The organism is Paraburkholderia sp. SIMBA_054 (assembly GCF_046534875.1).
GTDB classification, from domain to species: domain Bacteria; phylum Pseudomonadota; class Gammaproteobacteria; order Burkholderiales; family Burkholderiaceae; genus Paraburkholderia; species Paraburkholderia hospita.
Genome location: NZ_JAWRXV010000020.1, coordinates 1 through 114,747, shown reverse-complemented (window position 1 = coordinate 114,747; position 114,747 = coordinate 1). Strand labels below are relative to the sequence as shown.

General features: G+C 61.9%; 102 protein-coding genes and 8 pseudogenes (1 of these 110 only partly in view). 44 read left to right on the top strand and 66 right to left on the bottom strand.

The genetic code is table 11. The features are described from left to right. The 7 genes from SB822_RS24340 to SB822_RS24310 all read left to right on the top strand — a co-directional run. Positions 1–1,057 carry the 3' end of an FAD-dependent oxidoreductase gene (locus SB822_RS24340; protein WP_410855787.1) on the top strand. Its footprint begins 1,136 nt before the window's first position, so only the last 1,057 of its 2,193 coding nucleotides appear in the window; its start codon lies off the left edge, out of view; the stop codon is at positions 1,055–1,057. Positions 1,058–1,179: 122 nt separating this feature from the next. Beyond that, the gene (locus SB822_RS24335; protein ID WP_410855786.1) at positions 1,180–3,342 is read left to right on the top strand and encodes a heterodisulfide reductase-related iron-sulfur binding cluster; all 2,163 of its coding nucleotides are present in this window, start codon (positions 1,180–1,182) and stop codon (positions 3,340–3,342) included. A gap of 22 nt (positions 3,343–3,364) precedes the next feature. Beyond that, positions 3,365–4,951, top strand: a complete 1,587-nt coding sequence (locus SB822_RS24330; protein WP_410855785.1) for a hypothetical protein — start codon at positions 3,365–3,367, stop codon at positions 4,949–4,951. Continuing rightward, on the top strand, positions 4,948–5,748 hold the full coding sequence (locus SB822_RS24325; protein ID WP_042306480.1) for an electron transfer flavoprotein subunit beta/FixA family protein: 801 nt from the start codon (positions 4,948–4,950) through the stop codon (positions 5,746–5,748). The genes SB822_RS24330 and SB822_RS24325 overlap by 4 nt, the downstream gene beginning before the upstream one ends. Beyond that, positions 5,748–6,707, top strand: coding sequence for an electron transfer flavoprotein subunit alpha/FixB family protein (locus SB822_RS24320; protein ID WP_079501842.1), 960 nt, complete (start codon positions 5,748–5,750; stop codon positions 6,705–6,707). The genes SB822_RS24325 and SB822_RS24320 overlap by 1 nt, the downstream gene beginning before the upstream one ends. Before the next feature lie 189 nt (positions 6,708–6,896). Then, positions 6,897–7,544, top strand: coding sequence for a two-component system response regulator NarL (gene narL, locus SB822_RS24315; RefSeq protein WP_007585721.1), 648 nt, complete (start codon positions 6,897–6,899; stop codon positions 7,542–7,544). A 254-nt stretch (positions 7,545–7,798) separates the two neighbouring features. Continuing rightward, on the top strand, positions 7,799–9,844 hold the full coding sequence (locus SB822_RS24310) for a sigma-54-dependent Fis family transcriptional regulator (RefSeq protein ID WP_410855784.1): 2,046 nt from the start codon (positions 7,799–7,801) through the stop codon (positions 9,842–9,844). Between the two features lie 16 nt (positions 9,845–9,860). On the opposite strand, the gene gph is transcribed toward SB822_RS24310, so the two are convergent. From gph to SB822_RS24295, 3 genes are all read right to left on the bottom strand, one after another. Further along, a complete protein-coding gene (gene gph, locus SB822_RS24305; protein ID WP_410855783.1) occupies positions 9,861–10,628 on the bottom strand; it encodes a phosphoglycolate phosphatase in 768 nt (255 codons plus the stop codon). A gap of 45 nt (positions 10,629–10,673) precedes the next feature. Further along, positions 10,674–11,546: a phosphoribulokinase gene (locus tag SB822_RS24300; RefSeq protein ID WP_079501844.1), complete on the bottom strand. Its 873-nt coding sequence runs from the start codon at positions 11,544–11,546 to the stop codon at positions 10,674–10,676. Between the two features lie 94 nt (positions 11,547–11,640). After that, positions 11,641–12,723 carry a class 1 fructose-bisphosphatase gene (locus SB822_RS24295; RefSeq protein WP_410855782.1) on the bottom strand — a complete coding sequence of 361 codons (1,083 nt, stop codon included), beginning with the start codon at positions 12,721–12,723 and terminating at the stop codon, positions 11,641–11,643. A gap of 192 nt (positions 12,724–12,915) precedes the next feature. Between SB822_RS24295 and SB822_RS24290 the strand changes: the two genes are divergently transcribed. The 7 genes from SB822_RS24290 (at position 12,916) to SB822_RS24260 (ending at position 20,117) form a co-directional block, all read left to right on the top strand. Beyond that, positions 12,916–13,887 carry a LysR substrate-binding domain-containing protein gene (locus tag SB822_RS24290; protein WP_086914416.1) on the top strand — a complete coding sequence of 324 codons (972 nt, stop codon included), beginning with the start codon at positions 12,916–12,918 and terminating at the stop codon, positions 13,885–13,887. 205 nt (positions 13,888–14,092) lie between these two features. Further along, a complete protein-coding gene (locus SB822_RS24285) occupies positions 14,093–15,100 on the top strand; it encodes a beta-ribofuranosylaminobenzene 5'-phosphate synthase family protein (RefSeq protein WP_410855781.1) in 1,008 nt (335 codons plus the stop codon). A gap of 23 nt (positions 15,101–15,123) precedes the next feature. Further along, entirely contained in the window at positions 15,124–16,044 is a 921-nt protein-coding gene (locus SB822_RS24280) for an NAD(P)-dependent methylenetetrahydromethanopterin dehydrogenase (RefSeq protein WP_086914418.1), read from the top strand. A 7-nt stretch (positions 16,045–16,051) separates the two neighbouring features. Further along, a complete protein-coding gene (locus tag SB822_RS24275; RefSeq protein WP_410855780.1) occupies positions 16,052–17,245 on the top strand; it encodes an ATP-grasp domain-containing protein in 1,194 nt (397 codons plus the stop codon). Continuing rightward, positions 17,220–18,260 (top strand): methenyltetrahydromethanopterin cyclohydrolase, encoded by a 1,041-nt coding sequence (mch, locus tag SB822_RS24270; protein ID WP_410855779.1) that lies wholly within the window; start codon positions 17,220–17,222, stop codon positions 18,258–18,260. Before SB822_RS24275 ends, mch begins: the two co-directional genes overlap by 26 nt. A 1-nt stretch (position 18,261) precedes the next feature. After that, positions 18,262–19,215 (top strand): RimK family alpha-L-glutamate ligase, encoded by a 954-nt coding sequence (locus tag SB822_RS24265; RefSeq protein WP_410855778.1) that lies wholly within the window; start codon positions 18,262–18,264, stop codon positions 19,213–19,215. Continuing rightward, positions 19,215–20,117: a triphosphoribosyl-dephospho-CoA synthase gene (locus SB822_RS24260; protein WP_410855777.1), complete on the top strand. Its 903-nt coding sequence runs from the start codon at positions 19,215–19,217 to the stop codon at positions 20,115–20,117. The genes SB822_RS24265 and SB822_RS24260 overlap by 1 nt, the downstream gene beginning before the upstream one ends. Before the next feature lie 32 nt (positions 20,118–20,149). Here the strand turns inward: SB822_RS24260 and SB822_RS24255 are convergent, their stop codons facing one another. Continuing rightward, complete coding sequence (locus tag SB822_RS24255; protein ID WP_410855776.1) at positions 20,150–20,563, bottom strand: dihydroneopterin aldolase; 414 nt, start codon at positions 20,561–20,563, stop codon at positions 20,150–20,152. Between the two features lie 240 nt (positions 20,564–20,803). Between SB822_RS24255 and SB822_RS24250 the strand changes: the two genes are divergently transcribed. The 4 genes from SB822_RS24250 to SB822_RS24235 are packed head-to-tail and all read left to right on the top strand — an operon-like array spanning position 20,804 to position 24,145. Continuing rightward, a complete protein-coding gene (locus tag SB822_RS24250; protein ID WP_410855821.1) occupies positions 20,804–21,421 on the top strand; it encodes a flavoprotein in 618 nt (205 codons plus the stop codon). Further along, positions 21,421–22,806 (top strand): DUF6513 domain-containing protein, encoded by a 1,386-nt coding sequence (locus SB822_RS24245; protein WP_410855775.1) that lies wholly within the window; start codon positions 21,421–21,423, stop codon positions 22,804–22,806. Before SB822_RS24250 ends, SB822_RS24245 begins: the two co-directional genes overlap by 1 nt. Before the next feature lie 2 nt (positions 22,807–22,808). Continuing rightward, positions 22,809–23,402 (top strand): DUF447 domain-containing protein, encoded by a 594-nt coding sequence (locus SB822_RS24240; RefSeq protein ID WP_410855774.1) that lies wholly within the window; start codon positions 22,809–22,811, stop codon positions 23,400–23,402. Then, positions 23,399–24,145 carry a (5-formylfuran-3-yl)methyl phosphate synthase gene (locus SB822_RS24235; protein WP_410855773.1) on the top strand — a complete coding sequence of 249 codons (747 nt, stop codon included), beginning with the start codon at positions 23,399–23,401 and terminating at the stop codon, positions 24,143–24,145. The genes SB822_RS24240 and SB822_RS24235 overlap by 4 nt, the downstream gene beginning before the upstream one ends. On the opposite strand, the gene SB822_RS24230 is transcribed toward SB822_RS24235, so the two are convergent. Genes SB822_RS24230 through SB822_RS24220 form a run of 3 tightly spaced genes read right to left on the bottom strand, consistent with a single transcriptional unit; the run spans position 24,127 to position 26,797 of the window. Next, positions 24,127–24,717 (bottom strand): kinase aspartokinase/uridylate kinase, encoded by a 591-nt coding sequence (locus SB822_RS24230; protein ID WP_007730438.1) that lies wholly within the window; start codon positions 24,715–24,717, stop codon positions 24,127–24,129. The two genes, SB822_RS24235 and SB822_RS24230, sit on opposite strands and share 19 nt — an antisense overlap. 30 nt (positions 24,718–24,747) lie before the next feature. Then, the gene (locus tag SB822_RS24225) at positions 24,748–25,809 is read right to left on the bottom strand and encodes a hydantoinase/oxoprolinase family protein (protein ID WP_007585753.1); all 1,062 of its coding nucleotides are present in this window, start codon (positions 25,807–25,809) and stop codon (positions 24,748–24,750) included. Further along, complete coding sequence (locus tag SB822_RS24220) at positions 25,799–26,797, bottom strand: ATP-grasp domain-containing protein (protein WP_007730435.1); 999 nt, start codon at positions 26,795–26,797, stop codon at positions 25,799–25,801. Before SB822_RS24220 ends, SB822_RS24225 begins: the two co-directional genes overlap by 11 nt. 266 nt (positions 26,798–27,063) lie before the next feature. Between SB822_RS24220 and SB822_RS24215 the strand changes: the two genes are divergently transcribed. The 4 genes from SB822_RS24215 to SB822_RS24200 are packed head-to-tail and all read left to right on the top strand — an operon-like array spanning position 27,064 to position 31,887. Beyond that, on the top strand, positions 27,064–28,404 hold the full coding sequence (locus SB822_RS24215) for a formylmethanofuran dehydrogenase (protein WP_410855772.1): 1,341 nt from the start codon (positions 27,064–27,066) through the stop codon (positions 28,402–28,404). Next, on the top strand, positions 28,401–30,092 hold the full coding sequence (locus SB822_RS24210) for a formylmethanofuran dehydrogenase subunit A (protein WP_007730429.1): 1,692 nt from the start codon (positions 28,401–28,403) through the stop codon (positions 30,090–30,092). The genes SB822_RS24215 and SB822_RS24210 overlap by 4 nt, the downstream gene beginning before the upstream one ends. After that, the gene (gene fhcD, locus SB822_RS24205; RefSeq protein WP_410855771.1) at positions 30,089–31,063 is read left to right on the top strand and encodes a formylmethanofuran--tetrahydromethanopterin N-formyltransferase; all 975 of its coding nucleotides are present in this window, start codon (positions 30,089–30,091) and stop codon (positions 31,061–31,063) included. Before SB822_RS24210 ends, fhcD begins: the two co-directional genes overlap by 4 nt. After that, positions 31,060–31,887, top strand: a complete 828-nt coding sequence (locus tag SB822_RS24200; RefSeq protein WP_007585764.1) for a formylmethanofuran dehydrogenase subunit C — start codon at positions 31,060–31,062, stop codon at positions 31,885–31,887. Before fhcD ends, SB822_RS24200 begins: the two co-directional genes overlap by 4 nt. A 34-nt stretch (positions 31,888–31,921) precedes the next feature. On the opposite strand, the gene SB822_RS24195 is transcribed toward SB822_RS24200, so the two are convergent. Beyond that, a complete protein-coding gene (locus SB822_RS24195; RefSeq protein WP_007585766.1) occupies positions 31,922–32,842 on the bottom strand; it encodes a LysR family transcriptional regulator in 921 nt (306 codons plus the stop codon). A gap of 281 nt (positions 32,843–33,123) precedes the next feature. Between SB822_RS24195 and glyA the strand changes: the two genes are divergently transcribed. The 7 genes from glyA to SB822_RS24160 all read left to right on the top strand — a co-directional run bounded on the left by glyA (position 33,124) and on the right by SB822_RS24160 (position 42,906). Beyond that, positions 33,124–34,446 carry a serine hydroxymethyltransferase gene (gene glyA / locus SB822_RS24190; protein ID WP_079487214.1) on the top strand — a complete coding sequence of 441 codons (1,323 nt, stop codon included), beginning with the start codon at positions 33,124–33,126 and terminating at the stop codon, positions 34,444–34,446. Between the two features lie 59 nt (positions 34,447–34,505). Next, on the top strand, positions 34,506–35,774 hold the full coding sequence (locus tag SB822_RS24185; RefSeq protein WP_410855770.1) for an aminotransferase class V-fold PLP-dependent enzyme: 1,269 nt from the start codon (positions 34,506–34,508) through the stop codon (positions 35,772–35,774). Between the two features lie 110 nt (positions 35,775–35,884). Beyond that, positions 35,885–36,841, top strand: a complete 957-nt coding sequence (locus tag SB822_RS24180; protein ID WP_007585770.1) for a D-2-hydroxyacid dehydrogenase — start codon at positions 35,885–35,887, stop codon at positions 36,839–36,841. Between the two features lie 37 nt (positions 36,842–36,878). Next, a complete protein-coding gene (locus tag SB822_RS24175) occupies positions 36,879–38,066 on the top strand; it encodes a malate--CoA ligase subunit beta (RefSeq protein WP_007585771.1) in 1,188 nt (395 codons plus the stop codon). An 11-nt stretch (positions 38,067–38,077) separates the two neighbouring features. Next, entirely contained in the window at positions 38,078–38,983 is a 906-nt protein-coding gene (gene sucD, locus SB822_RS24170; RefSeq protein ID WP_007585772.1) for a succinate--CoA ligase subunit alpha, read from the top strand. Beyond that, positions 38,961–41,873 (top strand): phosphoenolpyruvate carboxylase, encoded by a 2,913-nt coding sequence (locus SB822_RS24165; RefSeq protein ID WP_410855769.1) that lies wholly within the window; start codon positions 38,961–38,963, stop codon positions 41,871–41,873. The genes sucD and SB822_RS24165 overlap by 23 nt, the downstream gene beginning before the upstream one ends. 49 nt (positions 41,874–41,922) lie before the next feature. Then, entirely contained in the window at positions 41,923–42,906 is a 984-nt protein-coding gene (locus SB822_RS24160; protein ID WP_094297904.1) for an HpcH/HpaI aldolase/citrate lyase family protein, read from the top strand. 67 nt (positions 42,907–42,973) lie between these two features. Here the strand turns inward: SB822_RS24160 and SB822_RS24155 are convergent, their stop codons facing one another. From SB822_RS24155 to SB822_RS24075, 17 genes are all read right to left on the bottom strand, one after another. After that, complete coding sequence (locus SB822_RS24155) at positions 42,974–44,425, bottom strand: pyridoxal phosphate-dependent decarboxylase family protein (RefSeq protein ID WP_410855768.1); 1,452 nt, start codon at positions 44,423–44,425, stop codon at positions 42,974–42,976. Positions 44,426–44,466: 41 nt separating this feature from the next. Then, positions 44,467–45,366, bottom strand: coding sequence for a bifunctional methylenetetrahydrofolate dehydrogenase/methenyltetrahydrofolate cyclohydrolase FolD (folD, locus tag SB822_RS24150; protein WP_007742741.1), 900 nt, complete (start codon positions 45,364–45,366; stop codon positions 44,467–44,469). Continuing rightward, positions 45,363–46,730: an FMN-binding glutamate synthase family protein gene (locus SB822_RS24145; protein ID WP_007585777.1), complete on the bottom strand. Its 1,368-nt coding sequence runs from the start codon at positions 46,728–46,730 to the stop codon at positions 45,363–45,365. The genes folD and SB822_RS24145 overlap by 4 nt, the downstream gene beginning before the upstream one ends. A 15-nt stretch (positions 46,731–46,745) precedes the next feature. Then, positions 46,746–47,444, bottom strand: a complete 699-nt coding sequence (locus SB822_RS24140; RefSeq protein WP_007585778.1) for a protein glxC — start codon at positions 47,442–47,444, stop codon at positions 46,746–46,748. Further along, positions 47,432–48,340, bottom strand: a complete 909-nt coding sequence (locus SB822_RS24135) for an amidophosphoribosyltransferase (protein ID WP_410855767.1) — start codon at positions 48,338–48,340, stop codon at positions 47,432–47,434. Before SB822_RS24135 ends, SB822_RS24140 begins: the two co-directional genes overlap by 13 nt. A gap of 51 nt (positions 48,341–48,391) precedes the next feature. Beyond that, entirely contained in the window at positions 48,392–49,720 is a 1,329-nt protein-coding gene (gene glnT / locus SB822_RS24130) for a type III glutamate--ammonia ligase (RefSeq protein WP_410855766.1), read from the bottom strand. A gap of 79 nt (positions 49,721–49,799) precedes the next feature. Further along, positions 49,800–50,474 carry a hypothetical protein gene (locus SB822_RS24125; protein WP_410855765.1) on the bottom strand — a complete coding sequence of 225 codons (675 nt, stop codon included), beginning with the start codon at positions 50,472–50,474 and terminating at the stop codon, positions 49,800–49,802. Beyond that, positions 50,471–53,431 carry a glycine cleavage T C-terminal barrel domain-containing protein gene (locus SB822_RS24120; RefSeq protein WP_410855764.1) on the bottom strand — a complete coding sequence of 987 codons (2,961 nt, stop codon included), beginning with the start codon at positions 53,429–53,431 and terminating at the stop codon, positions 50,471–50,473. Before SB822_RS24120 ends, SB822_RS24125 begins: the two co-directional genes overlap by 4 nt. Beyond that, the gene (locus SB822_RS24115; protein ID WP_007585788.1) at positions 53,432–53,689 is read right to left on the bottom strand and encodes a sarcosine oxidase subunit delta; all 258 of its coding nucleotides are present in this window, start codon (positions 53,687–53,689) and stop codon (positions 53,432–53,434) included. It abuts the gene before it with no gap. Positions 53,690–53,703: 14 nt separating this feature from the next. Next, on the bottom strand, positions 53,704–54,891 hold the full coding sequence (locus SB822_RS24110) for an FAD-dependent oxidoreductase (RefSeq protein WP_229514783.1): 1,188 nt from the start codon (positions 54,889–54,891) through the stop codon (positions 53,704–53,706). A 123-nt stretch (positions 54,892–55,014) separates the two neighbouring features. Continuing rightward, positions 55,015–55,887: a formyltetrahydrofolate deformylase gene (gene purU, locus SB822_RS24105; protein WP_079500225.1), complete on the bottom strand. Its 873-nt coding sequence runs from the start codon at positions 55,885–55,887 to the stop codon at positions 55,015–55,017. A 301-nt stretch (positions 55,888–56,188) separates the two neighbouring features. Beyond that, complete coding sequence (locus tag SB822_RS24100) at positions 56,189–56,833, bottom strand: helix-turn-helix domain-containing protein (protein ID WP_042306518.1); 645 nt, start codon at positions 56,831–56,833, stop codon at positions 56,189–56,191. A gap of 110 nt (positions 56,834–56,943) precedes the next feature. Next, entirely contained in the window at positions 56,944–57,603 is a 660-nt protein-coding gene (narL, locus tag SB822_RS24095) for a two-component system response regulator NarL (protein WP_410855763.1), read from the bottom strand. 83 nt (positions 57,604–57,686) lie between these two features. Next, a complete protein-coding gene (locus SB822_RS24090; protein ID WP_007585793.1) occupies positions 57,687–57,932 on the bottom strand; it encodes a hypothetical protein in 246 nt (81 codons plus the stop codon). Between the two features lie 54 nt (positions 57,933–57,986). Beyond that, positions 57,987–58,415 (bottom strand): hypothetical protein, encoded by a 429-nt coding sequence (locus tag SB822_RS24085; RefSeq protein ID WP_410855762.1) that lies wholly within the window; start codon positions 58,413–58,415, stop codon positions 57,987–57,989. Between the two features lie 196 nt (positions 58,416–58,611). Next, entirely contained in the window at positions 58,612–59,328 is a 717-nt protein-coding gene (locus tag SB822_RS24080; protein ID WP_410855761.1) for an IS6 family transposase, read from the bottom strand. A gap of 135 nt (positions 59,329–59,463) precedes the next feature. Next, positions 59,464–60,471 carry a GlxA family transcriptional regulator gene (locus SB822_RS24075; protein ID WP_353558272.1) on the bottom strand — a complete coding sequence of 336 codons (1,008 nt, stop codon included), beginning with the start codon at positions 60,469–60,471 and terminating at the stop codon, positions 59,464–59,466. A 105-nt stretch (positions 60,472–60,576) separates the two neighbouring features. Here SB822_RS24075 and SB822_RS24070 point away from each other — a divergent pair, with 105 nt between their 5' ends. Then, a complete protein-coding gene (locus SB822_RS24070) occupies positions 60,577–61,110 on the top strand; it encodes a tautomerase family protein (protein ID WP_094298796.1) in 534 nt (177 codons plus the stop codon). Positions 61,111–61,254: 144 nt separating this feature from the next. On the opposite strand, the gene SB822_RS24065 is transcribed toward SB822_RS24070, so the two are convergent. The 3 genes from SB822_RS24065 to SB822_RS24055 all read right to left on the bottom strand — a co-directional run bounded on the left by SB822_RS24065 (position 61,255) and on the right by SB822_RS24055 (position 64,699). Next, positions 61,255–62,610: an epoxide hydrolase family protein gene (locus tag SB822_RS24065; RefSeq protein WP_410855760.1), complete on the bottom strand. Its 1,356-nt coding sequence runs from the start codon at positions 62,608–62,610 to the stop codon at positions 61,255–61,257. 599 nt (positions 62,611–63,209) lie between these two features. After that, a complete protein-coding gene (locus SB822_RS24060) occupies positions 63,210–64,223 on the bottom strand; it encodes a carbon-nitrogen hydrolase family protein (RefSeq protein ID WP_410855759.1) in 1,014 nt (337 codons plus the stop codon). A gap of 74 nt (positions 64,224–64,297) precedes the next feature. Continuing rightward, on the bottom strand, positions 64,298–64,699 hold the full coding sequence (locus tag SB822_RS24055; protein WP_410855820.1) for a MarR family winged helix-turn-helix transcriptional regulator: 402 nt from the start codon (positions 64,697–64,699) through the stop codon (positions 64,298–64,300). A 481-nt stretch (positions 64,700–65,180) separates the two neighbouring features. Between SB822_RS24055 and SB822_RS24050 the strand changes: the two are divergent. Then, positions 65,181–66,210, top strand: a pseudogene (locus SB822_RS24050) (divalent metal cation transporter); the annotation flags it as partial. 235 nt (positions 66,211–66,445) lie between these two features. Here the strand turns inward: SB822_RS24050 and SB822_RS24045 are convergent. After that, the gene (locus SB822_RS24045) at positions 66,446–66,706 is read right to left on the bottom strand and encodes a hypothetical protein (protein WP_353558275.1); all 261 of its coding nucleotides are present in this window, start codon (positions 66,704–66,706) and stop codon (positions 66,446–66,448) included. A gap of 201 nt (positions 66,707–66,907) precedes the next feature. Between SB822_RS24045 and SB822_RS24040 the strand changes: the two genes are divergently transcribed. Together SB822_RS24040 and phoU are read left to right on the top strand one after the other, a co-directional pair. Continuing rightward, complete coding sequence (locus tag SB822_RS24040; protein ID WP_353558276.1) at positions 66,908–67,444, top strand: NUDIX hydrolase; 537 nt, start codon at positions 66,908–66,910, stop codon at positions 67,442–67,444. 946 nt (positions 67,445–68,390) lie between these two features. Further along, a complete protein-coding gene (gene phoU, locus SB822_RS24035; protein WP_353558277.1) occupies positions 68,391–69,098 on the top strand; it encodes a phosphate signaling complex protein PhoU in 708 nt (235 codons plus the stop codon). 68 nt (positions 69,099–69,166) lie between these two features. Here phoU and SB822_RS24030 read toward each other — a convergent pair. The 18 genes and pseudogenes from SB822_RS24030 to SB822_RS23945 form a co-directional block, all read right to left on the bottom strand. Beyond that, a pseudogene (locus SB822_RS24030) lies at positions 69,167–69,574 on the bottom strand (methyl-accepting chemotaxis protein); the annotation flags it as partial. 253 nt (positions 69,575–69,827) lie between these two features. Beyond that, a complete protein-coding gene (locus SB822_RS24025; protein ID WP_353558278.1) occupies positions 69,828–70,835 on the bottom strand; it encodes a D-2-hydroxyacid dehydrogenase in 1,008 nt (335 codons plus the stop codon). A 13-nt stretch (positions 70,836–70,848) separates the two neighbouring features. Then, complete coding sequence (locus SB822_RS24020; RefSeq protein ID WP_353558279.1) at positions 70,849–71,352, bottom strand: aromatic-ring-hydroxylating dioxygenase subunit beta; 504 nt, start codon at positions 71,350–71,352, stop codon at positions 70,849–70,851. After that, on the bottom strand, positions 71,345–72,619 hold the full coding sequence (locus SB822_RS24015; protein ID WP_353558280.1) for an aromatic ring-hydroxylating dioxygenase subunit alpha: 1,275 nt from the start codon (positions 72,617–72,619) through the stop codon (positions 71,345–71,347). The genes SB822_RS24020 and SB822_RS24015 overlap by 8 nt, the downstream gene beginning before the upstream one ends. Positions 72,620–72,692: 73 nt before the next feature. Continuing rightward, positions 72,693–73,688: an ABC transporter substrate-binding protein gene (locus SB822_RS24010; RefSeq protein ID WP_353558281.1), complete on the bottom strand. Its 996-nt coding sequence runs from the start codon at positions 73,686–73,688 to the stop codon at positions 72,693–72,695. A gap of 142 nt (positions 73,689–73,830) precedes the next feature. Next, complete coding sequence (locus tag SB822_RS24005) at positions 73,831–74,559, bottom strand: GntR family transcriptional regulator (protein ID WP_353558282.1); 729 nt, start codon at positions 74,557–74,559, stop codon at positions 73,831–73,833. Between the two features lie 145 nt (positions 74,560–74,704). Then, positions 74,705–75,292 (bottom strand): UbiX family flavin prenyltransferase, encoded by a 588-nt coding sequence (locus tag SB822_RS24000; RefSeq protein WP_353558283.1) that lies wholly within the window; start codon positions 75,290–75,292, stop codon positions 74,705–74,707. 52 nt (positions 75,293–75,344) lie between these two features. Continuing rightward, on the bottom strand, positions 75,345–76,358 hold the full coding sequence (locus SB822_RS23995; protein WP_353558284.1) for an ABC transporter substrate-binding protein: 1,014 nt from the start codon (positions 76,356–76,358) through the stop codon (positions 75,345–75,347). 71 nt (positions 76,359–76,429) lie between these two features. Further along, a complete protein-coding gene (locus tag SB822_RS23990) occupies positions 76,430–78,025 on the bottom strand; it encodes a UbiD family decarboxylase (protein WP_353558285.1) in 1,596 nt (531 codons plus the stop codon). A 38-nt stretch (positions 78,026–78,063) separates the two neighbouring features. Continuing rightward, positions 78,064–79,599 (bottom strand): class I adenylate-forming enzyme family protein, encoded by a 1,536-nt coding sequence (locus SB822_RS23985; RefSeq protein ID WP_410855758.1) that lies wholly within the window; start codon positions 79,597–79,599, stop codon positions 78,064–78,066. After that, positions 79,586–80,488 carry a VOC family protein gene (locus SB822_RS23980; protein ID WP_353558287.1) on the bottom strand — a complete coding sequence of 301 codons (903 nt, stop codon included), beginning with the start codon at positions 80,486–80,488 and terminating at the stop codon, positions 79,586–79,588. The genes SB822_RS23985 and SB822_RS23980 overlap by 14 nt, the downstream gene beginning before the upstream one ends. Further along, positions 80,485–80,919, bottom strand: a complete 435-nt coding sequence (locus SB822_RS23975) for a PaaI family thioesterase (protein WP_088174451.1) — start codon at positions 80,917–80,919, stop codon at positions 80,485–80,487. The genes SB822_RS23980 and SB822_RS23975 overlap by 4 nt, the downstream gene beginning before the upstream one ends. Positions 80,920–80,935: 16 nt before the next feature. After that, positions 80,936–81,949, bottom strand: coding sequence for a zinc-binding dehydrogenase (locus SB822_RS23970; protein ID WP_410855757.1), 1,014 nt, complete (start codon positions 81,947–81,949; stop codon positions 80,936–80,938). A 98-nt stretch (positions 81,950–82,047) separates the two neighbouring features. Further along, the gene (locus SB822_RS23965; RefSeq protein WP_353558289.1) at positions 82,048–82,857 is read right to left on the bottom strand and encodes an ABC transporter permease; all 810 of its coding nucleotides are present in this window, start codon (positions 82,855–82,857) and stop codon (positions 82,048–82,050) included. A gap of 10 nt (positions 82,858–82,867) precedes the next feature. Continuing rightward, the gene (locus SB822_RS23960; protein WP_353558290.1) at positions 82,868–83,647 is read right to left on the bottom strand and encodes an ABC transporter ATP-binding protein; all 780 of its coding nucleotides are present in this window, start codon (positions 83,645–83,647) and stop codon (positions 82,868–82,870) included. Beyond that, the gene (locus SB822_RS23955) at positions 83,644–84,387 is read right to left on the bottom strand and encodes a GntR family transcriptional regulator (protein ID WP_353558291.1); all 744 of its coding nucleotides are present in this window, start codon (positions 84,385–84,387) and stop codon (positions 83,644–83,646) included. The genes SB822_RS23960 and SB822_RS23955 overlap by 4 nt, the downstream gene beginning before the upstream one ends. Before the next feature lie 181 nt (positions 84,388–84,568). Next, positions 84,569–85,618: a porin gene (locus SB822_RS23950; RefSeq protein ID WP_353558292.1), complete on the bottom strand. Its 1,050-nt coding sequence runs from the start codon at positions 85,616–85,618 to the stop codon at positions 84,569–84,571. Positions 85,619–86,153: 535 nt separating this feature from the next. Next, a pseudogene (locus tag SB822_RS23945) lies at positions 86,154–86,285 on the bottom strand (ABC transporter permease); the annotation flags it as partial. Between SB822_RS23945 and SB822_RS23940 the strand changes: the two are divergent. After that, positions 86,286–86,505, top strand: a pseudogene (locus SB822_RS23940) (ABC transporter permease); the annotation flags it as partial. Positions 86,506–86,751: 246 nt separating this feature from the next. Here the strand turns inward: SB822_RS23940 and SB822_RS23935 are convergent. From SB822_RS23935 to SB822_RS23915, 5 genes are all read right to left on the bottom strand, one after another. Beyond that, positions 86,752–86,994 (bottom strand): hypothetical protein, encoded by a 243-nt coding sequence (locus SB822_RS23935; protein ID WP_353558778.1) that lies wholly within the window; start codon positions 86,992–86,994, stop codon positions 86,752–86,754. 117 nt (positions 86,995–87,111) lie between these two features. Beyond that, the gene (locus SB822_RS23930) at positions 87,112–87,369 is read right to left on the bottom strand and encodes a hypothetical protein (protein WP_353558293.1); all 258 of its coding nucleotides are present in this window, start codon (positions 87,367–87,369) and stop codon (positions 87,112–87,114) included. Between the two features lie 136 nt (positions 87,370–87,505). Continuing rightward, positions 87,506–87,667, bottom strand: a complete 162-nt coding sequence (locus SB822_RS23925) for a hypothetical protein (protein ID WP_353558294.1) — start codon at positions 87,665–87,667, stop codon at positions 87,506–87,508. A gap of 217 nt (positions 87,668–87,884) precedes the next feature. Beyond that, positions 87,885–88,445, bottom strand: a complete 561-nt coding sequence (phaP, locus tag SB822_RS23920) for a TIGR01841 family phasin (RefSeq protein ID WP_353558295.1) — start codon at positions 88,443–88,445, stop codon at positions 87,885–87,887. 252 nt (positions 88,446–88,697) lie between these two features. After that, entirely contained in the window at positions 88,698–88,895 is a 198-nt protein-coding gene (locus SB822_RS23915; protein ID WP_086919307.1) for a hypothetical protein, read from the bottom strand. A 461-nt stretch (positions 88,896–89,356) separates the two neighbouring features. On the opposite strand from SB822_RS23915, the gene SB822_RS23910 reads away from it, so the two are divergent. Further along, a complete protein-coding gene (locus SB822_RS23910; RefSeq protein ID WP_353558296.1) occupies positions 89,357–89,647 on the top strand; it encodes a hypothetical protein in 291 nt (96 codons plus the stop codon). A 121-nt stretch (positions 89,648–89,768) separates the two neighbouring features. On the opposite strand, the pseudogene SB822_RS23905 reads toward SB822_RS23910, so the two are convergent. Then, positions 89,769–89,971 (bottom strand): annotated as a pseudogene (locus SB822_RS23905) (IS3 family transposase); the annotation flags it as partial. On the opposite strand from SB822_RS23905, the gene SB822_RS23900 reads away from it, so the two are divergent. Together SB822_RS23900 and SB822_RS23895 are read left to right on the top strand one after the other, a co-directional pair. Further along, positions 89,970–90,278: a DUF3182 family protein gene (locus SB822_RS23900; RefSeq protein ID WP_410855756.1), complete on the top strand. Its 309-nt coding sequence runs from the start codon at positions 89,970–89,972 to the stop codon at positions 90,276–90,278. The pseudogene SB822_RS23905 and the gene SB822_RS23900 sit on opposite strands and share 2 nt — an antisense overlap. 93 nt (positions 90,279–90,371) lie before the next feature. Next, the gene (locus SB822_RS23895) at positions 90,372–90,557 is read left to right on the top strand and encodes a hypothetical protein (RefSeq protein WP_114224409.1); all 186 of its coding nucleotides are present in this window, start codon (positions 90,372–90,374) and stop codon (positions 90,555–90,557) included. Between the two features lie 359 nt (positions 90,558–90,916). Here SB822_RS23895 and SB822_RS23890 read toward each other — a convergent pair whose 3' ends face one another. Beyond that, on the bottom strand, positions 90,917–91,231 hold the full coding sequence (locus SB822_RS23890; RefSeq protein ID WP_353558297.1) for a hypothetical protein: 315 nt from the start codon (positions 91,229–91,231) through the stop codon (positions 90,917–90,919). A gap of 472 nt (positions 91,232–91,703) precedes the next feature. On the opposite strand from SB822_RS23890, the gene SB822_RS23885 reads away from it, so the two are divergent. Then, positions 91,704–91,958: a hypothetical protein gene (locus tag SB822_RS23885; protein WP_353558298.1), complete on the top strand. Its 255-nt coding sequence runs from the start codon at positions 91,704–91,706 to the stop codon at positions 91,956–91,958. A gap of 1,245 nt (positions 91,959–93,203) precedes the next feature. Here the strand turns inward: SB822_RS23885 and SB822_RS23880 are convergent. The 3 genes and pseudogenes from SB822_RS23880 to SB822_RS23870 all read right to left on the bottom strand — a co-directional run bounded on the left by SB822_RS23880 (position 93,204) and on the right by SB822_RS23870 (position 94,417). Further along, positions 93,204–93,659, bottom strand: coding sequence for an antitoxin Xre/MbcA/ParS toxin-binding domain-containing protein (locus SB822_RS23880; RefSeq protein WP_410855755.1), 456 nt, complete (start codon positions 93,657–93,659; stop codon positions 93,204–93,206). A gap of 316 nt (positions 93,660–93,975) precedes the next feature. Continuing rightward, positions 93,976–94,134: pseudogene (locus SB822_RS23875) on the bottom strand (helix-turn-helix domain-containing protein); the annotation flags it as partial. 58 nt (positions 94,135–94,192) lie between these two features. Beyond that, positions 94,193–94,417: a hypothetical protein gene (locus SB822_RS23870; RefSeq protein ID WP_410855754.1), complete on the bottom strand. Its 225-nt coding sequence runs from the start codon at positions 94,415–94,417 to the stop codon at positions 94,193–94,195. Between the two features lie 246 nt (positions 94,418–94,663). On the opposite strand from SB822_RS23870, the gene SB822_RS23865 reads away from it, so the two are divergent. Beyond that, positions 94,664–94,993 carry a hypothetical protein gene (locus tag SB822_RS23865; protein ID WP_410855753.1) on the top strand — a complete coding sequence of 110 codons (330 nt, stop codon included), beginning with the start codon at positions 94,664–94,666 and terminating at the stop codon, positions 94,991–94,993. A gap of 241 nt (positions 94,994–95,234) precedes the next feature. Here SB822_RS23865 and SB822_RS23860 read toward each other — a convergent pair whose 3' ends face one another. From SB822_RS23860 to SB822_RS23850, 3 genes are all read right to left on the bottom strand, one after another. Then, on the bottom strand, positions 95,235–96,800 hold the full coding sequence (locus SB822_RS23860; RefSeq protein ID WP_410855752.1) for a methyl-accepting chemotaxis protein: 1,566 nt from the start codon (positions 96,798–96,800) through the stop codon (positions 95,235–95,237). A gap of 452 nt (positions 96,801–97,252) precedes the next feature. Continuing rightward, a complete protein-coding gene (locus SB822_RS23855) occupies positions 97,253–98,413 on the bottom strand; it encodes an EAL and HDOD domain-containing protein (RefSeq protein ID WP_410855751.1) in 1,161 nt (386 codons plus the stop codon). Positions 98,414–99,184: 771 nt separating this feature from the next. Further along, positions 99,185–99,394, bottom strand: coding sequence for a hypothetical protein (locus SB822_RS23850; protein ID WP_410855750.1), 210 nt, complete (start codon positions 99,392–99,394; stop codon positions 99,185–99,187). 404 nt (positions 99,395–99,798) lie between these two features. Here SB822_RS23850 and SB822_RS23845 point away from each other — a divergent pair, with 404 nt between their 5' ends. The 4 genes from SB822_RS23845 to SB822_RS23830 all read left to right on the top strand — a co-directional run bounded on the left by SB822_RS23845 (position 99,799) and on the right by SB822_RS23830 (position 104,554). Further along, a complete protein-coding gene (locus SB822_RS23845) occupies positions 99,799–100,035 on the top strand; it encodes a hypothetical protein (protein ID WP_410855749.1) in 237 nt (78 codons plus the stop codon). Between the two features lie 93 nt (positions 100,036–100,128). Further along, a complete protein-coding gene (locus tag SB822_RS23840) occupies positions 100,129–102,294 on the top strand; it encodes an ATP-binding protein (RefSeq protein WP_410855748.1) in 2,166 nt (721 codons plus the stop codon). Beyond that, on the top strand, positions 102,291–103,925 hold the full coding sequence (locus SB822_RS23835) for a response regulator (protein ID WP_410855747.1): 1,635 nt from the start codon (positions 102,291–102,293) through the stop codon (positions 103,923–103,925). Before SB822_RS23840 ends, SB822_RS23835 begins: the two co-directional genes overlap by 4 nt. Continuing rightward, positions 103,922–104,554 carry a response regulator gene (locus SB822_RS23830; RefSeq protein ID WP_410855746.1) on the top strand — a complete coding sequence of 211 codons (633 nt, stop codon included), beginning with the start codon at positions 103,922–103,924 and terminating at the stop codon, positions 104,552–104,554. The genes SB822_RS23835 and SB822_RS23830 overlap by 4 nt, the downstream gene beginning before the upstream one ends. A 150-nt stretch (positions 104,555–104,704) precedes the next feature. Here the strand turns inward: SB822_RS23830 and SB822_RS23825 are convergent, their stop codons facing one another. The 6 genes and pseudogenes from SB822_RS23825 to SB822_RS23800 form a co-directional block, all read right to left on the bottom strand. Continuing rightward, complete coding sequence (locus SB822_RS23825; RefSeq protein ID WP_410855745.1) at positions 104,705–105,640, bottom strand: substrate-binding domain-containing protein; 936 nt, start codon at positions 105,638–105,640, stop codon at positions 104,705–104,707. A 961-nt stretch (positions 105,641–106,601) separates the two neighbouring features. Then, positions 106,602–106,874 carry a hypothetical protein gene (locus SB822_RS23820; protein WP_410855744.1) on the bottom strand — a complete coding sequence of 91 codons (273 nt, stop codon included), beginning with the start codon at positions 106,872–106,874 and terminating at the stop codon, positions 106,602–106,604. 93 nt (positions 106,875–106,967) lie between these two features. After that, positions 106,968–108,575 (bottom strand): methyl-accepting chemotaxis protein, encoded by a 1,608-nt coding sequence (locus tag SB822_RS23815; RefSeq protein ID WP_410855819.1) that lies wholly within the window; start codon positions 108,573–108,575, stop codon positions 106,968–106,970. Between the two features lie 673 nt (positions 108,576–109,248). Further along, positions 109,249–110,757, bottom strand: a complete 1,509-nt coding sequence (locus tag SB822_RS23810) for a diguanylate cyclase (RefSeq protein WP_410855743.1) — start codon at positions 110,755–110,757, stop codon at positions 109,249–109,251. Between the two features lie 916 nt (positions 110,758–111,673). Then, positions 111,674–112,108, bottom strand: coding sequence for an MCP four helix bundle domain-containing protein (locus SB822_RS23805; protein ID WP_410855742.1), 435 nt, complete (start codon positions 112,106–112,108; stop codon positions 111,674–111,676). Positions 112,109–112,736: 628 nt separating this feature from the next. Continuing rightward, positions 112,737–113,912, bottom strand: a pseudogene (locus SB822_RS23800) (IS3 family transposase). Positions 113,913–113,945: 33 nt separating this feature from the next. Between SB822_RS23800 and SB822_RS23795 the strand changes: the two are divergent. Further along, positions 113,946–114,210, top strand: a pseudogene (locus SB822_RS23795) (IS21 family transposase); the annotation flags it as partial. Positions 114,211–114,747 lie beyond the last annotated feature (537 nt).

Sequence of the window (114,747 nt, the reverse complement as noted above, 5' to 3'; positions counted from 1 at the left end):
GCATCCCGAAAAATTCGCCGAGTGCGGTTCGAACGATTCCGTCCTCGTGGTCGGCGCGGGCCCGTCCGGCTCCGAATGCGCGCGCGTGCTGATGCAACGCGGCTACACGGTTCACCTCGTCGATCAGGCCGACAAGATCGGCGGCCATCTGAACAGCGTGGTCACGTTGCCGGGACTCGGCGAATGGGGTTATCACCGCGACTACCGCGAGACGCAGATCACCAAGCTCCTGAAGAAGAACCGCCACAGCCAGCTTGCGCTGGGTCAGAAGCCGCTCACGGCCGACGACGTGCTCGATTACGGCGCCGAGAAGGTGGTGATCGCAACGGGCGCGCATTGGGTGGGCGACGGCACCAACTGCCTCACGCACGACCCGATTCCGGGCGCCGATGCGTCGCAGCCCGACCAGCTGACGCCGGAACAGGTGATTGCCGGCAAGAAGCCGATCGGCAAGCGCGTCGTGATCCTGAATGCCGACACGTACTTCATGGCGCCGAGTCTTGCTGAAAAGCTCGCCGCGGCTGGTCACGAAGTGACGATCGTCAGTGGCGTGCATCTCGCCAACTACATGCACTTCACGCTCGAATATCCGAACATGATGCGCCGCCTGCATGAACTGGGCGTGCATGAACTCGGCGATCACTTCGCGACCCGCATCGAGCCCGGCCGCATCCAGATCTACAACATCTGGGGCGATGGCTCCCGCCGCACCTACAAGGGCGCGGGCCAACTGCCGCGCGACGCGAACAAGACCCACCGCTGGCTCGAATTCGATTCGCTCGTGCTCGTGACGGGCCGCCGCTCCAACGACGGGCTGTATCGCGAACTGAAGCAACGCCAGGGCGAATGGGACGGCAAGGGCATCAAGGCCGTGTACCTGATCGGCGACGCCGAAGCGCCGCGCCTGATTGCGGACGCAACCTTCACGGGCCACCGCGTCGCACGCGAGATCGAAGAGAAGAACGCCCAGATCCCGCTGCCGTACCGGCGTGAAGTGGCCGTCTGGGGCACGCCGCACAACCCCGGCGGCAACTTCGAGATCGTCTACAAGAAGTAACCGGCTGCACACGGCAGTCTGAACGCCACGCGCATCGCGCTGCGCGGGTCACCCGGATCGGGTGGCCCGCATGGCGGGTGCCGTGGTGCGCGATCCCCTTTACTCTTTCAACGGACGAGCCCATGTCGAGCGCAGCGACTTTCGACCCCGTCAACGTCACCCGGATCCTCTTCGAGGGCTTCCCCACGTTCGCGATCGTGCTGTTCTATCTGGCCGGCGTCGCCGCGATGGCCGCGTTCGCATGGGGCGTCTACATCCAGGTGCGCAAGTACCGGCGCGGCAAGCCCGTAGTCGGCCCCATCGATCTGCGCGCGCGTATCGGCGCGATGGTGCGCGTCGTGCTGAATCACCGCACGATCGCGCGCCGCGACCCGGCGGCAGGCCGCGCGCACCGCTTCATTTTCTACGGCTTCGCAGTCCTGTTTGCCGGCACGGCCACCGTCACGGTCGACTACGACATCACGGCACGCTTTCTCGGCTTTCACTTCTGGAACGGCAACTTCTATCTGTTTTTCAAACTGGCGATGAACCTCGCCGGCCTGTCGCTGGTTGGCGGCCTGATCTACATGATGGTGCGGCGCGGCTGGATCAAGCCACCGAAACTCAATTACGCGCGCCCCGACCGGCAGCCCGGCGACCCCGACTATGACCGCAGCGGATATCGCCGCGAAGACTGGGCGTTCCTGTGGTCGCTCGTGCTGATCGGCATCACGGGCTTCGTGCTGAGCGCGTTGCGGCTGGTGTGGCTGCAGGACCGCGCCATCGTATGGGAGACGCGCTGGTGGTCGCCCGTCGCAGCCCTGCTCGCCGAAATCATGCGCGGCGCGGGACTCAGCGCTTCGGCCGCCTACGTGCTGCGCACGGGCCTGTGGTGGTTCCACGGCGCGCTCGCGCTCACCTTCATTGCGCTGATTCCGTACACGAAGGTAAAGCACATTTTCACCGCAAGCGGGTCGCTTCTGATGCGCGATCCTCTCGCTGCGCAGCGCCTGCCGAAAGTCGAACCGGACGCCGAGCGCGCCGGCTACAAGACCATCACCGACTTCACGTGGAAGCATCTGCTCAATCTCGATGCCTGCACCAAATGCGGCCGCTGTCATGAAGCCTGCCCCGCCCGCGCAGTCGGCGCGCCGCTGTCGCCGCGCGACGTGATCCTGTCGCTGCGCGAGTTCGCGAACGATGCGCTGGAGAAAAACACCCTGCCCGAAGAAGTGAAGCTCGACGTGCATGGCAAGGACATCGGCCAGGTGTTCATGGAAACGATCTGGTCGTGCCGGACCTGCATGGCCTGCGTCGAGATCTGCCCCGTTGCCGTCGAGCACGTACCCATCATCGTGCAACTGCGCCGCAACCTGGTTGAAGACGGTGAAATGGAGCCGCAAGTGCAAAAGACGCTGCAGGCGATCCACAAGAACGGCAACTCGTTCAACGAATCGAAGCGCAAACGCGCCGCGTGGACCAAAACCCTGCCGTTCACGATCAAGGACGCACGCAAGGAGCCCGTCGATCTACTGTGGTTCGTCGGCGACTATGCTTCGTTCGATCCACGCAACCAGCGCGTCACCCAGGCCTTCGCGACGCTGCTGCACGACTCAGGCGTGGATTTCGGCCTGCTGTTCGAAGGCGAATCGAATGCGGGCAACGACGTACGGCGCGTCGGCGAAGAAGGCCTGTATGAATTGCTCGCCGCCCAGAACATCGCGACGCTCGGCACTTCGCAATTCGGCCGCATCATCACGACGGACCCGCACTCGTACAACACGATCCGCAACGAGTACCCGGACTTCGGCGGAAACTTCGAAATCGAGCATTACACGAGTGTGGTGGCCCGCATGCTGGCCGAGGGCACGATACGCCCGAAGCGCAAGCTGGATTATCGCGTGACCTTCCATGATCCTTGCCATCTTGGCCGCTTCAACAAGGGTTATGACGCGCCGCGCCAGATCATCGAAGCACTCGGTTGCGAACTGGTCGAAATGGGCCGCTCGCGCGACAACTCGTTCTGCTGTGGCGCAGGCGGCGGACGTATCTGGATGAACGATCCCGTCGGCCAGGAGAAGCCTTCACAGAACCGCATGAAGGAAGCGGCGGCTATCGAGGGGCTGGAGGTATTCGTCGTGTGCTGCCCGAAAGACCTGACGATGTTCGAGGACGCACTCAAGACGAGCGGCTACGAAGGACGCTTCATCGTGCGCGAGCTGATCGAGCTGATCGCCGAGAGTCTGACGGAAGTCGACGGCAATGCCCCGCCTGCGGACGATGTCCGCGTGACGGCCGACGTCTGATGGGCGCCACGCGATAACCGCCATGACGACCTTTCCCCGCCCTGCCGAAGCAGAACCCTGCGCCGCGAACGCGGCGCGCGAGGGTGCGCGACTGCGTCGCCACTGGCGGGAACTGGTGCGGCTCGCGCTCGACGCCTCTGATGTATTCACGTCCGCGATGCTTTACCCGCACGCGGCAAGCGGGGATCGCAAGCGGCTCGAAGCCCGCATGTTCGGTTCGCGCAGCGATCGGCTTGCGCTCGCGGCGTTCCCACACGCCCCGCCCGTGGCGCTCGCGCGGCTTGCCACGCTCGCCGCAGCGGATGCGGATGTCACGCTCGCGACGCGTCTTGCCCGCAACGCCGCGACGCCTGCCGAGGCACTGCAGACGCTCGCCGCTTCGTTCGTCATGAATCGCCCCGAGGGCGAAGCCGACTATCGACGTACCGTGCAACGCGTCGCGCAACTGATCGCGCGGCATCCGCTGGCGCCGCCCGCGCTGCTTGCGTCGCTCGCCGCGAGCGCCGACAGCATCGAGACGTTGCGCTCGTTGTGCGAGAACGTCGGCGTGCAAACGGATCTGCTCGCGCAACTGGCCGGCCGCGGCATTGAACCGCTGCAACGGCTGCTCGCCATTCACTTCGCGACCGATGCGCATACGCTGCATCAGCTGTGGCGGAGTACGCGCGAAAGCGCAGTGCGCGCTCAGGTACTGCGCCACGCCGCGTGCCCGCACGAGCTGTTGCGCAGTATCCCGGCGTCCAGTCCCGAGCGGCGCAGTCTCGCGTTGAACGTGCAGACCACGGGCGAAATCCTGACTGCGCTTGCGCGCGACGATGACCCCGCCGTACGGCGCGCCGCCGCCACCAATCCCGCCACACCCGCAGGCGCGCTCGTTCTGCTGTGCTTCGATGCCGACACGCTGGTCCGCCGTGCCGTCGCCGTGCGTGACGACCTGCCGCTCAAGGTCGTGGATTGGCTTGCCGAAGACGGCGACGTGTGGGTGCGCAGCAGTCTCGCGCGCAATCGCGCATGCCCACGTATCTGGCTCGACCGGCTCGCGCGTGATCGTGAAGCGGATGTGCGCCGTTCGGTGACGCGTCACCCCGCGTGCCCGGCGCCGCTGCTCGCGCTGCTCGCCAGCGACGAGGTCGCGTGGGTACGCGCGGGCGTCGCGCTGCGCGACGAACTGTCGGGTGCCGTGCTGCACCGGCTGATACAGGACACCGATATCGACGTGCTGGCGGGCGTTGCACGCCATCGCGGCACGCCACAGGCGACGCTCTCGCGTCTTGCCGAACATGCGTCGCCCGATGTGCGGCGGGCCGTCATCCTGAACCGTCATGCGCAACGGCGGGTGTTGCTGCCGTTGCGCGACGAATCGTATCCGCTGCACCGCGTGCTCGTGTTCATGCATCCCAGCCTGACCGACGCGGACCGCTGGCGCATGCGCTTCGAACCTGACACGGAGGCCCGCGCGCGCATGTTCGGCCATCTCGCCGGCTCACTTGCCAGCTCACTCGCCGCAGCACTCGATCGCCAGCGTCAGCACAGCGTGCCCGCTGGCGCAGCCGACACACCTGAGACATGCACACATCAACTGACCACATCAGTGGAGGAGGCAGGATGAAGATACTCGTCACCATCAAGCAGGTCGCGTCACTCGATGAAGATTTCGAGCTGCGCGACGACGACCGCGATGTCGAAGCAGACTTTCATGTTTTCGACCTCAACGAATGGGATCACTACGCGCTCGAAGAAGCACTGCGTCTGAAGGAGAGCGGCAATAGCGACGCCATCGAGGTCGTAGTCGTCACCGTCGGTCCCGACCGGGCCGACGAAGAACTGCGCAAGTGTCTGGCCAAAGGCGCGGATCGCGCGATCCGCGTCTGGAGCGACGAACTGGAAGAAGCGGACCCGATCGGCATTGCCCGCGCGCTCGCTGCGCTTGCGCGCCGCGAAGCCCCCGACATGATCTTCGCCGGCGTGCAGGCCTCCGACCACGCCTACGGCGCTACGGGCATGGCGCTCGCCGGCCTACTCGACTGGCCGCACGCGGCTGTCGTGGCCGGTCTGGAATACACGCCCGGCGCGGGCACGGCGAGCGCGCGTCGCGAGCTCGAAGGCGGTGCGTACGCGAATGTCACCGTGCAATGCCCTGCCGTCCTGACGCTGCAGCTCGGTATCAACACGCCGCGCTACGCGTCGCTGCGCGGCATCAAGCAGGCGGCGTCGCGGCCGATCGAAACCATTGCGCCGGACGCGCTCGGCTTGCCCGCCGACGAAACGGGCAAGCAAGGCTCGCTCTCGCGCATCAGGCGCGTGTATGTGCCCGAACTCGGCCGCGCGCAGATGATCGAGGGCACGCCAGCCGAACAGGCCGCCCGCCTCGCGGGCATCATCAAGGAATTTCGGGGGGAAGCGTAATGAGCGGGATTCTGGTTATTGCTGAACATCGTCAGGGGCAGTTGCGCCCTGTGAGCGTCGAAGTGATCGGCGCAGCCGTCGCTGCGCGGGAAGCGGGCGGCGAACGCGTGACGGTCGCCGTGCTGGGCGCAACGCCCGCCACGTTCGCCGACGCGCTCAAGCTCGCGGGTGTCGACGAGATCGTCACCGTGCAGACCGAGAACGACGCGTTCGATCCTGATACCTATCAGGCTGTTGCGCACGCACTGATCGAAGCACGGAAGCCGTCGCTCGTGCTGCTGCCCCATACGATCGATACGCTGGGTTACGCCGCGCCCCTCGCGGTCAAAGGGAACTACGGCTTCACCACCGACGCCTTCGGACTGGCGCGCGACGGTGAAGGCTGGATCGCCACGCGCTCCGGCTATGGGCAAAAGGTCAACATGGAGATCGAGTTTCCTGGCCGCGCCACCGTCGTCGTGACCATCCGCCCCGGCGCTTTCAAGGCGCCAGACAGCGCGGGTGCGCCCGAAATCAGCCAGTTCGACGCACCTGCCGTCACGCCGCGCAGCCAGCACATTTCGTTCGAGGAACCCGCCGCGAGCAGCGACGTGGATATTCCCGGCGCGGAATTCATCACATCGATTGGCCGTGGCATCGGCGAAGAAACCCACGTCGAACAGTTCCGCGAGCTGGCCAGTTCGCTGGGCGCGACGCTCGGCTGCTCGCGTCCCATCGCCGACTCCGGCTGGCTGCCCAAGGCTCATCAGGTCGGCCAGTCCGGCAAGACGGCGGCGAACTGCAAGCTCTACCTCGCCCTGGGCATCTCCGGCTCCGTTCAGCACATGGCGGGGATGAAGCACGTCGAGAACATCATCGCCGTCAACACCGACCCTGAGGCGTCGATCTTCTCGATTGCGAAGTACGGCATCGTGGGTGACATCTTCGACATTGCAGAAGAACTGCGCGGACACTTCTAGCCCGCACTATGGAAAACCCGGAATGTGCCTGCATTCCGGGTACAAAATTTTTTTTCAATTGGTTTAAGTTGTTAAACTCAGGCTCGCAACAAACTGGCAACAAAAACAATAAGCCACCGCTCGCACGTTCAAGACATCGCACTGCGCCACACCGCGCAGTTTATGCAGCCATGAGCCCAGGAAGAGCAGATGGTCCCTCACACAGTACTTCTCATCGACGACCACGCGTTGTTTCGCAAGGGCGTCGCGCAACTGATCCAGATGAACCCGGCGTTCGAGATCGCGGGCGAAGCGACCTCGGGCCACGATGGCATCGAGATGGCCGTCCGGCTCAAGCCGGACGTCGTCCTGATCGACCTGAACATGCCGCGCATGAACGGTATCGAAACACTGGAAGGCATGCGCGAAGCAGGCGTGGACGCGCGTTTCATCATGCTGACGGTGTCCGACAATGAGCGCGACGTGGTGGCCGCGTTGCGCGCGGGCGCGCACGGCTATCTGTTGAAGGACATGGACCCCGAAGACCTGTGCATATCGCTGCAAAAGGCGCTCAAGGGCACGGCCGTCCTCAGCGAGTCCGTCACGGGCAGTCTCGTTCATGCCCTCTCGGGCGGCCAGCGCATTCCCGCTGCGCAGAACGATCTGACGGCACGCGAGGTCGAAGTGTTCGACCATCTGGTGGCGGGCCTGTGCAACAAGGCCATCGCGCGCAAGCTCGATATCAGCGTGGGGACCGTGAAGGTGCACGTCAAGCACGTGCTGCGCAAGCTCGACCTTCACTCGCGTCTTGAAGCCGTCCTGTGGCAGCAGGAGCACGGCTCGCGTTCGCACCACTGATACAGCGGCGCACTTTCGCGCCGCCCGGTTTTTCCTTTCGTTTGACCGCACCGGCCGCGTTCACCATGCACGCGGCCGCGACGTGCTGCGCGCTCGCCCGCCATGTCGCATCGTCACTCTCGTTTACCTCTACTCCCCGGGAGGTAGTCCATCAGGGCTGATTGTCACGCCAGACTGGATTGCCAATAATGGGCTTCAATGTGGCGCACATGTCCGCATGCATGATCGCCCACGATTCCCCGGAGATGTCCACCATGTCGTCATGCCAGCCGCTCGCGGAAAAGGATAAGCAGGTCGAAGCCATCATGCGCGAGCGTCTTCTTGGCGGATTCGCCCCGAGCGCGCCCGTGGTCCGCTCATGGACGCGCTGCATCGAAGACTATGGACTCGATCCTGACGTGTGCGTGGCGCCCCCCGTGATGACAAGCGCGGAACTTGCGCTGCGCCGCGAGCAGAGCACGGATCTGATCGATTGCGCGAAGCTCGAAATGGCGACGCTCTATCAGCAGCTCGGCGATCTCGAACTCGCCGTCGTGATGACCGACGCGGATGGCGTCATCCTGCATCTCGCGTCGTCGCCCGAATTCGCAGGCGAAGTCGAAGACTGGGGATTGTGCGCTGGCGCCATATGGAACGAACGGGCAGCTGGCACCAACGGCATGGGCACCTGTCTCGCCGAAGGCAAAAGCATCGCCGTGCGCCAGCACGAACACTTCTACAGGCGCTACACCACGCTGACTTGCGCGGCCGCGCCCGTATTCGACGAACGCGGCGCGATCGCGGGCGTGCTCGACGTCACGAGCCGCTCACCGCTATTGCAGCAACATTCGCTCGTGCTCGTCGGCATGTCCCGGCAGATGATCGAAAACCGCTTGCTCGATGCGCGTCATACGCAGGCCTACCGGATCCAGTTTCACAGCCGCCCTGAGTTCGTCGGCACGCTGCACGCGGGCAAGCTCACGGTCGATGAGGACGGCACGATACTCGGCGCCAATCGCAGCGCACTCGTGCAACTGGGTTTCGTGACGCTCGATGAGATCGCAGGCCAATCCGTCACCGAAATCTTCAATGCATCGCTGAGTGAAATCGTGGCGCGCAGTGCACGCAGTTCGTTTTATCCCGTCGCGATCTATCGCACGCATGGGTCGAGCCGTTTTTTCGTCGTCGCGCAGGAACCGCGCGATCGCGCCGCGCGCGACGCGGTCGCGCCGGCATCTGCTGCCGCTTCCTTCGACGACGCGGCACCCGATCAACCCGCGACGCCCGCACCCGCCCGACGGCCAGCGCGCACAATGCGGCCCACAGGCGCATCGCGTGTCGAATTCGGCGACGCGCAGATTGCCAGCCAGTTCGATCTGGGCGCACGCGTGATCGATCGCGGCATTTCCGTGCTGGTTCACGGCGAGACGGGCAGCGGCAAGGAAGTGTTCGCCAATGCGCTGCATGCGGCAAGCGAGCGCAACAGCGGTCCGTTTGTCGCCGTCAACTGTGCTTCGTTGCCGGAACATCTGATCGAGAGCGAACTGTTCGGCTACCGCGCCGGCGCCTTCACGGGCGCGCAACGCGAAGGGCGACGCGGCAAGATTCTGCAAGCCGATGGCGGCACGCTCTTTCTCGACGAGATCGGCGACATGCCGCTCGCGTTGCAGGCGCGCCTGTTGCGGGTGCTGGAAGAACGCGAAGTCACGCCACTCGGCTCCGAAACCGTCGTCAAGGTGGACTTTCAGCTCGTTAGCGCAAGCCACCGTGATCTGGCGGAACTGGTTGAAAGTGGTCAGTTTCGCGAGGATCTGTACTACCGCCTCAACGGTGTGATGCTCGAACTGCCTCCGCTGCGCGCGCGCAAGGACAAGCTGGCGTTGATCCGCCATCTGCTCGAAAAAGAGAACACCCCTGCCCTGCGGATTTCAGCCGACGTGCGTCAGATTCTGCTCGATAGCGACTGGCCCGGGAATATCCGCCAGCTTCGCAACGTGCTGCGCACGGCGGTCGCTCTTTGCGATGGCGATGAACTCACCACGGCCCATCTGCCCGCGTGGCTCGTGCATCGGGAGAAGAACCTGCAGCGTCAGCCAGCTGCAAGTACAGCATCCGTGCCGCAAGAAGCCGACGACGACGCCGATGCAGAAGGCGAAACAAATATCGCCGCGCCGCTCAATGCGATCCTGCTGGCCGAACGCGAAGCCCTGCTCGCGCTGCTGGACAAGCATCGCTGGAACGTGAGCCAGGTGGCGATCGCGCTCGGCATCACACGCAATACGCTGTACCGCAAAATGAGGCGCGTACACATCAAGACGTGACGCGCCTCTCTTTCACTCAATTCAGCTGGCTTGCAGGCATCTCTTGCCCGGCGATGCCGTGATCGATACGCGTTGAGCCGTGCCATTTGCGCGGCCCGCCTATCAGCTCCGTCAATTCGGCGATCGTGTCGATCACGCGCATGCACGGCAATTCGCTTACCGGGTGGTCGCTGCTGTATCCATAGCTCACACACACCATCGGCATGCCTGCCGCCTGCGCCGCAAGCGCATCCGTCACGCAATCGCCGACAAACAGCGTATGCGCCGGATCGACACCCAACGCCTCGCAGGCATGCAGAAGCGGATCGGGGTCGGGCTTGTGCGGCAAGCGCGCATCGCCGTCGACGATCATGTCGAACCATGCGTGCAAGCCAAAGCGCCACATCAGCGGCTCGACGAAGCGCGACTCCTTGTTGGTGACCACGCCGAGCTTGAGGCCCATGCCGCGCAAGCTGTCGAGCGTCGATTCGATGCCGGGATACAGCTGCGTCTGTTGATCTTCATGGCGGCAAAGCTGGTGGTAGCACGTCTCGTAGCGGCGCAGAACGAGATCGAGCGTCGAAGCGCGCGCCTCCACACCCAACAGCGTCAACGCGCGGTCGATCAGTATCGCGGAGCCGCCGCCAATCAAGGTCTGCGCAACGCCGGGTGCGAGCAAGGGAAAACCGTTTTCCGTCAGCGCCCGGTTGAGCGCATTGCCGATGTCCGGCGAGGTATGCAACAGCGTGCCGTCGAGATCGAACAGCACGGCATCGATCGGCAGATTGCGCGGCATGACTTGCATGTGTGTCTCCTGTAGACAGCTAAGGGGTACTTTCCGGCAGACCGTTCAGGCCGCCCGCTTCTGGCGGTCGATCATCTGCAGGATCATGGGCGTGAAGATCAGTTGCATGGCGAGCCCCATCTTGCCGCCCGGCACGACGATGACATTGGGCCGGCTCATGAAGGAGTCGTGCAGCATCGTCAGCAGATAGGGAAAGTCGATTCCCTTCGGGTTGGTAAAGCGGATGACGACAAAGCTCTCGTCGGCGCTCGGAATGTCGCGGGCGGTAAAGGGGTTTGACGTGTCCACCGTCGGCACGCGCTGAAAGTTGACATGCGTACGGCTGAACTGAGGACAGATATGGTGAGCGTAGTCCGGCATCCGGCGCAAGATCGTGTCCATCACGGCTTCCTGCGAATAGCCGCGCAATGTCTTGTCCCGATGCAGCTTCTGGATCCATTCGAGGTTGATGATGGGGACGACGCCCACGAGCAGATCGGCGTGTTGCGCCACATCGATGCCGCGGCCGATGAATCCGCCGTGCAGTCCCTCGTAGAAAAGCAGATCGGTAGGCGGCTCGATGTCCGTCCACGGTCCGAACATGCCGGGTTCGAGATCGTATTCCGCCGCTTCCGCCTCGTCGTGCAGATACCTGCGCACCCGTCCGCATCCCGTTGCCGCGTACTCGCAAAACAACGCCGCGAGTTCCTCCAGCAGGTTCGCTTCCGGGCCGAAGTGGCTGAACTGACGGCGGGTTTCCTCCGCCTCTTTCATCGCGACGCGCATCGCAGCACGGTCAAAGCGGTGGAACGCATCGCCTTCGACAATCTGCGCATTGAGCCTCTCGCGCCGGAAGATGTGCTGAAAGCTGTTCATCACGGTCGTCGTCCCTGCCCCGCTCGAACCCGTTACCGCGACAATCGGATGCTTGATCGACATGCTCTCACTCCATCTTGCAGCGCTTCGCGCATGAACATCCGGCGGCCCACTGCGCGACGCGTCGGCCCGTCATCGACATGCAAACGGACGCGCGCTACACACGCGCCTCGGGACGAAACAACGAGCGCTCGTTGAAGAGCGGCGACGTGAACGGCGCATCCTCGCCTCGCTCGTGCTCGCAGTGGTAGCGCTCGATCCGCTCGACTTCGCGCTGCGTGCCGAGAAACATCGGCGTACAGCCATGCGTATCGGCCGCCACATCGAGCACCCGCACGCGCCCGGTGCTAGCGCATCCCCCCGCCTGCTCGACGAGCCATGCCAGCGCCTGCGCCTGATACAGCAACGGCTGACGCGAGGCGCGCGGCGCGCAGCGGCTTGCGCGCGGATAAAGACACAGGCCGCCGCGCAACAGCGTGCGATGCGTATCGGCGACCAGCGACGCAATCCAGCGCGTGTCGATGTCGCGCTGGCGCACGCCCGCGCTGCCATCCCTGCACTCGCTCACATAACGCTGCACGGGCGGCTCCCAGAAGCGCTCGTTGCCGCCGTTGATCGCCAGTTCGACTCCGTGTTCGGGAATGCGGATCGCCTCGTGCGTCAGCACGAATTCGCCGCGCTCGCGGCACAGCGTGAAGCCATGCGTGCCGCGCCCGACAGTGATCACGAGGAGCGTCGCCGGTCCATAGAGCGCGTAGCCGGCCGCAAGCTGCTTCGTGCCCGTGATCACACATCCGCCGTCGGCCGTGCCGGCGCCCGCGTGCCTTATCGAGAAAATGCTGCCGAGCGCCGCGTTCGAATCAGCATTGGCTGCGCCATCGAGGGGATCGGCGAACAGCACGTACCGGCCGGCCGACGTCGCGCACGCGGACTGCATGAACGGCGAAACCATGCCCGCGATCTCCACGCTGCGCTCGCACATCGACGTCATCACATCGTTTGCGGCGACGCTCAACGCATCGTGAATCGAGGGCGTGGGTCCTTGCACGACCGTCTGCGCCGCGCCAATCGCGCCCTGCGCAATGCGCGCCGCGATGGCTTCTACTGCCTGCGCGACCTCGTCGATCACGGTGCACAGTCCGGCGGCGTCAGTGGCATGCAAGCCGCCCGGTGCCGCCGCGCGACGGGAAGCAAGATGGTCGGCGAGGAAACTCGACAGTGTCGCTTGTGCAGGGTTCACGGTTGCCTCGTGTCGCGTTGATTGAACGGGAAGCCTGGTGCAATTCGTGCATTCATCGTGACTCCTCGATCGTCGGTTGCTTGCGATGTCCCTCTGGCAAACACGGTAAGCCAGTGGACCTTCAAGAGAAACTCAGTAATTTTTATCTGGGCTGTAAGCGATGCTTATCTGCTGCGGCATGGAGTCCTGATCATGCTTAACCTGCTCCGCAACCTCACGCTGCGCCAGTTGCAGATCTTCTCGGCGGCATCCCAGTACGAGAACTTCGCCCGGGCCGCCGAAGACCTGCACCTGACGCAGCCTGCCGTCTCGATGCAGATCAAACAGCTCGAAGAGGCCATCGGGCTGCCGCTGTTCGAACGCATCGGCCGGCGGCTCACGCTCACGGAAGCGGGAGCCACGCTCTCGCACCATGCGAAGCGGATTCTCGGCGACATCAAGGACGCCGAAGATGCGATGCGCTCGCTCTCTTCGGCGGATGGCGGCACCATTTCCATCGGCCTCGTCAGCACCGCCCGCTACTTCATGCCGCGGCAAATCTCGCGCTATGCGGAGCGGTATCCGAAAGTCGATATCCGCTTTTCGATTGGCAACCGCGATGCGCTGCTGCGCCAGTTGCAAGACAACGCGATCGATCTCGCCGTGATGGGACGACCACCCGCCGAACTCGACGCGCACTGCGAACCGCTCGCCTACAACCCGCACGTGATCGCCGCGAGCACGACGCATCCGTTCGTCGATGCACCGCGCTTCGACTTGCACGAATTGCGCCATGACACCTTCCTGATGCGTGAGCCGGGGTCCGACACGGCGGCCGTCGCGATGGAAATGTTCCAGCATCATCTGTTCACACCCGCCCGAAGACTCGCGCTCGACAGCCACGAAACCGTCAAGCAGGCCGTGGTCGCGGGCATGGGCGTGAGCGTCTTGCCGCTGCACACGCTGCGGCTCGAACTGCTGGCGCGCGAGGTGTCGATCCTGCAAGTGAACGGCACGCCCATCGATCGCGTCTGGCACGTGGTCCATATGAACGCGAAGCAGATGTCGCCGGCCTGCGTCGCATTCCGGCGCTTCCTGATCGAGAAGACGGGCGCGTACCTGGAAGGACAGTTCGCCGACCTCACGCCGCCCGCTCATGCCGCGAGTCCCTTCGCGCAGACATGAAGCAAAGTGTCACCGATTCTGCACAAGGTTCGACAGTGCAACTCGCTGCCCGTCCGGGCTCCAGCTGGAAATTCACGCCGCGTGCGCTCACAGCGCACAGGCGCTTGAAGTCGATAGCGGCGCACATGGCATAACGCTTGCGTTGAAGGCCCCGGAACGATCACCCGTCACGGGATTGGGGAACGCGCATATGAGCCGACATGCGATGGCTGAATCGACTGCGAAGCACACCAGCATCGTCACCGTGAATGCGCCCGGTCGACTGCATCTGGGATTTCTCGATCCCGGTGCGTCGTTGGGGCGACGCTTCGGCAGTCTGGGGCTCGTGATTGGCGGCATCAGCACGACGCTCGACGCACGGCTCTCCGCCGCCGACGACGATCACTACGCCGCCGAGCCTTCCGCTCGCGATGAACTGCCGCGCGTGCGCGCCCACATCGAGACGCTGCGCAATCTGACGGGCAACGATGCGCCCATCGACGTGCGGCTACGGCGTACGTTGCCCGCGCATGCGGGCCTCGGCTCCGGCACGCAGCTCGCGCTCACTGTCGGGCACGCGTTTGCTCGCCTGCATGGGCTCGACCTGAGCGCAACACAACTGGCACCCGCGCTCGCGCGCGGCGCGCGCTCGGGCGTGGGTATCGCCGGGTTCGAACGCGGCGGTCTGATCGTCGATGGCGGTCCTCGCGGGCCGGGTGTGCTGCCGCCCGTCCTCTCGCGATTCGACTTCCCGTCTTCGTGGCGCGTGATGCTCGTGTTCGACGAATCGCGCAGCGGGCTCTCGGGGCCGGCCGAACACCAGGCGCTCGCCGCCTTGCCGCCGTTTCCCCAGGCGCTCGCTGCGCACGCCTGTCACCTGACCTTGATGCAAATCCTGCCCGCCGTCGCGGAACGCGAGTTCGCGCCGTTCGCGCAAGGCGTGAGCGCGCTGCAGGACGGCATCGGCCGTTACTTCGCCAAGTCGCAAGGCGGTATCTATACGAGCCCCGCAGTCGGGCGGGTACTCGACTGGATCGGCGCGCGCTACTGCGCGGGCGTGGGTCAGAGTTCGTGGGGGCCGACGGGCTTCGCCATCATGGAATCGCAGGAAGAAGCCGAACACGCCTTGCGCTCGGCGCGCGAGGCGGCGGCGATCGACCCCGGGCTGCGAGTCGAGATAGTCAGCGGACTCAACTCGGGGGCCACTGTCACCTGGGCGTCGGCCCAGGATTGATCCACCCTGTTTGACGAGGAAACATGGAACGCCAACACATTCTCCACATGTTTACGCCCGGCCGGCAGATGAGCCCGTTCGATGTGAACATGGCCGTCGATGCCGGATATCAGGTCGTCGTGCCGTACACCGACGTCGATGCCAGGATGATCGGACCGCTGACCCAGGATGCCATTTTCTCGCGCGGTCCCAAAGGGGTCGCGCATACGGGCATCTTTATCGGCGGACGCGATGTGATGCTGGCCGTGGACATGCTGCGCCTGTCGCGCGAGGCCATGGTGCCGCCGTTCGAAGTCTCCGTGTTCGCCGACCCGAGCGGATCGTTCACAACCGCGGCGGCGCTCGTCGCGAGTGTCGAATGGCAATTGCGCAGCACCTTCGACACGGGTTTGGACGGCAAGCGCATTCTCGTCTTCGGTGGAACGGGACCCGTGGGGCTCATCGCCGGCATGCTCGCCGCGCAGGCAGGCGCGCGCGTCGCGCTGGCCAGCAGCCGCGGGCTCGATGCCGCGCGCGACGCATGCGAGCGTGCCAGCGCGCGCTTTGGCGCGCAACTCGAAGGCGCGGACGCTAGCAGCGCGGACGCGCTCGACGCAACCTTGAGTTCCGTCGACGTCGTATTCGCCACGGCCGCCGCTGGTGTCGAAGTGATGAGCGCGCAGCAGGTGAACCGCGCTGCCCGCCTGCTCGTGGCCGCCGATGTGAACGCCGTGCCGCCCGCAGGGATCGCAGGCGTCGGCGTGATGGACAACGGCAAGCGCGTCGGTCAGCACGACGCGCTCGGCATCGGCGCGCTCGCGATCGGCAACGTCAAGTACGAAGTGCAGCAGCGGCTCTTTATGCAGATGCTTGCCGCGAAAGAGAAGGTCTATCTGGGCTTCGACGACGCGCTCGACATGGCCCGCCGCGTGGTCACCGAGCGCTCGTCGCTCGCCACGGCCTGAGGGCATCATGTCGCCCCCTGTCGTCGTGGTTGCCGCGCTGTGCGCGCGCATGCTGGCCGAATCGGCGCTGCGCGCGGGCTGGCGCGTGATCGTGCTGGATCTGTTCGGCGACACTGACACGCGGCGCGCGTCGGGTATGTGGCATTCCATCGGCGACGCGGCGTCGTTGTCGATCGATCCGCAGCGCACACGCGAAGCGCTCGACGCCGCAAGTCGAACGCCGAATGTGATTGGCTGGATCGCAGGTGCGGGTTTCGAAGCGCATCGCGATCTGCTCGACGACAGGCGCGTCGCACTTGCAACGATCGGTAATACTCGTGAATCGTATGATGCCGTGCGCGACCCGGCGCGATTCTTTGCGCTGCTGGACGATGCAGGGATCCCTCATCCCGAGATGCAGTTGCAAGCGCCTGTCGACGTGGCGGGTTGGCTCGAAAAGGATGCCAATGGGACGGGCGGCATGCATATTCGCCATGCCGCGCAGTGGCATGCAACCGACGCATCGCGCGGTGGCCGGTATTTTCAGCGTCATCAGCCTGGCCGTTCGATGTCGGCGCTTTTCATTGCCGATACACGCAAGGCCACGATCATCGGGTTCAACGAACAACTGATCGTTCCGCATGGCGGGCAGCCGTTCGTTTATGGCGGCGCAATCGGTCCTGTCGACGTGCCTGATCCCGTTCGCCAGCAGATCACAGTCGCCGTGAATGCAATCGTTTCGCGCACGCGGCTCAAGGGGCTCAACAGCCTCGACTTCATTATCGATGGCGAGCGTTGCTTCGTGCTCGAAGTCAACGCGAGGCCGTCGGCCACGATGTCCCTGTATGAGCGCGGCTCCAATCGTTCGCTACTGTCGCTGCATGTGCGTGCGTGCGCAGGCGCATCACTCGACGTCGACATGTCGAGCGCCGCCGCGCAGACGGCATCGCTATGCGGGGAGCAGATCGTCTTCGCCGATCGCGACCGCACGGTGTCGCCCGAATTCGTCCAGCGCGCGTTGAATCTCGGCTGGTGCCACGATATCCCCGTCACCGGCAGTTTCATTGCGGCAGGCGCGCCGTTGTGCAGCGTATCGGCTGTCTGTGCGCACGGCACCCAGACGGCCACCGTGCGCGCAGAACTCGCCGCCCGCGCGGCAACCATCGCCTCCATCGACACCACCAGGAAACCTGGCCATGCAGACCTCATCCTCCCTCGCTGATGTTTCGACATCGGCGGCAGCGTCCTGTTCGACCCTGAGCGTCAACACACTGGTGCAGCCTTTGATCGCCAGTCTGCTGGAGCGGCACGCGGAACTGGGCATCGCAGTCCGGCGCGATGCACACGGTGTCACGATCGTCGATGCCGGTATCGACACGCCCGGCAGCGTCGCCGCCGGTATCGCGATCGGCGAAATATGCATGGGCGGCCTGGGCCGGGTCACGCTGCGTGCCGCCGCGTCACGCAACGCGGCGGACGAATGGCCGACCTTCGTCGACATCGCCAGTGCGCAACCCGTGCTGGCCTGCCTCGCCTCGCAGTACGCGGGCTGGAGTCTCGCGGCCAGCAAGGAGGAAACGGACGGCAAGAAGTTCTTTGCGCTCGGCTCGGGACCGGCGCGCGCGCTCGCCTGCAAGGAAGCGCTTTTCGATGAACTGGCTTATCGCGACGTCGTGGCGACGGGCTGTCTCGTGCTCGAAGTGGACCGCGCGCCACCCGCAGTCGTCATCGAGAAGATCCTGCGCGACTGCAAGCTGCAGCCGCGCAATCTCACGCTGATTCTCACGCCGACAGCGAGCCGCGCAGGCACCACGCAAGTGGTCGCGCGCGCACTCGAAGTCGCGCTGCACAAGGCGCATGAACTGGGTTTCGCGCTCAACGACATTGGTGAAGGTTCCGCCAGCGCGCCGTTGCCGCCGCCCGCCCAGGACCCCGTCGAAGCCATGGGCCGCACCAACGATGCCATCCTGTACGGAGGCCGTGTCCATCTCACCGTGACGGGCAGTGACGAAGCCGCCCGCGAGCTTGCGCGCGCGCTGCCCTCGTCGGCGTCGAAAGACTTTGGCCGCCCGTTTGCGGATGTATTCAAGGAGTACGAATACGATTTCTACAAGATCGATCCCGCACTCTTCGCGCCCGCCGAAGTCTGGGTGAGCAATCTCGTCACGGGGCGCACCTTTCACGCGGGCACAACGCGTTTCGATCTTCTGCGTCCGCTCTGGCTCGAAGAGGTCTGAGATGACAGGCACCGCGCTCGCCGTCGCGATCATGACGGACGAAACCGGCTGGCATACGTCTCGCCTCAAGCGCGCACTGCGCGCACGCGGCGCGACGGGCCGCTGCATCGATCTTGCCGATTGCCGCTTCGACACCACGCATGCACCGCACGGACTCGCGATTCCGGGCTATGGGCGCGGGCTGCCTGATGCCGTCATCGTGCGCGGCATCGCGGGTGGAACGTTCGAACAGGTCACCGTGCGGCTTGGCATCCTGCACGCGCTGCGGGAACTCGGCGTGCCTGTCTACAACGATGCGCGCGCGATCGAACGAAGCGTCGACAAATCGATGACCACGTTTCTGCTGCATCGGGCGGGCATTCCGACGCCGCCGACCTGGGTCACAGAATCCGCCCCGTTCGCACAACGCGTGCTGATGCGCGAAAGCGCCAGCGGTCATGATCTCGTGATAAAGCCGCTATTCGGCTCGCAAGGCAAAGGCATTGCACGGATCGGCGCGAATAGCGAGGGTTGTGAACCGCTGCCTGCACTGAAAGCGTATGGGCAGCTCGCGTATTTGCAGCGTCTGGTGAAGCCCATCAGCACACCCGGCTATGACTGGCGCGTGATGGTGATCGGCGGTAAGGCCGTGACTGCCATGCGCAGGGTCAGCGAGCATTGGGTGCATAACGTCGCGCAAGGCGCGCACTGCGAAGCGGCCGAACTCGACGAACCGCTCGCCACGCTCGCCGAACGCGCCAGCGCCGCGCTCGGACTCGACTACGCAGGCGTCGACCTGATTCCGTGTGAAGACAATCCATACGGCGCGACCGTCATCGAAGTCAATGGCGTCGCGGCGTGGCGCGGGCTGCAAACGGTGACGCCGTTCGATATCGCGGGCTGTATCGTCGATGACCTGTTGAATCGCCGGATGGCGCTTGCGGATCAAGCAAGCCACGTCAAGGAAGTCGCGTGATGTTCGATGCCCGCCCGCATCTGATCGAGGAAGCGTTCGTGTGGGCGTGCACGCTCGATGTCGCCTGCGCGAAACCCGGCAACGTCAGCTTCGGTGCGCCCGGCCACAGAATGACGGCCGACCTTTTCATCGCCAGCGCACAAGCGGCTCGTGCTGCGTTGACGGGCCGAGGTACTTCGGTGGGTGAGCGGATCGAACGCGCGATGAGTCTTTCGACGGGCGCCGCCGGGTGCAATACCAATCTGGGTATCGTGTTGCTGTGCGCGCCGCTCGCGCACGCGTTCGAAGCGATGCAGCCGGTGCATGCAACACCCACCGCGCACGATGCCCGCCTCGCGATACAGGCTACCCTCTCCCGTCTGGATATCGCGGACGCATGCGCCGCCTATCGTGCGATTGCGCTCGCCAATCCGGGCGGTCTCGGCGACGCGCCCAGCCAGAACGTCGGCACCGAACCGACGGTTGATCTGCTCAGCGCGATGACGCTCGCGAGCGACCGCGACAGCATCGCGCGGCAATACGCGGATGGCTTCGCCGATGTGCTTGGATTTGGGCTCACGCAGTTTCGCGCAGCATTGGACGTTGGCCCCGTAGATCAACCGCGTCTGTTGCGAGCAGTGCTCAGAACCTGGCTTGGCTTTCTATCGCACTGGCCCGACTCGCATATCGCGCGCAAGCATGGGATCGCGCTTGCGCGGCAGGTCAGCCACGATGCTCGCGTGTGGCATGCTCAGACCGAGCCGGACCCCGTCGAACTCGCCGCATGGGACAACACGCTGAAACGCGGCGGTATCAATCCGGGCACGACCGCGGATCTCACGGTCGCGACGCTGTTTGCGGCTGCATGCCTCGACCCGTCACTACTGCGCGTTTCCTGCACGCCAGCCGAAAGCTGCATGTAGGTGCGGGCACGCGCAGCCAGCGCATGCAGTGCTCACGGCCACCGCACAGTCCGTTCAATCGTCACGCCCACCGCTTTCACGTTCGTGAACTTGTTCGGCTTCGCAAGCGTTACGCGCACCCAGTGCGCGCCAAAGTCGACGAGCAGCATCTGCGCGACCGACTCCGCCAGCGCCTCCAGCAATTGCATCTTGTGCGCGGCGAGTAGCGATTCCAACGCAGCGTGCACCTTGCTGTAATCGATCGTATCGCCGATCCGGTCGGTGTCGCACGCGTGACTGTGCGGCACGCCTGCCCACAGATCGATGCGCACGGGTTGCCGGTCATGCAGTTCGTCAGGGTCGATGCCGATCACCGTCTCGCCCTCAAAGCCTTCGATAAAGATGAGGTCCATCTCGGATGAAGCGAGATGCGGCCGCTCAATCACATTCCTGTCGATCACGTTCATTGGGGTTCCTCATAGACGGTCCGTCGCGTGTTCTCATGCAAGAAGCGGCCCAGGCACGAATGTCGCAAGCGATTGGCATGAACGCCCTCGCAGGAACCCACGCGCATCGCGCAAGCAGGCCACGCCGCCACATCAGGCGCGAGTCCCGGCTGGCAAGGCAGCGCGTCACATGGCAAGAGGTTGATGACGAGGGGTCGCAATATGTATCGCAAACTGAACAACCTGGCTGCCGGACCGACCATGACCCACACGCGCTCCTTGCCCTACGACCTCGACACCGCTCCAGCCCGTTTTGCGTGGGCGGTGACGGGCTCCGGTCATGGGCTGGTCGAATCGCTGGAGATTGCGGCCACGCTTCTGCCGCACGTCGATCTGTTCCTGTCGCGCGCTGCGCAAGAGGTACTGCCGCTGTACCAGATCGACCTCGCGCAACTCAAGCAGCGCTTCCGGGTATTCCGCGACAACAGCGCGAGCGCCGTGCCCGTCGGGATGCTGTACGACGAGACGCGCTATCACACGGTCGTCGTCGCGCCCGCCACCAGCAACACCGTCGCCAAATGCGCGTTCGGCATCTCCGATACGCTGCCGACCAACATGTTCGCGCAGGCGGGCAAGCTGGGCATCCCGGGCATCGTGTTCGCATGCGATACCCAGCCTGTCGTCGTCACGAAGAGTCCGCTCGACTGGGTAGAACTGCGGCCACGCAATATCGAACTCGACAACGTGGCACGCTTGAGGCAGATCGATCATTGCCACGTCGTGTGCTCGCTCGACGAACTGCGCGCCGCGCTCGACGCACGCATCGCCGACATTCGCATCCCGGCGGGCGCACCCGACTCGTGCTGCGCGAGCGCCTGATGGACCATATCGTCTTCCTCACCGGCCGCCTTGCGCAACCCGGACTGGAGCGCGTGTTGCGCAGTCTCGCGCCCGCGCCATTCAGCTGGGAGATTCGGGAGATCGGCCTTCAGGTCGCGGCGCTCATGACAGCGGATATGATCCGCCGCCGCGTCGCTGCCCCTATTGCTGCCGACCGCTTGATCGTTCCCGGCCGATGCCGCGGCGATCTCGACGCGCTGTCCGCGCACTACGGCATCCCCGTGCAGCGCGGCCCCGAAGAGCTGAAGGATCTCCCCGCATGGTTCGATTGCACGGCACGCCCCGTGGACCTGTCGAAACACGATATCGCGATTTTCGCGGAGATCGTCGATGCGCCGCGCCTAAGCGTCGATGCCATCTGCGCGCGCGCAGCGCAGCTACGGGCCGACGGTGCCGACGTGATCGACCTCGGCTGTCTGCCGTCCACGCCGTTCCCGCATCTCGCCGATGCCGTCCATGCGCTGAAGGCACAAGGGTTCAAGGTCAGCGTGGACTCGATGGATGTGAAGGAACTGGTGCGCGGCGGCCGCGCAGGCGCGGACTTTTTGCTGAGCCTGACAGCCGACACCCTCTGGGTCCTCAACGAAGTCGGCTCGACACCCGTGCTGATTCCGCGCAAGCCCGGCGACGAAGCATCGTTACACGACGCCATCGACATGATGGTGCAACAGGGCCGGCCCTTTCTCGCCGACCCGATACTCGACCCGCTGCCCTTCGGGCTTTTGAAATCGCTCACACGCTATCAGCGGCTGCGTGAACGCTATCCCGACGCGCCGCTGCTGATGGGCACGGGCAACGTCACGGAACTCACGGAAGCCGACACCAGCGGCATCCACGCGATCCTGCTCGGCATCGGCGTTGAACTGAACATCGCGGGCATTCTCACCACGCAAGTGAGCGGCCATGCGCGCTGCGCGATACGCGAAGCCGACGTCGCCCGACGCATGATGTACGCGGCCCGCGAACTCCAGACGCTGCCCAAAGGCCTCACCGACCAGTTGATGACGGTGCACGCCAAGCGCCCTTTCCCCGATACGCCCGAAGAGATCGCGGCGACGGCAGCGGCGATCCGCGACCCAAACTTCCGCGTGCAGGTATCGACTCAAGGCATGCACGTGTACAACCGCGACGGCCATCATCTCGCCACGGATGCGTTCGCTCTGTGGCCGCATCTTCATCTGGAAGCAGACGGCGCGCACGCGTTCTACATGGGTGTCGAACTCGCGCGCGCCGAACTCGCCTGGCGGCTTGGGAAGCGCTATAGCCAGGATCAGCCGCTGGAATGGGGATGCGCGAGCGAGCGCGGCGCGAGCGATCTGCTTGCGCAATGCGCCCCCGGCACGACACGCAGAAAGGAAGCCTGACGATGATCCACGAAACCATAGTCACGACGGTATCGCCCGGCGGCGAGCCGCATAGCGCGCCGATGGGCGTGCGCCATGAGGGCGACACGTTCATCCTGATGCCGTTTCTGCCGTCCGCGACATTCGCAAACATCGTTGCGACGGGCTGTGCCGTCGTCAACTTTACGACCGACGTACGCGTGTTTGCCGGCTGCGTCACAGGCCGCCGTACGTGGTCTACGCTGCCTGTCCATCACGTGCCATGCGTGCGGCTCGCCGACACGCTCGCGCACGCTGAACTGCGTCTCGTCTCGGTCGGCGGCGATCCGCAACGCCCCACGCTGGTCATGGAACGCGTCGCCATGTGCACGGATGCGCCGTTCACCGGATTTAACCGCGCGCAGGCCGCTGTCATCGAAGGCGCGGTGCTGGTCAGCCGGCTCTCCATGCTGCCGCGCGAGAAAGTGGAATCGGAAATCGCGTACCTCTCCATCGCCATCGACAAGACGGCTGGCCCGAGCGAACAGCAGGCCTGGCAGTGGCTGATGGAAGCGGTCGATGTCTTTTACGTGCGGTCGGCTGCCACCGCTCAAGTCTTTCCAGAGGAGGCCCTATGATTCGTATGCTCGCCAGTGTGCGCGACCTCGACGAGGCGCGCGACGCCGCTCAGGCCGGCGCGGATCTGATCGATCTGAAGGAGCCTGGCGCGGGCGCGCTCGGCGCCGTCGCAGCGCCCCGGATCGCGCACGTCGTGCAGTCGCTGCGCGCCGAGCATCCCGGTCTGCCCATCAGCGCCGCCGTCGGTGATCTGCGTCCGGGAGACCACGCATCGCTCGAATATCGCGCGTCTCAGGTCGGACGCTGCGGGGTCGATTATGTGAAAGCAGGCATGCCGGCCGATAGCGCTTCGTTCGATCTCGCGCTCCGGAGCCTCACGTATATGCGAAGCCTGCACTGGAATATGATCCCCGTGCTGCTGGTGGATAACGGCCTCGATCTGCGGATCGTCGAACAGGCATGCGAACTGCGTTTTGCGGGCGTGATGGTGGATACGGCCAGTAAGCGCCGCGGTGATCTGTTTCAATGCGTCCCGCTTGCCGTGCTCGACAGCATGGTGCAAATCGCGCGCGTCCACAACGTGATGGCGGGGCTGGCGGGCGCGCTGCTCAGCAAGCACGTGCCGTTGATCCGCGCGCTCGGTCCCGACATCGCCGGTTTCCGGACGGCGCTGTGCGACGGGTCGCGCACCGGCCGGCTCAATGCGGCACGCGTGCGCGATCTGCGCGCGCAACTCCTGGGCTCCGCGCGCGCGGCCAACGATACCGGCTTCGAGGTACGGGCTCAGTCGGCCGTCGCGTGAAGCAGGCGGTCGCGCACGCGCGACCCGTCGTTCCGGTTCACGATGTCGACGGGATACGGCGCGTCGCGCGTGAAGCCGGCGAACGAGCCATCGACGATGCCCTGCGCCGCATAGGCTTCGATCGTGCGCGTCGGTTCGACCTCACAGGACTTTACGACCACGAGCCGCTCGGCGTTCAGCCGGTTGGCGAGCCATGCGGCGAGACTGTCCGAGCTGACATCCCACGTGGTCAGCCGGTTGGGTTCCTGAAACAGCAGGTCGAGCGGCGCCCATACGGCGACGCGCCCGGCGCGCAACGCGTCGCGAATCTGCGCATCCGTCGCGGCGATCACAAGACGACGGCACAGGCCCTGCATCATCAGCGCGTATTGCGCCATCCCAAGCACGGCCATGTTGTGCGCGGCGACATCGTCGAAACGCCAGACGGCCTGGTGCTCGCGTGCCTGGTCGGCAAATTCGCCACCGCCCGGCACGATCACGACCCGTCCACCGCCGAATTCGCTCAGATGCTGCAGCCATTCTTTGAGCAACGGGTCACGGCTCAGACTGCCGCCAATCTTCACCACCCACATAGGCGCTCCGTGTGCGGAGATGATAGTTGTTCAGACCGTTGCGTCGGCCATGTGCGCTTCGTCGACGCGCAGAAGGGCGACAGCGACGGCTGGCGCACAGACCTGCGCCCAGCCAGCAGTTGTTCCGTCTGCTTTCGTTAGCGACGAGAAGGCGATCACATCGCGCCCGAACTGCGCCGCGAGTTCATCCGCGAGGAACGCACCGCAGCCCGCCGACACCAGCACCACATCGTGCCCCAGCCCGACACGCCCGAGCACCTGGGCGAGATTCGTCGACAGATGCGCAAGCTGTGCTTTGCGCCATTCGCGAGCGAAGCTCTCCCAGTCGGCCATCGATGCATCGCGCGCATCGCGCCCGATCATGCGTGCGAGACGCTGGCAGCTCGCCATGCGATCCTTCGCGCCGCCGTCGGCCGTGGGATGCTGGTCATGCAGCGGGTCGAGTTCGCCCGTCAGACGGTAGACGTCGGCCGTCGTGGCAAACAGTTCGTTCATCACGTTGTGCTGTTCGCCGCGAAAGCGGATGCGCTGCGAGAGCGCGCACAGCGGCGTACGCACGACACCCTGATAAACAAGCTCGCCGGACCTGAGCCGCCCCGCGTCATCCATCCCGCGCGAAGCGAGCACGCCTTCGCGGATCGCAATGAAATCCGTGGTCGTGCTGCCGATGTCGACGAGCACGGCGGCGGGTACACGCGAAGCAATCAGTGCCGCCGTCGCATGCCAGTTCGCGGACGCCACATCGGCCCAGTATTCGAGAACGGATTCGTGCGGCTGCCATCCTGACCGGCCGGCATAGAACGAAGCGTCTCGCCCGAAGCGGCTCGCCAGTCTGCCCGCGAGCGCGGCGACGCCCGCCTCACGGTTGGAAAAGATGTCCGCCATCTCGCCGCTCATCGTCACGGCATGCTCGGCATCACCGTGATCGGGCCAACGCTGCACCGCTGCTTCGAATACGGCGTCGAGGTGCGCCATGCCCTGCCAGAGCGGGCAGACCCATTGCATCACATCGGATACGCGCCCCGCCTCGATGCGTGCTGCCTTCACATGCGCGCCGCCGATGTCCCAGCCGATCACGAGATCACGCGGCATAGCGCCTCCGGTTGAAGTCGTCGTCCAGATCGAAGTGCTGCGCGACGATGCTTGCTGCGATATTGGATTCCACCGCGCCGGCAAGCGCCGGGTAAGCGCACGTCACGCGCGGATTGACTTCGATCACGACGGGACCGCGTTCCGGATGCCACACGAAATCGATGCCCACGAAACCGGCCAGGCCCGGAAGCGCACGCGCCACGCGGGCAGCGAGCGAGCGGCACGTCCCAGCCATTTCGCTCGACAGAGGTATCGCGTTCGCCGTCAGTCCTTCATAGGCAAGCTGGCCGTCACGCACGCCGATATGTTGCCGGTTGATGCTGAGCAGCTCCGCGTGGCCTCGCGTGCAAAGCAGCGAGAGGCTGAGTGCATCGCCGCTGATCCATTCTTCCAGCGTCACGCGTTCGTCCGCAGCGGCGCGACGCAGGAACACATATTCCGCCATCCGGTAGTCGTGAAAGACGCGGGTATCGACGGCGCCCGCGCCATCGTCGGGCTTCACGACCCAGGCGCTCGCGTGACACGCGGGTTCGAGCGGCGTGTCCACCGACCACGCGCGCGGCGTGGCGATGCCGGCCAGAGCGAGATACCGCGCCGTGCGGCGTTTGCTGCTCGCGATGCGCACGGCCGCCGCGTCGCAGCCGATCCATCGGTCAGGTCCGACGGCTTCGCATAGCGCGCTCAGCACGCCGCCCGTCTCCGGCGCGATCACCCATACGGCGTCGTGACGGCGCGCTTCGGCTGCGATGAAGCGCGTCGGCGGAATCGCAAACGGCGCGGGACACCATTCGATTGCGCCCGACGTATCCGCTGCGTCACGGACTTCGTCATGACCCGCGACGCAGGTCAGCGCGATATGGCCTGAACGAGCCAGATCACGTGCGACGGCATCGCGCATCACCCTGCCCTGCATCCGCAGTTCCGGCGCGATCCATTCGTCCACGCAGCCATCGGCGCTGAGATATTCGTATAACAGGATCCTTTTCATCGCTCGCTTCCCGTGCAGGTGATTGCGCTTCCCATCTGCCGTATTCATGTTCCATGCCATCGATCGATGCGGTGCGTGCGAGCAATGGCGTCCACGGTATTGAGTCAGGCGTGAACGAACGACGCGTGACAGTCTGCATCGCACGCGGCGCAAAACACATCGAATACGCGCCGCGCATGCATGCCGCGCAATTCGCGTTTGTCCGGTAAAGCGAAGGCTCTTCGCAGAACCACAACGGATGGCATATGAGTTGCTGATAGCCGGACATGACCTCTATCAGTTCCCCTACGTCCTGGACGTGTCCGTTCTGCCCGCTGTTATGCGATCGTCTTTCGATCGCGGCCGGCGAGACGTTGACCTTGACGGGCACCGACTGTCCGCGTGCGACGCGGGCCCTCGCGCAGTTCAGCGCGCGTCCCGCACACGCACAGCCGATGCACGACGGCAAGCCGATCGCATTCGACGATGCCATTGGCCTCGCGGCCCGATGGCTCGCGCAAGCGAAGCAACCGTTATTCTCGGGCATGGCCACCGACGTGGCCGGCACGCGAGCGCTGTATCGCCTTGCCAACGCGAGCGCCGCCATCATCGATCACGCCCACGGCCGCTCGCTGATGCACGGCCTGACGGCGATGCAGGACCGCGGCGCGTTCACGACCACGCTTTCCGAAGTGCGCGCGCGCTCGGATCTCATCGTCTGTTTCGCGTCAACACCCACTACCAGATACCCGGCGTTCTTCAAACGGTGCGGGGTCGGCGCTAAGCCGGCCGATGCAACAGGCCCGGCCCGGCGCGACGTGATCTTCGTCGGCAGCGAGATCGACGCGAACCTCGAATCTATGGCGCAGCCCGGCACGGTTTCGCAACGCGCCATCCCGTTGCAGGGCGATCTGTACGAGACCATTGCGCTGCTGAACGCGCGGATCGATTCGCTTCTGAAAGGCCAGCCGATGCCCGGCAATGCGCCTGCACTCGAATCGCTGGCCGCGCACATGCTCGCGGCGCGTTACGTCACGCTCGTCTGGAGCACGGCCGATTTGCCTGGCAGCCATGCGACGCTGCTGGTCGAAGGGCTCGACCGTCTGACCAAGTCGATCAACCTGAAGACCCGCGCAGGCTGCCTCGCGCTCGGCGGAGACGACGGCGCCGCGACCGTCAACCAGACGCTCACGTGGATGTCCGGTCTACCCCTTCGCACGGGCGTGCATCGAACCGGTCTCGAACACGATCCGCATCGCTATGACACACAGCGGTTGCTCGACGAGCGTGCTGTCGATGCTCTCGTGTGGGTCGCAAGCTTCGGCGCCGACCTGCCGCCGCCACAGACCGGCATGCCGACGATCGTGCTGGGTCATCCCGGCCTCGCGGCATCGTCCACGGATCGCCACGGGCCGACGCTCTTCATGCCCGTCTCGACGCCCGGCATTGGTTCCGCCGGTCATCTGTTCCGCACGGACGGCGGCGTCGTGCTGCCGCTCGTGCCCGTGTATGAGGACAGCTTACCCACCGTCGCGCATGTGGCCGCGCAGATCGCGCATGCGCTGGCGGCACCGCATTCAAACGCGCAATCAACCGCACAATCAACCGCAAAGGAGCCCGCCCGATGAGCACGTTCCGGTTGCGCGGTGGCCGCGTGTACGACCCCGCCTCACGCATCGCCGGGCAGATCAGCGACATCTGCGTGCGTGACGGCCGGATCGTCGACCTGCCCGAACAGGAATCCGTCGATTGCGAATACGACGCCTCGGGCATGGTCATCATGGCGGGTGGCATCGACATGCATTCGCATATCGGCGGCGGCAAGGTCAATCTCGCGCGCCTGCTGATGCCGGAGGATCATCGCGGCCGCCGCGCTTCCGACAATCCACTCGAACTCGCCTCGTGCGGCGACTGCACGCCGGGTACGCTCGCGACGGGCTACCGTTACGCTGAGATGGGTTACACGGCGGCATTCGAGCCGGCGATGATCGCATCGAATGCGCGCCACACGCACCTCGAAATGGGCGACACGCCGATCATCGATCACGGCGCCTACGTGATGCTCGGCAACGACGAATTGTTCTTGCGCATGCTGGCCGGGCAAACCGACTACGAACGCCTGCGCGACTATGTCGGATGGTCGATTCACGCGACCCGCGCGCTTGGCGTGAAGGTTGTCAATCCCGGCGGCATTTCGGCATTCAAGTTCAACCAGCGCAGTCTCGATGTCGACGAGCACCATACGCACTACGGCATCACGCCTCGCGACGTGCTGCATGTGCTCTCGCGCGCGCTCACCGATCTCGGCGTGCCGCACCCGCTGCATATTCACGCAAGCAATCTGGGCGTGCCAGGCAATATTGATTCGACGCTTGCCACCATCGATGCGCTCGAAGGTCTGCCCGGCCATCTCACGCACATTCAGTTTCACAGCTACGGCAACGACGGTCCCCGGAAGTTTTCGTCGGCGGCGCACCGGATCGCGGAGGCCGTCAACGCGAACCCGAACATCTCGATCGACGTCGGCCAGATCATGTTCGGTCAGACGGTGACGGCGTCGGGCGACATCATGAAGCAGGTCAAGCAGGCCGCCTTCGCGTCGCCGCGCAAATGGATCGCGGGCGATATCGAATGCGATGCGGGCTGCGGCGTGGTCCCGTTTCGCTACCGTGAAACCAGCTACGTCAACGCGCTGCAGTGGACGATCGGCCTGGAGCTTTTCCTGCTGGTGAACAACCCCTGGCAAATCACGCTCACGACCGATCATCCGAACGGCGGCCCGTTCACGAGCTATCCCCATCTGATCCGCCTGCTGATGGACAAATCGTTCCGCGACGAACAGCTGGCAAAGCTCCATCCCGACGTTGCCGCGCAATCGCCGCTTGCCAGCCTGAAACGGGAACTCGACCTCAACGAGATCGCCATCCTGACCCGCGCCGCGCCCGCCCGGCTGCTTGGGCTCAAAGATCGTGGCCGGCTCGATGCGGGCGCGGCCGCCGATATCGCCGTGTACCGCGAGCATGCCGACCGCGAAGCGATGTTCCGCGCGCCCGTCTATGTGTTCAAGGACGGGGAACTGGTCGCGCGCGACGGCCGCATCGTCGCGACGCCAGTGGGCGGCACGCACTATGTCGAACCCGAATTCGACCGCTCGATCGAAAAGGTGGTCGAGGAGTACGGTGACGCCTATCTCGCGACCAACATGCGGCGCGCGCCCATCAGCCGCGATGAACTCTGCCTGTGCGGCAACGGCGGGCGTCTGCTGCCTGCAGCGTGCGGCGTACATCGCCAACAGCGTGCGGAGTCCCCGTCATGAGCGATATCACTTCGAGCGCGGCGCCTGTAGTCGAGCGTCCGGCGGCACCGCGCAGCGTGCGCGGCGTCGCGATCGACGACACGTTTGCCGAAGCGTTTCCGATGAAAGCGACGCGCCTGATCGTGACGGCGCGTAACGCCACCTGGGCACGCAACGCAGCCCTCGCGGCGACCGGCTTTGCGACATCGGTGATCGCATGCGGTTGCGAAGCGGGCATCGAGCGCGAACTGTCACCCGACGAAACACCCGACGGCCGGCCAGGCCTCGCCCTGCTGCTATTTTCGATGTCCGGCAAGGAGCTTGCGAAACAGGTCGAGCGCCGCGTCGGACAGTGCGTGCTGACATGCCCGACGACGGCCGTTTTCGGCGGCATCGCGAATGGCGAGCCCATCGCGCTCGGCAAGAATCTGCGCTTCTTCGGCGACGGCTGGCAGATTTCGAAGCTGATCGACGGCAAGCGCTATTGGCGCGTGCCCGTGATGGACGGTGAATTCGTCGCCGAGGAAACGACAGCCGTCGTCAAAGGCGTCGGCGGCGGCAACCTGCTCTTTCTTGCGCGCGACACCGACGCGGCGCTCATTGCCGCGCAGACGGCCGTTGACGCGATGCGCACTGTACCGAACGTGATCCTGCCGTTTCCGGGCGGCGTCGTGCGCTCGGGCTCGAAGGTCGGCTCGAAATATTCGGCGCTGCCTGCCTCGACCAACGATGCGTTCTGCCCTGGCCTCAGCGAACTCGCACTACGCACCGAACTGACGGGCGATGTGCAGAGCGTGCTCGAAATCGTCATCGACGGGTTGAGCGATAGGGATGTTGCTGAAGCCATGCGTGTCGGCATCGCAGCGGCGACGGGCGCGGACGCTGGCGTGGAAAAGGGACTGGTGCGGATCTCAGCAGGCAACTATGGCGGCAAGCTCGGGCCGTTTCACTTTCATCTGCATCAACTGTGCGACGCGCCGGAGAACCGATGAAGCGCATCACGTTACGTCTGAAGCACGCGCCCAGCCTGCGCATCGACGCGCGCGAACTCCTGCCCGCGCGACTCGCGGAGCTGAGCGCCGTCGAAATCGGCAAGATGGCGCTTTGGCACGGCAGCGAGCCGATCAACGTGGGCGATCTGTTCGCTGTCGAGATCGCTGATGAAGCATCGCTCGACCTGCCTCAACTCAGGTTCGAGGGCGATATGCAACGCTTCGACCGGCTTGGCTCGCGCATGGACGCGGGCCATCTCGTCATCGATGGCAATGCAGGGGATTTTCTCGGCGCGCAGATGAGCGCGGGGACGATCGTCGTCGAAGGTCATTGCGGGAGCTTCGCCGCGTGTGAGCTATCGGGCGGCCGCGTCGAGATTCGCGGCAATGCCGGGGATTTTGCAGGCGCCGCGCTGCCGGGCGACATGGACGGCATGCGCGGGGGCACGCTCGTGATTCATGGCGATGCGGGCGCGCGTCTGGGTGACCGCATGCGTCGCGGCACGATGATCGTATTCGGATCGGCGGGCGCGTTCGTGGCGTCGCGCATGGTCGCGGGGACGATCGCCGTTGCAGGCCGTGTCGGCGAACATCCGGCGTATGGAATGCGGCGCGGCTCGCTGCTGCTGCTCGATTCCGCGTGGCCTGCAACGCAACGCTTCGCGGAAAACGCCAGCGATATCGACGTATTCTGGCGGCTGCTGGTGCCGACGCTCGCGCGAGAAGGCGGCGCGTTTGCCATGTTGTCGCGTGCGCAACCTCCACGGCGGCTACGCGGCGATGTATCGGTGCAAGGCAAGGGCGAAATATTGCTGGCTGGGTAAGCGCTAAAAGCCATCCGTCACGCAAGCGCGTTCATCATTCGCCCGACACCCGCTCACCCGCCTCATGGGCTCCGTTGATCAGACTGTCCCTGAACGCCGACGCGGCAGCCGAAAGCTGCTTGCTCTCGCGATGCACCAGATACAGATACCGGACGATCGGAAAGTGCTCGACATCGAGCACCTTGAGCCGAAGGGTTTCGAGTTCGGCCATGATCGTCGCGAGGGGCACGACTGACAGGCCCATACCCGCCTGCACGGCCCATTTCACAGCCTCGTTGCTGCTCACTTCCATGCCTGGCCGAAAGCTGGTCCGGTGCTCGGCAAAGAAGCGCTCCATCGCGCGGCGCGTGCCGGAGCCGGATTCGCGCACCAGAAACGTTTCGCGCTCGAGCGCGCCCAGCGCAATGCGGCGCTCGCGCACGAGCGAGTGATCGGGCGGCGCGATCATCACGAGGGGATTCTTCGCCACGCGCACGGCAGCGAGACCTTGCCCTTCGGGCGGCATCCCCATGATGGCGAGATCGGTCTCGTTGTTCGCCAGTTCGTTCAGCACGCACTCTCTGTTACCGACGGAGAGACTCACGTTCACGCCTGGAAAAGCCCGCGTGAACTTCGCGATCAACTGAAGCGCGAGCGGGTTGGTCATCCCGCTCACCACCGACACCTTCAGCTTGCCCTGCTTCATGTCGCGCAGCTGATCGAGCGACGCTTCGAGAAGCGACAACTGTTGCTGCAACAGCCGCGTATGGCTGTACAACTCCTTGCCCGCCGCTGTCAGGAAGACGCGCCGTCCGACCTGTTCGAACAGCGGCATACCGATGCCCGTTTCGAGCTGCTTCAGTTGCGACGACACGCCGGGCTGCGTCAGATGAAGCTCCTCCGCTGCGCGCGAAAAACTCAGATGACGCGCACTCGCCTCGAACACCTTTAGCTGGCGCAATGTCAGGTGCAGCATCTCGCTCCCTACCCTCCCACGCACGCGGCAAAAACGCCTTGATTTCACGCCTCAACTGTACCAGCGGAGGAAGCGTCCGCAATGCCCAAGAAGAGGTACTCCGCGAGGCGCGAGGTCCGACAGGCAAGGCTCACACGCAAGGTTATGGATCGGATAAGTAACGCGAATGAGTGTTTTCGGCGGCACGCCACTACCATCGGTTCAACAGGAATACGAAGGGGATACGGAGGGGACGAGCAGCGACGTCCAGCCTGTCTGGTTCATTAAAGAGAGGTTCATACATGTTCAGCTACAAAAACACGATTGCCGTCACCGACCCGGAATTGCGGCAGGCCATCTCGGCGGAAACGCAGCGTCAACAGGATCACATCGAGCTGATCGCATCCGAAAATTATGCGTCGCCGGCCGTGCTGGAAGCGCAGGGATCGCAGCTGACCAACAAGTACGCGGAAGGTTATCCGGGCCGCCGCTACTACGGCGGCTGCGAACACGTCGACGTGGTCGAGCAGCTCGCCATCGATCGCGCGAAGCAGTTGTTCCATGCCGAGTATGCAAACGTGCAGCCGCATTCGGGATCGCAGGCCAATCAGGCCGTGTATCTGTCCGTGCTGAAACCGGGCGACACGATTCTCGGCATGTCGCTCGCACACGGCGGACACCTCACGCATGGCGCGTCCGTGAACGTGAGCGGCAAGCTGTTCAATGCCGTGTCGTACGGTCTCAATCCCGATACGGAAGAAATCGACTACGAGCAGGTCCAGCAACTCGCGCAGACTCACAAGCCGCGCATGATCGTTGCGGGTGCTTCCGCCTACTCGCTCGTGATCGACTGGCAGCGGTTTCGTGCGATCGCCGATAGCGTCGGCGCGTCGTTGCTCGTCGATATGGCGCATTATGCGGGTCTCGTGGCGGCGGGGCTGTACCCGAGCCCCGTGGGCATCGCCGACTACGTCACGACGACCACCCACAAGACGCTGCGCGGTCCGCGTGGCGGCATGATTCTCGCGGGCGCACAGGCTGCGAAGGCAATCGACTCCACGATCTTCCCCGGCATCCAGGGCGGCCCGCTGATGCATGTGATCGCGGGCAAGGCAGCCGCGCTGCGCGAAGCAATGACCGACGAGTTTCGCCAGTACCAGCAACAGGTGCTTATCAACGCCCGGACGATGGCGCAGACGCTCCAGCAACGCGGTTTGCGGATCGTGTCGGGCCGCACGGATTCACACGTGTTCCTCGTCGACCTGCGCGCGAAAAACGTCACGGGCAAAGAGGCGGAAGCCGCGCTTGGCCGCGCCTTCATCACGGTCAACAAGAACGCGATTCCGAACGATCCGCAAAAGCCCTTTGTCACGAGCGGCGTGCGTATCGGTTCGCCCGCTATCACGACACGCGGCATGCGCGAAACGGAAGCGCAACAGCTTGCGCATCTGATGGCCGATGTGCTCGACGCACCGGCCAACGATCTCGTGATCCGCCGCACAGCGGACGCCGTGCTCGCACTGACCGCGAAGTTCCCTGTGTATCGCGACGCGCCCGACGCACCGCGCCACAACGTGCCCGCGACACGGGACGACAGCACGGCCGCCGGTCACGCCGCGCACTGAACCACCCGAACGACATCATCCAAACGACAGATCACGATCATCACCCAAGGAGACGAACCATGTCGAATACTTCTGCCGCGCGCATCCCTGGACGCAACATTCTCGCCGTCCCCGGTCCGACCAATGTTCCCGACGCCGTGCAACGCGCGATGGTGGTGTCGATGGAAGACCACCGTTCGACGAAATTCCCCGAACTCACGCATGGCCTGCTCTCCGATCTGAAGAAGATCGTCCGGACGGCGGAAGGCCAGCCCTTTATTTTTCCGTCGTCGGGTACGGGCGCATGGGAAGCGGCGCTCACCAACACGTTGTCGCCGGGTGACCGGGTCCTGGTGCCGCGCTTTGGCCAGTTCAGCCATCTGTGGGCCGACATGGCGCAGCGCCTGGGCTTCGATGTGGAAATTCTCGACGTCGATTGGGGCGAAGGCGTGCCCGTCGAGCGGATCGGCGAGATCCTGAAGGCGGACCGTCAGCACACCATCAAGGGCATTCTGGCCTGCCACAACGAAACGGCGACGGGCGTGACGAGCGATATCGGCGCACTGCGCCGCGCAATGGACGCGGCGGGCCACCCGGCCTTGCTGTTCGTCGACGGCGTGAGCTCGATTGGCTGCATTGATTTCCGCATGGACGAATGGGGCGTCGATCTGGCCGTGACGGGCTCGCAGAAAGGTCTGATGCTGCCGGCGGGCCTCGGCATCCTGTGCGTGAGCCAGAAGGCGCTGAAGACGATCGGACACGCGAAATCGCGCCGCTGCTACTTCGATCTCGCCGACATGGTACGCACCAACGCCACCGGCTATTTCCCGTACACGCCTGCGCTTTCGCTGCTGTACGGGCTCCGGGCCGCGCTCGACCTGCTGTTCCAGGAAGGGCTCGACAACGTGTTCGCGCGGCATCACTACCTGGCTTCGGGTGTGCGCGCCGCCATCACGGAAGGCTGGGGACTCGAAGTGTGCGCGAAGGCGCCGAAGTGGCACTCCGACACGGTGTCCGCGATCGTCGTGCCGGAAGGATTCAACGCCGCGCAGGTCATCGACACCGCTTATCGCCGCTACAACCTCGCGCTCGGCGCGGGACTCTCGAAGGTCGCGGGCAAGGTGTTCCGCATCGGCCACCTCGGCGACCTGAACGAGCTGATGCTGGTGAGCGCGATTGCAGGCGCCGAAATGGCCATGCTCGATGCCGGTATCGACGTGCGGCCAGGCAGCGGCGTAGGCGCAGCCGGACAGTACTGGCGCACGCACACGCCGGGTGCGCAGGCCGCGACGCATACCGCGACGCAGCGGGTGGCAGAGCCTGTCGCGCGCCGCGCCGCAAATGCGTGAACACAGCGGCATGAGCACGGCTCTATGAGCGCGACCGCCTGAACGCGCCTGCCTGAAGCAGGCGCGGCGGGTCGCATCCTTCCCGCCCACACTACGGAACGCACGACACCATGCGACACGAAATCGTTTTTCTCGACCGTTCCACGCTGAATGCCGATGTTCGGCGCCCAACGTTCGACCACCACTGGGTCCAGTACGCGTCGACCTCTGAACAAGAGGTCATGCGGCGACTCGAAGGCGCCACCATCGCGATCACCAACAAGGTGCCGCTGCGAGCCGACATGCTCGACAGGCACCCGTCGATCAAGATGATTGCCGTGGCGGCGACGGGCTATGACGTCGTCGATACGGCGTACTGCCGCGAGCGTGGCATCGCCGTCGCCAACATTCGCGGCTATGCATCCCACGCGGTTCCGGAGCACACGTTCGCGCTGATCCTCGCGTTGCGGCGCAATCTGCTCGCGTACCGCAACGACGTGCTGAGCGGACGCTGGCAGCAGACCAAGCAGTTCTGCTTCTTCGACCATCAGATCCGCGATCTACATGGCTCGACGCTTGGCATCATCGGCGGCGGCGCGCTGGGCCAGGGCACGGCGCAGATTGCGCGCGGCTTCGGCATGCGCCCGGTGTTCGCCGCTCACGACGCGCAGCGCGCGCGGGTGCCTGGCCTCGAATACGCCGAACTCGACACGGTGCTGCGCGCGTCGGACGTGATCTCGCTGCACGCGCCGCTCACGCCTGCCACGCGCAACCTGATCGGGCTCGACGAGTTGCGCAGCATGAAGCGCAACTGCCTGCTGATCAACACGGCGCGCGGCGGGCTGGTGTGCGAAGCCTCGCTCGCCACGGCGCTCAAGGAAGGACTGATCGCCGGTGCAGGCTTCGACGTGCTGAGCCAGGAGCCGCCCGTCGCGGGCAATCCGCTGCTCGAGCTCGATCTGCCCAACTTCATCCTGACACCTCACGTTGCATGGGCGTCCGACGACGCCATGCAGTCGCTAGCCGACCAGCTGATCGAGAACATCGAGGCATTCGCGCGCGGCGTACCGCGCAATCTCGTGACCTGACGGTTCGCAAACCACGCAATCAAACGGAGACATCGACATGGACATTCACGAGTATCAGGCCAAAGACCTGCTGTCTGGCTTCGGCGTGCCGATCCAGCGCGGCGCGGTCGCCTACACGCCGGATCAGGCCGTCTACTGCGCCACGGAACTCGGCGGCTGGCACTGGGCCGTCAAGGCGCAGATTCATTCGGGCGCGCGCGGCAAGGCGGGCGGCATCAAGCTGTGCGAGACCTATCACGATGTGCACGAGGCGGCGACCGCGCTGTTCGGCAAGCAGCTCGTGACGATCCAGACGGGACCGGAAGGCAAGGTCGTCGAGCGCGTGTACGTGGAGGTTGCCGAGAAATTCGAGCGCGAGATCTATCTCGGCATCGTGCTCGACCGCAAGGCGGAACGCGTGCGCGTGATCGCTTCCGCACAGGGCGGCATGGATATCGAAGAAGTGGTGCGCACCAACCCGGGCGCCGTTCTTCAGACGGTGGTCGAGCCAGCCGTTGGCTTGCAGCCCTTCCAGGCGCGCGAGATCGCCTTCGGCCTTGGCTTGAACATCAAGCAGGTGAGCCGCGCCGTCAACGCGATCATGGGCGCGTATCGCGCGTTTCGCGACCTCGACGCGACGATGGTCGAGATCAATCCCCTCGTCGTCACCGATGACGACCGCGTGATCGCCCTCGACGCGAAGATTTCGTTCGACGACAACGGCCTGTTCCGCCACCCGCACGTGTCCGAGATGCGCGACGCGGCGCAGGAAGATCCGCGCGAAGCGGAAGCCGCGCAGTTCGGGCTGAACTACGTGGGGCTCGACGGCGATATCGGCTGCATCATCAACGGCGCCGGCCTCGCGATGGCCACCATGGACACGATCAAGTACGCAGGCGGCGAGCCGGCGAACTTCCTCGACGTCGGCGGCGGCGCATCGCCCGAGCGCGTGGCGGCCGCGTTTCGGCTCGTGCTGTCGGACCAGAATGTTTCGGCCGTGCTCGTCAATATTTTCGCCGGCATCAATCGCTGCGACTGGGTTGCCGAAGGTGTCGTGCAGGCGGCCCGCGGCCTGAGAGTGCCCCTCGTCGTGCGTCTGGCGGGGACCAACGTCGAAGAAGGACGACGCATCATCAAGGAAAGCGGCTTGCCCATCATCGCGGCGCAATCGCTGCTGGAAGCGGCGCAAAAGGCCGTCGAGGCCTCCAAGGCGCACCGCGCCCGCCAGGCCGGCAACCCCAGATAAGGAGAACGGACATGAGTATCCTGATCGACGAAAACACCCGCGTCATCGTGCAGGGCTTCACGGGCGACAAGGCGTCGTTCCATGCAAAAGAGATGATCGAATACGGCACCAACGTGGTCGGCGGCGTCACGCCGGGCAAGGGCGGACAGCTTCATCTCGAACGCCCCGTGTTCGACACCGTGAAAGACGCCGTGCGCGAAACGGGCGCCACCGCGAGCCTCGTGTTCGTGCCGCCGCCCTACTGTGCCGACGCCATCATGGAAGCCGCCGACGCCGGCCTGCAACTCGTCTGCGTGATTACCGACGGCATCCCGGCACAGGACATGATGCGCGTCAAACGCTATCTGCTGCGTTATCCGAAGGAAACCCGCACGATGGTGGTCGGCCCGAACTGCGCGGGCATCATCAGCGCCGGACGCGCGATGCTCGGCATCATGCCGGGCAACATCTACCGGCGCGGCAATATCGGCATCGTGTCGCGCTCGGGCACGCTCGGCTATGAAGCCGCCGCGCAGCTCAATGCGCTCGGCCTCGGCGTCACGACGAGCGTCGGCATCGGTGGCGATCCCATCAACGGCAGTTCGTTCCTCGATCATCTGAAACTGTTCGAGCAGGACCCCGAGACCGAGGCTGTCGTGATGATCGGCGAGATTGGCGGTCCGCAGGAAGCCGAGGCCGCGAAGTGGGTCAGCGAGCATATGACGAAACCCGTCGTCGGCTATGTGGCCGGTCTGACGGCGCCCAAGGGACGGCGCATGGGACACGCGGGCGCGATTATCTCGGCAGCGGGCGACAGCGCGGCGGAGAAAGCGGAAATCATGATGTCCTACGGCCTCTCGGTGGCGCCCAGCGCGTCCGAGCTGGGTTCCACGGTTGCCTCTGTGCTCGAAGACCATGTCACGCGCCGCGTTGCCTGATTGGGGCTACGGCCCAGAACCACAACCCGACCCGCCGCGCGTCGAGGTTGTGCGCCCCTTCCCCGCGAGCAGGCACGCCGACGTCGACCGGCTGCACGAACTCGCGATCGCGTCGGCTGCCCTGCCCGCGCTCAGCGCGGAAGATTATGAATACGCTGTCATCGAGTTGCTGTCGGAACTGTTGCGCGACATCGCGCGCGGCCGCCAGCCAGAGGTCGAACGCACGCTGATGGGCGAGTCGGCGCATGAATCGATGACGGAACTGATGCGCGAGCGGATGGACGATCGCACCGCGCGTGTCATCCTGAGGCGCATGCTGCAGGCGCAAGGCATGTGGTTCCAGCTGCTCAGCATCGCCGAGCAGAGTACCGCGATGCGCCGCCGCCGGGAGATCGAAATCGAAGGCGGCTACGACAGGTTGCCCGATTCGTTTGCGCGGGTGATTGCCGAAGCGGCCGAGGCGGGCATTCCTGCCGCCGAGGTGCGCGACGCGCTGAGCCAGATGAAAGTGCGCCCCGTGCTGACGGCCCACCCCACGGAAGCCAAGCGTGTCACGGTGCTCGAAATCCATCGACGCATCTACCGGCGTCTGATGGAACTCGAATCGCCGCGCTGGACACCTCGCGAACGCTACACGCTCATTCTCGCGCTCAGGAACGATATCGAGCTGTTGTGGATGAGCGGCGAGCTGCGGCTCGAAAAACCCACGGTCGCACAGGAAGTCGCGTGGGGACTGCACTTTTTCGGCGAGACGCTGTTCGAAGCCGTGCCATTGCTGTTCGACAAGCTGGAGAGCGCGCTCGCGCGTCACTATCCGGGCGAGCGCTTCGACATGCCGCGTTTTTTCCAGTTTGGTTCGTGGATAGGCGGAGACCGCGACGGCAATCCATTCGTCGACGACAGCGTCACGCGCGCCACGCTGCATGAGAACCGGCTCGCGTGCCTGAAGCGCTACCGGCTGCGTCTTGTCGAACTGACGCAGATGCTGAGCATCACGTCCGAGGCATTGCCTGTGCCGGACAGTTTCCACGAAGCCCTGGCGCGGGCGCTGATGCGCAGCGGCGAGGCCACGTCGATCGCGTCGCGCAATCCGGGCGAACTGTTCCGTCAATACCTGACGTGCATCTTGCGCCGGCTCGACGGGTCGCTTGCCAACGCCAGCCGGCCCGCCGACGGCACGCCCGTTCAAGGTGGCTATACGAGCGCCGACGAGCTTGCCGCCGACCTGCTGGTGATCGAGCAGACGCTTTTTGCGACGGGCAGCGCGCAACTGGCGCATATGCTCGTACGGCCGTTGCGGCAAGAAGTGGAGACGTTTCGCTTCAGCACCGTGCAGCTCGACCTGCGTCAGAACACGACGGTGATCGAGCAGGCGCTGCGCGCGTTGTGGCGCGCGACCTGTGGCACATCCGGCGAGCCGCCCGCCAGCGACTCGCCCGAATGGAAAGCGTGGCTGCTCAGCGAACTGGCCCAACCCTCGGACAGCGAGCAGGAGCGGGAACGCCGCTTCGATTCGCTGCCATTCGACGAGGCACAGACGCTGCAGATTTTCCGCACGGCGCGCGAGATGCGCCAGCAGGTGGATCGCAATGCATTCGGCGCGTTCATTCTGAGCATGACGCATCGGGCGAGCGACGTGCTCGGGGTCTATCTGCTTGCCAAGGAAGCCGGTCTCTTTTCCGACGCGGCCGGGACGGAAAGCTGCACGTTACCCGTCGTGCCCCTGCTCGAAACCATCGACGACTTGCGCCGCGCGCCCGAAATCCTGCGCGAACTGCTGGCCGTGCCGATGGTCCGCCGCAGCATTCGCGCACAGGGCGGCGTGCAGGAAATCATGATCGGCTATTCGGATTCGAACAAGGACGGCGGATTTTTCGCGAGCAACTGGGAATTGTCGAAAGCGCAGACGAAGATCAAGCGGCTCGGCGATGAACTGGGCGTCACGATCGCGTTCTTCCACGGACGCGGCGGGTCAGTGAGCCGGGGCGGCATACCGGCTGGCCGCGCCGTCGCCGCGTTGCCCGCCGGTTCGGTCAAAGGACGTTTTCGCGTGACCGAACAGGGCGAAGTGGTGTCGTTCAAATACGCGAATCGCGGCACGGCGCAATATCACGTCGAGTTGCTTGCGTCGAGCGTGCTCGAACATACGCTGAAGTCGGAGCGCGAAGAAGCGTTGCTGCCGAAGGGCGAATTCGATGAAGCCATGGAAGCGCTCTCGGGCGCGTCGCGGGCTGCGTATGCGAAGTTCATCGAACAGCCGGGCATGCTCGCGTATTTCCAGGCGGCCAGCCCGCTCGAAGAACTGTCGATGCTCAACATGGGCTCGCGCCCTGCCCGCCGCTTCGGTGCAACGAGCTTGCAGGATCTGCGCGCGATTCCGTGGGTGTTCGCATGGTCGCAGAACCGGCACGCGCTGACGGGCTGGTACGGCGTGGGCAGCGCGATCGAAGGCTTCCTCTCGGTGCGGCAGGAACGCGGGATCGACCTGCTGCGGCGGATGTTCGACGAATCGCGGCTGTTCCGGCTCGTCATCGACGAGGTCGAAAAGACGCTGGCCCAGGTCAATCTCGACATTGCGCGCGAGTATGCGAGCCTCGTGCCCGATGAAGCGATCCGCGACACGATCTTCGCGCAGATCGAAGCCGAATTCAGGCTCACGGTGAAGATGGTGCAAACGCTCACGGGCTCGTCCGGACTGGGCACGCGCTTTCCGAAGTTCCATGCGCGCCTGCAGCGCCGTTTGCCCGCTATCGATCTCGTTAGCCGCCAGCAGATCGAACTGCTTCGTCTCTACCGTTCGTCACAAACGGAACGACAGCGGCGCGCGTATCAGGTGCCGCTGCTGCTGTCCATCAACTGCATCGCATCGGGCTTCGGCGCGACGGGCTAGGCGCCCGTTGCCGTCATGCCTTCAATGAAATGACCTCAGGAGAACCCGTATGAGCTTTACTGTCATCGAGCAGGCCAAAGCGCGATTGCACCGTTCCGAGCTGGCCGTGCCCGGCTCGAATCCCGCGATGTTCGAAAAAGCCGCGCGCTCGGCCGCGGACATCATCTTCCTCGACTGCGAAGACGCCGTCGCTCCCGACGACAAGGAGCAGGCACGCAAGAACATCATCGAAGGGCTCAACGATATCGATTGGGGAAGCAAGACGATGATGGTCCGTATCAACGGACTCGATACGCACTACATGTATCGCGATGTCGTCGATATCGTCGAAGCGTGTCCGCGTCTCGACATGATCCTGATTCCGAAGGTCGGCGTGGCCGCGGACGTGTACGCCGTCGATATGCTCGTCACGCAGATCGAGGCGGCCCGCCAGCGCACCCGCCGGATCGGCTTCGAAGTGCTGATCGAAACCGCGCTCGGCATGGCGAACGTCGAGGCCATCGCGCAATCGAGCCGCCGTCTCGAAGCCATGTCGTTCGGCGTCGCGGACTATGCGGCCTCGACGCGCGCGCGCACGACGGTGATCGGCGGCGTGAATCGCGACTATGGTGTGCTCACGGACAAGAATGAGCGCGGCGAGCGCGATTACTACTGGGGTGATCAGTGGCACGCCGCGCAAACGCGGATGATGGTCGCTTGCCGCGCCTATGGGCTGCGTCCCATCGACGGACCGTTCGGCGATTTCAGCGATCCCGATGGCTACGATGCCGCCGCGCGCCGCGCAGCCGTGCTGGGTTATGAGGGGAAATGGGCGATCCATCCATCGCAGATCGAACTCGCCAACCGCGTGTTCACGCCCGCCGAAGCGGAAGTGACCAAGGCGCGCCGCATCATGGAGGCGATGGCGCAGGCCGCGAAGGAAGGCAAAGGGGCTGTCTCGCTGGATGGCCGGCTGATCGACGCAGCGAGCATCCGCATGGCCGAGGCGCTGCTCGCGACGGCAGATGCGATCGGCGGTAGCAACAAGCGATAAATGCGAAAAGCGGGCGGCCCGTCGAAGTTGACGGACCGCCCGCAAAAGTACAGCGCTTGAGCAACGCTTATCCGAATGCCAATGCCATCGCTTCCCGTTCCTGACACAGGTAGTCGCCATGCACCTGATCCCATGCCGACAGAATCGCATCGGCGGCACGATCCGCGTCGTGCTCCGTCGTGGCCCACGAGATGACCGACAGACGCATCACCGCGCGCCCTTGCCAGCGCGCCGCGCGCACATCGCAGATGCCCTGCGCCCGGATACGTTCGATCGCGCGCAGCGTCAGTTCGTCGGCGAGCGAGACGTCATAGGCCGAACCGAAGCGCACGATCACCTGGTTCAACTCGACCTCGTTGAGCAGCGCGACACCGGGACCCAACGCAAGCCGGCGTGCCATGCGCCGCGCGAGCGCGCAATGGCGTTCGACCATCGCCGCGATGCCCTGCCTGCCGAGCGAGCGCACGAGCGCCCAGAGCGCAAAGCCGCGTGCGCGGCGCGACAGCTCCGGCGTGTAGTGCACAGGGTCGCGAACGCCTTCATCTGCTTGCGGCAGATAGCTCGCGTTAATCGACATCGCGCGACGGTGAGCGGCGGCATCGCGTACGAACGCGCAGCCGGTTTCATAGGGTGCTTGCAGCCACTTGTGCGCGTCGGCCGCCCATGAATCCGCGTCTTCGATGCCGGCGGCAAGATCCCTGTGCTGCGGGCTTGCTCTGACCCACAGCCCGAACGCCGCATCGACGTGAACCCATCCGCCATGCTCGTGCGTACACGCCGCGATCTCGCCGACGGGATCGAACGCGCCTGTCATCATGTGTCCCGCCTGGGCGATCACGATGAGCGGTCCCGAATGCTGCGCGAGCGCCTCCCGCAACGCGGAAACCTGCATGCGGCCCGACTCGTCGGCGGCGATCCGGATGACACGCCGCTCGCCGATGCCCAGATAGCGCAGCGCGGCCAGCACGCCCGCGTGCACGCCTTCGCCGACATACACGGAGATGGGCGGCGCACCACACATACCGTCGGCCTCGACATCCCGGCCAGCATGCCGCAGCACGGCGTCGCGGGCCGCCGCGAGGCAGACGAAATTGCTCATCGTCGCGCCCGTGGTGAAACCGACCGAGCACTCGCGCGGCAGGTCCAGCAAATCGAGAAACCAGCCCGCCACCACCTGTTCCGCGACGGCGGCAGCAGGCGCGCCGTGCCAGGTCGCGGCATTTTGTCCCCAGATGCTCGTGAGCCAGTCCGCCGCGACGGCGGCGGGATGCGAGCCGCCCGCAACCCAGCCGAAAAAGCGCGGCCCCGCCGTGCCGAGCAAACCCGGCTCGGCAATGACCGAGAGCCGCGCGATGACGGCATCGGCGGGCTCGCCTTGTTCCGGTGTCGGGCCACCGAACGCCGCGCTCAACTCGCCGAAGCTCGCTATCGGACCCGTTGGGCGCGACGCGCGCGAGTCGTGAAATGCGAGCGCGAGCCGCGCGGCGGTTTCGAGTGCGTTACGTGTATCGTCAGTCATTAGAGGCCTCCTGCAATCGTCAACGCCGTAATTTTTTTGCCCTACCCTGCCGGCACCTGCCAGAAGGGCTGCGGCGGATGAAACGCTTCGCCATCTGCAAACCGCTCGGCGGATCGCAACGTGTTCTCGATCAGCATCGTGACCGTCATCGGTCCCACGCCGCCCGGCACGGGCGTAATCCATGATGCCCGCTCGCGCACGGGCTCGAAATCGACGTCGCCGACGATGCGCCCATCAGGCGTGCGATTGATCCCGACGTCGATCACGATCGCACCTTCCTTGACCATCTCCGCCTTGATGAGACCCGGCTTGCCTGCGGCGACGACCAGAATGTCGGCGTGAATCGTGTGCTGCGCAAGGTCGCGCGTTTTCACGTGACACACGGTGACGGTGGCTTCCTTCTGCAGCAGCATCAACGCCATCGGCTTGCCGACGATGTTGCTCGCGCCGACCACCACGACGTTCTTCCCCGCCACGTCGATACCCGTCGTCTCCAGCAGAAGCTGAACGCCATACGGCGTGCACGGCGGAAAGATCGAATTGCCGACCACCAGCGCGCCCACGTTGTAAAGATGGAAACCGTCGACGTCCTTGTCGACGACGATGCTTTCCAGCACGCGCCGCACGTTGATCTGCGGCGGCAACGGCAGTTGCACCAGAATGCCGTGCGTGCTGCGCTCGACGTTGAGCGCGGCAATACGATCGAGGAGTTCCGTTTCCCGGCAATCCGCGTGGAACCTGTGCATGAACGAGCGCACGCCGCAATCCTCGCAGGCTCGCACCTTGTTCGCGACGTACAGCTCCGACGCAGGGTTGTCGCCGACCAGCACCACGGCGAGACCGGGCACGACACCTCGCGCGGACAGGGCCGCGACGCGCTCGCGAAAGCGCGCGCGCAGCCGTCGCGCAAGGTGCCGGCCGTCGATGATCTGCGCTGTCATCGGGCGCCGTTCAGGCCGGGAATCCAGTTGGTCCCGGCGAGCGGCACACGCGCCATCGCCGCGGCTTCGACCGTGAGCGCCACGAGGTCTTCCGGCTCCAGGTGGTGAACGTTCTGCTTGCCGCAAGCACGCGCGATCGTCGTCAGCTCCATGTTCAGCGTCTTCAGATAGTTCTTCAGACGCTTCGCACCGACATCGGGCTTCAGACGTTCTTGCAGCACCGGGTTCTGGGTCGTGATGCCAACGGGGCACTTGCCCGTGTGGCAATGGTGACAGAAGCCCGGCGCGGTGCCGAGGCTCGCGTAGTCGTCGAGCGCGCTCACATGCTGGCCGTTCTCGATATACGAGCCGCTATTGCAGCCCAGCGACACCAGCACGCCCTGGCCGATGGCCACGGCATCGGCGCCCATCGCCAGCGCCTTCGCGACGTCGGCCCCGCTGCGGATGCCGCCCGAGATGATCAGCTGTACCTGCCCCTTCATGTTCAGGTCTTCGAGCGCATCGACCGCCTGGCGCAACGCGGCGAGCGTCGGGATGCCGACGTTCTCGATGAAGCAGGTCTGCGTCGCGGCCGTGCCGCCCTGCATGCCATCGACGACGATCACGTCCGCGCCCGCGTGCACCGCGAGCTTGACGTCATTGAACGTGCGCGTCGCGCCGACCTTGACGTAGATCGGGGTCTGCCAGTCGGTCATCTCGCGCAATTCGAGAATCTTGATCTGCAGGTCGTCAGGGCCTGTCCAGTCGGGATGGCGCGATGCCGAACGCTGATCGATTCCTTCTGGCAGTGTGCGCATTTTGGCCACGCGCGGCGAGATCTTCTGGCCGAGCAACATACCGCCCCCACCCGGCTTGGCCCCTTGTCCGATCACGACCTCGATCGCGTCGGCCTTGCGCACGTCGTCGGGATTGAAGCCGTAACGCGACGGCAGGCACTGATAGACGAGCGTCTTCGACGATTGCCGTTCTTCGGGCGTCATGCCGCCGTCGCCCGTCGTCGTCGAGGTGCCGAGTTCGGTGGCTGCGCGGCCAAGCGATTCCTTCACGTTCGCCGACAGCGCGCCGAAGCTCATGCCCGCGACGGTGATGGGGATGGCGAGCTCGATCGGCTTCTTCGCGAAGCGCGTGCCGAGCACGGTCTTGGTCACGCACTTTTCGCGGTATCCCTCCAGCGGATAGCGCGACAGCGATGCGCCGAGAAACAGCAGGTCGTCGAAGTGCGGCACGCGCCGCTTCGCCCCGAGGCCACGGATCTCATACAGTCCGTGTGCCGCAGCGTTCTGGATGTAGTCGATCGTCTTGCGGTCGAAGCCCCAGGACTCTTCGGTGGCGATATGTTTCATGTGTACGGGCTTGATTTCCATGGCGGGGTCCCCGGTTCAATATTCCTGATTCGCGTCGGCATTCCAGTGATACAGCGAGCGGGCCGACGAGACGCGTCTGAATTCCTTGGGATCGAATTCCGCGAATGCGGGGCCCGCTGCGCGCAGCAGTTGCGCGACGGCTTCCACATCGGCAGGTTGCATCGGCTCTTCACGCGCGTCGGCACCGAGCGACTTGACCTTGCCGCGCACATAGATCACCGCCTCGTACAGCGAGTCGCCGAGCGCATCGCCGGCGTCGCCGCAGATCACGATCCGGCCCGCCTGGGCCATGAACGCGGAAAAGCTGCCAACCGATCCCTTCACGACGATGTCCGCACCCTTCAGCGAGATCCCGCAGCGCAGGCCCGCGTCGCCCTCGATGACGAGCAGCCCGCCGTGCGCCGATGCGCCCGCCGCGTTCGAAGCGAAACCCTTCACGTGCACGCGGCCGCTCATCATGTTCTCGGCCACACCCGTGCTGGCGCTGCCCGAGATCGTCACTTTCGCTTCCTTGTTCATGCCGGCGGCGTAATAGCCTGCATGGCCGTCGATCTCGATTTCGATGGGAAGATCGAGCCCCACCGCAATGTTGTGCGCGCCATCGGGATTCGAGATCAGCACGCGGCGCGTGCCCGCTTTCGCGGCCTCGCGGTGCAGGAAGCCATTCACGTCCGTCACCGAGGCGGACGCCAGGTCGAAGTTCACACTGTCCATACGTACATCTCCTCGGGAGCCGGTTCAAAAACGCGGGCGTGCTTGATGTCGGGCAGATGCGCGAGCGAACGGAACTCGGAGGCAATCGCGACGAAATCGTCCGTCTCGGCGACCACAGCGGGCTTGCAGGCGAACGGATCGCGGATCAAAGCGAGCTTGTCGGGCGTGCCCATCAGAAACGTGAAGAAGCCGTCGAGCTGCTCGAAACCCTTCTGCAGCGCCGCTTCGAGATCGTCGCCTTCGCGCAGCCGATATTCGAGGAAACGGCAGGCGGCTTCCGTGTCGTTGTCGGTATCGAAGCGAATGCCGTGCGGTTCGAGCATGCGTCTCACGCCGAACGGATTCGACAGCGAGCCGTTGTGCACGAGACAGAAGTCCTCGCCCGCTGTAAAGGGATGCGCACGATCGGGCGTCACGGCGGATTCCGTCGCCATCCGCGTATGCCCCACCAGGTGCGTGCCCGTCAGCCCGCTAAACGCGTAACGGTCCGCGACCTGGCCGGGCGTGCCCGTGTCCTTGTACAGATCGATCATGCGTCCCGTCGACAGCACGTGCAGCCCCGGATGCGTTTCGCGGATCCAGTGCTTGACCGTTTCGGGATCGACGGCAACCGTCAATACGGCGTGGTTGTCCTTCACCTGCACCGATGCCTTGGCGCCCAGATGCGCGTTCAGTTCATGAACCAGCCCCTGCCAGTTGAAATCGGCGCCTTCTTCCGTCAGGCCCGAGTAAAAGCTGATCTTGCGCACGCCGTCGGCAACAGGCTCCGTGAACACCGCAAGGCCCGCCGAGTCCGGCCCGCGCTCCGTCATGCCCAGCAGCATGGGCACCATCAATTCGCCGAGCCGCTCGCGCAACTCGGGCTTCTTGACGAGTAGTCCGACAATTCCACACATCGTTATCTCCTCGCGCTTAAATTCAAGCGAAAAGCTGTTTAGGATTCTTGATCAGAAAAATTCGAGGTAGGTCTTCTGTTCCCAGTCCGACACATGGCGCATGTACTCGATCCACTCCATGTGCTTGAGACGGAGAAACTCGCCGCCCGCCGGCCCCAGCGCCTCGAGCATCACCTCGTCGCGCTCCAGCGCATGCAACGCGGCTTCGAGGTTCTGCGGCAAGATGCTGATGCCGTTCTCCTTGAGGTCACGCTGCGACATCTCGTAGAGGTTGGCATTGCAGGGTTCACCCGGGTCCAGACGGTTTTCGACGCCATCGAGCCCGGCCGCAATCACGGCAGCCGTCGCGAGATAGGCGTTGCACGCGGCATCGGGCAGGCGGAGTTCGATCCGGCCGCCCGGAATGCGCACCATCGACGAGCGGTTGTTGTCGCCATAGCTCACATAGGCGGGCGCCCATGTCGCGCCTGTCAAAGAACGGCCCACGACGAGACGCTTGTACGAATTCACCGTCGGCGCGCAGATCGCCGTGAGCGCCGCGGCATGCTTCAGAATGCCCGCCGTCCAGTGGTAGGCGAGCTTCGAGAGGCCGAGGCCGCGCTCGTCGTGATCGTCGGCGAACAGGTTCTTCTTGCCATCGGAAATCGACATGTGCATGTGCATGCCGTTGCCGGGCCGGTTCGCGAACGGCTTCGGCATGAACGAGCAAACGAGGCCCAGTTCGTTGGCGATCTCCGCGGCCGCCATCTTGAAGAAGACGTAGTGATCGCAGGACTTCAGGCAGTCGGTGTACGTGTAGTTGATCTCGAACTGGCCGTTCGCGTCTTCATGGTCGATCTGATAGACGTCGATGCCCGCCTTGATCAGCGCATCCGTCAAACGCTCCAGGAATTCGCGCGAGCGGGAAAGACCCTTGTAGTCGTAGCACGGCTTCGGCAATGCATCGGTGTGGTCGCAGGGTGCGATCGTGCCGTCCGCCCCCTTGCGCAGCAGCGAGAACTCCGGCTCGAGCCCTGTGTTGAGAATCCAGCCGTGTTCTTCGAGGCGGCGAATCTGTTTCTTCAGCGTCACACGGCTTTCGAATGGCCACGGCTCGCGCTTCACATGTCCGTCGCAGACGACGCGCGCATAGCCCGGTTGCCAGGGCACGAGTTGCAGGGTATTGATGTCGCCGACGGCCATGAAGTCGGGCCCTTGCGGATCGATACCCAGTCCCCACACGGCGAAGCCCGCGAAGCCGGCACCCGCCGTGAGAATGCTGTTCAGATGCGCCGCAGGCACGGATTTGGTCTTCGCGACTCCGTGGATATCGACGAACTGCGCGAGGATGTATTTCACCTCGTTTTCTGCGAGAAATTTTCGGGCGTCTTCGGGGGTCATCTGAATGTCCTTGAACGTGATAAATCCAGGTTTCTGAAAACGCCGGCCCGAGTGCGCGCCCGCGTCGACTACTTGCTCGCTACGGGGTTGCCGACTGGTCGATATCCGTGATCGCAGCGACCCCGACTGGCCCGCCGCCGAGCTCGGCGGCGATGCCTGCGAGGGTCTCCCACAGATAAAGGCCGTATGTGCCGTCGGCCCATACCCGGTAGTAAGGCTTGCCTGCCCGGGCGCCTGGCATGACGGTGACGGCGACACCCGCCATCGATGTCAGCACGACTGGCCGGGCAGCCAGATCGAGCGCGCCAAAATTGACATTGCAGGTTTGCAGCAGCAGATCGTTCACGGCTTCGCCGCACAGCACGAGTGCCGCATCCTGATGAAGCACGGGGTACACGCGCACGGGCGGCTCAAGATGCGCCATCCTTGCCGAGCTGCCTTGCGTCAGGCCGTCTTCGATCAGGTATTCGGAAACGCCGAGCCGCAACACGACGCCGCCGCCCGCGAGGGGCGCCCAGCTGTTGGGCTGCGCCGGCACAGGGATGTCCTGGGCCTGCAGCCACGCCGCTACGCCCTGCCCCTTGAAGCCGGTGCGAAACAGGAAGGAGACGTCGGCGATGCCAAGCGTCGCGGCACGCGTGCTGTCGGCGGCATCGACGCGCTCCTCGACGCGCATGTTCTCCCGCACGCTCCACTGCGCGTTGGCCGTCTTCCAGGCATCGCATACGGGGCTCATCCGAAGTGGCGCGTTCATACTGTCTCCTTCTTCGGCGTGGCAGCCTTTGTTGTTACGGCGTCTTTTTGACGCTCGCTCTCAGGGTCATAGAACGGTGTCGGCACCACCGTCGCGGGCACCATCCGGCCGCCGCTCGCGCGGAAGCTGATGCGCGTGCCGGGCTCGGCCTGCTCGGGCCGCACAAACGCAAGACCAATCGTTTTTTGCAGCGTCGCGCTCCACGCGACGCTCGTCACACGTCCCGATATCTCGCCGCCTTCGATCACGAGATGACACTCGCGCAGACCCGCGTCGCGCACGCCCGCATCGAGCGCGAAACCGACCAGACGCTGTTTGGCAGGCAGCTTGTCGATGATCTGCAGGCTGCGTTTGCCGACGAAGAACGGCTTGTCCATCTTCACGGCCCATTCCATGCCGGCGTCACGCGGTGTCGTCAGACCGTCGGTATCCTGGCTCACGATCACGTGCCCCTTCTCGAGCCGCAACAGACGCTGCGCTTCGACGCCGAACGGGCGAATGCCGTGTTCATGACCCGCTTCGAGCAGCGTGCGCCACAGCGCCGCGCCGTACTCGGCGGGGATATGGATTTCGTATCCCCATTCGCCGACGAAACCCACGCGCATCAGACGCGCCGGCACACGGTTCTGACCGAGGGCGACGCCCGTCACGCGCACGCCGAGATACGGGAAGGCCGCCGGCGACAGATCGAGATCGACGAGCTTGCCGAGCACGGCACGCGATGCGGGCCCCGCGAGGTTCACCGCTGCGAACGCGCCCGTCACGTTGACGATGCCGCAGTCGAGCCGCCAGATCGTGTTGAGCCGCGACAGCTCGCGATAGATGGCCGCCGCGCCCGACGTCGTGGTCGTGAAGTAGAAGTGGTCGTCGGCGAGACGCGCGATCACGCCATCGTCGATCACCACGCCGGACTCATCGCACATCACGGCGTAGCGGGTCATGCCAGGTTTCAGGCCCGCGTACTTCGACACGTACACGCGTTCGAGGAACTCCGCGGCCTGCGGCCCGCGCACTTCGATCTTGCCGAGCGTGCCCACATCGATGATGCCCACGCCGTTGCGCACGGCGAGCGCCTCTTCCTCGATGCAGACCGCGCGCTCCTTGCCCGCGACCGCGTAGTACTCTGGGCGCTGCCAGACGCCCGCCGGCATCCACACGGCGCCGAGCAACTGGTGCTGCGCGTGCAGCGGCGTGCGCCGTTCCGGGTTGAAGCCGCGCCCGGCGAGATGCGACATCGGCACGGGATGGAAGAACGGCCGCGCCGTCGTCGTGCCGACCTCCTGGGGCTCCTTGCCCGTCAGCCGCGCGAGGATGCGCAGGCCATTCATGTTCGAATGCTTGCCCTGGCTCGGCCCCATGCCGTTGGTCGAGAAGCGCTTCAACAGTTCGATGTTGTCGAAGCCTTCCTGCACCGCGTTTTCGAAGTCCTTCAGTTGCAGGTCCTCGTCGAAATCGACGAAGTTCTTGCCGGACGTATGGCCCACGATCGGCCAGGGATGCGATGGCGATTCCCGTTCCAGGAGACGCAGTTGCGCGGCTTCGCCTGCCTTGCCGTTGCCGCTATGCGCTGCCGCCTGCACGCCTGCGCGCGCGCCGTCGCGCAGCTTGCTGCCGAGCGTGTACACGCCGTTCACGCGCCCACATGCGAACACCCCGGGCGGCAATTGCTCCGGCACGAACTGCTGCACATCGTGATCGAAGTGCATCTTCGTGCCTGCCTGGTACAGCAGGTTCGCGGCAGGCGACCAGCCGACGCTCATCAGCAGCGTGTCGCATTCGATCAGACGGGTCGTTGCCGTCGAATAGCGCAGGCCGCTGTTCGTTGAAAACGCGCCGACGCGCACGCCCGTCAGCCGTTCGCCCGATCGGTCCGGCACGGCCTCGACGACACAGCTCGATACCAGTACTTCGACGCCCTTCGCCCTGAGATCGCGCTCGAGGTCATCGCTTGCATGCGACGCGCGCAAATCCACCACGGCAACGACTTCGATGCCACGCGCCAGCATGTCGAGCGCCGCACGGTAGCCGTCGGCATTGGCGGCGAGCACGACGGCCCGCTTGCCGGGCGCAACGGCATAACGATAGGCAAGGCGCTGCGCCGCCGATGCCAGCATCACGCCCGGCAGGTCGTTGTTGCGAAACACGGCGGGTTGCTCGAACGCGCCACTCGCGACGATCACGGCTTTCGCGCGCATCTTCGTGATACACGTCGCGTTCACGAGCGGCACCCACAGGTCCGCGTAATAGGCCGCCGCGAGCGTGCCCGTCATCACGCGGATTCGTGGATGGCCGAGCACGGCGTTCTCCAGTTCATGGATCTCGTCGAAACGCTGCTCGTCGCCGCCCAGCTGATAGCCACCGCTGCCGCCGATGCGCGCGTTCTCATCGACGATCACGACGTCGGCGCCTTCCCCGGCCGCCGCGAGCGCCGCCGACAAACCGGATGGACCGGCCCCGATCACCAGCACGTCGCAAAAGCCATAACGCTTCGGTGTGCGGATATGGGGCGCGTCGAAATCGACCTTGCCGAGACCCGTCATCGTGCGGAACATGCGCTCCCAGCGCGGAAACCAGCGCTTGCTATAAAACGCCTTGTAGTAGAAGCCGACGGGCAGGAACGCCGCGAGCTTGCCGACGACGCGCGCACGATCGCCTTCCACGCCGCCGAACGTATTCACCGAATACCAGTTGCCGCCCGGCGTCAACGCGGTCACATCGGCGCGCACGTTCAGCCGTGCGCCGTCCTGCAGCATCACATTGACATCGTGATTGGCGAGCGAAAGGACGCCACGCGGGCGGTGATACTTGAAGCTGCGGCCGAGCACGCGCAGGCCCGAGTCCCACAGTGCGCTCGAGATCGTGTCGCCGATGAGGCCGCTGTATTGCTTGCCTTCATACGAGAAATCGATGCGTGTATCGCGCTCGATCCATTCGCCGCGGTGAGGAGTCAGACGCATTCAGGCCTCCTCGCCGGCAAGCCACGTGCGCAGCACGAGATCTTTCGCGGTGTCGCGCTCGGCAATGAACCATGTATTGCTCGGCGTATGGCACCACCACTCCTGCTTCACGCCCGGCGCGCCGTTGCGGCAGAACACATAGTCGGCCCATTGAGCATCGCTCGCCTGGGTCGGATCAGGCTCGTGACGAATCTCGCCCCAGTAGGCGAACTCCGACACCGGCCGCGCGCCATTTACCGGACAGGTCATGATTTTCATCGTCGTTCTCCAGCTTAGTGGCCAACGGATGCCGCGCCCTTTTCGCCAGTGAGCGAAAAGCGGCGGAACCGGTCGAGCGAGAAGCTCTCGATGAGCGGATGGGTGGCGTCGTTGGCGACCGTGTGGGACATCGTCTTGCCGCACACAGGCGTGGCCTTGAAACCCCAGGTGCCCCAGCCCGAATCCAGGTAGAAGCCTTCGACAGGCGTCTTGCCCATGATCGGCGCGAAGTCGGGTGTCATGTCGGCCATCCCCGCCCATTGGCGCATCACCTTGGCTTGCGACAGGAACGGGAACATCTCGAGCATGTGCGAGGTGAGCCCTTCCACGAAATCGAGCGTCGAGCGTGTCGAATGCAGTTCGTAGGGATCAAGCGAAGCGCCCATCACGAGTTCGCCCCGCGCCGACTGGCTGATGTAAACGTGCAGGCTGCCCGAGACGAGAATCGGATCGAGCCAGGGCTTGAGCGGCTCGCTCACCATCGCCTGAAGCGGATGGATGTAGATGGGCGTGCGCAAGCCGACCATATCCGTCACGCGGGGCGTCGAGCCTGCCACCGCGCACAGCACCTTGTTCGTCGAGATATAGCCGCGCGAGGTCTTCACGCCCTTGACCTTGCCGCCCACCACGTCGATGCCGAGCACCTCCGTCTGCTGATGGATTTCGACGCCGCGCTGGTCCGCCCCCCGCCCATAGCCCCAGGCAACGGCATCGTGCCGTGCGACCGCGCCCGGCGCGTGATACAGCGCGCCCATGATGGGCGCGACGCCGCCGCACGAGATATCGATCATCGGCGCGGCCTTTTTCACCTCGTTCGGACCCACGACCTCGGAGTCCACCCCGTAGTGCTTGTTGACCTCCGCGCGCCAGCGCATCGTGCGCATCGCCGAATCGGTGTGGGCAAGCGTGTAATGACCGCGCGTCGAATAGAACAGGTTGAGATCGAAGTCCTGCGACAGGTCCTGCCACAGCTTCACCGACTCGTCATAGAACTGCACGCCCTCGGGCGTCAGATAATTCGAGCGGATGATCGTGGTGTTACGCCCGGTATTACCTCCTCCGATATACCCCTTCTCCAGCACGGCCACATTCGTGATGCCGTGCTCTTTCGCGAGATAGTAGGCCGACGCGAGACCGTGGCCCCCCGCGCCGATGATCACAACGTCATATGAACGACGCAAAGTGTCGTGTCTCGTGAACATCCTCGGTTCGGGATGTTTCTTTGAGAGAGCGAAGCGGACGAGACGCCATGGCATAAAACGCTCCTTTGGCCAGCCCCGCTGGGGGCGGCTCAACGACCTGTTCGATGGAAGACGGCTACGCGATTACCGCAGCACGATGGTCTTGTTACCGTGGATCAGCACGCGATCCTCGAGGTGATAACGCAAGCCTCGCGCCAATACGGCCTTCTCGATATCGCGGCCCAGGCGCACGAGGTCATCCGGGCGGTCCGAGTGGCGGATGCGAATCACGTCCTGCTCGATGATCGGCCCCTGGTCGAGCTCTTCCGTCACGTAGTGGCAGGTCGCGCCCGTCAGCTTCACGCCGCGCCCGTAGGCCTGGTGATAAGGCTTCGCACCAACGAAGCTCGGCAGGAACGAATGGTGGATGTTGATGATTCGCCCCGGATAAGCCGCGCACAGCTTCGGCGAAAGAACCTGCATGTAACGCGCGAGCACCATCGTGTCGGCGCGCGCATCCTCGAATAGCCGTTGCACCTCGTCATAAGCCTGCGCCTTGTTGTCAGGCGTGACGGGCACGTGATGGAACGGAATGCCATGCCACTCGACAAAGCTGCGCCATGTGTCGTGGTTCGAGATTACGCACGGAATCTCGATGTCGAGTTCACCCGCTTTCCAGCGCGCGAGCAGGTCGTAGAGACAGTGTTCGAGCTTCGACACGAGTATCACGACCCGCTTCTTGACTGAGTTGTCAGAGATCTTCCAGTCCATCGCAAACTCTCTCGCGATGTGGGCGAAGCGATCCCGGAACCCGTTGATGCCGAAGGGCAGCGACTCCGCGACGATCTCGTGGCGCATGAAGAAGCGCCTCTCGATTTCGTCGGCATGATGGGTGGCCTCGATGATCCAGGCCCGATGCTCGGCAAGGAATGTGCTTACAGCAGACACAATCCCGATGCGATCGGGGCAGGACAGAGTCAGCGTGAAGCGGTGCGTATTGGAGGACATGTTGTGCATTGATTCGAAGAGGAACCATTGGTGACAACAGTAGCCAGCCGAAACTTGTGTGTCAATGGCAATAAACTTTTTTTCCTGTCAGGAAACACCCGTACACCTTCGGGAGTATCGCCAGGCGCGTATCACCTGGGTCCCCCCAAGCGATAGCCGCGACTATCCCTGCACGTATCTGCATGTCGATGGAAGCGACGGGGGAGGCAACGTCTTTCGAGGACGGTTGCGAGGCGGGGAATCGATAGTGGAATCGGCGCGCATGGATGCGCGCGCAGCTATCGCGAGGTTTGCCCGGTCAGACGGGCGTTCAGGTATCCAGGTCGGGCGACTGGCCGTACATGATCACGGTGATGAAGCGGATCGGCAGCTTGATCAGACGCTCGGGGCCATGCGCGACGGAGCCACGAAAGGTCAGCGCGTCGCCGGGCTGCAGCAGATAGCTGCGATTGCCATGGCGATACTCCATCTTGCCTTGCAGCATGTAGATGAACTCCGTGCCGGGATGCTCGAAGGTCGGGAATACCTCGGCTTCATCGTCCATGGTGATGAGAAACGGTTCGAACAGCTTGACGGGCCCCTGGTCATAGGCCAGCAAATGGTATGTATGTCCCTTCGTGGTGCCGCGCCGCACGACCTCCATGCCCTTGCCGGATTTGACGTGCTGCGCATTGCCCTCGCGATGCTCGAAGTTCTTGAACATCGCGGAAATCGAAATGCCCAGTGCGCGCGCAATGCTCACGATCGAATCGAGGCTGGTCGACACCTGCCCGTTCTCGATCTTCGATACCATGCTTCGCGACAGGCCGCTTTGCTCGGCCAGGTCGGCAATCGTCAGCCCCTGATTCGTACGGTGTTCTTTGACGACCTTGCCCAGGAATGACTCAATCGACCTTCCATCGCCCAACTCGTCCACGGGACCGCTGGGCAGTTCGTCGTTTATCTCGCTCTTCATCGCTCGGCTCTACACTTGACTATCGACTATCGGCAACGGGATGCGCGGCATGACTCCGCCGCGAGGGTTCCGCAGTGCGAATAGTATCAGTGGCTGACGAGGAAGAGGACTCACGCCCGCGGCGGATTGCGGCGCGCGTGGCGCTCGTGATGCCACACGACGGCTTCGACTCTGGAATGAAGATCGAGTTTGTGCAGCAGATGTTTGACGTGCACCTTGACAGTTCCGACGCTGATATCGAGCTTTCGGGCAATCTCCTTGTTGCATAGCCCTTCCACCAGATAGTCCAGTACCTCCTGCTCACGCCCGGAAAGGCCCGACTCGTTAGCGGGGAGAGACTGCCCGGCGGACAGTGCATGAAACAGCTTGCCCGTGATCGCCTCGCTGAGCACGGCCGTTCCCTGCAGCGCGTTCTGCAAATTGATGCACAGTTCTTCCGGCTCCATGTCCTTGAGCAGATAGCCGCTTGCGCCGGCGCGTAGTGCCGCCACCACATCGCGTTCGTTGTCCGACACCGTCAGCATCAGAAAGCGTGCGTCGACGTTGTGCTGTTTCATCATCTCGAGCGTCTCGATACCGCTCATTTCCGGCATGTTGAGGTCGATCAGAACGACGTCGGGCTTGAGCCGGACCGCGAGGTCCACACCCACCCGTCCCGACGACGCTTCGCCGACGAGGCGAAACGCCGGGTTCATCTGGATCAATTGCGCGACGCCCTTGCGGAACAGCGCGTGATCGTCGATCAGCAGTACGGTATTGACAGGCTCCACGTCCTATTCCTCATACCTGGATCGGCCTGAAGGCGGCTGGCCGACAGTTTCATCATAGGTCAAGCACGGCGGCGCTGCGCGCGTCATGCTGCTTTCTGGAAGGCCATTGCCGGGCCCTCGCGGCGAGGCGGAAATACGCGCCAGGCGCCATCGGCATGCCGAAAGAACATGATGGCGACCAGGCACGCCGGCCGCGCCACTTCGACACAGACGTAGCGCCTGTTGCTATCTCGCGTGCGGCTGAACCGGGTCACTCGAAAGGGCGTTGCCGGAGTCGGCGCCAGCCATTTTTCGACGAGTTCGCGTAAAGACTGTTGCTGCATGTTCATGATCGTCACCTCACTCGCCCGTACATGATTTCCGTGTTCCGTCGGCTCTGGCAGTCAGGCCGCCGCCTTGACCAGTTCGGCCGACAGACCAAACTGTCGGGCGATCGACTGAAGCCGCTCACGCCATTCCCATTTGCCGAATACGTCGTGCACGTTCTGCAAAGTGCTGAGCAACTCGATCGTCGCGGGATCGTAGACATTGACGTGGGCGCGAAGCAACGCCTTCCTCAGTGCCGCGATGCCGACATCCATATATACGGGTATCGCGTCCGATGATGTTTTGCCGATATAGCGAACAGGTACGCCTTCCATTGCAGTCATGTAGTCGCGTGGTTTGATGAAACTGCCAACGGGACACCCGCCGCAATAGCCGCGATATGCACCACCTCCATGTGGCAGCAGCGCAGCGCGGCCTTGGCCGAAAAGATGGTCGACAGCGCGGTCGAAGATCTGCTGGTGGGTCAGGAAATTCCGGCTTTCCATGATGCGGCTCCGCTGCAAGGTTTTGACGATTCGTGTCTCTAGTATGGTCCGTCAACTGCGCCTTGCAATCTGCCAGAGGGGGCTCCCTCTCTGTGGGTATTGGGAGCCATCACGGTGGCAAGCAAGCGCATTCGCGCGATGGTTGTGTCGCGATAATGGCGGCAAGGCAAGAAGATTCCGTGATGATAAGGAGTCCTTACGACACCAACGAATAGAACTGATCGGCAACGGTTCGGGTCACGCCGCTGTCCTTCATCTGGCCTTTCCTGATCATATGCATCGTCTCAATGCCTGACAGGATGATGCGGGCACACCGGAAATCCTTGAAGCCCATCATGGGCCTGGTTCGGCGTTTGATCGCCCGATGATCCTGCTCTACGATGTTGTTCAGATACTTGACCTGCCGGACCTTGATGGGCGTTTCCCGCTCGGCGTTGATGGTCTGGAGGGCGGCCAGATTCGCCCCGCTTTTATCCATGGTCACGGTCTCGGGCGTCCCGTTTCGATCGATGGCTTTCTCGAAATAACGGCGCGCTGCCGCCTTGTCGCGATGCGCCCGCAACAGGAACTCGACCGTATTGCCGGCCTTGTCCACCGCGCGATACAAGTACTTCCACTGGCCGCCCACCTTGACGTAGGTTTCATCCATCCTCCAACTCTTGCCGACCGGACGTTTGTGCTTGCGAAAGGCCTTCTCGAACAACGGTACGAGTTTGATCACCCAGCGATGCACGCTCGAATGGTCGACCTGGAAGCCCCGTTCCGCCATCATTTCCTCGAGATTTCGCAAGCTCAGCGAGTAGGCCACATACCACCGCACGCACAGAAGTATCACGTCCAGAGGATAGTGCAGGCGCTTGAGTACCTTCGCTACGCCGGCAGGCAGGGCTTGTCTCGCAGTCGCCTTCTTCATCTCACGCTTCACTTCGGGCAAATATCAACTTCGATTTTACTCCTGCCCCCTTAGCGCGACAGAACCCCGATACCACCCGTCGGCGCGATTCGCGCTTTGCGGCACTCCCTTTCGGCGCGCTATTGTGTCTGGCGCTCAGGCCACGTTACCGAAGACGCGCGCAAACCGAACCTGATACTCGCGTGGCGAAAGACCTGTCTTGCGCCGGAACAGTTGCCGAAAGGCACTGAGGTCTGCGTAGCCGACTCGCTGACTGACGGCCTCAAGGTTGATCGGCCTTGATTCGAGCAACTGTTTGGCCACTTCGATGCGAAGGTTCTGGAGATACTCCAACGGCGCAATGCCGACAGCCTGCTTGAAACGACGGTGAAGCGTTCGCTCGCTGACAGCGAGATACGCTGCGAGATCGCTCACCTGAAATCCCTCCTGGATAGTCGCTTCCATGCGTTGTTGAGCGCGCGCGATGAGCGGATCGGCGTGTCCGTGCTCGCCAAGGAGCGTTGCGTACGAAGCCTGAGAAATGCGGTTGGTCTCGATCAGCAGCAACTTGGCGGTCGCTGCCGCGAGCTTCTCGCCGCCGAACATTTCGAGCAACCGTATCGCAAGGTTGAGGTACGACGTAACGGCGCCGCTTGAAACGATTCCATCCTGGGCGATCACAAGTTCGTGGGCCCGCAGTTCGACGCCCGGATATCGCCGGGCGAAGTCCCTTGCCATGGCCCAGTGGGTCGTAGCGGCTCGCCCATTCAGCAACCCCGCTTCAGCAAGCAGATAGTTGCCGGTGCAGTATGCGGCCAGCACAGCGCCCGCCTCGCGCTGGCGCTGTAGTGCGGACGTTAGCGCACTCAACTGTTCGCGGCGCGCGACGAACTCGTCCATGTCGGAAACGAACGGCGCCGTCAGCAGAATCGCATCGGCGCGTTTGCTTGCATCGATCTTGCCGTCCACAGCAACGCTCTGACCCGAAGCCGCCCTGACTGGTCTTCCGTCAAGCGATTCGACGCGCCACGTGAACCCGGGTGCAGGTTTCCCCCGCGTTCCTTCACGAGAACTCAGGTGATTGGCGACGTTGAAGACATCGATGGGCCCAGCGACGCCTGATGCCAGTATCCCGTCATAGACCCAGATTCGTATCGTAGTCATCTCGTGTGTCCGATATGCCTTGCAAATTGGCGCTGCTGCCACTTCACCAGGGCCTTGCAAAGCCGGATCATCTTTGCACCGAAACAAGTGAAGAGGAGTAGCACCATGCCGATGATCGACGCATTGTGGCCGGAAGACGCGCTGACGCCCGAAGCGGAAGCACGCCTGATCAAGGAACTGACTGATCTCCTGATCAGGGCGGAAGGGTACGATCCGGGCAATCAGATTGCGCAGGCCGTATCCGTGCTTCATCTCCATCGACCTGCTGCGGTATTCGTCGGCGGGGAACGCTCGAAGGCAGCCCGTTACCGGATCATTCCTTCGGCGCCTGAGGGGCAATACACCGACGAATCACGTAGAGCGCTGGTTCAGGCCATCACGGAAGCGGTGGCTCGCGCCGAGAACCGGCCGCTCGAAGAAGTTGCATCGCGCGTTTGGGTCTTTCCAACAGAGATTCCGGATGGCACCTGGGGCAGTCGCGGCGTCATCTTGCCGCTGCCCGACATTCATGCGTTACTCGCGGGCGAGCCGGAACGGAGTGCCGGCGTAGAGCGGCTTGCGCGCAGACGACGAGAAAAGGCACGCATAACACTGGAAGCGGCGCTCGACACGGTCGAACGGAGAACTCGCGAAGTGTAGTGGTGGCATCGTCGCATTTGCGTTGCCCGGGGCTTCAGGCGGTGATCGACGCCGGCACGCCGCGCGCTTCTCCTCTCACGAATATGGCCCGATGGAGCGATATCCCATTGCTGTGGGATATCGCTCCGTGCTCCTCGCGTCTGCTTATTTCCGCAACGGCCTCAACCCCGCCCGCACTTCCTCGGCGAATAGTGCCGGCTGTTCCCACGCCGCGAAGTGTCCGCCCTTGTCCAGCCGGTTGTACCAGATGAGATTGTGATATGCACGCTCTGTCCAGCTTCGCGGCGCCTGGTAGTTTTCACGCGGGAACACGCTAACGGCGGCGGGAACGGATACGTCGGCGGCCGCGAGGAAGTTGAAGTGCGATTCCCAGTAGAAGCGCGCCGCGGAAACCCCTGTATTGGTCAGCCAGTAAAGCGTGATGTCGTCCAGCACGTCGTCGCGCGTCATCGAGCCTGAGGATTCCCCATTGACGGTGCGTCCGAACACGGCAGAGGTCAGTGCTGCTGCCGGCTGCGTATAGCCATCGCCGTGATCCAGAAGCCAGCCGGCCAGACCGATTGGCGAGTCCGATAGCCCATAAAGCGTTTGCGGGCGTGTGCCCATCTCGAGCGCATAGGCGCGGCGCTTTTTCGCCGCGCTGCTGAGTTGCTCGTACGCGTGCTTTTCGTCGTCCAGCAGTCCTGCGGGCGGCGGATCGCCCGCCTGCAGTGCCTTGGCAATATCGGCGGGAACGGTCGCCGGGAAGTTGACGTGTATGCCGAGCAGTTCCGGCGGCGCCTGCTTGCCCATCACGTTCGCGACCACGCCGCCCAGGTCGCCGCCTTGCGCCGCGAATTTTTCGTATCCGAGGCGCTTCATGAGCGTAACCCACGCGCGGGCGGTGCGCTCCGGACCCCAGCCGATCTCGGTCGGTTTGCCTGAAAACCCGTAGCCCGGCAACGATGGAATGACGAGATGGAATGCGTCGGATGCGTTCGCACCATGCGCGGTGGGATTGATAAGCGGATCGATGATCTTGAACTGCTCGATGACGGAGCCTGGCCATCCGTGCGTGACGATGAGTGGCATCGCGTCTTCATGTTTCGACCGGATATGGATGAAGTGAATGTCCAGCCCGTCGATCTCCGTGATGAAGTTCGGCAGCGCGTTAAGTCTTGCTTCGCACTTGCGCCAGTCGTAGTCGGTTGACCAGTGACGCGTGAGCTCCTGCATCATCGCAAGCGGCACGCCCTGCGAATCGTCGTTGACTGTCTCCTTGTCAGGCCATCGGGTGGCCTTGATGCGTCGGCGCAGATCGGTAAGCTGCGCTTCGGGTACATGTACGCGAACCGGACGAATCGCAGTCTTGTCGCCGCCCGCTGATTTTGCAACCGAAAGAATCGACTGATTCGTTTCGGCGAAGGCAAGCTGGCTCAGCGAGCCGGCTGCGATGGCTGCCGCGGTTACGCCAACAAAGCGGCGACGGGACGGCGACTGGGAAAGAGTGTCGTTTGACATGAGAACTCCTGAGGGCAGTGAATCCAGGTTCGCGTTTGTTCAGAGCGTGCTTTCGTGAACGCCATTCGAACGCATCGATGTATCTCGCGTGTTTCCCGAAACGGCGCTTTTGTATGCGCATGTACCGGCACGCCGGACCGATGCACTGTTACGCACGGCCATTGCGTCCGCGAAGGCGCGCCCGGCGGTGCCGCATTGCAGGCCGGGTGTACCACTGGGTTTTGGTTCGTACTGTTGCAATTTTCAAGCTGAGGTTGACGCACGAGTCGCCCCTGCGCATGAAGCTCACCCATCGTCGCGGGAATGGGCCGGTCACGTACGGGCTTCGTCGTCATGTCATTTACTCTTTCGTTTTATAGAAAAATGCATATGCACATATAAATGCGCATCATGCAGGATATTTATCGGCCTTCAACTGCTCTACACGGCGCGATCGCGTGCACCCACCCCTCCCTCATTTACAAGAAAGTAGTTGTAGAGCCAGTCCTGTTCAAGCCAGTTGCGACGATTGCAGTTCCGATCTAGGCAACGTTTTTCAACGGAACATCTCCATGAAAGTAGGCGGTTCGCTAAGAGACGGGTTTCCAGGCGATGAACATTCAGTTGCGGTTTGCCGATGCCGAGCCGACCGCAGCGTTCAGATCTTCCAGGCCAGGCCCGACGCTCTCCCCGGCATACGTCGTACGTTCACGAATGTGCGTAGCAGGCGTGCGGTCGATCAGAACACTCAACAGCTCGGGCCGGTTGTAGTGACCAACCGAGTCCACCAGCATCTTGCGTCTGTCGATAAGGCTGAAATCGAGATCGGCGATGACTTCTCCCTCGCCCGAGCGCAGGGGTTCGCCCAGCAGCATGCCATCGGGTGCCACGATCGCCGTGAAGCAGCCGCCCGAAATCGGACCGATGGCACAGCCCGTGTCCTTCATGATCTGCGCCTGCTGGTCGGCGTCGAGCCATGCCGTCGCGTTCACGACGAAGGCCCCGGACTCGAGCGCATGCTGGCGGATGTTGATTTCCATCCTTTGGGCAAATCCTTCGCCGAAGGCAGAACCCGGGTACATGGCCGAATGGATCTGCTCGCCGTCGGCGATCATCGCGTAGCGCGCAAGCGGGTTGTTGTGCTCGAAGCAGGCCAGTTGACCGATACGGCCGACCTCGCTGTCGACTGCGCGCAGGCCGGAGCCGTCGCCTTGACCCCAGATCATGCGTTCGAAATGGGTAGGCGTGATTTTGCGGCGACGCTGGATCAGGGTGCCGTCCGCATCGAAGAGCAACTGCGCGTTGTAGATCGTTCCGCCGTCGCGTTCGTTGACGCCGATGGACACGACTATTCCTGCTGCTTTCGCGGCCTCGCCGATCGCGTCGGTGGCTGCTGATGGCACAGTTACCGCCTCGTTGAGCAGTCGCAGATGTTCGCTGCCGGAAAGCTGCGTCAACGGCGTCTGGACGTAGGCAAAGTAAGGATAGTAGGGCACCACGGTTTCCGGGAACGTTGCGAACTGCACACCTTTCTCGCCGAGTTCACGAATCTTCCGTACGATCTTTTCGACCGTTGCCTCACGGCTATAGAGCACCGGGCTGATCTGCACGGCGGCGGCTTTGACGACCTTCATTGCAAAACTCCTTTTACGGATAAGAATGGGCAAACGCCCTGGCGGCGTTGCATATGCAATATCAGCGATAAAAATCAGTTCACGCGCTCCGGCAACCCACTCGCGATATCCATGAGCGCGCTAACGCCGACTTCTCCCGACACGCCTCTGGCTCTTCTCTGCGCGGACGACCACGCGAACGCGGCCGTACGGAGCAACGCTTTTCCCCGTCCGGTAAGCAAAAGGAGACGGTCGCGTCCATCATTGGCGGGCAGTCCTTCAGAGATCCATCCCTGCGCGATGAGTGGTTGCAGGCTTCTCGTCAGCGTCGAACGATCCTGATGGTTCCTGCGCCAGAGATTCGAACGGCTAAGCGGCCCGAGTTCCGTAATGAGCACAAGGAGGGGGAATTGAGGCGCGTTGATGCCAAACGGCCGCAGTGCGTCGTCGTAAATCGTGGTAACGACCCGGGAAATTTCCCGCGTACGCGTAAGCATGCAGTTGCGCGCGATCTGGCTACCCACTTCATCCTTTGCATCATATTGAATGTCCACAGCCATGTTCGACCTCGCATTGCACATGCAACATCGACGTCTCGAACGCCCTCAATCTGGGCCGAGCCCGTCGTGGATGAGCGTATTGGAGCGTGCAGACGTATCCCGGATGTGTCGTAAAGAAGTGGGGGTGTGTGCGTTTGTATCGCGATGTAGCACGAATACATTGCCGTACATACAGCACGTGGGGCATCGTCATCGCGGCGTGCGCCGATAACGTCGCGAGTGGTCGACACTGCGTGGCCGGGCGCACGTGATGACGCCTGGACGAAGGCCCCGGTTGCGGCGCGGAAACTGCCGTCAACGATAACGGGGCGGCGCTCGAGCCCTTCCGGTACGACGAGTGGCGGTGATCACGAAAACATACGAAAACGGGCAGGCCGAACCGGAACTGGTTGTCGAAGATTAGGCAGAGCGCTCACGGATGAAGCGCCTCGGTCCTGCATTGATTACCGGCGCGGCAGACGATGATCCCAGCGGAATCGCAACCTACACCCAGGCGGGCGCGCAGTTCGGATTCGGTATTCTCTGGACCATGCTGCTCACCTACCCGCTCATGGTCGCGATCCAGTCCCTCAGCGCACGGCTCGGGCGTGTCACTGCACGGGGACTCGCGACAAATCTCCGCCGTCACTATCCGGCGCCCATCCTCTATGCCGCCGCAATCGTGCTGCCCGTCGCGAATACGATCAATATCGCCGCCGATCTTGCAGCTATGGGTGCTGCTGCAAAGCTCGTGCTCGCTGGACCCGTTCAGCTTCACTTCGTGCGTCAGGGCACCACTTCTCTCCCGTTGCAGGTTTTCGTTTTCGTTACCTACGAGCGCTACGCACGCTTCCTGAAGTGGCTGACACGTGCGGTGTTCGCGTACATGACCATGGTGTTTGTTGTGATCCCGGTCGACTGGAAGGCGGTAGGACTGAGCATCGTCAAGCCACCGGTCAGCTTCACGGGCCGCTATCTGACGACAGTCGTCGCAGTGCTGGGTACGACCATCAGCCCGTATCTGTTCTTCTGGCAAGCGCCTCAAGAGGTCGAAGAGATCCGTTCGCATCCTTCCCTGCAATCGCAATTGCGCGCCACTGCAGGCTAGTGTCCAACTCAAGCGGATCAACATCGACATGTGGGTTGGTATGGCGCTGTCGGATGCCGTTGCGTTTTTCATCATGCTGTCTGCTGCTGCGACGTTGCATGCCCATCATGTCGAGGTGAAAACGAAGGTCGACGCTGCCAGCGCACGCAAACCGATCGCTGGAGAGATGGCGTTTGCCCTCTTCAGTCTTGGAATTGTCAGGACAGGGCTACTCGCATCGCCTGTCCTCGCTGGATCGGCAGCCCACGCGACGACGGGCGCGATGAAATGGCGCAATAGCCTCGCCTTGCAGGTCAATCTGGCGAAACCGTTTTACACAGTCGTTGCAGTTGCAATTCTTGGCGGCGTTGCGCTCATATTCGAATCAGCCGCTCAGACATGCTCGCAACATTCGGGAGAGACGACCGGCTTCACCCTCGTCGGCGATGTTTGCAACACCGGTCGATGGAGCGCGCCTGGGCCGGACGCAGGACCGCTGCAACAACCGTCTGTCTTGAACTCCGAAGTGGTGCCGCGATGACGGACCGCTGGGGATGGCGGCCCGCTTCGCTTGCACGTCCCCCAACTGGCGCCTACGGACACTGAACTCCGCACGATCAGCCAAACAGATCGTCCACGATCGTGCAAGCTGCGCTGTATCCGCCCGTCAGCGCATCATCCTTGCTAGCGAATGCCCGACCGGCGGCATCACCAAGCCGCAGCGGCGAGAACCTCGACACCAACGTGCCTGACTCACATATCCGGACAACAGCGACGTAGCCCGGGTTGCTGGTGCGAACGCGCGCCTGGGCCGATCGAAAGTCAGACTCGACAGCAACGCGCAGTGTGAAGCCGTTGTACTCATAGGATTGTGTCATGGGCCGCCTCTTACCTCTCGCAGGCGCACGCGTCGCCGCGTCACCAACCTGCATATCATTGACATCAAAACCGCAATTGTGACATTTTTATGACATATGGTTCAATGTGGCGTTGTGCCGCCGCACATTCACTACGTCGGCGCGGGGCAACGGCAGACACCAGGTCAGTCGCGTCTCTCCGGTCGCCGACGCGAGCGGCACGTGAACTGCTCGCTGCCAGACGATACCGGCGGTCGCGCAGCGTCCGGGCGATTCATTTCACGTTGCGTTTTGTCCGGCAGCAGATACCTTGAAGCGCGTAAACCAACTGACAGAAAGAGTATGAAAAGAAGGGCTACCGTACTGTGCGTCCGGGACGGCACGATCCTGCTCGTCGCACGTGAGCGCGCGCGGTGGGCGCTGCCTGGTGGCAGGATAAAGCGCGCCGAACCGCTCGAAGCCGCCGCCAGCCGCGAGCTTGAGGAAGAGACCGGGCTAATCGTCTCGCAAATGAATTATTACTTCCAGTTTCAGGGGTTCAGCACATTGCATCATGTGTTCGTCGCCGAGCCGCCGGCGGACGCTGTGCCGGCGCCGCTGAACGAGATCGCACGTTGCCGGTGGTTTGCGCCTTCCGAGATTGCGTCGCTGTCTGCCAGTGTCCCGACCCGGGGAATTGTCGAACTCTTTGTCCGGCGTGTGGCGCCGCTGGCAAAAGCTGCAGACAGTGACGACCCCGACGAAACCATCCGGTGCTAAAGCCTGCGCGGCGCGGCGTGCCGGGAGCGATCAGATCCCGGCTTTCGAAGCATGCGGGACGCCAGCCGCCCACTTCCATCAGAAAAAATGACACGCTGACCGACAACGACCCGGGCGCAGATTGAAAAGGACCGCGGTGTGGGCTCGGACTGGCGGAATACGCGAGCGCGCCGAGTCACTCGGTGGCGAACTTCAATTCGCCAGTCGAGCCGGGTGAAGGCTTCGCGCTGGTCGCGCGACGGTCAGGAAAGGATGCCATAACCGGGCTCAACAGCGGCCGCCCGACGCATTCGGATTGGAAGCGGCTCGAACGGTTGGTGAAGCCTCATCAGCACCAGAAATGAAACCGCGGCTATCGATGTCGAAGTTCGTGGGCCGCATAGATAGCTGCGAATACGCCCACGAGCACTGCTGCTACCGCCAGCGGTTCGTCAAATCGGCCGGCAGCCTGTGACAGCTTCGCATCGCACCAGAGTCCCACTCCTGCGAGCGTTACGACCAGACCAAATGCGAGCCCCCATAGTGGTCCCGCGTTGTGCGAACCAAGTCTGTGAGAAAACTTCATCTTTATTCTCCCTACCGCTTCCATCAACTGCAAACCTACTCCCACAATCATCACGATCGCAATAGCGGCAATCGCGTCGGATGACCCGCCTGGCATCTAAACGGCAAGCCGGGCTATTTCATATCGTGGCGTACGTTTCGATCCACACAACTTCCGCCCCTGCCACAGACATGTCACACGAAAAGCGCCTCATACCAACAGGGGGCAGATCAAAGAGGCCGATGCGCAATGGATGTGGACGGCATTGCCGCTTGTGCAATGCAGACCTTGATTACGATAATACCGTATATACCATTTAGACAAAAAATCGCATCGAATCACTATGCACCAGACGACACGCTCATAGACGTCGCGCGGTACCACAGGGCAAACGGAGGAAAAATGTCTGACAAGCACCTCTCCAGCCAGTTTGATGCTGCGCTGAATCTGCTCTCAACAAGGCTGCTCGAGATGGGCGGACTGGTTGAATCGCAGATATCGGCGGTGCTGACACTGTTGAGCAGGTTCGATGGGGCCGTTGTCTTGCGCGTACGGGATGTTGAGCGGTGGCTCAATCAGATGGAAGTCGAGATTGATGACGAAATCAATAACGTCATCGCACGGCGACAGCCGGCCGCTCGTGATCTGCGGTTACTGATGGCCACGTCCAAATGTGTAACAAATCTGGAGCGGGCCGGCGACGAAGCTTGGAAGATCGCGAAACGGTTGCGAAAGATCGACGAAGCCTGTGCGGCAACTGCAATGCAGATCCCAGAACTGAGAAACTCCGGTGAAATGGCTCTCACGATCCTGCGTCGCTCGCTCGATGCCTTTGCCAGGATGGACGTCGTTGCTGCTGCGCAGATCATGCGCGACGATCTGGCGATCGACAACGAATTTCGACTTTTTGTGCAACGGCTTGTCGCTGATATGAACGCTGCGCCAGGAACCATCTCGCCGTGCCTCGACTATCTCTTCATCGCCAAGGCCATTGAACGTATCGGCGACCACGCGACCAACATTGCCGAGTTTGTGATTTATATCGTCAAGGGCCGGGACGTACGTCATCTTCCGTTGGCCCGACTGGAAGAAGATATCCTGCGAAGCTGAACTCCAAAGCCCGCACGTAGGATGGCCGTTCGTCGGTGCACTTACCGGCGTGGGCGCCCCCGCCTGCCTCAGGCAGCGAGTCCGACGGGGCCGACATGCCGGTTCTCCCCCGGGACCCTGAAAAACGATACCCGGTCCTTAAGCTCATGCGTCTGTCGCACGAGTGAAGCAGCCGCAGCCGACGCCTGCTCAACCAGTGCGGCGTTTTGCTGCGTCATCTCGTCCATCTCTGAGACAGCCTGGTTCACCTGGTCAATTCCGACACTCTGCTCCCTTGACGCCTCCGATATCTCGCTCATCAATGCGGTCACTCTGGTCACACCCGAACTGACATTACGCATCGAGTTGCCCGCTCCGCCAGCCAGCGTTGCACCAGCACTGACACGCTCGTTCGACGACAGGATCAGATCCTTGATTTCTCGCGCAGCCGTCGCGCTACGTTGGGCCAAGGTGCGCACCTCGGCGGGTGCCACGGCACCGCGAGGAATCTGTCATGCGTGAATTGTGATTGCAGCTGATCTGCAACGGGGAGGACCTCGCGCTCGCGATCAGAAAGACACGAATTCTCTCGGCCACCGAGGCCTGACTCGGGTGAGAGCAAAACAGGGAACTATAGCCCCAACGATCCGTTGCCAAGCGCTCGTGGATATCCCGCAGGCGAGGCGAGCATCGCTATGATTCGATCAGTGCCGGCTGCACCGGCACTGATCGTGAACCGCATCTTCCCGGTCAATAGCCGCGTGTGCGATCGACGATATTCGTCAGCGGTTCGCCGCGCAGGAATCGCGCGAAATTGCCAAACCAGAGTTCGAGCACCCGCAGGTTGTAATCGGGCGCATCGCACGAAATGTGCGGCGTGACGACGAGCCTCGGAACATCCCACGCCACATGTTCCGCCGGCAACGGTTCAGGATCGAATACATCCAGCAGCGCGCCGCCGCACTCGCCCGAATGCAATCGTTCGAACAACGCCGCATGGTCGATCAGCGCTGCGCGCGAGAGGTTGACGACGCCCGCACCGGGCCGCATACGGGCGAGGCGCCCGGCGCAGAGCAGGTCGCGTGTCTCTGGCGTGAGCGGCGCGGTGATAACGACGAAGTCGGCCTGAGGCAGCCAGTCGTCCAGTGCGGAGATCCTTGCGAGTACATCGACTGCTTCCACCGCCTGCGCCGGTGCGGCTCCGCTCCGGTTCAATGCAATCACTCGCAAGCCGAGCGCTCGTGCCGCGAGGCTCGCTGCCATGCCCAGACCGCCGAAACCGATTATCAACGCTGTCTTGCCGCGAATCGACGTGGTCAGCCGCGCGTCCCAGCGATGCTCCCGCTGCGCCTGCAACACAGCCGGCAGTTGCGCATTCAGCATCAGCAACGCCATCTGCGTGTACTCGGTGGCCTTGTCGCTATGAATGCCGCTACTGTTCGTCAGGATCAGGTCGCCGCGCAGGCGATCGAGCGGCATCAGCTGATCGACGCCGGCGCCCGTCGTGTGAATCCAGCGTAGACGTGGCGCGTCATTCACCACGTCATGCGCGAATCTCGACGCCAGCAGAAAGTCGACGTCGTCGAGCGGATGCGCGAACCGCTCGCCGTCCCAACCGAACGTCACGTCGATTCGCTGTGCGAAATCGGGATGCCGCGCGCAGGCCGCCTGCCACACGGCTTCGTGAAGATGAAAAGGCGGCGACTGACGCCGCTGGCTTTCGAGGTGCAACCGGTAACGGCGGGCGGTTTCGGTCATCCGGGCAGCATCCTTACAGAGGAAGCGCAACGAGCGTGTCGTAGCGGCACGAATCCGTGACGACCGTGCGCTCACGCAGCAACGCGTGGCCGCTCTCGACGACGATCTGATCGATATAACGCCCGACGCTGAACACAACCATACCGCCTTCATAGCCGGTTCGCACGATCATGTAGCTGGTTTCGCAGCCGATCAGACCGTCTTCGACGCTGACGACTTCGGTCGGTCCAAGTACGTGACGGTAGACATGCGGCTCGAACACATTAACCGACTGGATCGAACTGACGCGATCCAGCAGCATGCCGCGCGTGTTACAGAACCAAATACCGAAATCGCGACCCGCTTCGAAATCGGTGCGCGTGAGAATGCGGTAAGTGCAATCTTCGGTGAAGAACTCCGGCCAGCGGTCGAAATCGCCATTGTCGATCGAACTGCAATAGTGGGCCATCAGGCGCGCGATGCTCGCGCCCGTCTGGGTACTGACCTCCAGGTCAGGGTAGCGCGTCGTGCTATACATCCATCAGTTCTCTATAGAATTTCCAGAAGCCGCGCACCGAGGTTTCGGTCGCGCGGGTTGCCATCGGGCCAGTGTCCTTGCCGCCCATCTCGATCACTGCAGCGTCATCAAGATCGCCGCGAATACCCTTTTCGACGAACGCGCCGATCGTGCCGTCTTCCATCGACACAAAACCCGCGGGCCCGACGAGATTGCTCTGCTTGCGCCGGATGAGCGTTTGCTCCGGCGTGTCTTCCTCGAAGCCGAGCACGGTCCAGATCAGTTCGCATCGATCCACGCCAAGCGGCACCACCTGCCGGACGCCGATGGAATTCATGATCTGATGTAGCACGAAGCCCGGGAAAATGCTCTGGATCGCATTCGTGATCTGATCGGGATACTCCATCCACTGGTCGATCAGTGAAGGATCCTTCAGGCCGAAATCGTCGCGCATTGCACGAATCACGCCGGAGTCGTACGCCTGATCGCCAATGTCGGTATAGCGCTTCGTAAAGGTGATGTGATGCCGACTGTCTTCATCCTGCAACGTACCGCCTTCCGCCGACAGCCGGTTGATCTTGAAGGTCGAGAAAAACGCATGCAGCAGGCTCGGATGATAGTTGTCGCGGCTATTCTCGACGTAGAGCTTCCAGTTGTTGTGCATCACCTGACTATAGCGACCAAGTATCTTTACGCGCCCATATAGTGTGCGCTCCATGTGTTGCACCATCGTCGGTCCAAGATAGTCCTTCAGTGCACGGGCCTCGTCGGAGAACGAACCGAACACGAGGCCGCGGATGGTCTCCACGCGCAGCTTCGTCAGACGGAATTTCGATTTGTCGAAATCCTCGGGCATGCCGCCTTTGCCCTGCACGCCCTTCTCGAATGCGACGCTCGTCAGTTCGCCGTCGAAGCTATAGACCCAGTTGTGATAAGGGCAAACGAAGTTCGGACGCTTGCGGTGCCCCTGCGCTTCGTAACAAAGCACCGAGCCCTTGTGCACGCACTTGTTCACGAGCGCACCAATGGTGCCGTCCTGCTGGCGCACGACAATTACCGACGTATGACCGACCCTGGTCGTGATGTAGTCACCCGGATTTGGAATCTCGATGTCGAGGCAGAGGAAACTCCATGTGGGCCCACGAAACACAGCATCCTGCTCGCGCTCGTAGGTCGCCGCATCGGAGAACACACGTAGCGGCACGCGCGTAATGCCCTCTTCCGGCCAGCGGATCCGGCTGGCCGGAAATCCGATGGTCGCGACCGTACCGTCGCACTTTTCCGTCATATTATTGCTCCGTTGATGAAGGCCCGACCTCCAGGGCGGCCACAGTGACCACGGGCCCATTCCCGATATCCGCTCATTTGACTGCTTCCGAGTCGAGATAAGGCTTCTGATAGAAAAGATCCGCGGGAAGCTCGCCCTTCAGCGTGCCGCCGGCCTTGAAAACTTCGAATGTGCGTTTCAGTGTGTCAATGTCGCCTGATTTGAACGAGACCGTATTCATGGTCGTCCAGTGGTCGCCGTAAAAACGCGCGCCCTGGTCGCTCATGTTGCCGGCCTTCTTGAGTATCGCCACGACTGCGTCGGGATTGGCCGCGCCGAAGGCCAGCGCCTGACGCATCGCCGCGAGCACCTTCGCCGCATCTGCCGGATTGTCCTTGAGCCACTCGCTGCGCATCACGGCGACACCGATATAGGGCGGTGTGCTCGCTTTCGTCATCTGTTTCCATTGATCGGACAAAGTCGTGATCACGCGGACTTTCTGTGCACTGTCCGGTACTTGCGCCACCGTGGTGGGACGCATGACAGCCGCGTCGACGTTCTTCTGAACGAGGAACTGCGCGAGACGCGGCTCGTCGCCCGCGACCAGGCGATAGTCGGCAAGCTTGAGCCCGTAATTGCCGTCGAGCACGGCGGTGCCGACGCCAGTGGTCGCACTGCCGATTGGCGACATGCCGACTTTCTTGCCGCGCAATTCACCCGCGGAATGGATGGGCGATTCCGCGAGCACGACGATTTCCGCATCGACGATCTGCGTAGCGGCCACCATCCTGACCGGCACACCCTGCTGGCTCAGGCTGAATGCCCCCGCGAGGCTCGTGCCGAATGCCAGATCGATCGCGTTCGAAGCCAGCGCGGTAGTCGGTCCGTTCACGTCCGGAAAGTGGAGGAACTGCACCTGCAGGCCCTGTTTCTCAAAGAACCTCTGCGCTTCGAGCACGGCGCCGAAACCGAGGCTGGTGCCGCTGGTCCAGTAGCCCACACGCAGCGGTGCCGCACACGCACTGGTAAGGCATCCGCCGGCTATTGCGAGTGCGCACGCCGCCTTTAGAACGGAACGAAATGATTTCATGGTGCTTTGCCCGAAGTAGCGACGCAGCCGGTCTCTCCAGCATCGTCTTTGAAGGATTACTAAATGTCCTTATCAAGACATAAAGCACGGTGCAACCATTCATCGAGAGATTCCGCCTGAAAGCAAAGGCGGAACCTCCGTATTACTTGCCGATCGCTACTAGCGGCGCGTGCTCGAAGTCCTGCTTCATGCTGCGGAGCACACGCTCCATCGTCATGTCGCGGAACTTCTCGATGTGCCGGCGCGTAATGCGCGCACCTGCCTTGCCGTCGCCTGCCGCTAGCGCCTCGACCAACTGACGGTGATCGTCGGCGATTTCCGGGCTGTCGTCTTCGTCGCTAAAACCGAGCGCCACCAGCCGCGCCATTTCGTCGAACAGCACCGAGATGCTGCGCACCAGACGGTCATTGCCCGATGCCATTGCGATCACCAGATGAAACTCGCGGTTCGCATCGAGGAAAAAACCGATCCGGTTGCCGTGATTCTTCGACGCCGTATTGCCGCGCGCGGCGCGATCGATCCGCATCAGCGCCTTCGCGTCCACCTTGCCGGCCGCGAGCCGCGCAGCCTCGGGTTCGAGAATGAGCCGCAGAGCGAACACCTCCTCGACATCCTTCAGCGTAACCGGTACGACGACGTAGCCGTGTCGCGGCACCGAACGCACCAGCCCTTCGTGCGTGAGACGCGCAAGCGCCAACCGGCACGTCGACTTGCCGACGCCGTATTGCTCCATCAGTGCAGCCTCGGTCAGCATACTGCCCGGTTTCAGCGAGCAGGACAGTATCGCCTGCCGCATGGCCAGATAAGTCGACTCGCCCAGCAGCTTGCCCTCGGCCGCGGCGTTTCCCCCAGAAATCACTTTTCCTTCCATGTCGCTCCCGTACGCTCTATCCAGGAATGCTGCGTATTATGCTTACGTCATTCTGTAGGCACCTCACCAACCTCAAGTCATTCTAGGAGATGCATATAGGGAAGTAAACCGAACACAAAAAAAGCACACCCTGTCGCACCGTCTATCAGGCAGCAGTGCCGCTCCATCGGCGTACGGTACGTGATTCGATATCGAACAGGTCAAGCACGCGCCCGAGCGTATGATCGACCATCTGCTCGAGCGTTTCCGGCAGCGCGTAGAACGCCGGCACTGGCGGATAGACGATCGCACCGGCGTCGGTGACGGCTGCGAGACTGCGGATATGACCCGCATGCAACGGCGTTTCGCGCACCATCAGCACGAGACGGCGGCGTTCTTTGAGCATCACGTCTGCCGCTCGCGAAAGCAGCGAACTGGTGCAGCCGGTGGCCACTTCCGACAGCGTCTTGATCGAGCACGGCGCAACGATCATGCCGTCGACGCGAAACGAGCCGCTCGAAATCGCCGCGCCGATATCGGTATTCGGATAGTTGACGTCCGCGAGTGCTTGAAGATCGGCGAGCCGCATCTGCAACTCCTGCGCAACCGTCACCTGCGCTGAACGGCTGACCACCAGATGCGACTCCACCTCCAGCTCGCGTAACAGACGAAGCAAACGCACACCGTAGATCGCGCCCGAAGCGCCGCTGATACCGACCACGATGCGTCGCCGTGCTGCGGATTGGGATCTCATGCAACATCTCCTTTCTCCACCGGATGCGGCCATTGCCCGCGCGAACGCGTCCTCATGGCTTTTGACCCGCTATGATCTTCTTTGCCGTTTCGTACGGCCCGGTGACGAATACGTCGGGCGGAAGCGTGCCTTTGATCGAGCCGCTCGCCGCGAAGATCTGCTGCTCGCGCTTGAGCGTGTCGATATCGACTGGCTCGAAGGAGATGCTGTTCAGCTCGGCCCAATGCGCGGCATAGATCTGCGCGTCGCTTGCGGGCAGATTGGCGACTTTCTGCAGGATCGCCGCGACCTGATCCGGATGCGCGTTGCCCCAGGCGATTGCGTTGTGAATCGCCACAATCAGCTTCGCGACGGATTGCGGATCGCGCTGGATCAATTCCGTGCGTGCCGCAGCCACGCCCAGATAAGGCATCGCATCGGACTTCGTCAGCTTGTGCCATTCTTCCACCAGCGTGCCAAGACGTCGCGTCTTCACTTCCGTCAATTGCGCGACCGTGACGGAGCGCAGCGCCGCGGCGTCGACCTGGTGCTGCACGAGAAACTGCGCGAGGCGAGCCTCGTTGCCCGGCACCAGCGAATAATCGCCGGCGTTGAAGCCGTAATTCGCTTTCAGCACAGCGGCAGTCATCAACGCGACCGAGCTTCCCGACGGCGACATGCCGATCTTCTTGCCGCGCAGCTGCGCGATCGACTGGATCTGCGAGTCGGCGGGCGTGACAAATGTGACATCGGCCGGCGCCGTTGCACCGAAGATCTTGATCGGCACGCCGGTCGCCGCAATGCTGAATGCGCTCGCGCCCGCCACGCTGAAGCTCACGTCGATCACATTGGCGGCGAGTCCGCTCGCCGGCGCATTAACCTCGGCGAAGTGCACGAAACGTGCGTCGTCTATGCCGGCTTTCTTCAGGAAGTCGCCGGTTTCCAACACGGCGCCGAGGCCGAGGCTCACGCCACTCGTCCAGTAGCCGATGCGCAGCGGCGCGGCCTGCGCGGACAGCGCGGACAGCGCGAGCAGGGACATCACGGCGGCAAACAGCGCACGCCTTGCAAGCAGGTAAGGTTGCATCAGGTCAGCTCATTAATGGGGTGGATGGAGCGCTGCCGGCCCGCGCAGCGCACTGAACGACATCGCGGCAATCAGCGCCGCGTCGGCGGCACGGCGTCGAAGCGCGAACCGCGCACGCACAGCTTGCCTTCCGCCGTTTTCCACAACTGCTTGCGTTCATGCAGTTCGCCGAGCGCGCGGGCCAGCGTGAGGAAGTCGTATTTCGACAGCCGTTCGGCGAGTTCGGTGTAGTAAAGCGGCGTGTCGCCGATGAGCGCGAGCGCTTCGGTTGCGGCCTCCTCCACCTGCTCCGGCTCTGACACATGCACCGTATCGGCCTTACCGCCCACGTAGTCCGCAATCTTCGCCGTATCTGCATACGCATACGAAATGCGCTCGTAGCGCTCGTGCGGAATGCCTTCCGAGATCGTTGCGTCCACACCGACCTTGGCGCCCGTCGGCACCATGCCAGGCGGCATCACCGGCAGGCTCGGGTCGAGCGGCTTGGCGCGCGCGCCGGGAATCACGATCAGATCGCGGTCACCCTGCACGCGCGTCGCGATTGCCCATTCCACCTGTTCACCGTTGAACACGTCGATGTCGTCATCGACGACCACCACGTGCTTCAGATCCATCACCGACAGCGCCGCCAGCAGCGCGTTCTTGCCTTCGCCCGCCTGCTTCCTGATCGAAATGACCGCATGCCAGAATGCGCGGCCGCCCAACGTCACGTTGATGTCCTTCACCTGCACGCCGGCCGTGCGCAGCGCGCTGCGGATCGCCTGATAGCGCGTCGGTGCCGCGAGCCACGTGTTTTCCCACGGCATGTGCAGCGAGTAATACATCGCATCGCGCCGATGCATGATCGCCTTGATGCGCACGTCCGGATTCCAGTGCAGCCCGCCCATCAATGCGGTGAATTCGCCGAAACGGCCTTCCGGCTGCGTCCAGCCCGTCGGCAGGATTTCCGCTTCGATCACGATCTCCGAGTCGGCGATATAAGGCAGATCGACGGTCTCGCAAGGCGCCAGTTCGACCGGCACGCCGCGAATGCCGCCCGCGATTGCCATTTCATCCACGCCAATCGGTGCGCGATAGCCGGCGCCCATGATTTCCATCGGATGGTTGCCGATCGAAATGGAGATCGGGCACGGACGTCCCTGTTCGTAGGCACGCTGCGCGAACATGCGCATATTGTTCGGCGTTACGATGTCGATGCCGCTCAGTGCCTTTTCCTTAACCATGAAGCGGTAAATGCCGCTGTTCAGGCCGTACTCCGGATCGCGAGAAATCACGATACCCGCGGTAATCATCGGGCCACCGTCGAAAATCGAAGACATCGGAATAGGCAGGCGGAACAGATCGACATCGTCGCCTTTGTAGATCACTTCTTTCGTGGCCGACGTGGCAACGTATTTAGGCGGAATCGGGTTCTGAATACCATGCGCCAGCATCTTCTCGATTTCGGAGTAGCTGTCGCAACCCATCGCCATCATCGCGCGCTCCTGCGTGCGGATAATGCCCGACAGCAGCGGCATGTCGTAGCCGATCACGTTATGAAACAGCAGCGCCTTGTCGCTCTGGTCGACGAGCGTGCCCACGTGGCGAATATCGACGGGCTGCCGGATATCCACCAGTTGCTGTGCCGCGCGCAGCCGTTCCAGGAACTCGCGAAAGTTCTCGTTCATACTGAACTCCATGATGTTGAATGTCGTGTCGGTTTCACTTACGCGGTCTCGCTATCCTGCAATGACGCAAGCGCTATGGCTTTCAATGCGGCGCGATCGAGCTTGTTCGTGGACGCAAGCGGCAATGCGTCCACGAACCACACGCGTCGCGGGTGCTGGTATGCGGGCGCATGCGTCAGCGCATACCGTTTGGCTTCCTCTTCCGTTAGCGACGCGCCCGCGCGCCGCACCACGAACGCCACCGGCTTGGTTCCCTTGATATCGTCGGCAACCGGCACCACGCAAGCCTGGACGACATCCGGGTGCGTCTCGAGCATCTGCTCGACTTCACCGGGAAAGATGTTTTCGCCGCCCGACACGAACATGTCGTCCGCACGGCCGACGAACGCATAGAAGCCCTGGTCGTCGCGGCGAAATACGTCGCCCGTTATATAAAAGCCATCTGCTGTCACCGGCAGTGGCAGGTCCGGCCGGTTGTGGTAACCGAGCATGACGGCCGGGCTTTTGACGGCCAGCACGCCGGTTGCCACACCCGTCGGCGGTGCGTCGAGCAACTTGACGCTGACTTCCGGATGCGGATATCCGACCGACAGCAACGGGGGTTCGATCCCTTGCGGGTGTGGCCCGAACACGATCGGCCCGCCCTCGGTCGTGCCATAGACGTTAGTGAGCTTCGCATTCGGCAATACCTCGCCGATCTGCGCAAGCAGACTCTCGCTGACGGGCGCCGAGCCCATCCGGATGAAGCGCACCGACGAAAGATCCGTGCGCGCAAGCAATTCCTTTTCGCGCAGCATCATCGCGATCATTGGCGGCACGGAGGTGAGCCACGTGACCCGATAACGCTCGATTGCCGTGATGTACATGCGTGCGGTGAATTGCGGAAGCAATACGACCGTACCGTGCCCGTACAACGACATCAGCACGAGCGTCAGCGCGTTCATGTGATACATCGGCGCGGCCACCAGAAAGCGATGCGCCGCCGGTGGCTGCGCACGCGCTCGCGTACGCGCCACCCACAGATGGCTGCCGTGCGACAGCATGACGCCCTTCGGCTTGCCGGTCGAGCCAGACGTATAGAGAAACATTGCCGGCATGTCGGGCGTGGGCACGAAAGTCTCGAACGGGCCAGGTTCGACGAACGAAGCGAAACTTTCCTCGCCCGTCGAATCGAACACTACTGTCGGCAGATCGTCCGGGCAATCGGCAAGTCGCGCGGCGTCGCAAAACACCAGACGTGCACCGCTATCGCGAATCACAAAAGTGGAGAGCGCGGGCGGAAACCTGAAGTTGACGGGCACGGCGACCATTCCCGCGCGCATGATGCCGAGCAGCGCCGCGACATATTCGGCGCGATTCGCCGCAAGAATGGCAACGCGCTCGCCGACTTTCAGACCGCGCCGCACCAGTGCACGCGCGACGCCGTCAGCCAGCGCGTCGAGTTCCCCGTAGGTCATGCGCGTATCGTGCCACGCGCAACCCGTTTCATCTGGTTCCCCAAGCGCGACCACTGCAAGCTTGCATGGATCGCCGTCGGCGTCGATCAGATCGCCGAGATTCTCAGGCGTGGGCATGTTCAACTGCTCCGATAAATTCAATGACAGTATTGAGTTCGCCTAACAGCACGACAACGGACGACGCGCCGCTCTGCGCATGGGCCGGTGCCATCAGCCGCACGACGCTCGCGTCGACGTGGGACGTGAGCGCGTCCAGACGTGCGCGCATCGCCGCAAGGTCGCTTACCTCGACGACGACCGCGCCAAAATAGCTGTCGCGCCCTGCTGCGTTACATACGAGGTCGCAATAGCGCGCGCGATATGCCGCGCCATCGATAAAGTCCAGATCGAAATCACGCAACGCAATGCGCGAGTGGTGGGAGGACGGCGATGTGAGATCCGACTCGCCGGCAATCAGCGCATAGCGGCGCGCTTCGAGTTGCGGGTCGTCACTCACGATCACACATTCCTTCAGACGTTGCGCGCCGTTCGGATGCTTCGTCCATTCGGCACGGAAGACCCATTCCGGCGTGAGGTGCTCGCAGAAATAGATGCGCCCGGCGGACAGTTCTTCGGCTTCGAGCCGGGTTGTCCGGAAACGGGCGATCTGCTCGACGCCTTCAATGTCCACGGGCCGCGTGAACGACTGCGGTTCACTGGCACGCACGCCTGCGTCGATCAATCGCGCATAGGTTTCCTGCGCGTCGTCCGTCTTGAACACGAGACCGTCTATACCCAGACGGCTTTCGAGAATCTCGCGCCGCAACGTGGTGGCGCCGGGGGGCAGCCCGACCAGTTCGAGATAATGTCCATCGAACATCATCAGGTGATTGACCGAGCCAAGCGAGTGATAGCCGCGCGGGGTCAACGCGAAGCCGAGCGCTTCGAAACACGACGCCGCGGCGTCGGTTTCGAACATCGCGTTCACGACGACATGGTCGAGCGTCGATGTCGCCGTGTTCATCATGCCTTCGGCGCGGGTGCGGGCGCGGTCGAATAGACGCCCCGGCCGCTTGCGAGCAGCGCGCCGGACTGGTCGTAAATGTGCGCCTCCGCAACCGAAATCGCGCTACCGAACTTCACCACCTTACCGCGCGCGATGAGATCGCCGGGCATCGCCGCGCGGTGATAGTCGACGCGCAGATCGATCGTCGGTACGCCGCGGCCCGTTTTCGACACCAGCGCCCAGTCGGCCGTGAGGTCGACCAGCGCGGCAAGAATGCCGCCGTGCGTGTACCGGCGTTCGGGGTTCACGACCCACTCTTCGCGCCAAGTCGCGGCGATTTCAATCGAGCCGTCGCCGACTTCGAGCACGCGCAGACCGAGCCACTGGTGGTAAGGACCACGCGTAAGCATTGTCTGAACCTGCTCCGCGGTAAGTTGCTGGTTATCAGCCATTCGAGTCTCCGTACTTTTATGGGGTAACGACGATCTTGCCGAGCACTTCCCGATCGCGAATCATGCGCAGGCCTTCGGCTGCCTGTTCGAGCTGCAACACCTTGTCGATCTGCACGGCAATCTTCTTCGTACGGGTCAATTCCATCAGCGCCGCGAGGTTGTCGTCATAAAAACTGTTCGAACCGATCACGCGAATCTCGAAGCTCCAGATGTAGCGAAGGTCTTCCTTGGGATCGTGGCCTGCAGTCGCGCCGCAGACGAGCAGGCTGCCGCCGCGTTTGATGCATTTGAGCGACGGCACCCACGTATCGCCGCCGGTGAAGTTGATCACGACGTCCGCGCCGCCTTCATAGCTGCGGCGCTGCGGCTTGCCGTACTTCTCGATGACCCACTTCGAGAAATCGGTGTCGCGATAGTTGATGACGTGATCGGCGCCCATTGCCTTGAGCCGTTCAGCCTTGTCCGCGCTGCCGGCGGCAGCGATCACTTCGGCGCCGAGCATTTTGGCAAGCGTCACGCAGCCGGTTCCGACGCCGCCGCTCGCACCGAGAATGACCACGCGATCGCCCGGTTTGATGGTGTTGTGCGTGACGAGCATCCGGTGCGCCGTGCCGTAGGCGACCGGCAGCGACGCCGCTTCCTCGAACGTCACGCCTTCGGGCATTGGGATCAGCTGGTCTGCGCTGACGAGGCAGTATTGCGCCATGCCGCCGTCGAGCATTTCGCCCATCAGACCTTTCTTCTTGTTGAGCGGATTGACGAGCACGCGCGCGCCGACCGACCAGTTTTCGACGTTGTCGCCAACCTCCGTGATCTCCCCCGCCATATCCAGACCGATGACCACAGGCAGCGGCACCTTGATGCCCGGCATGCCCTTCACCGTGAAGACATCGTGATAATTGAAGGAAGACGCGCGCACACGGATGACCACATGACCCGGCACCGCCTTCGGTATCGGCATCTCGCCGACATGGAGTTTGTCGACGTCACCGTGTTCAGAGAGAATCAAAGCCTTCATCGTACTGCTCATATGTACTCCTATTTATAGAATGCAAACGCACTACTTCTTCGTAAATGTTCGACTACTTCAGCTCGCGGCGCGGAAGCGGTGCGCCGCGAGCTCGTTCCCTATGCTCGCTTCTTCCAGCGAAACAGGTGGTTTTCAAGCGGCTTGAGAATGCCGTACTCGAGCACCACCATCAGCACGACCATAGTGAGTGTCCATGCGAACACCTGATCGGTCTGAACAAGATCCGCCGCCTGACGCAGCCGGTAGCCGACGCCGTTCGAAGACCCGATCGTCTCCGCCACCAGCGACACCCGCCAGCCGAAACCGAACGCGAGGCGCGCACCGGAGAAGAAATACGGCAGCACGGTGGGCAGATAAATCTTGGTCATCACCTTGCTGCGCGACATCTGAAAGCTGCGGGCAAGCTCCACATATTCGGCGTTGACGCTTTGCGCGCCCTGCCAAACGTTCGTGAGAATCAGCGGCATCGCTTCCATGAACACGACGAAGATGGTCGTACCGTTCGAGATGCCGAACCAGATCAACGCGAAGATGGCCCAGATCGCGGCGGATACCGTGTTGACCACCGACAGCACCGGCTCGCAGAAACTGCCGAGACGGCGGTTCGCGCCAAGCAGGATACCGAGTGGCGTACCGACCAGCGCGGCCAGCAGGAAACCTGCGACCACGCGGTACAGCGTAATGCCGAGGTCCTCGGCAAAGGTGCCGGTGGCGATCAGGTCAAGTAGCGCGTTCCACATTTTTCCCGGACCAGGCAGGATGAAGGCCGGTACGCGCTGCGCCGCCATCCACCACAGAATCAGGAATATGGCGAGCAGCGAAAGACGTTGGCCGGCGACTTTCGCAAAACGCGTCAGGCGGCCAAACCGTGCGGGAAAAACAGAACTGGCGGTCGAAACAGAAGACATCGCAATGTCCTTAAATGAGGGCGCGCACGCGGCGCACCGTTTCCGCGACTTCGCCGGCGAGCGGATCGCGCGGCCGCGGCAAGTCGATCATCAGCGCATCACGCACACGTCCCGGCCGCGGACGCAGGACAACCACCTTGTCCGCGAGCACGATGGCTTCTTCCACGTCGTGTGTGACGAATACGACGGTCATCTTCAACTGCTCGCGGATTCGCAGCAGTTCCGCGTGCATTTGCGAGCGCATCTGCGGATCGAGCTTGGAAAACGGTTCGTCCATCAACAGGATGTACGGCTTCACGACCAGGCTGCGCGCAAGCGCCACCCGGCTACGCATGCCGCCCGAGAGTTCGTGCGGGTAGGCGTGCTCGAATCCTTCAAGGCCGGTCATCTTCAGCGCGGCCAGCGCGCGTTCGCGCCGCCGTTCGGCATTGAGCGAGCCCGCTTCGAGACCGAACTCCGTGTTCGCCACGATCGTGCGCCAGGGTAGCAGGCGGTCTTCCTGAAACATGTAGCTGACCACGCGGGTATCGTGCATCGGCTCGCCGGCGACTCCGTCGATCCGCACGTCGCCCTGATCCGCCTGCACCAAACCTGCGATGATGTTGAGCAACGTGCTCTTGCCGCATCCGGACGCGCCGACGATCGCCAGCACCGAACCCGAAGGCGCAGTCAGATTGATGTCTTCGAGCACCGTCAGCTTGCCGTAGCGCTTCGAAACGTGCTCCACTTCCACCGCGTTGCGTGCCGTGGCTGCCTTCTCGAACATGGCCTGAGTAGTCACCGCGTTCATCGTGCGCCTCGCAGCGGGACGATCGGTGCGCCTGCATGCGTGTCGCGCAGGCTCGCCATTACCTTTTCCATCGTCATGTCGCGGAACGTCGCCACATGCCGGTGCGCAATCTGTTCGGCGCGCTTGCCGTCTCCGCTCGCGAGCGCGCTGATCATCGCCGTGTGGTCATGCCGGATCTCCGGCTTCGTGTTCTGCACGCCGAAGCCGAGCGACACGAGCCGCGCCATATCGTTGAGCAGGCCACCCAGCATGCGAACCAGCCGGGTGTTGCCCGAACATTCAGCGATCGCCATGTGGAAAGCGGCATTCGCGTCCATGAAGATGCCGATCCGGCTGCCGATGCCAAGCGACGTGTCGTCGTTGCGGCACGCGCGCTCCAGCCGGGTCAACAGGTCAATATCGGCCTTGCCCGCAGCGAGGCGCGCAGATAGCGGTTCAAGCTCAAGGCGAAGCGCAAACACTTCTTCGACGTCCTTCAACGTAATCGGCGTCACCACGTAACCCTGACGCGGCACGATGCGCACAAAGCCTTCCTGCGCGAGACGCTGCAGCGCCACCCTGCAGGTTGCCTTGCCGATGCCGTAGCGTGTGGTCAGCGCGCTTTCCGTCAGCGTGGCGGCCGGTTCGATTACGCAGGACAGAATGTCCTGACGGATCGCCGAACACGCCCGCTCGCTCAGAAGTTTTGCTTCGTTCGAACAGTCGATCAATTCCACCGTCGGAGCTGCAGGATCTTTCACGACACCTCTCCTTTGTCTCGTAGGCTGCTCACGGCGATCTTTGTGGGCAGGTGATGAGTTAACTTAGAACAGCCATTAAAAAAATGCACGTTAAAAAAACGTGTCTTCTGAGCTGTTCAGCGATATGTCATATCCCTCTCGCATGACATATCCGCATAGCGTTCACTGCGCGTTCATGCCGTCAGAACGAATGCAGTATCCCGAGCTGCGCGCCCGTAACCCCTTCTCCGCGCGTCGGCGTGTTCGGTGTGATGGGCCCATTGGCGATCAGCGCATAGGTCGCGCCGTGACGGTTCACGAGCCGTTCAAGCGTTCCATAGACCAACGTCCGCTTGCTGAAGCTGTAGAACCCGCCAACGCTCACTTCGCCCGCATTGTTATGCTGGCCTGAACTATCCTGCGCGTAGCCGACACCGGCCGCGAGCCGTAGGGCGGGCGTGACGTTGTAGCTCGTCGATAGCGAATAGACGCTGTGATATTTGCCTTCGACATTGGTTGAGATATTCGAGCCGAGGTTGTTGCCGCGGTAATAGCCGAAATAGCCCGTCAAACTGCCGAACTGGTAACTGCCGCCGGCAAACGTCGTCTTCGTATTGACTTTTCCGTTCGCACCATTCTGTTCCGCATGGCTGACGCCGAGGTACAGCGGGCCGCGCTGATAATCGATCGAGCCCACGTAGGCATTCAACGCGTCATGCGGCGACGTCTGACCGCCCAGGCTCGCACCCGCGGAGAACGTGAATCCCGCGATGTTCGGCGACCAGTACGTGATCATGTTGTCGTAGCGGAACACGAACGTCGAGGCGTTGTGAAGAAACGAGCCGTACGTACCGCCGGAGAACGCGTCGAACTTGCTGTGCATCAGCAGCAGCACCGAGTTCTGACGTCCGAAACGGAATTCGCCATACGGCGTGCCGAGACCGACCCACGCGCTACGGCTGAAGGCGAGCGTGGAATCCGTCGCTGCACCGGAGTTCGTGAGAATGCCGTTCTCGAGATCGAAGGTTGCACGCAAGCCGCCGCCGAGATCTTCGCTTCCTCTGATCCCTACGCGGCTTGCCGACAGACCGCCGCTCTGCATTGCGGTCTGCGCGCCCTTGCCGCCTGCGTTCGTATAACCCAGGTACGTATCGAGAATGCCGTACAGCGTGACCTCGGCCCGGGCCGGCGTCACTGTCACGGTGCCAAGTGCAACGAGTGCTGCAGAACAAGCCAAAGCCATTTTGCGCATTTCAGATTCTCGTTTCGGTAAATGGTTAATGTCGGATTACTAAGCATCTCAGCGTGATCCGCTTTGTCGATTTATGTCCTGGACAAGGTGTTCAAGGAACGCTCCTGTGAGGTGCTCACAAATAATCAGTAAGCGCTCGACGGCTGACTTTAGAACGACAAAAAAGAGAAGCACAACAAATATTTCTGGACATCTCAAGCGTGAGATGCTTACGCGCAGGCCTCGCATTGCCAGCGAGGGCTCGTTATTTTTTAGCGCGGTGTCGGGAGGGCGGGCTTGCAGCTGGAAATTAAGCGGCATGGGAAGACCGCTGCGCGGAGTTGGTACTGGACGATCTATTATGTGAACATCGCCTAAAGAGCGCGGTCGCGATCCGGAGGGGCAATCATTGGAGAGGACGCTACGGTGCCGTTTCGGATTGGGCTCCTGAATTCGCAGTTACGTACGGGTCGCAGCAACGCCTGATGCGCGCCGTCCGGGAGCCGACACTGGTCCCACTAGCAATGACCCGCTACTCCACTTGGACGCGGCGCGGTTATCGTCTGAAAATATCGAAAGGCTCGATCTTCAGCACCTTCCGTACGCCGATGTAACTGGAGACTCCCGCAATCAGCACGACTATGCCAAACGCCAGAGCAAGACTCCAGAAGGTGGTAATGGCCGCGTAGAGTTGATGACCATTATCAGCTTCATAGTTGGGCTATCTATCTCGGGCCAGACGTTCTACACATTTATCCTCGAAAACCTGGATAAATTCGGTGCGCTCAAGGCTATCGTTGCAAAGGGGCGGGAGTTGGTCTGCGACCTTTACTGCACTGAAGGGCTATGGACTCGGGATCGGTCTCGTGACGCTGGTGATTTCGATTGCCAAAATCCTGCTGCCCAACTGTTCGGTCGCCAAAGGTTCGATTCAGTCAGGCCATCGCGTGTGGCAGCAGATCCCGCGTCGCCGCATTCAATCTATTTCGGCAACTGAGTTGGGCAACACTTGCGCTGATGCGGACCCTCCGGTGCCGGATGACTGGTGGTTTCAGCACAGCTCCCCTGTCTGGGCCTCTTCGATGGCGATATTGTCGCAGCGTTGGTCGCGTTTATCCAGCGCTAGGCCGGTCTCGTCGGCAGCGGTATCTGCTTCACGGGTCGAGTTTCATGATACCCATGTGCATGGCGGTGTCGACGCACATGACGACCAGTTCGTCGTGGGACACCCCCTCCGTCAAACGATGGTTTAGAACCTCGTCGAATGTGCCGGCGCACTCCGGAACGGCATTCATCGCATTGCCTTCCGTTCGGTTATACGAGGTGCTGACGCCTGCACAACGTTTCCAGCTGTTCGCCTTCCCCGACGATGAGAGCGAGCTGATCCGGTTGGCCACGGCAGTGCGACTCAATACTCACGCCACTTGGAATCGAATGCGCCAGTGACGTCGGGGCGGGCCCGGCCCGTACCTTCGCTACCCTGCTCCGAGGCACGTCGATCTGTATTTCGATGTCTAATGTGGATGTTGCTGCGTGCGGCTGTGCGACGCCGCGCTGAGCGTGTCCAGACGGGCAAGCAGGACGCGGGCCTTCGTCTCAAGGGCAGGCGGCAGGTTCGTCGCCAGGAGCACAGTGATCCGCGAACGCCAGTAATCCGGCGACGTGACGGGACTCGCCTCCCCGGTATCGTCGTCGTGAAGCAGATGCTCGAGTTGCAGGATCATGGAGCGGATGTGCACCAGGTCCTGTGCGGCCTGATCAGCGTGGTTCATGTGTTCTTAGCCCCTTGCTTGTTGTTCTGCCTGCCAGTCCTTTCCGCACGACGTTCTTGGTCATGCAGCACGTGCGGGAAGTCGGACCTGTAGATGGTGCGCGCCCCTCATGCAGCGTCCGTCGGGTCCAGGCACGTCATGCGTAATACCAATTCATGTGCTGACGCCAGACCACAGATTCCAGTTGCCGCAGCAACTGCGTCCGCCGATGTTCGCGTCGATAGTGGCCGAACACAAAGATGACCGCGAACAGCAGGACGGCCGAACCTATGGCGGTGCTTAGCCAAGCTTCATCCATCCTTACCTCCTGCAATGTGCAATGACCTGCTCTGGTCGTCGATGCGCGCGTGCTGTCGAGTGCGGTTCGGCGGCTAACGCCTGACACGGACCGCTTGACGGCCTCTCGATGAGTCGGATGACGATCAGATCGCTCCGCCCGGTCAGCTTGCCATGACGGTAGTGACACAATATAAAGGAGTCCTTTACATAGAGCATCCCTCCGGATTCCCAGGTGGCTATCGCTTTGCGGCCTGTGATACCGGTTCGCTCGCACACTTGGTGTTCCTTGATGCGGCCGCCGCGGCCATGTCAAGGTTGCTTCTGGCGACTTCGACCGCTTGTTGGCTGGTTTTCTGTACGGTTTCGACCAGCGTTTGGGCCGCCTTGATCGCGGAGTCCAGCGCGGCGACGGCCGCCTCCGAGCCAGCCGGCGCGTTTTTGGTGACATCCTCCACTACCGACTGCATCTGGCGGACGTACGCTTCGCATTGCGTCTGCGCGACTTTCGCGAATTCGGTCTGGGTCGACAACATGATGTCGAACAGTTGCCGGTTGTAGCTTTGCACCTTTTCTGCCGTCGGCGCGGCGAGGCTGTCCTTCAGCGCGAACCAGTCCTGCGGTTCCTTCACGGATAGTGCCTTCTGCGCCAGATCAAACGAATCCGCCAGCGTCGAGCGGGTCACCTGCATGTTCAGTTCAGTCAGTTTCTCAACGCTTTCGACGACCTTGTTGCCCAGGCCGAACAGGATGTCGAGGTTGGCCTTCCGCGTTGCTGCTACCTGTTCCGGGGTCAGCATGATGAAAACTCCTGTAAGGACGATCCGCGCGAACGTTGTGCCGCCCAGGGCGGATCACAACGGGAAACGGCGGGATCGCGTGAAGCCGGTGAAGTGCGTGGCTCGGGGCACACGCAGGTAGTCCGCAGGTCAACGTTGAATCGGGCGACCGATATATCGGATGTCGACCGCGCCACCGAGTGTCCAACGCTGTACACGTGACGTCACGGTGTTGCGCCAGTGCGCGGGATCGGACTCGCCGACGGCTGCTACCTAGCGTTTTCGGGCAACGGCCCGAAGCACTGAATCGCCGTCGCGGGTGAGGCGGGGGCGCTGATCTCCGGACGCGAGTCGTTCGAGCGCGACCAGTTGCTGTTCCAGCAGGGTGTCCAGTTCTTCGCGGTTCAGGTCGATCTGGTCAGGTGCTGCCTTGACCAGCATTAGCGTGGCGAATTCGTGAGGGCTTAGCATGCATGTCTCTCCGTTATCTGGATTATCAGTCGTGCTGACGCATCAATGACCGGTGACGCACCATTCTCGCTGTCGATATTCCGCATTTATTCCAGTTCTTATATCCGGCATTGCGAATTCGGTTTTTCAAAGCCGGACCCAAATGTTAAGTCCGAACGGAGGGCGGGACGGGATAAAAATAATATATGAAGCTTGTATGTTGATAGGGGCGCTTTGTCCGACGTATCGAGCCCCGACGCGCATATGTTTGAAACGTATTCTCAGTCGGTACCGCGGGGTGCTCAGGCGATGTGAAGACTAAATAGCCACTGCAAAAATAGCTTTGCAAGTACATCCGATTTAAACCGAATTTGCCTGATCTAAATACTAATACTTTTCTCTCAGTATGATTCTCATTATCAAAATGTCAAATTCGCGAGCTATAATTCCACGGAAAATTCATGGCGACAACGAGCAAACCGATGACCTCTCAACATGAACGAGCAGGCGTCACCGCGAGCCTGACCGTGCGAGCTGCCGCCGGCCAGTTGAGAATTCTGCCTGTCTGGCAGGCGCTGGGGCCCCATGCCGCGAAGGCCAGACGGACCAGGATTCACTGCAGCAGGAAGCACAACGTCGACGAAATGACGCTGATGTTTGAGGCTGTTTCAACTTCCGATCTGCGCGAAGTAGCTTGGCGGCTAAACACCCAGTCCTGGGTCGTAGCGACCTCGCTTCATACCTTACCGGCCGGCTCATCCACTGTCCGGTGAGATGGTGGGTAATGCGTGGTTCATCTGAAGCCAGGATCCTTCTTCTGCTCACCGTCGCTCGTGGACATCGTATGCAAGAGGGGGCGAGCGAGGTCGGTCGTCAATAGTGGAAGCCAACGGGTTATGCAGCGAGCCGATTTTTGAAGAACTTCTGCGTGAAGGCGGCAGGAGACAGGTAGTCGAGGCGAGCCTGTTTGCGCTGCCGGTAGTGAAAGATCTAAATATATTCGGTGATCGCGTCGCGGGCTTGCTGACGCGTGGCGAAACGCTCGTGATGCACGACGTCGTTCTTGAGCGAGCCCTGAAGCCTTCCATCGGCGCGTTGACGCTCGTATATCCTAGAGGACGCAAGGCGGCTCAAACCGGTCACGAGGTCGACACGCTCCGGGAGCTCGCCAGGCAGATCGCCGAACTCAAGGGGACGTGGCTTGCGGGCGAGTTCAATGCGAGGGTTGCATATCCCGCGCATCGCTACCTGGTCCCCGACGACACACTGACGCTTGCGCAAGCACGCAAGCTTGGAGTGCGCTCGGTGTGCGATCTGTTCGGTGGCGTCGTGCCGTTCCCGTTCGCCGCCAGCCATTGCGTCGGGAACAAGCTGCACGGCAATCGGGTGAAAATTTCCGGATAGCTATCGCGTGTATATATATCACGGTGCGATATATATTGTTGCTGTAGAAGTCCAATGATCGCTCGTCAAGCGTTTGCGCCGAGGGAGGACATCATGGTTATTGACAGTGACTTCGAGGTCGGATATCTCGTTGTAGTTTTTGCACTGCTAGGTGTAATTCTGATTGGGGGGCTTCTGAGCGCCGTGCATCTGGAACGGTGTCATCCCAAACTGATAGGCGCGGTGCTCGGCGCCCTGCTCGGTGTCGCTGTCATCGAGGCCGTCCCGCTTTTTACTTGAGCGCGATGGACAGGTGGACAGCCGTACCTCGTGGAGGCGAAGGATGACGCCATTCGACCGCATACTGCTGACCCCGTGAGCCGCACTTATCACTTCATGTTCGGCTTTGCGCTTTGCCGGTTACTCACGGCCGGCCCTGCGTCTGGTCGTAGCAGGCGACCCCGCAGGGCCGGCCGTGAGTAACCGGCTTGAGGAGAATCTTATTCGCACTACCGAAATTTTAAGTTCGACGAGGCTTGACTTTCAACGCCCCATAGAAGACCGTATCAATTTTGTCACCGTTGCGACACGACGAGACCCGAACGTTTCTGACGCTCGCTACCGACGGCGCGCACGCGCATCGTCGAAAACGCGGCGCATTATTCGACCACGCCAATAAGATTATCAATATCGTTCTCTATTCTGGTTCGCGCCTCATTTATCGCGCTCTCATGGGTATTGGCAACCAGCGGCAGCATAAGCCCCGAACCCTTATATTCCGCGCGGAATTGCACCCAGGCTGCGTATGCATAGATACCACAGTCCTTGCGCATCACGTTAAGCGTTACGTCGTACGTGCGATGCTCACCATATGCGCGGGTGTGCTGGAAACGGCTTATCTCAGGCGCACGCATCAACGTTCCTCCATTGACCGGTTCACAAATGACCTGCGTTGATTTGACCGTCGCTTTCACGCAAAGACAGGGCCACTAGCTCACGTTCCTCGTGCTTTCCGGAGCTGACATGGAATGGCCGACGAGGTAGCGGTTTGCCGTCCACGAAGGCAGTCGCGCAACGCACGGCAAATGCGAAGGCACAGCTTCGGCTCGCGAACTGCCCCAAGTCAGCCAGCGAGACGGGTTCGCCGTCATCCTTCAGAATGCACGCGTGCGCGACGAAAGTATTGCCGCGTCTGGTGCTTGATGCCCAGATCTCGGCACCGCGGTGATATAGGACCATTTGCGTTCAGGGATTCATCGAAAGTATATTGTAATGTTATCGGCTATCCTCAGCGTGACTGTTACGCTTTTGGATTAAATGCCTCATCCATACTGCCGGACATACGGCGTGGCAGATCGGGCAAAATTTGGGTACCCCATTTCATGTGGAAAGGCCGACCAAACGTGTCTTCGCGGGTTTGATGCAACTGATACGAGGGGTGCGGTCATGGAATTGAATTTTCGAGTTCTCGAAAAGGTGGCGTTTTCTGCCGTCGTGTTGTCCGCGTTGTCCTGCCTTGGATTTATCATTCGCGAGAAATTCCCAGGCATTCTGGATTTGCTGCCGCGAGGTCAGGACGTATCTATCAGCGAATTCGCGCTTGCCTGCCTGTTTCCGAGCGACTGTGAGCAACTGCTTGATCTCTTGAAGACTGCTGATGAGCGCGGCGCTGCGGCGCTCGTCTCAGAGCGGCCAGAATAGGCCGTCTCCAGCGCGCCCGCCTTGACCTGGATCCGACTTTCCACGCAATTGTCTAGCTCGCGTGGGCAGTCAATATGACAGGCGACCCACTCTCACGCCGCGGTATCGATCGTCTCCAGTTCGCCCGATTCCGGCCGTTCGTGGTGACACCACGACCCTCACTTCGTAGCCGACTCTTGCCTTGGGCGGTTGACCCTGAACGACCCACTAGAGACAGTGATCGGTCCGATAACGGACGTTGGAACTGAAGCGAACATTCCATCCTGTCGCTCGGTCAACGTGCAAAATCGATCAATGGCCTGGAATGTCTGCTTACCTCTTCTGCGGGTGGTTTTGTTCATCGCTTCCCGATCTATTTTGACAGTCGCAAAAGATCACGCCATTTCAGCCATGCAATGAATCGGCCGGCCAATCCACCGAAAAAAAAGGCAATGAAACAAATGAGAGGTGCGTTTAGATTCCAGTCGGAAAATAGCGTCTTTAAAAAGACCACTGCGAGTACCAAGGTGGAAATGGCGCCCGCGATCCCATAAATATATGAATCAACCCTCCTAGCCCCTTTTATGTACGCGGTGGAGTGGCCTGTAGCTTCGTGGATAAGTGTCGCTCCGCATTGAAAGCACTTTACGCTCGTAGCGAGGTTTTGAGAATTGCAAACCGGACACAGCATATAGTTTCTCCTTATTTTGATTTCGTCTGTACCGTTGGACAAAACCACTTTGACGCCGGATAGAATCGATCATTAACGGTGTCAATGCCGTTTCAATCCGCTATTGACGCCCAATTGTCGGCGATCTACACCACCGTGTCGACCGACCGCTCATGGCCGATCCCTGCCTCTCGCCGGCACCGAACGAGCCAAGCGTGTGGCTTCATGAGTCATACCTGGCGAACAGCCTCTTTATCGGGTCGCGGGCCCCGCAACGCGACTCGCGGGTTTCAGATTTCCGAAAAAATGTGAACGGAAACCGCGCTGTTAGGATAAGTTTTCTTCTATTAACGGCCTCGTTTTACGAGCGCTCGTCCGTCATCGACTGTTCGAGACCAGTAGACCAAAGCTGCGGTCACACATCCCCACCATCACCGGTACGTAGTGAAGCCTTCACGCCGCGATAACTGCCTGGTTATCGCGGCAACAGTAATCGGTCGATGTCGGGGTAACCGGCACAAATCGGCAAAGCCACGACCTTCGAGCGACCGTCGCAAGCAACGGTCGGCGAAGACCCTTGACCCTTCGCTGAGTCACTACGCGAAGTGTCCCTCGTCAATCTGTACAAGCGCCTCTTCAACTAATCGCGCCCCGTGCTCAGTAGTTGTCATCTCGAGGGCAGTTCGACTCGCAAATCGCATCTGTGCATTGCGCAGCCATCCCATGGCCTTCTCTACGTTTCCAAAAACAGCACATGCATGAGCCACGATTCTAGCCAACCGAATCGCACGGTCAGACTCTTCTATCGAGAGACGTGCATCCTTCCGACGACGATGAATCAGCGTTCGTCGAGAAATGATAAACGCTAGTTCGTCCGGTTTGAGACCTTTCGCCTCAAGACGATCTATTACATCAACTCGCAACCCGTCCCGTGCCAGATCAGCTAGGTCTGCGTCGTTGCGAACCGGAATTGCCAGAAGTTGTTCGAGAGACGTGAATAGCGGCCGGCGTGAATCGCTTCCGTGAGAGGGAATAAAGGGAACGGTTACCATGACTAGGTCTAACGTGGAGATCACCCTCGCAGATCATAGGCCTTTCTCACACAGTTCGATAGCTCGAGGCCAAACGAGGAGCTGACAGTCTAAGAACGAGTCGCTGCAACCTCTAAAGGCCACAGCGATGTTTCTTTACGGACTACGCAACGCATGGCTAAAATTCCCGAATGCCCCAGATCGACCCGTTGCCGTCATTCGGGGCGCCGTGACGGCGACGACCGTTGCCGGGGTTCAACGGCCATCGGCACCTGCGAAATCCCGCGCCGCTTGTCGGCCTTTTCGATCACCGCATGATCAAATTTCTGACACTGTGTTACTCGGACGTCGGCTTGGTCACGTCAGGCTGTTCGCGCGGGCTGTATATGCCAAGCAAACGAAAAAGGGTCACTCGCGACGCGCCGAGTTCCCGTGCTGCGTCGGCGTAGCGCCTCCCGTGACGCAGTAAGGCCTGCTCGATGGCCTGCCGCTCGGCGAGTTACACGGTAGACGGGACCCGAAGATATCCGCAATGGGTACCGGTAAGAGATTGGTTACCGTCGCCGCAGTTCGTGCGCTACATAGATAGTCGCGAAGATGCCGACGAGAAGCGGTCCTACCACCATCGACTCATCCAGCATGCTGCCATAAGCTGTTAGCTTCGCGTCACACCACAGCGCGACGCCGGCGGCCGTCAGCGGCACACCCAGCGCTAACCCCGGAGGGGGCCAGCCGAGCCGGAACTCACCTCGTGCGAGAGCTTCATATTTGGTGAACAAGAGCGACGAAGTCGTGGAAAAAGTCCTGTGCGAAGCGGGTTCGCGCGACGTCTGCAATGAGGAGCCCGGTTTATGCACGCATAATATGGACGGTTCCAAACACGATTGCAGTCGCTACGATCGTCGTCATCGCGGATAGTGCTGTGATGTAACGCTTCCCGGGACGGTGACTGAGCTGCAGGTCGACGAGACATAGAACGATTAGCATGACCAGACCCAAGGGTTGGCACGCATGGATACTGGCGCATGGCCGGCTCGGACCGGTTTGGGTCGGACCTGCTCACTGATGCGTTGGGTGACGACTGGTACGTCCGCTTCGGCAGCATCAAGCGATATCCTGCCTGCAGCTGGCTTGCCTGTGCGCTCGAATGCACAGAAACGATCGTGGAAGAAACGGGCTGGCGCGCCGATGAGGTCGGCGAGATCGAGGTGCAGACCTTCTCGCGAGCCGTCGAAGATCTGACGGATACAGCCCCCGCCAATCCCAACGACGCGCAGTTCAGTTTGCCCTACACACTTGCGGCTGTTGTTCTGCGCGTTGCGCGAGGGCCGCTACAGTACGCTGACGAACCATGACTTCACCTGCGATGCACGCGCTCATGCACAGCGTGCGCGCGACTGTTGATCCAGCGATTGAAAGCCGCATGCGCGGCCCAAGCCGGCAACCCGGTGCACGAGTGATCGTGCATCACAAGGATGGCGGCAGCGTGTCACAGGAGCGGCAGATTCCACACGGGCAGCGTCGCAAGACCTATAGAAATCATTTCTATCGCCGCCCGCCCGATCGCCCTGTCAGCGAACACGAATAGTCGCGGGCTCATACAGGCGCGTGCCCCAGCCTGAAGACGCTCACCGCCTGCCGAAGCGATGTCGCCTGGTGCGCCATCGCCTGTGCAGCAGCCGAGGCTTGTTCAACAAGCGCCGCGTTCTGCTGCGTGACTGAGTCCATTTGTCCCACAGCCACGTTCACCTGTTCGATTCCCGTTCCCTGTTCGTCAGACGCCGACGCGATTTCTCCCATGATGTCAGTCATCCGCCTCACCGACTGAACGATGTCGGACATGGTCATGCCCGCTCTTTCGACCTGCTCTGAACCCTTGGCCACGCTTTCCACCGAACTTGTAATGAGTTCCTTGACCTCTTTCGCCGCACTCGCGCTTCGCTGCGCCAGCGTCCGAACCTCACCAGCCACGACCGCAAAGCCGCGACCCTGTTCACCCGCACGGGCAGCCTCGACAGCGGCATTCAGTGCAAGAATGTTGGTCTGGAAAGCAATGCCTTCGATCACGGTGATGATGTCGGCCACCTTGCCTGAGCTGCTCGATATGGCGCGCATGGAGTCCACCACCTGATTCACGACTTCACCGCCCCGAATGGCCACCTCGCACGCATTGCCGGCAAGCCCGTTCGCTTGCTTCGCATTTTCGGTGTTCTGACGCACCGTGGCCGTCAACTCCTCCATGCTAGCTGCAGTCTCCTGCAACGACGCCGCCTGTTCTTCGGTGCGCTGCGACAAGTCCAGATTACCTTGTGCGATTTCACCTGCGGAAGTCACAATAGCTTCAGCCGTGGAATGGATATCCGAAACGATAGCGCGCAATTGCTGCCGCATTAATTCGAGCGACGCCATCAGGCTCGTCTGGTCGTTCGGCGCAAGCGTAATGGACGCATCAAGATCACCTTCCGCAACGCGCTGCGCTGCCTTCGCAGCCTCGGCCGGCTCGCCGCCTAATGCCCGCATGATACCCCGCGTGATGAGGACCCCGAGCACGATAGAAACGAGCACCGTCATGGTGCCGGAGAACGCAAGCGTCAGCTTGGTCCAGGCTGTCATGCTGGCCACTTCGCCAGAACGCTGCTCCAGCAGCGACTGCTCGGCGCTGTTGAGTTCCGCCGACACGGCGCGATAGCGGTCCATGAACTGCTTGTCGTTGCCTTGCTTGAAGTAGTTGACCAGGCTATCGACAGGCTGCTTGCCAGCATTGACATCGCGCCGCATGGCGATCAGCTTCTCATCGACGTCCGTAACCCTTTGGTGCATTTCGCGAAGGGTTTCGAGGCGACCCTGCTGCGCAGCGTTGTCTGCCGTCAGGTTCCGGACGACGTCGAAAGAATTCGCGAACTGCTTGCGTCCCGCATTGTAGGGATCGAGGAACCGTTCCTCCCCTGATGCAACGAAGCCACGGACGCCGGTCTCCATGTTCACCATGTTCGTCAACATGTCATCGTTGGCGCGAAGCACCTGATAGCTGTGAACGTTCCAGCCATTTGCCTGATTGAGCTTCAAAAAGTTAACCAGCGATATTGCGCTACCAACCAACGATATGAACACTACAAGGCCAAACGCCAGGCTTAGTTTCCTGCTGACCGTCATCGATTTCATGCGTTTCTTTCCGTTACGTGTGTGGATATAACGTATGTCGGCAGGAGTGAAGTTTCCTGAACCTATACGCATAATGCGTCTCCTCCGTAACCCAGACGAGCATTGTGTTTCGAGAAAAAACCGCTCAGAGTGATTTTTTTGTGGAACTGTCTCTTCGCGCAAACGATAGGCAAGGTGAAGCATCATTTTTTAGCGCCTCGCAGGAAAGATTGACACATTCCGCAGCGAAGCCGTCAACGAGACATTCATCGGTTATGCATATAAATCCCGTCTCGCATCGAACGTTAACCATGACTGGTCGCATAACAACGCGTGCCCCGGGGTGCCTGGCGCCTAAGATTCTGTGCGGCCTCTACAACCGCCCGGGTCAGCGGGGCCGCTCTGTTATGCAAGAAAAGCCTGCGGTCGAGCAACTCCGCCTCTAGGGCTCTATTAAGTCGGGCTCACGTACATCAGATACCTACCTCCATTGACCGCGCGAATATTAGGGCTTCTCCCAAAAGGCCGCTACCTTCTATTAGAGCCGCACAAATATTCTCCGCGAGAGGCAGTTCATACCAGAAGCAGGCAGGTTGACGGCCGTATTTAATGTCGAGCACCGATATTGCACCGGTCAGACGGGCGCTGGGCAGTAGCGACTTTTCCTCCGGATAATGGTGCATGACGTATGAGACCATCAGGCAAGACCTTTGCAGGGCAAGAAAAGAAAGGACCTCATCCTCCAACGACAGGTCATCGACATACAAAATTAGCGCACACCACTGAAAAAGTCGCTCGTTTCCGACCACTTGCAATGCGGAATCGGTCGAGCACAGTCCCTCATAATACGGACCAGACGCCATGGCAACGCTAGAGGCCAACTTGAGCAATTTGGCAAGTAGCAGCGGCGATCGCTCGACCGCTCTTACCAGGCGGTGACGCGATGCATCGTCCACAATCAACTGCATAACCAGTATCACCGCTTCCGCGGGAGGTAAAATTTTTTGCCTACTGTGTATTTCAGGCCGACTAAAAAAATACCCTTGAAAGAGGGTCGCCCCAGCTTCACGCGCCTGATGAAATGCGGTCCACTCTTCGATTTTCTCGGCGAGAATCTTTTTACCGGCGTACGATAAACGGCGGCAAATTTCGACACGCTCGTCCGGATGGATCATCAGCCAATCGACCTTGACGATATCAATATCAGAAAGCAACCGATCCATCTCAGGTGTGTAAGCGCAGACATCGTCCAAAGCAATTTTAAACCCCCGCTCTCTGAGATTTCGGCACGTCTCAATTAGCGCAGGCGTGATGACACAGGTTTCAAGAATCTCTAAAACAAAACGCTCGGGCGGCATTAGTAACAATGCCGGTGATTTCAGAAAATCTTCCGAGCAATTAATAAAGCAAAGACTGCCTTCCGTCAGCTCATCGAGCCCAAAGTCGAAAGTGGTCGAAAGCACGGAAAGAGTGCTCGTTAGATCGTCCTCTATGCACGCATTGCTTTCTCCCCGTTTTCGAAATAGCAGCTCATAACCAACGACTCGAAGATCGATGTCCACAATTGGCTGTCGCGCAACGAATGAGTAGTTCTCCCGGCTTTTCCCACATTCCGTTCCGGCGGCTAAGTTCATTCGACTTCCCGGTAGATCATATCGTTCTTTTGCCAGTGCCTGGCGATTCAGGGGGCCGCTCCACGGCGGTCGTGTACCGCATAAAACATTACCTCGGTTTATTCCACTTGCGGTCGGAAGCAAAGGCCGTATCGGTCGCTCAAATGACATTCAGCTGTTCTGCAAGCACAGTTGAACTACCTGGCGGTTTTTCTTGTCATGACTGACCCACCGGACTAGCGGTCCTATGTGCGCTGTCCGTCCCGACATTAGCGCCGAGCCCAGCCCTTCCACTTTCACCGACGAAAAACTTAAACGAGAATTAAAAACCTAGCCGTTGCAGATCTATGCAATCGACCCTATGAGGGACAACCTGACGGCCCCATCCATACATCATATTGAAGCTTTTTCCGCTGACGGAGTGATGCGCCGCACTGCGACGTCATCGGCACGAACCAAACCTCTTGTTGCAACGGGCAAACAAGATAGCGCCATCTGTCGCTGCAGCACCGAACATGAACAGCGCGCACAAAACGGCCGACCATAAAAACCGGAGAAGCCATGAACCCCAAAATCCCCAATGAAGTTCTAGGAAACAGGATGAAGCTAAGGCTCGACAGCGCTTCCTCCCTCTGATCCCTCAGCCGCGACGCTGTCGAGAGACTCTCATGCCCTTTCGACCTCACTGCGCGGTCAGGCCGTCCGTTAGCTCCGCGATGGCCCCCCGTCGGGCGGCGACCGTAACAGCCGCGTCAGGTCCGCATCGAATTCGTCGAACCTCATGAGCGGCCCTCAATGCACGACACCGAAGAATGCAATCGCGCCCTCGGCCGGCGTCAGTCCTGCCTTGAAATACCCTTCGAGTCGGTCGGCTGTCGATTCATCGAGGGTAAAGGGCGGGTAAACGAGTCCCACCTTGAACGCATGGTCGTACCACTCGCTGATCCACGCGCGCAATTCGATCACATACAGCGGCAATGCGTTCGAAGCGTCGTCATACATGTGCGTCTCCCCCGTTCCCGACGACCCAATGCTAGGACCAATCCGATGCACGGCCAATCGGCAGCGGCGGGTTTTGTATTCAGGAAGTACTGATTTGAAGCGTCAGGAGTTCCTTGGTGAGCGCCACGCGAGCCGGTGGCATACAAGAGTTTTGACGTACCGGCGGCGGCTTTCTGACGCGCGGCGTTAAGGATTCCCTGACACGCGAATCAGGATGTCGCACGCGGCTTTTCCAGCGCGTGCTGACTGCGACGCAAACAGTGTTCGCGGATCATAAGTCATCGAAATTCAGCATCAAGCTGAAGTGTCATGATTGCCCATCTGTCCGACCGTGAGAATGTCGTTGGAGCAGGTTCAACTCGCTCTGTCTCCAGCTGTCCGACGCATGGTGCGAATCGGGTAGCGTGACGCTCGCATATCTGATGCACAGCTGGTCGTTGATCGAAAGCCCGCCCGCTGCACTGAGACGCCTCGGCGAAATGATGTGCGATTTGCGTCACTATCACGCGAACCCGCTCGACACGCACGTTCTTCAGGCGACGCTGTGTGAAACGGCCGATCTGATCGACGAACTCGGTGGACGGCCGGCGCGTATGGTCAGGTTGAAGGCATTGGGTGAACTGCCGGAGGCGGCGAGGTAAAAGGACAGTCGTTTTAAGCGCCAAGCCGATGGACCGAGCTTCGGCACCGAGTGCAGAATATGACAACCAGAACGGCGGCACTCCCGGGGGAATATGGCTCTCGACAGGTTCGACGCAGGGTGGAGCGGGCTCCGTTATATGCGGCGCAGCGTCGTGCTGCGGCTGCTCGGGACGGTGCTTGCGTTCAGTTGCGCGATCACGCTGATCCTGACGGCCGTGCAGTTGTATCGCGACTATCGGCACGGCGTCGAGCAGATCCAGAACCGCCTTGTCGATATCGACCGCAGTTATCGCGACAGTCTTGGCGAAGCGCTCTGGCGTGTGGACCAGCCGCAACTCCAGCTCGAGCTACAAGGCGTGCTGCGGCTCGGCGATATCCGCGCGGCGGAAGTGCGCGAGTTCCCTTCCGCCGGCGCAGCGATGACCGTGAGCGTAGGCCAGCGCATGCGGGGCATGAAGATAGCACGCGAGTTTCCGATCATGTACTGCGTCCAGGACAAGGTCGAGCAGATCGGCACGTTATACGTGGAGGCGACGCTCGCCAATCTCTATCACGACCTGACGCGTACGGCGCTCCTGATACTCGTGACCGAAGGCGCGAACACGTTTCTCGTCGCGCTTTTCACGTTTTACATTCTGTGGCGACTCCTCACGCGGCATCTCGCGGCGATTGCGCGCCGCGTCAACGACTACGATTTCCACGAGCCGCAGCACCCGTTCGTGTTGCAACGCAAGCCGCCGCGCGAGCCCGACGAACTCGACCGCGTGGTGTCGGCGTTCAACGCAATGGGGATGCGGCTGCATCGCGCGTATCTCGACGAACGCGAAGCGGCCGTCGAGCGCGAAGCGCGGCACATGGCGGAAGCGGCCAATCGCGCGAAAGGCGAGTTCCTCGCGAACCTGAGCCACGAATTGCGCACGCCGCTCAACGGCATTCTCGGCTATGCGCAGATTCTCCGGCGCGACAGTACGCTCAGCCTGCGTCAGCGCGACGGCGTCGCTGTGATCCAGCAGAGCGGCGAGCATCTGCTGGCGCTGATCGACGAGACGCTCGATTTCGCGAAGGTCGAAGCGGGCAAGCTGCGCATCGAGATTTGCGACGTGCCGCTGGCGGGCCTGGTCGATTCGATCCGCGAGATCATCGGCGTGAAGGCCGGGCAGCGCAAGCTCGCGTTCGAATGCACGGTCGCCGACGACGCACCGGGCGGCGTGCGCGCCGACGAACACCGCCTGCGCCAGGTGCTGCTCAACCTGTTGTCGAACGCCGTGAAGTTCACCGATGCGGGCTGCGTGCGGCTGTTCATTGGGCGCGCGCAAAACGGCGCGGTCCGCTTCGAGGTCCACGACACGGGCATCGGGATTGCTGCCGAGTATCACGAGACAATCTTCCTGCCGTTCGAACAGGCAGGCGGCGCGGAACGCCGCGCGGGCGGCACGGGGCTCGGCCTCGCGATCAGCCGTCAATTCGTGCGCGCAATGGGCGGCGAAGTGAAGGTCGAAAGCACGCCGGAACGCGGCAGTGTCTTCTGGTTCGAGTTGCCGGCCGCGCTTGTCGAGCCGGGCGCCGCGCGTATTGGCGGTGTCGTGGGAGCCGCTACGTTCATCACGGGCTACGAAGGTCCGCGCCGCAAAGTGCTCGTGATCGACGACGTGCAGATCAACCGCGCGGTCATCGACGAGTTGCTGACGCGGATCGGCTTCGACACCGTCGAGTCCGCCAGCGGCGCCGACGGCATCGCGCTCGCGCAAACGGAATACCCCGATCTGATCCTCACGGATATCGTCATGCCCGGCATCGACGGTCTGACTGTGACGCGGCGATTACGCGCAATGCCAGCCTTCGCGCACACGCCGATCATCGCGATCTCGGCGTCGCCGTTCGGCGTCGACGGCGCAAGGAGCCTCGAAGCGGGCGCGAACGCGTTCGTCAACAAGCCGGTCGATTTCGACGTGCTGCTCGCCCGGATCGCGGCACTGCTCGGCATCGACTGGATTCGCGAAGCGGTCCAGCCGCAAGCCGGACCATCGATGCCGGCGACCCCGCCAGCCAACATTCCCGCCGCCGCGATGAGCGAGCTGCATCAGCTCGCGCGCGACGGCAACATGAGCGGCATCGTGCAATGGGCGGAGCGGATGGCGGCGAGCGACCCGTCGCACGCGGCGTTTGCGGCAAGGCTGCATCAACTGGCGCGCGCCTGGCAGTCGAAGGCGATCCTGCAACTGGTTGAGCGGTATCTCGAAGGGAACACGGCATCATGAGCCACCTCGCTGCGTCCGCCGCGCCGTCGGGGACGATTCTGATCGTCGACGATACGCCCGCCAATGTCGGCGTGGTCGTCGACAGTCTCGAGGCGCGCGGCATCCGTGTGCTGGTTGCGCTCGACGGCATCGAGGCGCTCGAACGCGCGGCGTTCGCGCAGCCCGATCTGATTCTGCTTGACGTGAAGATGCCGGGCATCGACGGCTTCGAAACCTGTCGACGGCTCAAGCGCGACGAGCGCACGCGCGATATCGCCGTGATCTTCATGACATCCCTGACGGGCAACGAGGACCGCGTCGAAGGGTTTTCGTCGGGCGGTGTCGATTACGTGACCAAGCCGCTGCGCGTCGACGAGATGCTCGCGCGCGTCGGCGTGCATCTCGAACTGCGCGCGATGCACAAGCAACTCGTTGCGCAGAACCGGCAACTGCTGGCCGAAGTGGCAGTGCGCAAGGAAACGGAAGCGGCGCTCGAACAGGTGCGCGACGATCTCGAACGGCGCGTCGCGTTGCGCACCGAACAACTGGCGCGCGCGAACGCGAACCTGCAGGCGCAGATCGACGAACGCCGCCGCGCGGACGCCCGTTTGCAGGCGAGCGAGGCGCGCTTTCGCGCAATCGTTGAAACGAGCCCCGTGCCATTGTGCATCACGTCGATGCCGGACGGACGCATCCTGTACACGAACGCGCCGCTGCGCGCGCTGTTCGGCATGGGCGAGGGCATGACATTGAACATCGCCAACGTTGCGGACTTCTACGCGGACCCCAACGAACGCGAGCGGCTGATCGGGCACCTGCGCAAGAAGGGCAGTGTGCGCGATACCGAGGTCCGGTTCCGTCGTCCCGACGGCACGCAATTCTGGGCGATGGCGACCGCGCGCGTCGCGACCTACGACGACTCGCCCGCCATCTACGTCGGCCTGAATGACATCACAGGGCGCAAGCAGATGGAGCAGGAACTGGTCGAGTCACGCGAGCAGCAACGCGAGCTTTCCGCGTACATGGAAGCGATCCGGGAAGAGGAGAGAAAGCGCATCGCGATGGAGATTCACGACGAACTTGGCCAGTTGCTGACCGCGCTGAAGATGGACGTCTCACTACTGAAGATGCGGCTCGCGCACGACCCGGAAGCGTTGAAAAAGGCCGACGATATGCGCGAGCTGGTCGAAGGCACGATCTGGATGGTCCGCAATGTCGCGAGTCACCTGCGGCCCGCCGCGCTCAATTTCGGGATCGTGTCGGCGCTCGAATGGCTCGTCGACGAGTTCAACCGGCGCAACGCCGTTCCCTGCAAGCTGCGGATCGAGGGCGGCGAGCCCGCGCTGTCGGACGCGCATGCAACGGCGGTGTTCCGCATCGTGCAGGCATCGCTGACCAACGTAGCGCGTCATGCGAATGCGACGCTTGTCGACGTGTCGCTGAGTTCGACGGAGGACAAAATCGAATTGCATGTGCGCGACAACGGCTGCGGCTTCGAGCTGCACGCGGCACACCGGAAGTATTCGTATGGCCTGCTCGGCATGAACGAGCGCGCGCGGCTGATCGGCGCAACGCTGTCGATCGACAGCGCGCAGGGCGCCGGCACGACGGTTTCAATTCACATTCCGCTCGATAGCGGACTCAAATCATGATCAGGATACTCATTGCAGACGATCACGCGATCGTTCGCGGCGGACTCAGGCAGATCATCGCAACGACGGCCGACATGGTCGTCGCGGCGGAAGCGGCGCAAGGCTCGGAAGTTGTCGACAAACTGCGCAGTTGCGCGGTCGACCTGCTGCTGCTCGACATGACGATGCCGGGCATCAGCGGCGTCGATCTGATCCGCCGCGTGCGGGCCGAGCAGCCTGCGTTGCCCGTGCTGGTGCTGAGCATCCATGACGAGGCCCAGGTCGCGTCGCGCGCGCTGCGTGCCGGCGCGACCGGCTATCTGACCAAGGACAGCGATCCCGATGTGCTGCTGGCGGCAATCCGCAAGCTGGCGGATGGCGGACGCTGCATCGATCCGAGGCTCGTCGATGCGATGGTCTTCGAGGCGCATCGCGGTGACATGACGCCGCATGAGGTGCTGTCCGACCGCGAATTTCAAGTGCTGCAGATGCTGGCGACGGGCAAGAGCATCAACGACATTGCCGACACCTGTGCGCTCAGCGCGAAAACAATCAGTACACACAAGATGCGGCTGATGCAGAAACTCGGCCTCGCGAACAATGCCGAAGTGATCCGTTACGCGGTCCGCCACGGATTGATCGTCGAATAGTAAGCCAATGATCTTTGGAAAGGCTCTTACATGATGCCTTTCATATGAGGCCACGTGGCGTGTGTTTTGCACATCGCGCCGTGGCTGTCGCGCTTTCCCGAACGCAATCCCAGATGCATGCGCTGCACAAGTCAGGGTGGTGATCTCCGCTTATTTGGCATAGTTCGCCAACCGTGATCGAATCGCCGGATCGTCCATGTTCTTCGGCGTTACGGTGACGACGTCGACGAATATGTGGGGGGGCGGCGGATGGCCTCGCAGTGTGCCGACCAAGGCCGCCAACGCGAGATACCCCATGCGGTAAGGGTCTTGCAATATGACGGCGTGTACAGTTCCTCGCTTGAGGCCGTCCAGAAATTCCGGACGCCAGTCGAATAGAACAAGGCGTGGGCGCCGGCCGATTGCGGCGGTTTCAATTACCCGCAAAGCGCCGTAGGCAATTGGTTCAGCCGGCGCGAAAACCGCGTCTAGTTGGTCCGGGTAGCCGTTTATCGCCTCGGCGATCAGCGCCTCTGCGTCGCGGGGCCGATACCCCACGTAGGCATCGACCACCACATTCCACCCCTCTCTTCGGGCGACGCTCAAGAACCCGTTTTCTCGCGCGGTGGTCGAACTCACGTTGGCCGCAAGCCGCAGCAACGCCACTTTGGCGCCTCTTTTCAGAACCGGTAGCAGACTGAGTGCGGCCTTTCTGCCAGCGTCAAAATTGTCCGTGTATACGGTCGAGATGCCATCGTAGTCAGTACTGTCCCGATCAACAAGGATCACAGGCACAGGAATTGAAACCCGCGGGCGCCCTTCCAGGGGTTCCGGTGCCAGCAATACGCCCGAGACTCCCTGCGCGACCAGGTAATCGATAATGTGCAACTGGATATTCGGTGTATTGAGCCCACCCCCATCGGACGGACTTCGGAAGAGCAAATCGACATGGAGATCATGGGCCGATTGTTGTATTCCCTTCAGCATTGCCCGATAAAAAGCAAGCGATGAACCCGGTAAGACGACACCGACTGTGGTGGCATGCACGGTTGGCACGATCCAACCAAACGACAGAAGAAGCGTCAGCAATCTCAGAAGTCTATGCATAGAATGTTCATTGGTCAGGGGCCTGGACCTCACCGGGTAAGCTTCAGCAGAAAACCTTTATAAAGGCTTTTTCTCGAAAAGGGAACTCCTTAACTCGGGCCGGTTCTGTTTGCTTTACGAGCCTTGAGCAATCCGATCGTCGACGCTTGCAATCCTGAGCTGCTGCAAGCCGTTCCACGGGTCGCCGGCAAATTCGTATGAACAATTAATAGACCGTCAGGCGGCCCTTTCGGGGTTGGCGAGCACCCGGGCACCCGACTTCGGGCACCGGCGCTCCGCTTTTGCAGACACCTTCGAAAGAAGGGGGCTAATACGCTCCGCTCACGACCAGTCAATACGGCGCTGCTGCCACGCATACTGTTACTTTTGGAAGCGCTGCTAGTTTTTCGCCTCCGTTCTTATCCGACAAAGTGACGGTGGCTCAGAAGGCGTTTTTACGGTGCCATTCTCATCCCGCAATATAGGGCTTGCCACTCGATCGCTTACAGCAGTACTTCGCACGGAAGGTCGCCATCGAGGCGTGCAAGCAACAGGGCATACAGGACTTTCTAACTTATCACGGCGAACAAGGCGGTGGCGCGCACGAACCGGTCGAGACTGCCAGACTGACAGGCTTCAACGCGACAGCCACCTTCGAGCACGCGGGTGCCACGATTCAATGGTCCATCGGTGCGCATGCCGCGCCAGACGTTCAAGGGCTTGCGCCCGCGTGCGCGTGTGCGTGGTCACCGAAGTTTGCAAGAGCCACTCCAATGGCTGGATTCCTTCGCGCACGATCGTTTCCAGCGCGTGAATTGAAACACCTCAATCTCGCGAGCTTCTCGCGACGACGGCCATACGGTGAACACAGGCGTATGGGCATGCACCGCCCGACCGGTCGTGCGGTCCGCGCCGACCGGTTTTCACGCGCCGCCAAACGTATTTGTTCTACGCGAAGCGCCGGCGCGGCCAACACGGTCTCTCACAGACGTCTGTCAGGATGAGCAACACGTCGGTTCCACGATGCTCGCACCAACGAGTCGACACCGAAAGGTCGCTGTGCGAGGATCACATCGTAGACGTCACCTTCATGATCACTCACGCCGACGATGTGCGTGCCTGGGCAGTGCGGCTTGAGTGCATTCAGTTGCTCGCCTCCCTCAAGCCATTTCGCACGTTCATTCTCGCGGACCGGTCCATACTCCTGAAGATGTTTCTGGCCAAGCTCTTCGGGTCGACGTATCCAGCTTTTCATGCCCTATTACGCCAAGTGGCAAGCCCTCTGGCGTCAGCCCGACCAGGCTGTGTACCAGGAAGCCTCGGACGTGGCGAAGCCGGTTTTCCGCGATCAGCCGACGGCCTTCAGCATCGATTGGCCCGCACCTGCGTCACTGATGCGGAAGAGCGCGACAGCTTGCGTCAACTGCCGCCCCTGCTCTTCGAGTGAGGCTGAGGCGGCCGCTGCCTCCTCAACAAGCGCCGCATTCTGCTGCGTCACCTCATCCATCTGCGTGATCGCCTGGTTGATTTGCTCGATGCCCCGGCTCTGTTCGCCCGATGCCGCCGCAATCTCGCCCATAATATCCGTCACGCGGGCGACGGCCTGCGTCACTTCCGCCATCGTTCTGCCTGCTTCACCCGCGAGCGTCGAGCCGTCGTGGATCTTCTGCACCGACGAGTTGATCAGATCCTTGATTTCCTTTGCCGCGCTCGACGAGCGCTGCGCAAGACTTCTGACTTCGCTGGCCACTACAGCAAATCCACGCCCCTCCTCACCGGCGCGTGCAGCCTCTACGGCGGCATTCAGTGCCAGGATGTTTGTCTGAAACGCAATGCCTTCGATTATCCCGGTAATATCCGCGACCTTCGTCGAGCTCTCACTGATTTCGGTCATCGTCGCGACGACGCGCCCGACCACCCTACTGCCTTTCTGCGCAACTTCAGACGCGTTGGTGGCTAGCGTACTCGCCTGCTGTGCGTTCTCCGCGTTCTGTTTCACAGTCGATGTCAGTTCCTCCATGCTGGACGCGGTTTCCTGCAGGGACGACGCCTGCTGCTCTGTGCGGGACGAAAGATCCTGATTGCCGGCGGCAATCTGGCTCGATCCGGTGGCAATATTGTTAGCGGACGACCTGACCGTTCCGATCAGATCGACGAGACTGGCCCGCATCTCGCCCATGGACGCGAGCACGCTACCCGACGGGGCATTCTTCGTACGGGCGACGGGGCCAAGATCACCGGCAGCGACCCGTTGGGTCGCTTGAGCCAGGGCCGCGGGCTCAGCGCCCAGCGCGCGCAACAGATCCCGCGTAATCAGGACGCCGGCGAGCACCGCTATCGCAAGAGAACCCAGACAGATGGCGACCAGCAGATTGCGGTGACTCCTGAACTGATCTTGCGCCTCGCGAATCATTTCCGCGGCACGTTCGCGGGTAGCGTCGGCATACTCGTTGGATGCCTTGATCAGGGAAGCAAGCAGCGGTCGGCATTTGGTATCGATTTCGACGATCGCTGCTTCCTTCTGACCGGTTAGCGCCAACCGGTCAATGTCCAGTGCCACCGGCTTATAAAGCGCCTCGATTCTTGAAATCTCTTCCGCGAGAGCGCGCGTCTTCTCGCTCATATCCTGAGCGACAGCAACCATCGAGTTGAATTTCGCCAGTCGGCTTTCGACGGCCTGTTCCGCATCGGCGACAGCCTTTTTTTCTGCATCGACGTCGGCAGGCGTGGCGACGAGAACCAGATTGCGAACTGCCATTGCGCGATCGTCAACCGAGGCACGAAGTGAGGCGGCCATTTCAGCGCGAGCGTTGATGCCGCTAACGTAACCGGAGAACCGTTCGTTGGAATCGTTCAGTGCTTTCAGCGCTAGCAGGGAACTGGTCAGGACAACTAGCACAAGCAAGCCGAATGAAACGGTCAGCTTCACTTTCACAGGCAAATTTATCAATTTCATGTGCACTCCTCTTGCGACTATTCGCGTGATGAAACGACACTCCGCATCCTCGCGGTCTTGAGACATCCACGACGACTTCGAAGATGTTGTATCGTGCGTAATGCATAACGGCTCAAAATAACCCGACTGAAGAGGGAGCAACCTTAGTTCGCTTTTTGCAAAGCTTTGCGCGAGATGGAATTTTTATACCGATGCAACACGCCTTGGTAGGGCCCGAGACACTACTGCTCGGACTCGGTATGGACCCGAGCAAATGCGCAGCGATCCGTCGGCGTGCCAGCACGCTTGCCAGCGGAACCGCAACCTCGCACAGATTGGCCAGCGACACCAAGGCAGCGCAGAAGCTTTTCACATTCCTAAGGTAGTCGCGTAATCCTATGATTAGTAATCCTCGATCGTTCCTACGGTCATCGCTTCCTCTCGGTAGCGCTCAGTGCCGTTCGTTAGTACTTTCTGTTTCAGCTAAGCGTTCGTTGCGCGACATTGAAGAGTGCTGTTCCAGGCGCTGCGTCGTGATATTGGACTGCGATTCGCCAAACGTCGGCCGGGACTTGCGTAGCGGCGCCGAGTGAATCGGCAAGATCAGTTTGAGCAAAGGAACGGCATCCAGATACGCAAGCACAACTTGATACCTAAATTAATGAAGATTCGACTGGAACCGGTCATGCTGAGCCTACGACGGCTCCGCTTGCGCAAAACACACACGATTCCTGCCGTTGCGCTTGGCGCGGTAGAGTTCCATGTCCGCCTGATGGGACAGCGCATCCACGGAAGCGTGTCGTCCGCGTCGACTTGTCGCACATCCGATGCTGACGGTGAGGGCCGGTACCGTCTCCACGCATCCGGCGAGCCCGTTGCGCTCCACCTCGCGGCGAATCGCCTCGGCGAGTCGCGCGGCACCGTGTTCGTCCGTATCGGGCAACACCGCGACAAATTCTTCACCGCCATAGCGTGCGGCGATGTCGCCGCGCCGCTGTGTATGTGCGCGGATGCAATCGGCGAGAAAGCGCAGCGCCGTGTCGCCCAGCGCGTGCCCGTGCTGATCGTTGTACCGCTTGAAGTGATCGGCGTCGATGAATAGTACTGAAAGGCTGCCGCCACTGCCACGCTGCAGCCGCTCCCATTCGTCGGCCAGCGCGGTATCTAGCGCGCGGCGATTGTGCAGTCCGGTCAGCGGATCGGTGCGAGTGAGGTCGGTGAGCAGTTCCTGCTTACGCAGGTTGTTCCGCAACGCGAACGCGAGCAGCCATACTGCTGCACAGAACATTGTGCCGATGGCGGTTGCCGAAACACCGACCGTCCAGGATAGGTAAGTAACGCCAGCCAGAACATCGCGCTCGGCGGGCGCGACGACAGCGATCAGCGGCGTGCCCGGTACCCGCTGGTATGTGTACAGCCGCACGACGCCGTCGATGCTCGAAGGTGCGCGATAGAAGCCCGATTCGCTGTTCACCATCCGCTCGAGGGCTTTCGAACGATGCAACTGGGTCGCCTGATTGTCGTTCAGCGGCGGGTTTCTCGCGAGGATCGTGCCGTCCACGCGCACGATCGCGCTGATCCCACTCGGGCCGATGTCGAGGCGGGACAAAAGCTGCTCAAAATAGCGGAGATCGATGGCTACCACGGCAATGCCATTGAACGCATGATCGGGGCGCTCAATACGCCGCGAAAGCGCGATGGATTGCCGGCCGTCTCGCGAGCGCGCGCGATACACTTCGGAGACGTAGAGCCCGACGTCCTCCGAGTCGCGATGGACCCGGAAATAGGCTCGATCGCTGAAGTTCCAATGGTGTGTTGGCCCGCAACATCCGTCGATCAGTTGGCCATGCTCATCGGTTGCGCCCATGCCTGTCAAGAATTGCGCCGCGGGGCGCCCGAACAGTAACTCGTGCCGCAATTTCGGATCCATCCGTCTCACTGCAGGTTTGCTTAGATTGGATGAGAGCGCGATCAATGCGTTGTTAGACGTTTCGACCGTGCGCCCGATTTGGGTCGCGAGTACAGCTACGACGTTTCGCGAAGTTTCACGCGCATGTTCCACTGCTTCGTCGTGTGCCGCCCACAGCGTCGCTGCGCTGATGCCGAGGGCAGCTAGCGACATCAGCGTACCGATCGCGCCAACCAGCACATGGTTGCGTCCAGCCCAGTCTGCGACTTTCTCGATCGAAGTGTGTGCGGGCATTCTCACGCTCATGTGCGAGCCGGCCGCAAGTGCCGCGGCGCAGGCCAAATTCGGGTTAACGGCAGGATGGTCCGGAGATCGAGGTCGGTATGGCGGCACGGGTTGTCGCAAACGCATGCGACGACGGTACGCCCCCACATCCAGAGCGGCGTGTCGTAGCCCTCGTATGGCGCAACCAGGTCATCCGAAGTCGGGACGAGTCTGACGTGCCCTCTTTCGTTCGCAGTTCGATAGATCACGGGGAGTATGAAGGCGAAGGATTCGCGGACGCGCATCGTTCCTGGCGAGGCGAAGAGCTGTTAATCAACGCCCCTACAAACATTGCATCGGCCACATTAAGAGAGTTAGAAGTTTGTTGCATGATGTTCATCAAAACGAAAGCCGGATCTGCTGTTTGCTCGTTTCCCGAGCAACCAGACGCGCCGGACCGTTCGCGCAAAAACGAAAACGACCGGTATCCCAACCAAATCTGTAAGCGGAAAATTGCAGCGTGGCAGCATCCGTCGACACGGATCGCGTAATCTCGATCGGTTGGGTGTTGATCTTCGGCACCTGTCTGGAAACCATACGGTATGGGCTTGTTACGTTGTTTCGCTATGCACATGGACAGCTTTGGAGTCGGGCAGGCATGCCGCGCCTACAGACGATCGCACCGGCGGTACCCATCGGTCAGTTCGCGTTGCCGAGTTTCGTGCGACTGCAAGGAAACTTGCGCTTCGCCTGCCCGTGGGAAGTTGACCAAATTCGTCGCGTGAGTCGACTACGATCTGATTTTCCAGACTGTCGCTTGCGATATGGTTCGCTATGTCGATGGAACCATTGAGCAGCCTCGAGACCGCACGAAGCAGGTAAGTTGACATGCAAACGGCAACAGCAATACCAACACCAGGAAGCGCGATTTCACTCCACAACGTAGTTATCCTGAACGTCTTTCGCTATCGTTGACAAATATGACATCGCGCGCTAGCACTGCCACCTGGGGTGGGCTGCTCGTGATTCCCACGGCGATCTCACGTTCCTTGTCGCCGGATACACTATCGGAATAGGAGTGATTCCACGACTTGTTCAGCCGCTCAAACTGTCGGAGCGTGGCCGCACTGAATTCCGTCGTTTTAGCCGGATCGTGAGTTACCTGAATACGCCTTAGCAAAAGGCGCACGTTCAGCTGGGCTGCACGAACTTCCGACAGTTTGGTTATCGGAACGGTATTACCAGAATGCCCGCCGACCACTTTCGAACTGAGCCTGGACAGTCCGTATGCCCCAAAGAATCCGATCGCAGCCATGATTATCACACACACACCAAACGCGAGAATGATTTTGAATCTGATCGTTTCTACGAAGTAGGCCATGCTTGTCCGCCGAGGAGTTGGTGCCCGGTTTGACACTGCGAAACCGATAGGCAAGGGCCAGCAGCGCCAGGCCCTGCATTGGTGAACGGAAATACGCGTCGTTTATTTACAGCGAAAATACTGAATTTCCAGTAGGGATTTGCTTCTTTTTTTGTAGGGATATAAGAATACGAGAACATACGAAGGACACGACAAGTTTCCGTTGCAATAAGGCGATCCGCTATCGAACGGACATAGCGCGCCCGTAGGTCGTGACACTGCTAGTGTTCGCGATGCCAGGCTTTAAGAGAGAGTTCTTGGTCGGGTAGCCCAACTGCCGAATGGTAGCTCCGATGCGCTTGCCTAGCGTCAGGTAAAGAAGAACCGCTCGAATGCGATCTTTGTATGAGAACATGAACTACTTCCAGGTAGTCCAAGACTTTGTCCACCCCCCATTACGTCGAAGTAATTTCCACCAGGTTTTCATCTGGCGGCGCCGCGCAAGCGGTGCCGCCCCGTCGATCAACGACCATATGCCTCTTCAGATCTGTCCTGGGGGGGGCGGTGGTCAGGCTGGGAGAGGTTATGACGCTTCTGGAATTGCACCGGCAAGGGCTGAGGTCGGTCGGAACTCGTGGACGCCAACGGGTTAATCAGCGATCTTGTTCAAGTAGAAACGCTGCGTGAACGCGGCGGGAGACAGATAGTCAAGCCGCGCTTGTGTCCGCTGCCGGTTATAAAAGATCTCGATGTATTCTGTGATCTCTTGCTGCGCCTGCTGCCGAGTGGCGAAGCGTCGATGATAGACCAGCTCGCTCTTCAGCGTACCCCAAAATGATTCGATCGGTGCATTATCAAAACAGTTTCCTCGTCTGCTCATCGATGCTTGCATGCCGAACTGGCTGACAAGATTCTGGTACGCGTGCGTACAATATTGGGCGGTCGGTGTGGTGAATCAGGCCAGGCGATGGTCGGTGCGACGCGACCGCCCGAAACAGCGCCTGCATCACCAAATGCTTGGTCATACGCTCGCTCATCGCATAGCCGACCAGCTCTCCGCTGAACAGGTCCTTGAGCCCAGCCAGGTACAGCCACCCCTCGTCGGTTGCGATGTACGTAATGTCCCCACACCACGCCTGGTTCGGCGCGCTCACCGAGAAATTCTGATTCAGTTGGTTCGGCGCGACTGGCAGGTCGTGCTTCGAATTGGTTGTCGCTTTGAACTTGCGCTTCTGCTTGCAACGCAATCCAAGCTTCTTGCGCAATCGCTTGATGCGATGCACGCCAACCTGCACACCATGTTCTGTCAAATCTTTCTGCAGTCGTTCAGCGCCGAATGTCTCGCGCGTGCGCTGGTGCGCGGCGAGGATTTCTGCTTCCAGACGGGGTTCCCGTTGCGTACGGGATGAGGGTGGCCGTTTGAGCCATGCATAGTAGCCGCTGGTGGTCGACACACCCAGCAGCCGACACATCGGCGGCACCGGGTAGTCCCGTCGCATCTGCTCAATCACGCCGTACTTCACCGCGACTCCTTCGCGAAGTAGGCCGCAAACTTTTTTAACAGATCGCGCTCCATCTTCACTTCCGCCAGTTCCCGTTTGACGCGGTTCAGTTCCATCTCCAGGTCAGTCAGTGGTTTTTGCCCTTGCCCAACCGTCTTCAGCTTGCCCGCTTTCGCGGCGCGCACCCAGTTAGCCAGCGACTTCATCGGGATCGACAATCGGCGTGCCGCTTCCGACACGCCGACGCCTCCCGTCAGCGCGAGCTTGACTGCCTCTTCGCGAAATTCCTTCGTGTAGACCGCTTTCGGGATCCGATTCGTCAATGCCTCCGTTCCTCTACTTTACGAAACGTTGGCATCCACTTTTTTCAGGCGGCCTCAGGGCTGAGTGTTTCGGCCATAGCCGCTCGACTGGGTATGGACCGCAAGACCGTTCACAAATACATCAAGGATGGTGTGCAGGCGCCGCGTTACGGTCACGCGCGCCGCGGCCCGCGTGGTTGATCCGTTCGTCCATTACGTGACCAAGCGTGTGCGTGAGTACCCCGATATGAGTATTGAGCGATTGCTGCGGGAGATTCAGGCCATGGGCTATAGGGGCGGTCACATGGCCACGTTTGATCGGTACCCTTATTGTAGCGAGGTGCGATCTTGGGGCGCAGTGTCAGCGTCTCCTCCCGGATCACGGTGATCCGTGACGACCGGGTGCTTAAGCAACCGGTCGAATTTCCTGACGCTCGCAGCCGCCCTCCCAGTGCCGACTGTCGCCTACTCCACGGACCTGCGATGTCACTATCTCAATCAAACGGCCCATGGGTTCCGCAGGGACCGTGGTCGAGCCATCGCAACCATGGGGATACCGGTTGGAACGGTGGCAACACCCAAGGCGCACATGGGCTTTGATACGCTCGGATACGGCCGGAGACGCGATATCGCTGCGAGGCAAAATGTCCGCTCCCGAAGGTGGACCGACCGTTCGGATGTCCCAACGAACGCTCACACAAACGTCCGAAATTGGCCGAAACCGGAAATCCGACGCACAGCAGGATGCCCGCGCTGAGATCTCTCGCACCAACTTCCCGCTGAGTTCAAGCATGGCCTACTCCTCCGACCTCGACGCGTCCCTTGTCCACTCCGGCGGAACTAGCCCCAGTTGCCG

What these genes read in the sequence shown, in the direction of transcription:
- SB822_RS23810 (WP_410855743.1), bottom strand. Translation starts at nt 110,757, where the DNA reads ATGCCCGCACACACTTCGATCGAGAAAGTCGCAGACTGGGCTGGACGC.
- SB822_RS23880 (WP_410855755.1), bottom strand. Translation starts at nt 93,659, where the DNA reads ATGGTAACCGTTCCCTTTATTCCCTCTCACGGAAGCGATTCACGCCGG.
- SB822_RS24230 (WP_007730438.1), bottom strand. Translation starts at nt 24,717, where the DNA reads ATGTGGGTGGTGAAGATTGGCGGCAGTCTGAGCCGTGACCCGTTGCTC.
- SB822_RS23995 (WP_353558284.1), bottom strand. Translation starts at nt 76,358, where the DNA reads ATGCAACCTTACCTGCTTGCAAGGCGTGCGCTGTTTGCCGCCGTGATG.
- SB822_RS24215 (WP_410855772.1), top strand. Translation starts at nt 27,064, where the DNA reads ATGACCTCTATCAGTTCCCCTACGTCCTGGACGTGTCCGTTCTGCCCG.
- SB822_RS24330 (WP_410855785.1), top strand. Translation starts at nt 3,365, where the DNA reads ATGACGACCTTTCCCCGCCCTGCCGAAGCAGAACCCTGCGCCGCGAAC.
- SB822_RS24225 (WP_007585753.1), bottom strand. Translation starts at nt 25,809, where the DNA reads ATGCCGCGTGATCTCGTGATCGGCTGGGACATCGGCGGCGCGCATGTG.
- SB822_RS23910 (WP_353558296.1), top strand. Translation starts at nt 89,357, where the DNA reads ATGACCTCTCAACATGAACGAGCAGGCGTCACCGCGAGCCTGACCGTG.
- SB822_RS24275 (WP_410855780.1), top strand. Translation starts at nt 16,052, where the DNA reads ATGTCGCCCCCTGTCGTCGTGGTTGCCGCGCTGTGCGCGCGCATGCTG.
- SB822_RS24160 (WP_094297904.1), top strand. Translation starts at nt 41,923, where the DNA reads ATGAGCTTTACTGTCATCGAGCAGGCCAAAGCGCGATTGCACCGTTCC.
- SB822_RS24300 (WP_079501844.1), bottom strand. Translation starts at nt 11,546, where the DNA reads ATGTCGATCAAGCATCCGATTGTCGCGGTAACGGGTTCGAGCGGGGCA.
- SB822_RS24140 (WP_007585778.1), bottom strand. Translation starts at nt 47,444, where the DNA reads ATGGACAGTGTGAACTTCGACCTGGCGTCCGCCTCGGTGACGGACGTG.
- SB822_RS24090 (WP_007585793.1), bottom strand. Translation starts at nt 57,932, where the DNA reads ATGAACATGCAGCAACAGTCTTTACGCGAACTCGTCGAAAAATGGCTG.
- glnT (WP_410855766.1), bottom strand. Translation starts at nt 49,720, where the DNA reads ATGACCCCCGAAGACGCCCGAAAATTTCTCGCAGAAAACGAGGTGAAA.
- SB822_RS23830 (WP_410855746.1), top strand. Translation starts at nt 103,922, where the DNA reads ATGATCAGGATACTCATTGCAGACGATCACGCGATCGTTCGCGGCGGA.
- mch (WP_410855779.1), top strand. Translation starts at nt 17,220, where the DNA reads ATGCAGACCTCATCCTCCCTCGCTGATGTTTCGACATCGGCGGCAGCG.
- SB822_RS24240 (WP_410855774.1), top strand. Translation starts at nt 22,809, where the DNA reads ATGATCCACGAAACCATAGTCACGACGGTATCGCCCGGCGGCGAGCCG.
- SB822_RS23960 (WP_353558290.1), bottom strand. Translation starts at nt 83,647, where the DNA reads ATGAACGCGGTGACTACTCAGGCCATGTTCGAGAAGGCAGCCACGGCA.
- SB822_RS24285 (WP_410855781.1), top strand. Translation starts at nt 14,093, where the DNA reads ATGGCTGAATCGACTGCGAAGCACACCAGCATCGTCACCGTGAATGCG.
- SB822_RS23820 (WP_410855744.1), bottom strand. Translation starts at nt 106,874, where the DNA reads ATGAAAAGCTGGATACGTCGACCCGAAGAGCTTGGCCAGAAACATCTT.
- SB822_RS23915 (WP_086919307.1), bottom strand. Translation starts at nt 88,895, where the DNA reads ATGCTAAGCCCTCACGAATTCGCCACGCTAATGCTGGTCAAGGCAGCA.
- SB822_RS24010 (WP_353558281.1), bottom strand. Translation starts at nt 73,688, where the DNA reads ATGAAATCATTTCGTTCCGTTCTAAAGGCGGCGTGCGCACTCGCAATA.
- SB822_RS23895 (WP_114224409.1), top strand. Translation starts at nt 90,372, where the DNA reads ATGGTTATTGACAGTGACTTCGAGGTCGGATATCTCGTTGTAGTTTTT.
- SB822_RS24000 (WP_353558283.1), bottom strand. Translation starts at nt 75,292, where the DNA reads ATGAGATCCCAATCCGCAGCACGGCGACGCATCGTGGTCGGTATCAGC.
- SB822_RS24055 (WP_410855820.1), bottom strand. Translation starts at nt 64,699, where the DNA reads ATGCTTACGCGTACGCGGGAAATTTCCCGGGTCGTTACCACGATTTAC.
- SB822_RS23925 (WP_353558294.1), bottom strand. Translation starts at nt 87,667, where the DNA reads ATGGATGAAGCTTGGCTAAGCACCGCCATAGGTTCGGCCGTCCTGCTG.
- SB822_RS24070 (WP_094298796.1), top strand. Translation starts at nt 60,577, where the DNA reads ATGCCGATGATCGACGCATTGTGGCCGGAAGACGCGCTGACGCCCGAA.
- SB822_RS24320 (WP_079501842.1), top strand. Translation starts at nt 5,748, where the DNA reads ATGAGCGGGATTCTGGTTATTGCTGAACATCGTCAGGGGCAGTTGCGC.
- SB822_RS23950 (WP_353558292.1), bottom strand. Translation starts at nt 85,618, where the DNA reads ATGCGCAAAATGGCTTTGGCTTGTTCTGCAGCACTCGTTGCACTTGGC.
- SB822_RS23930 (WP_353558293.1), bottom strand. Translation starts at nt 87,369, where the DNA reads ATGAACCACGCTGATCAGGCCGCACAGGACCTGGTGCACATCCGCTCC.
- SB822_RS24120 (WP_410855764.1), bottom strand. Translation starts at nt 53,431, where the DNA reads ATGCGTCTGACTCCTCACCGCGGCGAATGGATCGAGCGCGATACACGC.
- SB822_RS23815 (WP_410855819.1), bottom strand. Translation starts at nt 108,575, where the DNA reads ATGAAATTGATAAATTTGCCTGTGAAAGTGAAGCTGACCGTTTCATTC.
- SB822_RS23985 (WP_410855758.1), bottom strand. Translation starts at nt 79,599, where the DNA reads ATGCCCACGCCTGAGAATCTCGGCGATCTGATCGACGCCGACGGCGAT.
- SB822_RS24020 (WP_353558279.1), bottom strand. Translation starts at nt 71,352, where the DNA reads ATGTATAGCACGACGCGCTACCCTGACCTGGAGGTCAGTACCCAGACG.
- SB822_RS24175 (WP_007585771.1), top strand. Translation starts at nt 36,879, where the DNA reads ATGGACATTCACGAGTATCAGGCCAAAGACCTGCTGTCTGGCTTCGGC.
- glyA (WP_079487214.1), top strand. Translation starts at nt 33,124, where the DNA reads ATGTTCAGCTACAAAAACACGATTGCCGTCACCGACCCGGAATTGCGG.
- folD (WP_007742741.1), bottom strand. Translation starts at nt 45,366, where the DNA reads ATGACAGCGCAGATCATCGACGGCCGGCACCTTGCGCGACGGCTGCGC.
- fhcD (WP_410855771.1), top strand. Translation starts at nt 30,089, where the DNA reads ATGAGCGATATCACTTCGAGCGCGGCGCCTGTAGTCGAGCGTCCGGCG.
- SB822_RS24195 (WP_007585766.1), bottom strand. Translation starts at nt 32,842, where the DNA reads ATGCTGCACCTGACATTGCGCCAGCTAAAGGTGTTCGAGGCGAGTGCG.
- SB822_RS23805 (WP_410855742.1), bottom strand. Translation starts at nt 112,108, where the DNA reads ATGGCCTACTTCGTAGAAACGATCAGATTCAAAATCATTCTCGCGTTT.
- SB822_RS24135 (WP_410855767.1), bottom strand. Translation starts at nt 48,340, where the DNA reads ATGTGTGGAATTGTCGGACTACTCGTCAAGAAGCCCGAGTTGCGCGAG.
- SB822_RS23885 (WP_353558298.1), top strand. Translation starts at nt 91,704, where the DNA reads ATGGAATTGAATTTTCGAGTTCTCGAAAAGGTGGCGTTTTCTGCCGTC.
- SB822_RS24255 (WP_410855776.1), bottom strand. Translation starts at nt 20,563, where the DNA reads ATGAACGTGATCGACAGGAATGTGATTGAGCGGCCGCATCTCGCTTCA.
- SB822_RS23990 (WP_353558285.1), bottom strand. Translation starts at nt 78,025, where the DNA reads ATGAACGAGAACTTTCGCGAGTTCCTGGAACGGCTGCGCGCGGCACAG.
- SB822_RS24260 (WP_410855777.1), top strand. Translation starts at nt 19,215, where the DNA reads ATGTTCGATGCCCGCCCGCATCTGATCGAGGAAGCGTTCGTGTGGGCG.
- SB822_RS24015 (WP_353558280.1), bottom strand. Translation starts at nt 72,619, where the DNA reads ATGACGGAAAAGTGCGACGGTACGGTCGCGACCATCGGATTTCCGGCC.
- SB822_RS23840 (WP_410855748.1), top strand. Translation starts at nt 100,129, where the DNA reads ATGGCTCTCGACAGGTTCGACGCAGGGTGGAGCGGGCTCCGTTATATG.
- SB822_RS24245 (WP_410855775.1), top strand. Translation starts at nt 21,421, where the DNA reads ATGGACCATATCGTCTTCCTCACCGGCCGCCTTGCGCAACCCGGACTG.
- SB822_RS24210 (WP_007730429.1), top strand. Translation starts at nt 28,401, where the DNA reads ATGAGCACGTTCCGGTTGCGCGGTGGCCGCGTGTACGACCCCGCCTCA.
- SB822_RS23825 (WP_410855745.1), bottom strand. Translation starts at nt 105,640, where the DNA reads ATGCATAGACTTCTGAGATTGCTGACGCTTCTTCTGTCGTTTGGTTGG.
- purU (WP_079500225.1), bottom strand. Translation starts at nt 55,887, where the DNA reads ATGCACAACATGTCCTCCAATACGCACCGCTTCACGCTGACTCTGTCC.
- SB822_RS23980 (WP_353558287.1), bottom strand. Translation starts at nt 80,488, where the DNA reads ATGATGAACACGGCGACATCGACGCTCGACCATGTCGTCGTGAACGCG.
- SB822_RS24115 (WP_007585788.1), bottom strand. Translation starts at nt 53,689, where the DNA reads ATGAAAATCATGACCTGTCCGGTAAATGGCGCGCGGCCGGTGTCGGAG.
- SB822_RS24310 (WP_410855784.1), top strand. Translation starts at nt 7,799, where the DNA reads ATGTCGTCATGCCAGCCGCTCGCGGAAAAGGATAAGCAGGTCGAAGCC.
- SB822_RS24110 (WP_229514783.1), bottom strand. Translation starts at nt 54,891, where the DNA reads ATGTTCACGAGACACGACACTTTGCGTCGTTCATATGACGTTGTGATC.
- SB822_RS24005 (WP_353558282.1), bottom strand. Translation starts at nt 74,559, where the DNA reads ATGGAAGGAAAAGTGATTTCTGGGGGAAACGCCGCGGCCGAGGGCAAG.
- SB822_RS24060 (WP_410855759.1), bottom strand. Translation starts at nt 64,223, where the DNA reads ATGAAGGTCGTCAAAGCCGCCGCCGTGCAGATCAGCCCGGTGCTCTAT.
- phaP (WP_353558295.1), bottom strand. Translation starts at nt 88,445, where the DNA reads ATGCTGACCCCGGAACAGGTAGCAGCAACGCGGAAGGCCAACCTCGAC.
- SB822_RS24220 (WP_007730435.1), bottom strand. Translation starts at nt 26,797, where the DNA reads ATGAAAAGGATCCTGTTATACGAATATCTCAGCGCCGATGGCTGCGTG.
- phoU (WP_353558277.1), top strand. Translation starts at nt 68,391, where the DNA reads ATGTCTGACAAGCACCTCTCCAGCCAGTTTGATGCTGCGCTGAATCTG.
- SB822_RS23970 (WP_410855757.1), bottom strand. Translation starts at nt 81,949, where the DNA reads ATGAGCAGTACGATGAAGGCTTTGATTCTCTCTGAACACGGTGACGTC.
- SB822_RS24125 (WP_410855765.1), bottom strand. Translation starts at nt 50,474, where the DNA reads ATGAACGCGCCACTTCGGATGAGCCCCGTATGCGATGCCTGGAAGACG.
- SB822_RS24290 (WP_086914416.1), top strand. Translation starts at nt 12,916, where the DNA reads ATGCTTAACCTGCTCCGCAACCTCACGCTGCGCCAGTTGCAGATCTTC.
- SB822_RS24185 (WP_410855770.1), top strand. Translation starts at nt 34,506, where the DNA reads ATGTCGAATACTTCTGCCGCGCGCATCCCTGGACGCAACATTCTCGCC.
- gph (WP_410855783.1), bottom strand. Translation starts at nt 10,628, where the DNA reads ATGCAAGTCATGCCGCGCAATCTGCCGATCGATGCCGTGCTGTTCGAT.
- SB822_RS24265 (WP_410855778.1), top strand. Translation starts at nt 18,262, where the DNA reads ATGACAGGCACCGCGCTCGCCGTCGCGATCATGACGGACGAAACCGGC.
- sucD (WP_007585772.1), top strand. Translation starts at nt 38,078, where the DNA reads ATGAGTATCCTGATCGACGAAAACACCCGCGTCATCGTGCAGGGCTTC.
- SB822_RS24250 (WP_410855821.1), top strand. Translation starts at nt 20,804, where the DNA reads ATGACCCACACGCGCTCCTTGCCCTACGACCTCGACACCGCTCCAGCC.
- SB822_RS24165 (WP_410855769.1), top strand. Translation starts at nt 38,961, where the DNA reads ATGTCACGCGCCGCGTTGCCTGATTGGGGCTACGGCCCAGAACCACAA.
- SB822_RS24235 (WP_410855773.1), top strand. Translation starts at nt 23,399, where the DNA reads ATGATTCGTATGCTCGCCAGTGTGCGCGACCTCGACGAGGCGCGCGAC.
- SB822_RS23965 (WP_353558289.1), bottom strand. Translation starts at nt 82,857, where the DNA reads ATGTCTTCTGTTTCGACCGCCAGTTCTGTTTTTCCCGCACGGTTTGGC.
- SB822_RS23850 (WP_410855750.1), bottom strand. Translation starts at nt 99,394, where the DNA reads ATGTATGACGACGCTTCGAACGCATTGCCGCTGTATGTGATCGAATTG.
- SB822_RS24075 (WP_353558272.1), bottom strand. Translation starts at nt 60,471, where the DNA reads ATGACTACGATACGAATCTGGGTCTATGACGGGATACTGGCATCAGGC.
- SB822_RS24325 (WP_042306480.1), top strand. Translation starts at nt 4,948, where the DNA reads ATGAAGATACTCGTCACCATCAAGCAGGTCGCGTCACTCGATGAAGAT.
- SB822_RS24045 (WP_353558275.1), bottom strand. Translation starts at nt 66,706, where the DNA reads ATGACACAATCCTATGAGTACAACGGCTTCACACTGCGCGTTGCTGTC.
- SB822_RS24080 (WP_410855761.1), bottom strand. Translation starts at nt 59,328, where the DNA reads ATGAAGAAGGCGACTGCGAGACAAGCCCTGCCTGCCGGCGTAGCGAAG.
- SB822_RS24100 (WP_042306518.1), bottom strand. Translation starts at nt 56,833, where the DNA reads ATGAAGAGCGAGATAAACGACGAACTGCCCAGCGGTCCCGTGGACGAG.
- narL (WP_007585721.1), top strand. Translation starts at nt 6,897, where the DNA reads ATGGTCCCTCACACAGTACTTCTCATCGACGACCACGCGTTGTTTCGC.
- SB822_RS24280 (WP_086914418.1), top strand. Translation starts at nt 15,124, where the DNA reads ATGGAACGCCAACACATTCTCCACATGTTTACGCCCGGCCGGCAGATG.
- SB822_RS24145 (WP_007585777.1), bottom strand. Translation starts at nt 46,730, where the DNA reads ATGGAAATCAAGCCCGTACACATGAAACATATCGCCACCGAAGAGTCC.
- SB822_RS24200 (WP_007585764.1), top strand. Translation starts at nt 31,060, where the DNA reads ATGAAGCGCATCACGTTACGTCTGAAGCACGCGCCCAGCCTGCGCATC.
- SB822_RS24180 (WP_007585770.1), top strand. Translation starts at nt 35,885, where the DNA reads ATGCGACACGAAATCGTTTTTCTCGACCGTTCCACGCTGAATGCCGAT.
- SB822_RS23975 (WP_088174451.1), bottom strand. Translation starts at nt 80,919, where the DNA reads ATGGCTGATAACCAGCAACTTACCGCGGAGCAGGTTCAGACAATGCTT.
- SB822_RS23835 (WP_410855747.1), top strand. Translation starts at nt 102,291, where the DNA reads ATGAGCCACCTCGCTGCGTCCGCCGCGCCGTCGGGGACGATTCTGATC.
- SB822_RS23860 (WP_410855752.1), bottom strand. Translation starts at nt 96,800, where the DNA reads ATGAAATCGATGACGGTCAGCAGGAAACTAAGCCTGGCGTTTGGCCTT.
- SB822_RS24065 (WP_410855760.1), bottom strand. Translation starts at nt 62,610, where the DNA reads ATGTCAAACGACACTCTTTCCCAGTCGCCGTCCCGTCGCCGCTTTGTT.
- SB822_RS24155 (WP_410855768.1), bottom strand. Translation starts at nt 44,425, where the DNA reads ATGACTGACGATACACGTAACGCACTCGAAACCGCCGCGCGGCTCGCG.
- SB822_RS24335 (WP_410855786.1), top strand. Translation starts at nt 1,180, where the DNA reads ATGTCGAGCGCAGCGACTTTCGACCCCGTCAACGTCACCCGGATCCTC.
- SB822_RS24085 (WP_410855762.1), bottom strand. Translation starts at nt 58,415, where the DNA reads ATGGAAAGCCGGAATTTCCTGACCCACCAGCAGATCTTCGACCGCGCT.
- SB822_RS24025 (WP_353558278.1), bottom strand. Translation starts at nt 70,835, where the DNA reads ATGACCGAAACCGCCCGCCGTTACCGGTTGCACCTCGAAAGCCAGCGG.
- SB822_RS23855 (WP_410855751.1), bottom strand. Translation starts at nt 98,413, where the DNA reads ATGAACTTAGCCGCCGGAACGGAATGTGGGAAAAGCCGGGAGAACTAC.
- SB822_RS23865 (WP_410855753.1), top strand. Translation starts at nt 94,664, where the DNA reads ATGGCCGGCTCGGACCGGTTTGGGTCGGACCTGCTCACTGATGCGTTG.